Source organism: Nocardioides hankookensis, assembly GCF_042658885.1.
Classification (GTDB): domain Bacteria; phylum Actinomycetota; class Actinomycetes; order Propionibacteriales; family Nocardioidaceae; genus Nocardioides; species Nocardioides hankookensis.
Genome location: NZ_JBHSRJ010000001.1, coordinates 226,415 through 340,510, shown reverse-complemented (window position 1 = coordinate 340,510; position 114,096 = coordinate 226,415). Strand labels below are relative to the sequence as shown.

101 protein-coding genes and 3 tRNA genes (1 of these 104 running past the window's edge) are annotated in these 114,096 nt (G+C 70.9%); 48 read left to right on the top strand and 56 right to left on the bottom strand.

All coding sequences use genetic code 11. The features are described 5' to 3' along the window. The 4 genes in view from ACFPYL_RS01550 to ACFPYL_RS01535 are tightly spaced (each overlapping or abutting the next) and all read left to right on the top strand, a layout consistent with a single transcriptional unit that may run on beyond the window. Positions 1–650: the 3' portion of a corrinoid protein gene (locus ACFPYL_RS01550; RefSeq protein ID WP_379149643.1), read on the top strand. It extends 19 nt beyond the left edge of the window; only the last 650 of its 669 coding nucleotides appear in the window; its start codon lies beyond the left edge, outside the window; it ends in the stop codon at positions 648–650. After that, positions 647–1,513, top strand: coding sequence for a dihydropteroate synthase (locus ACFPYL_RS01545; RefSeq protein ID WP_379149641.1), 867 nt, complete (start codon positions 647–649; stop codon positions 1,511–1,513). The genes ACFPYL_RS01550 and ACFPYL_RS01545 overlap by 4 nt, the downstream gene beginning before the upstream one ends. Continuing rightward, a complete protein-coding gene (locus tag ACFPYL_RS01540; protein WP_379149639.1) occupies positions 1,510–3,360 on the top strand; it encodes an ASKHA domain-containing protein in 1,851 nt (616 codons plus the stop codon). The genes ACFPYL_RS01545 and ACFPYL_RS01540 overlap by 4 nt, the downstream gene beginning before the upstream one ends. After that, positions 3,299–3,940: a DUF1638 domain-containing protein gene (locus ACFPYL_RS01535; RefSeq protein WP_379149637.1), complete on the top strand. Its 642-nt coding sequence runs from the start codon at positions 3,299–3,301 to the stop codon at positions 3,938–3,940. The genes ACFPYL_RS01540 and ACFPYL_RS01535 overlap by 62 nt, the downstream gene beginning before the upstream one ends. A 1-nt stretch (position 3,941) precedes the next feature. Here the strand turns inward: ACFPYL_RS01535 and ACFPYL_RS01530 are convergent, their stop codons facing one another. Genes ACFPYL_RS01530 through ACFPYL_RS01520 form a run of 3 tightly spaced genes read right to left on the bottom strand, consistent with a single transcriptional unit; the run spans position 3,942 to position 6,388 of the window. Beyond that, a complete protein-coding gene (locus ACFPYL_RS01530; RefSeq protein ID WP_379149635.1) occupies positions 3,942–4,070 on the bottom strand; it encodes a hypothetical protein in 129 nt (42 codons plus the stop codon). 36 nt (positions 4,071–4,106) lie between these two features. Beyond that, positions 4,107–4,952, bottom strand: a complete 846-nt coding sequence (locus tag ACFPYL_RS01525; RefSeq protein WP_379149634.1) for a methylenetetrahydrofolate reductase — start codon at positions 4,950–4,952, stop codon at positions 4,107–4,109. A 41-nt stretch (positions 4,953–4,993) separates the two neighbouring features. Then, a complete protein-coding gene (locus tag ACFPYL_RS01520) occupies positions 4,994–6,388 on the bottom strand; it encodes an MFS transporter (protein WP_379149632.1) in 1,395 nt (464 codons plus the stop codon). Between the two features lie 62 nt (positions 6,389–6,450). On the opposite strand from ACFPYL_RS01520, the gene ACFPYL_RS01515 reads away from it, so the two are divergent. Continuing rightward, complete coding sequence (locus ACFPYL_RS01515; RefSeq protein WP_379149630.1) at positions 6,451–7,311, top strand: GTP-binding protein LepA; 861 nt, start codon at positions 6,451–6,453, stop codon at positions 7,309–7,311. Here the strand turns inward: ACFPYL_RS01515 and ACFPYL_RS01510 are convergent, their stop codons facing one another. From ACFPYL_RS01510 to ACFPYL_RS01495, 4 genes are read right to left on the bottom strand one after another with little or no spacing between them, the layout of a single operon-like run. Next, positions 7,312–8,466, bottom strand: coding sequence for an ROK family protein (locus ACFPYL_RS01510; RefSeq protein ID WP_379149629.1), 1,155 nt, complete (start codon positions 8,464–8,466; stop codon positions 7,312–7,314). A 19-nt stretch (positions 8,467–8,485) separates the two neighbouring features. Further along, positions 8,486–9,340, bottom strand: coding sequence for a carbohydrate ABC transporter permease (locus tag ACFPYL_RS01505; RefSeq protein WP_379149627.1), 855 nt, complete (start codon positions 9,338–9,340; stop codon positions 8,486–8,488). Continuing rightward, complete coding sequence (locus ACFPYL_RS01500) at positions 9,337–10,263, bottom strand: carbohydrate ABC transporter permease (RefSeq protein WP_379149625.1); 927 nt, start codon at positions 10,261–10,263, stop codon at positions 9,337–9,339. Before ACFPYL_RS01500 ends, ACFPYL_RS01505 begins: the two co-directional genes overlap by 4 nt. Continuing rightward, entirely contained in the window at positions 10,263–11,600 is a 1,338-nt protein-coding gene (locus tag ACFPYL_RS01495; protein WP_379149623.1) for an ABC transporter substrate-binding protein, read from the bottom strand. The genes ACFPYL_RS01500 and ACFPYL_RS01495 overlap by 1 nt, the downstream gene beginning before the upstream one ends. Positions 11,601–11,702: 102 nt before the next feature. On the opposite strand from ACFPYL_RS01495, the gene ACFPYL_RS01490 reads away from it, so the two are divergent. Beyond that, on the top strand, positions 11,703–13,664 hold the full coding sequence (locus ACFPYL_RS01490) for a beta-galactosidase (RefSeq protein ID WP_379149621.1): 1,962 nt from the start codon (positions 11,703–11,705) through the stop codon (positions 13,662–13,664). Then, positions 13,661–15,778 (top strand): alpha-galactosidase, encoded by a 2,118-nt coding sequence (locus ACFPYL_RS01485; RefSeq protein WP_379149619.1) that lies wholly within the window; start codon positions 13,661–13,663, stop codon positions 15,776–15,778. Before ACFPYL_RS01490 ends, ACFPYL_RS01485 begins: the two co-directional genes overlap by 4 nt. On the opposite strand, the gene ACFPYL_RS01480 is transcribed toward ACFPYL_RS01485, so the two are convergent. The 5 genes from ACFPYL_RS01480 to ACFPYL_RS01460 form a co-directional block, all read right to left on the bottom strand. Further along, positions 15,759–16,328 carry a TetR/AcrR family transcriptional regulator gene (locus ACFPYL_RS01480; RefSeq protein WP_379149617.1) on the bottom strand — a complete coding sequence of 190 codons (570 nt, stop codon included), beginning with the start codon at positions 16,326–16,328 and terminating at the stop codon, positions 15,759–15,761. The two genes, ACFPYL_RS01485 and ACFPYL_RS01480, sit on opposite strands and share 20 nt — an antisense overlap. Before the next feature lie 8 nt (positions 16,329–16,336). Further along, the gene (locus ACFPYL_RS01475; protein ID WP_379149615.1) at positions 16,337–17,767 is read right to left on the bottom strand and encodes a fatty acid desaturase; all 1,431 of its coding nucleotides are present in this window, start codon (positions 17,765–17,767) and stop codon (positions 16,337–16,339) included. 79 nt (positions 17,768–17,846) lie between these two features. Further along, positions 17,847–18,608, bottom strand: coding sequence for an ABC transporter permease (locus tag ACFPYL_RS01470; protein WP_379149613.1), 762 nt, complete (start codon positions 18,606–18,608; stop codon positions 17,847–17,849). Further along, positions 18,605–19,615, bottom strand: coding sequence for an ATP-binding cassette domain-containing protein (locus ACFPYL_RS01465; RefSeq protein ID WP_379149611.1), 1,011 nt, complete (start codon positions 19,613–19,615; stop codon positions 18,605–18,607). Before ACFPYL_RS01465 ends, ACFPYL_RS01470 begins: the two co-directional genes overlap by 4 nt. A gap of 71 nt (positions 19,616–19,686) precedes the next feature. After that, entirely contained in the window at positions 19,687–20,385 is a 699-nt protein-coding gene (locus tag ACFPYL_RS01460; RefSeq protein WP_379149609.1) for a maleylpyruvate isomerase N-terminal domain-containing protein, read from the bottom strand. 55 nt (positions 20,386–20,440) lie between these two features. Between ACFPYL_RS01460 and ACFPYL_RS01455 the strand changes: the two genes are divergently transcribed. Further along, positions 20,441–21,178: an NYN domain-containing protein gene (locus ACFPYL_RS01455; protein ID WP_379149607.1), complete on the top strand. Its 738-nt coding sequence runs from the start codon at positions 20,441–20,443 to the stop codon at positions 21,176–21,178. Positions 21,179–21,193: 15 nt separating this feature from the next. Here the strand turns inward: ACFPYL_RS01455 and ACFPYL_RS01450 are convergent, their stop codons facing one another. Beyond that, positions 21,194–21,826, bottom strand: coding sequence for a PadR family transcriptional regulator (locus tag ACFPYL_RS01450; protein ID WP_379149606.1), 633 nt, complete (start codon positions 21,824–21,826; stop codon positions 21,194–21,196). A 42-nt stretch (positions 21,827–21,868) separates the two neighbouring features. Here ACFPYL_RS01450 and ppgK point away from each other — a divergent pair, with 42 nt between their 5' ends. Next, on the top strand, positions 21,869–22,621 hold the full coding sequence (gene ppgK, locus ACFPYL_RS01445) for a polyphosphate--glucose phosphotransferase (protein ID WP_379149604.1): 753 nt from the start codon (positions 21,869–21,871) through the stop codon (positions 22,619–22,621). Here ppgK and ACFPYL_RS01440 read toward each other — a convergent pair. After that, complete coding sequence (locus ACFPYL_RS01440; RefSeq protein WP_379149602.1) at positions 22,597–23,106, bottom strand: MarR family winged helix-turn-helix transcriptional regulator; 510 nt, start codon at positions 23,104–23,106, stop codon at positions 22,597–22,599. The genes ppgK and ACFPYL_RS01440 overlap by 25 nt on opposite strands. A 68-nt stretch (positions 23,107–23,174) precedes the next feature. On the opposite strand from ACFPYL_RS01440, the gene ACFPYL_RS01435 reads away from it, so the two are divergent. Next, complete coding sequence (locus ACFPYL_RS01435) at positions 23,175–25,217, top strand: MMPL family transporter (RefSeq protein WP_379149600.1); 2,043 nt, start codon at positions 23,175–23,177, stop codon at positions 25,215–25,217. Here the strand turns inward: ACFPYL_RS01435 and ACFPYL_RS01430 are convergent, their stop codons facing one another. Further along, on the bottom strand, positions 25,218–26,594 hold the full coding sequence (locus tag ACFPYL_RS01430) for an NAD-dependent malic enzyme (protein ID WP_379149598.1): 1,377 nt from the start codon (positions 26,592–26,594) through the stop codon (positions 25,218–25,220). 131 nt (positions 26,595–26,725) lie between these two features. Between ACFPYL_RS01430 and ACFPYL_RS01425 the strand changes: the two genes are divergently transcribed. From ACFPYL_RS01425 to ACFPYL_RS01415, 3 genes are all read left to right on the top strand, one after another. Further along, entirely contained in the window at positions 26,726–27,316 is a 591-nt protein-coding gene (locus tag ACFPYL_RS01425) for a TetR/AcrR family transcriptional regulator (protein WP_379149596.1), read from the top strand. A 42-nt stretch (positions 27,317–27,358) separates the two neighbouring features. After that, positions 27,359–29,719 (top strand): MMPL family transporter, encoded by a 2,361-nt coding sequence (locus ACFPYL_RS01420; RefSeq protein WP_379149594.1) that lies wholly within the window; start codon positions 27,359–27,361, stop codon positions 29,717–29,719. A 191-nt stretch (positions 29,720–29,910) separates the two neighbouring features. Continuing rightward, the gene (locus ACFPYL_RS01415; RefSeq protein WP_379149593.1) at positions 29,911–36,636 is read left to right on the top strand and encodes an isopeptide-forming domain-containing fimbrial protein; all 6,726 of its coding nucleotides are present in this window, start codon (positions 29,911–29,913) and stop codon (positions 36,634–36,636) included. On the opposite strand, the gene ACFPYL_RS01410 is transcribed toward ACFPYL_RS01415, so the two are convergent. The 3 genes from ACFPYL_RS01410 to cls all read right to left on the bottom strand — a co-directional run bounded on the left by ACFPYL_RS01410 (position 36,621) and on the right by cls (position 39,440). Next, complete coding sequence (locus ACFPYL_RS01410) at positions 36,621–37,106, bottom strand: glutathione peroxidase (protein ID WP_379149591.1); 486 nt, start codon at positions 37,104–37,106, stop codon at positions 36,621–36,623. The genes ACFPYL_RS01415 and ACFPYL_RS01410 overlap by 16 nt on opposite strands. Positions 37,107–37,287: 181 nt before the next feature. Then, positions 37,288–37,926 carry a hypothetical protein gene (locus ACFPYL_RS01405; protein ID WP_379149590.1) on the bottom strand — a complete coding sequence of 213 codons (639 nt, stop codon included), beginning with the start codon at positions 37,924–37,926 and terminating at the stop codon, positions 37,288–37,290. A 17-nt stretch (positions 37,927–37,943) separates the two neighbouring features. Further along, positions 37,944–39,440, bottom strand: a complete 1,497-nt coding sequence (gene cls / locus ACFPYL_RS01400; protein ID WP_379149588.1) for a cardiolipin synthase — start codon at positions 39,438–39,440, stop codon at positions 37,944–37,946. Positions 39,441–39,612: 172 nt separating this feature from the next. Between cls and ACFPYL_RS01395 the strand changes: the two genes are divergently transcribed. Next, positions 39,613–40,692, top strand: a complete 1,080-nt coding sequence (locus ACFPYL_RS01395; protein WP_379150148.1) for an AI-2E family transporter — start codon at positions 39,613–39,615, stop codon at positions 40,690–40,692. Then, a complete protein-coding gene (locus tag ACFPYL_RS01390) occupies positions 40,689–42,494 on the top strand; it encodes a SulP family inorganic anion transporter (protein ID WP_379149586.1) in 1,806 nt (601 codons plus the stop codon). Before ACFPYL_RS01395 ends, ACFPYL_RS01390 begins: the two co-directional genes overlap by 4 nt. Here ACFPYL_RS01390 and ACFPYL_RS01385 read toward each other — a convergent pair. After that, a complete protein-coding gene (locus ACFPYL_RS01385) occupies positions 42,450–42,650 on the bottom strand; it encodes a hypothetical protein (protein WP_379149584.1) in 201 nt (66 codons plus the stop codon). The two genes, ACFPYL_RS01390 and ACFPYL_RS01385, sit on opposite strands and share 45 nt — an antisense overlap. A gap of 180 nt (positions 42,651–42,830) precedes the next feature. Here ACFPYL_RS01385 and ACFPYL_RS01380 point away from each other — a divergent pair, with 180 nt between their 5' ends. The 6 genes from ACFPYL_RS01380 to ACFPYL_RS01355 all read left to right on the top strand — a co-directional run bounded on the left by ACFPYL_RS01380 (position 42,831) and on the right by ACFPYL_RS01355 (position 52,483). Further along, entirely contained in the window at positions 42,831–44,540 is a 1,710-nt protein-coding gene (locus ACFPYL_RS01380; RefSeq protein ID WP_379149582.1) for a SulP family inorganic anion transporter, read from the top strand. Between the two features lie 34 nt (positions 44,541–44,574). Continuing rightward, on the top strand, positions 44,575–45,063 hold the full coding sequence (locus ACFPYL_RS01375; RefSeq protein ID WP_379149580.1) for a DUF1269 domain-containing protein: 489 nt from the start codon (positions 44,575–44,577) through the stop codon (positions 45,061–45,063). A 72-nt stretch (positions 45,064–45,135) separates the two neighbouring features. After that, entirely contained in the window at positions 45,136–47,781 is a 2,646-nt protein-coding gene (locus ACFPYL_RS01370; RefSeq protein ID WP_379149578.1) for a LuxR C-terminal-related transcriptional regulator, read from the top strand. Positions 47,782–47,887: 106 nt separating this feature from the next. Continuing rightward, complete coding sequence (locus ACFPYL_RS01365; protein ID WP_379149576.1) at positions 47,888–50,485, top strand: LuxR C-terminal-related transcriptional regulator; 2,598 nt, start codon at positions 47,888–47,890, stop codon at positions 50,483–50,485. A gap of 66 nt (positions 50,486–50,551) precedes the next feature. Next, the gene (locus ACFPYL_RS01360) at positions 50,552–51,145 is read left to right on the top strand and encodes an HdeD family acid-resistance protein (protein ID WP_379149575.1); all 594 of its coding nucleotides are present in this window, start codon (positions 50,552–50,554) and stop codon (positions 51,143–51,145) included. A 9-nt stretch (positions 51,146–51,154) separates the two neighbouring features. Then, positions 51,155–52,483, top strand: a complete 1,329-nt coding sequence (locus ACFPYL_RS01355; protein WP_379149573.1) for a hypothetical protein — start codon at positions 51,155–51,157, stop codon at positions 52,481–52,483. Here the strand turns inward: ACFPYL_RS01355 and ACFPYL_RS01350 are convergent. Further along, a complete protein-coding gene (locus tag ACFPYL_RS01350; RefSeq protein ID WP_379149571.1) occupies positions 52,422–53,330 on the bottom strand; it encodes a YhjD/YihY/BrkB family envelope integrity protein in 909 nt (302 codons plus the stop codon). The two genes, ACFPYL_RS01355 and ACFPYL_RS01350, sit on opposite strands and share 62 nt — an antisense overlap. A gap of 111 nt (positions 53,331–53,441) precedes the next feature. Between ACFPYL_RS01350 and ACFPYL_RS01345 the strand changes: the two genes are divergently transcribed. Continuing rightward, positions 53,442–53,957 carry a potassium channel family protein gene (locus tag ACFPYL_RS01345; protein WP_379149569.1) on the top strand — a complete coding sequence of 172 codons (516 nt, stop codon included), beginning with the start codon at positions 53,442–53,444 and terminating at the stop codon, positions 53,955–53,957. A 465-nt stretch (positions 53,958–54,422) separates the two neighbouring features. Next, a complete protein-coding gene (locus ACFPYL_RS01340; protein ID WP_379149567.1) occupies positions 54,423–55,667 on the top strand; it encodes an HNH endonuclease signature motif containing protein in 1,245 nt (414 codons plus the stop codon). Positions 55,668–55,944: 277 nt separating this feature from the next. Here ACFPYL_RS01340 and ACFPYL_RS01335 read toward each other — a convergent pair whose 3' ends face one another. Both ACFPYL_RS01335 and ACFPYL_RS01330 read right to left on the bottom strand, forming a co-directional pair. After that, the gene (locus tag ACFPYL_RS01335; RefSeq protein ID WP_379149565.1) at positions 55,945–56,850 is read right to left on the bottom strand and encodes a formylglycine-generating enzyme family protein; all 906 of its coding nucleotides are present in this window, start codon (positions 56,848–56,850) and stop codon (positions 55,945–55,947) included. Positions 56,851–56,867: 17 nt separating this feature from the next. Then, positions 56,868–59,246 (bottom strand): arylsulfatase, encoded by a 2,379-nt coding sequence (locus ACFPYL_RS01330; protein WP_379149563.1) that lies wholly within the window; start codon positions 59,244–59,246, stop codon positions 56,868–56,870. A 56-nt stretch (positions 59,247–59,302) separates the two neighbouring features. Here ACFPYL_RS01330 and ACFPYL_RS01325 point away from each other — a divergent pair, with 56 nt between their 5' ends. Both ACFPYL_RS01325 and ACFPYL_RS01320 read left to right on the top strand, forming a co-directional pair. Then, positions 59,303–60,967: a SulP family inorganic anion transporter gene (locus ACFPYL_RS01325; protein ID WP_379149561.1), complete on the top strand. Its 1,665-nt coding sequence runs from the start codon at positions 59,303–59,305 to the stop codon at positions 60,965–60,967. Beyond that, positions 60,960–62,225 (top strand): ion channel protein, encoded by a 1,266-nt coding sequence (locus ACFPYL_RS01320; protein ID WP_379149559.1) that lies wholly within the window; start codon positions 60,960–60,962, stop codon positions 62,223–62,225. Before ACFPYL_RS01325 ends, ACFPYL_RS01320 begins: the two co-directional genes overlap by 8 nt. Before the next feature lie 4 nt (positions 62,226–62,229). Here the strand turns inward: ACFPYL_RS01320 and ACFPYL_RS01315 are convergent, their stop codons facing one another. The 3 genes from ACFPYL_RS01315 to ACFPYL_RS01305 are packed head-to-tail and all read right to left on the bottom strand — an operon-like array spanning position 62,230 to position 68,059. Further along, on the bottom strand, positions 62,230–64,554 hold the full coding sequence (locus ACFPYL_RS01315) for an arylsulfatase (RefSeq protein WP_379149557.1): 2,325 nt from the start codon (positions 64,552–64,554) through the stop codon (positions 62,230–62,232). A gap of 57 nt (positions 64,555–64,611) precedes the next feature. Continuing rightward, complete coding sequence (locus ACFPYL_RS01310) at positions 64,612–66,816, bottom strand: SpoIIE family protein phosphatase (RefSeq protein WP_379149555.1); 2,205 nt, start codon at positions 66,814–66,816, stop codon at positions 64,612–64,614. Between the two features lie 4 nt (positions 66,817–66,820). Further along, complete coding sequence (locus ACFPYL_RS01305) at positions 66,821–68,059, bottom strand: D-arabinono-1,4-lactone oxidase (protein ID WP_379149553.1); 1,239 nt, start codon at positions 68,057–68,059, stop codon at positions 66,821–66,823. A gap of 33 nt (positions 68,060–68,092) precedes the next feature. On the opposite strand from ACFPYL_RS01305, the gene ACFPYL_RS01300 reads away from it, so the two are divergent. After that, positions 68,093–68,491: a DUF7144 family membrane protein gene (locus ACFPYL_RS01300; protein WP_379149551.1), complete on the top strand. Its 399-nt coding sequence runs from the start codon at positions 68,093–68,095 to the stop codon at positions 68,489–68,491. On the opposite strand, the gene ACFPYL_RS01295 is transcribed toward ACFPYL_RS01300, so the two are convergent. The 4 genes from ACFPYL_RS01295 to ACFPYL_RS01280 form a co-directional block, all read right to left on the bottom strand. Beyond that, positions 68,488–69,957 (bottom strand): sulfatase family protein, encoded by a 1,470-nt coding sequence (locus ACFPYL_RS01295; RefSeq protein WP_379149549.1) that lies wholly within the window; start codon positions 69,955–69,957, stop codon positions 68,488–68,490. The two genes, ACFPYL_RS01300 and ACFPYL_RS01295, sit on opposite strands and share 4 nt — an antisense overlap. Then, positions 69,954–71,084, bottom strand: a complete 1,131-nt coding sequence (locus ACFPYL_RS01290; protein ID WP_449289699.1) for an RNA polymerase sigma factor — start codon at positions 71,082–71,084, stop codon at positions 69,954–69,956. Before ACFPYL_RS01290 ends, ACFPYL_RS01295 begins: the two co-directional genes overlap by 4 nt. Before the next feature lie 5 nt (positions 71,085–71,089). After that, on the bottom strand, positions 71,090–71,506 hold the full coding sequence (locus tag ACFPYL_RS01285; RefSeq protein ID WP_379149547.1) for a YciI family protein: 417 nt from the start codon (positions 71,504–71,506) through the stop codon (positions 71,090–71,092). Positions 71,507–71,596: 90 nt separating this feature from the next. Continuing rightward, a complete protein-coding gene (locus ACFPYL_RS01280; protein ID WP_379149545.1) occupies positions 71,597–72,349 on the bottom strand; it encodes a glucose 1-dehydrogenase in 753 nt (250 codons plus the stop codon). A gap of 50 nt (positions 72,350–72,399) precedes the next feature. On the opposite strand from ACFPYL_RS01280, the gene ACFPYL_RS01275 reads away from it, so the two are divergent. Then, positions 72,400–73,485 (top strand): NAD(P)H-dependent amine dehydrogenase family protein, encoded by a 1,086-nt coding sequence (locus ACFPYL_RS01275; protein ID WP_379149543.1) that lies wholly within the window; start codon positions 72,400–72,402, stop codon positions 73,483–73,485. Here ACFPYL_RS01275 and ACFPYL_RS01270 read toward each other — a convergent pair. The 3 genes from ACFPYL_RS01270 to ACFPYL_RS01260 all read right to left on the bottom strand — a co-directional run bounded on the left by ACFPYL_RS01270 (position 73,466) and on the right by ACFPYL_RS01260 (position 75,185). Next, entirely contained in the window at positions 73,466–73,822 is a 357-nt protein-coding gene (locus ACFPYL_RS01270) for a hypothetical protein (protein WP_379149541.1), read from the bottom strand. The two genes, ACFPYL_RS01275 and ACFPYL_RS01270, sit on opposite strands and share 20 nt — an antisense overlap. Further along, complete coding sequence (locus ACFPYL_RS01265; protein ID WP_379149539.1) at positions 73,822–74,868, bottom strand: hypothetical protein; 1,047 nt, start codon at positions 74,866–74,868, stop codon at positions 73,822–73,824. The genes ACFPYL_RS01270 and ACFPYL_RS01265 overlap by 1 nt, the downstream gene beginning before the upstream one ends. Positions 74,869–74,951: 83 nt before the next feature. Then, positions 74,952–75,185 (bottom strand): hypothetical protein, encoded by a 234-nt coding sequence (locus ACFPYL_RS01260; protein ID WP_379149537.1) that lies wholly within the window; start codon positions 75,183–75,185, stop codon positions 74,952–74,954. Positions 75,186–75,269: 84 nt separating this feature from the next. Between ACFPYL_RS01260 and ACFPYL_RS01255 the strand changes: the two genes are divergently transcribed. Together ACFPYL_RS01255 and ACFPYL_RS01250 are read left to right on the top strand one after the other, a co-directional pair. Continuing rightward, complete coding sequence (locus ACFPYL_RS01255) at positions 75,270–75,632, top strand: hypothetical protein (protein WP_379149535.1); 363 nt, start codon at positions 75,270–75,272, stop codon at positions 75,630–75,632. 29 nt (positions 75,633–75,661) lie between these two features. Beyond that, complete coding sequence (locus ACFPYL_RS01250) at positions 75,662–76,063, top strand: hypothetical protein (RefSeq protein WP_379149533.1); 402 nt, start codon at positions 75,662–75,664, stop codon at positions 76,061–76,063. On the opposite strand, the gene tatA is transcribed toward ACFPYL_RS01250, so the two are convergent. The 4 genes from tatA to ACFPYL_RS01230 all read right to left on the bottom strand — a co-directional run bounded on the left by tatA (position 76,060) and on the right by ACFPYL_RS01230 (position 78,061). Next, on the bottom strand, positions 76,060–76,236 hold the full coding sequence (gene tatA / locus ACFPYL_RS01245) for a Sec-independent protein translocase subunit TatA (RefSeq protein ID WP_379149531.1): 177 nt from the start codon (positions 76,234–76,236) through the stop codon (positions 76,060–76,062). The genes ACFPYL_RS01250 and tatA overlap by 4 nt on opposite strands. Further along, complete coding sequence (locus ACFPYL_RS01240) at positions 76,206–76,721, bottom strand: lecithin retinol acyltransferase family protein (protein ID WP_379149529.1); 516 nt, start codon at positions 76,719–76,721, stop codon at positions 76,206–76,208. Before ACFPYL_RS01240 ends, tatA begins: the two co-directional genes overlap by 31 nt. Beyond that, a complete protein-coding gene (locus ACFPYL_RS01235) occupies positions 76,718–77,185 on the bottom strand; it encodes a GtrA family protein (protein ID WP_379149527.1) in 468 nt (155 codons plus the stop codon). Before ACFPYL_RS01235 ends, ACFPYL_RS01240 begins: the two co-directional genes overlap by 4 nt. 369 nt (positions 77,186–77,554) lie before the next feature. After that, positions 77,555–78,061, bottom strand: a complete 507-nt coding sequence (locus ACFPYL_RS01230; RefSeq protein WP_379149525.1) for a hypothetical protein — start codon at positions 78,059–78,061, stop codon at positions 77,555–77,557. Positions 78,062–78,260: 199 nt separating this feature from the next. Here ACFPYL_RS01230 and ACFPYL_RS01225 point away from each other — a divergent pair, with 199 nt between their 5' ends. Next, positions 78,261–79,670 (top strand): FAD-dependent oxidoreductase, encoded by a 1,410-nt coding sequence (locus ACFPYL_RS01225; RefSeq protein WP_379149523.1) that lies wholly within the window; start codon positions 78,261–78,263, stop codon positions 79,668–79,670. Between the two features lie 84 nt (positions 79,671–79,754). Here the strand turns inward: ACFPYL_RS01225 and ACFPYL_RS01220 are convergent, their stop codons facing one another. Beyond that, a complete protein-coding gene (locus tag ACFPYL_RS01220) occupies positions 79,755–79,952 on the bottom strand; it encodes a hypothetical protein (protein ID WP_379150162.1) in 198 nt (65 codons plus the stop codon). A 255-nt stretch (positions 79,953–80,207) separates the two neighbouring features. Here ACFPYL_RS01220 and ACFPYL_RS01215 point away from each other — a divergent pair, with 255 nt between their 5' ends. The 4 genes from ACFPYL_RS01215 to ACFPYL_RS01200 all read left to right on the top strand — a co-directional run bounded on the left by ACFPYL_RS01215 (position 80,208) and on the right by ACFPYL_RS01200 (position 84,391). Further along, positions 80,208–82,358: a hypothetical protein gene (locus ACFPYL_RS01215; protein WP_379149521.1), complete on the top strand. Its 2,151-nt coding sequence runs from the start codon at positions 80,208–80,210 to the stop codon at positions 82,356–82,358. Beyond that, a complete protein-coding gene (locus ACFPYL_RS01210) occupies positions 82,345–82,584 on the top strand; it encodes a hypothetical protein (RefSeq protein WP_379149519.1) in 240 nt (79 codons plus the stop codon). The genes ACFPYL_RS01215 and ACFPYL_RS01210 overlap by 14 nt, the downstream gene beginning before the upstream one ends. A 223-nt stretch (positions 82,585–82,807) precedes the next feature. Next, positions 82,808–83,596: a hypothetical protein gene (locus ACFPYL_RS01205; RefSeq protein WP_379149518.1), complete on the top strand. Its 789-nt coding sequence runs from the start codon at positions 82,808–82,810 to the stop codon at positions 83,594–83,596. A 138-nt stretch (positions 83,597–83,734) separates the two neighbouring features. Further along, entirely contained in the window at positions 83,735–84,391 is a 657-nt protein-coding gene (locus tag ACFPYL_RS01200) for a hypothetical protein (RefSeq protein ID WP_379149516.1), read from the top strand. 48 nt (positions 84,392–84,439) lie between these two features. Here the strand turns inward: ACFPYL_RS01200 and ACFPYL_RS01195 are convergent, their stop codons facing one another. Then, positions 84,440–84,793, bottom strand: coding sequence for a hypothetical protein (locus ACFPYL_RS01195; RefSeq protein WP_379149514.1), 354 nt, complete (start codon positions 84,791–84,793; stop codon positions 84,440–84,442). Positions 84,794–85,115: 322 nt separating this feature from the next. On the opposite strand from ACFPYL_RS01195, the gene ACFPYL_RS01190 reads away from it, so the two are divergent. The 3 genes from ACFPYL_RS01190 to ACFPYL_RS01180 all read left to right on the top strand — a co-directional run bounded on the left by ACFPYL_RS01190 (position 85,116) and on the right by ACFPYL_RS01180 (position 87,706). Further along, positions 85,116–85,568, top strand: coding sequence for a hypothetical protein (locus tag ACFPYL_RS01190; protein WP_379149512.1), 453 nt, complete (start codon positions 85,116–85,118; stop codon positions 85,566–85,568). A gap of 1,118 nt (positions 85,569–86,686) precedes the next feature. Beyond that, entirely contained in the window at positions 86,687–86,905 is a 219-nt protein-coding gene (locus ACFPYL_RS01185) for a hypothetical protein (protein ID WP_379149510.1), read from the top strand. 378 nt (positions 86,906–87,283) lie between these two features. After that, positions 87,284–87,706, top strand: coding sequence for a hypothetical protein (locus ACFPYL_RS01180; RefSeq protein ID WP_379149508.1), 423 nt, complete (start codon positions 87,284–87,286; stop codon positions 87,704–87,706). A 176-nt stretch (positions 87,707–87,882) separates the two neighbouring features. Here the strand turns inward: ACFPYL_RS01180 and ACFPYL_RS01175 are convergent, their stop codons facing one another. From ACFPYL_RS01175 to ACFPYL_RS01160, 4 genes are all read right to left on the bottom strand, one after another. Further along, positions 87,883–88,209, bottom strand: a complete 327-nt coding sequence (locus tag ACFPYL_RS01175; RefSeq protein ID WP_379149506.1) for a hypothetical protein — start codon at positions 88,207–88,209, stop codon at positions 87,883–87,885. Positions 88,210–88,595: 386 nt separating this feature from the next. Next, positions 88,596–89,717: a serine/threonine-protein kinase gene (locus tag ACFPYL_RS01170; protein WP_379149504.1), complete on the bottom strand. Its 1,122-nt coding sequence runs from the start codon at positions 89,715–89,717 to the stop codon at positions 88,596–88,598. Beyond that, positions 89,717–90,208 carry a hypothetical protein gene (locus tag ACFPYL_RS01165; protein ID WP_379149502.1) on the bottom strand — a complete coding sequence of 164 codons (492 nt, stop codon included), beginning with the start codon at positions 90,206–90,208 and terminating at the stop codon, positions 89,717–89,719. Before ACFPYL_RS01165 ends, ACFPYL_RS01170 begins: the two co-directional genes overlap by 1 nt. A gap of 161 nt (positions 90,209–90,369) precedes the next feature. Beyond that, positions 90,370–90,452: transfer RNA gene (locus ACFPYL_RS01160), tRNA-Leu, on the bottom strand. Between the two features lie 235 nt (positions 90,453–90,687). Between ACFPYL_RS01160 and ACFPYL_RS01155 the strand changes: the two genes are divergently transcribed. The 7 genes from ACFPYL_RS01155 to pknB are packed head-to-tail and all read left to right on the top strand — an operon-like array spanning position 90,688 to position 99,219. Then, the gene (locus ACFPYL_RS01155; RefSeq protein WP_379149500.1) at positions 90,688–91,395 is read left to right on the top strand and encodes an FhaA domain-containing protein; all 708 of its coding nucleotides are present in this window, start codon (positions 90,688–90,690) and stop codon (positions 91,393–91,395) included. A 3-nt stretch (positions 91,396–91,398) separates the two neighbouring features. Continuing rightward, on the top strand, positions 91,399–91,875 hold the full coding sequence (locus ACFPYL_RS01150; protein WP_056155177.1) for an FHA domain-containing protein FhaB/FipA: 477 nt from the start codon (positions 91,399–91,401) through the stop codon (positions 91,873–91,875). Positions 91,876–91,879: 4 nt separating this feature from the next. Beyond that, a complete protein-coding gene (locus ACFPYL_RS01145) occupies positions 91,880–93,169 on the top strand; it encodes a PP2C family protein-serine/threonine phosphatase (protein WP_379149498.1) in 1,290 nt (429 codons plus the stop codon). A 1-nt stretch (position 93,170) separates the two neighbouring features. Then, positions 93,171–94,574, top strand: a complete 1,404-nt coding sequence (locus ACFPYL_RS01140) for an FtsW/RodA/SpoVE family cell cycle protein (RefSeq protein ID WP_379149496.1) — start codon at positions 93,171–93,173, stop codon at positions 94,572–94,574. Then, positions 94,571–96,043: a peptidoglycan D,D-transpeptidase FtsI family protein gene (locus tag ACFPYL_RS01135; RefSeq protein WP_379149494.1), complete on the top strand. Its 1,473-nt coding sequence runs from the start codon at positions 94,571–94,573 to the stop codon at positions 96,041–96,043. Before ACFPYL_RS01140 ends, ACFPYL_RS01135 begins: the two co-directional genes overlap by 4 nt. Next, positions 96,040–97,470, top strand: coding sequence for a serine/threonine-protein kinase (locus ACFPYL_RS01130; RefSeq protein ID WP_379149493.1), 1,431 nt, complete (start codon positions 96,040–96,042; stop codon positions 97,468–97,470). The genes ACFPYL_RS01135 and ACFPYL_RS01130 overlap by 4 nt, the downstream gene beginning before the upstream one ends. A 12-nt stretch (positions 97,471–97,482) precedes the next feature. Then, positions 97,483–99,219 (top strand): Stk1 family PASTA domain-containing Ser/Thr kinase, encoded by a 1,737-nt coding sequence (gene pknB, locus ACFPYL_RS01125; protein WP_379149491.1) that lies wholly within the window; start codon positions 97,483–97,485, stop codon positions 99,217–99,219. 8 nt (positions 99,220–99,227) lie between these two features. Here the strand turns inward: pknB and ACFPYL_RS01120 are convergent, their stop codons facing one another. Then, on the bottom strand, positions 99,228–99,986 hold the full coding sequence (locus ACFPYL_RS01120; RefSeq protein WP_379149489.1) for a DUF881 domain-containing protein: 759 nt from the start codon (positions 99,984–99,986) through the stop codon (positions 99,228–99,230). Positions 99,987–100,158: 172 nt separating this feature from the next. On the opposite strand from ACFPYL_RS01120, the gene ACFPYL_RS01115 reads away from it, so the two are divergent. Beyond that, a complete protein-coding gene (locus tag ACFPYL_RS01115) occupies positions 100,159–100,614 on the top strand; it encodes a cell division protein CrgA (RefSeq protein ID WP_379149488.1) in 456 nt (151 codons plus the stop codon). Positions 100,615–100,780: 166 nt separating this feature from the next. Here ACFPYL_RS01115 and ACFPYL_RS01110 read toward each other — a convergent pair whose 3' ends face one another. Next, positions 100,781–101,698 (bottom strand): rhomboid family intramembrane serine protease, encoded by a 918-nt coding sequence (locus ACFPYL_RS01110; RefSeq protein ID WP_379149486.1) that lies wholly within the window; start codon positions 101,696–101,698, stop codon positions 100,781–100,783. A 19-nt stretch (positions 101,699–101,717) separates the two neighbouring features. Next, the gene (locus ACFPYL_RS01105; RefSeq protein WP_379149484.1) at positions 101,718–102,230 is read right to left on the bottom strand and encodes a peptidylprolyl isomerase; all 513 of its coding nucleotides are present in this window, start codon (positions 102,228–102,230) and stop codon (positions 101,718–101,720) included. A 162-nt stretch (positions 102,231–102,392) separates the two neighbouring features. On the opposite strand from ACFPYL_RS01105, the gene ACFPYL_RS01100 reads away from it, so the two are divergent. Beyond that, positions 102,393–103,025, top strand: coding sequence for a hypothetical protein (locus tag ACFPYL_RS01100; protein WP_379149482.1), 633 nt, complete (start codon positions 102,393–102,395; stop codon positions 103,023–103,025). 4 nt (positions 103,026–103,029) lie between these two features. On the opposite strand, the gene ACFPYL_RS01095 is transcribed toward ACFPYL_RS01100, so the two are convergent. The 5 genes from ACFPYL_RS01095 to ACFPYL_RS01075 are packed head-to-tail and all read right to left on the bottom strand — an operon-like array spanning position 103,030 to position 107,042. Then, a complete protein-coding gene (locus ACFPYL_RS01095; RefSeq protein WP_379149480.1) occupies positions 103,030–104,052 on the bottom strand; it encodes a 1-acyl-sn-glycerol-3-phosphate acyltransferase in 1,023 nt (340 codons plus the stop codon). 10 nt (positions 104,053–104,062) lie between these two features. Then, positions 104,063–104,890 (bottom strand): patatin-like phospholipase family protein, encoded by an 828-nt coding sequence (locus ACFPYL_RS01090; protein WP_379149479.1) that lies wholly within the window; start codon positions 104,888–104,890, stop codon positions 104,063–104,065. Positions 104,891–104,897: 7 nt separating this feature from the next. Next, complete coding sequence (locus ACFPYL_RS01085; RefSeq protein WP_379149477.1) at positions 104,898–105,242, bottom strand: DUF3817 domain-containing protein; 345 nt, start codon at positions 105,240–105,242, stop codon at positions 104,898–104,900. A 9-nt stretch (positions 105,243–105,251) separates the two neighbouring features. Further along, positions 105,252–106,004: an SURF1 family protein gene (locus ACFPYL_RS01080; RefSeq protein ID WP_379149475.1), complete on the bottom strand. Its 753-nt coding sequence runs from the start codon at positions 106,002–106,004 to the stop codon at positions 105,252–105,254. A gap of 51 nt (positions 106,005–106,055) precedes the next feature. Continuing rightward, positions 106,056–107,042: a hypothetical protein gene (locus ACFPYL_RS01075; RefSeq protein WP_379149473.1), complete on the bottom strand. Its 987-nt coding sequence runs from the start codon at positions 107,040–107,042 to the stop codon at positions 106,056–106,058. 147 nt (positions 107,043–107,189) lie between these two features. Between ACFPYL_RS01075 and ACFPYL_RS01070 the strand changes: the two genes are divergently transcribed. Together ACFPYL_RS01070 and ACFPYL_RS01065 are read left to right on the top strand one after the other, a co-directional pair. Next, positions 107,190–107,690 carry an MBL fold metallo-hydrolase gene (locus ACFPYL_RS01070; RefSeq protein ID WP_379149471.1) on the top strand — a complete coding sequence of 167 codons (501 nt, stop codon included), beginning with the start codon at positions 107,190–107,192 and terminating at the stop codon, positions 107,688–107,690. After that, positions 107,654–108,019, top strand: a complete 366-nt coding sequence (locus tag ACFPYL_RS01065) for a hypothetical protein (protein WP_379149469.1) — start codon at positions 107,654–107,656, stop codon at positions 108,017–108,019. Before ACFPYL_RS01070 ends, ACFPYL_RS01065 begins: the two co-directional genes overlap by 37 nt. On the opposite strand, the gene ACFPYL_RS01060 is transcribed toward ACFPYL_RS01065, so the two are convergent. The 6 genes from ACFPYL_RS01060 to gyrB all read right to left on the bottom strand — a co-directional run bounded on the left by ACFPYL_RS01060 (position 108,007) and on the right by gyrB (position 113,874). Next, positions 108,007–108,082, bottom strand: a tRNA-Ala gene (locus ACFPYL_RS01060). The two genes, ACFPYL_RS01065 and ACFPYL_RS01060, sit on opposite strands and share 13 nt — an antisense overlap. A 15-nt stretch (positions 108,083–108,097) precedes the next feature. After that, the gene (locus ACFPYL_RS01055) at positions 108,098–108,223 is read right to left on the bottom strand and encodes a DLW-39 family protein (RefSeq protein WP_379149467.1); all 126 of its coding nucleotides are present in this window, start codon (positions 108,221–108,223) and stop codon (positions 108,098–108,100) included. Between the two features lie 33 nt (positions 108,224–108,256). Next, positions 108,257–108,333: transfer RNA gene (locus tag ACFPYL_RS01050), tRNA-Ile, on the bottom strand. Positions 108,334–108,403: 70 nt separating this feature from the next. Then, a complete protein-coding gene (locus ACFPYL_RS01045; RefSeq protein ID WP_379149465.1) occupies positions 108,404–108,982 on the bottom strand; it encodes a DUF3566 domain-containing protein in 579 nt (192 codons plus the stop codon). Then, the gene (gene gyrA / locus ACFPYL_RS01040) at positions 108,982–111,711 is read right to left on the bottom strand and encodes a DNA gyrase subunit A (RefSeq protein ID WP_379149464.1); all 2,730 of its coding nucleotides are present in this window, start codon (positions 111,709–111,711) and stop codon (positions 108,982–108,984) included. Before gyrA ends, ACFPYL_RS01045 begins: the two co-directional genes overlap by 1 nt. A 54-nt stretch (positions 111,712–111,765) precedes the next feature. Further along, positions 111,766–113,874: a DNA topoisomerase (ATP-hydrolyzing) subunit B gene (gene gyrB, locus ACFPYL_RS01035; RefSeq protein ID WP_379149462.1), complete on the bottom strand. Its 2,109-nt coding sequence runs from the start codon at positions 113,872–113,874 to the stop codon at positions 111,766–111,768. Positions 113,875–114,096 lie beyond the last annotated feature (222 nt).

Below are 114,096 nucleotides of genomic sequence, written 5' to 3'. Positions count from 1 at the left end.
TCCTGCAGGGCCTGTACGACGAGACCCTGGTCGGCAATGCACCGCGCGTCCTCGAGCTGACCGAGGACGGCCTGACCCTGGGCATGGAGCCGCAGACGCTGCTCTTCGACGCCCTGATCCCCTCGCTCGAGGAGGTCGGCGCCCGCTTCGAGCGCGGCGACTTCTTCGTGCCCGAGATGCTGATCGCCGGCCGTGCGATGGCCGGCGCGATGGAGCGGCTGCGCCCGCTGCTCGCCGAGACCGGCGTGCAGACGATCGGCAAGTTCCTGATGGGCACGGTCAAGGGCGACGTCCACGACATCGGCAAGAACCTCGTCAACATCATGCTCGAGGGCGCCGGCTTCGAGGTGATCGACCTCGGTGTCCAGGTCGCGCCGGAGAAGTTCGTCTCCGCGATCGAGGAGCACCAGCCCGACATCGTCGGCTTCTCGGCGTTCCTCACCACGACGATGCCGATGTTCAAGGCCAACATGAACGCGCTCGAGAAGGCCGGCCTGCGCGACTCCGTCGTCGTCATGGTCGGTGGCGCCCCCGTCACCCAGGAGTACGCCGACGCGGTCGGTGCCGACGGGTACGCCGCCGACGCCTCCGCCACGGTCAAGAAGGCCAAGTCGCTCCTGGAGGAGCGCCGCGCCAAGGTCCCGGCATGACACTGGAGACCGTGCTCCGCGGCACCGGCGCCGAGGTCGTCATCGGCCACGGCCGCCGGTTCTGCCTGATCGGCGAGCGGATCAACCCGACCGGCCGCCGGATCTTCCAGGAGCAGCTGCGCGAGGGCGACCTGTCCGCGATCGAGCGCGACGTGCAGGCCCAGGTCGAGGGCGGCGCCGACGTCCTCGACGTCAACATGGGCGTCCCGCTCACCGACGAGGCCGACCTGCTCGCCCGCGCGATCCAGCTGGTGCAGAGCCGCACCGACAAGCCGATCTGCATCGACTCGTCGGTCATCGAGGCGCTCGAGGCCGGGCTGTCGGTCTACCAGGGCCGCGCCCTGGTCAACTCGGTCACCGCCGAGGACGACCGGCTCGCCGCGATCCTCCCGCTGGTCAAGAAGTACGACGCCGCGATCATCGCGCTGCCCAACGACCACGACGAGATCCCGATGGAGGCCGACAAGCGCCTCGACCTGACGGCCAAGATCATCCGGGTCGCCACCGAGGAGTACGGCATCGCGGCCGCCGACATCGTGATCGACCCGCTCGCGATGCCGATCGGCGCCGACACCACGACCGCACTCGTCACGTTCGAGACCATGCGCCGGATCCGCGACGACTTCGGGGTCAACATGACCTGCGGCGCGTCCAACACGTCGTTCGGCATGCCGGACCGTCACACCCTGGGCGCCGCCTGGCTGCCGATGGCGATGACCGCCGGCCTGACCAGCGCGATCATGGACACCCGGACCCCGCAGATCGTGGAGGCCGTCAAGGCGGCCGACGTGTTCCTCGACCACGACGAGTGGGGCATGGCCTGGATCGCCGCCCACCGCGCGAAGGCCGCAGCCACGGCATGAACGACGGCACCGGTCGCGTCGACCTGAGGTTCACCGTCGAGGAGACCGAGCGGAGCGTGCGCGTCCCGCCCGGCGTCACCGTCTTCGACGCCGCGTCGTGGAACGGCATCGCGATCGACTCCACCTGCGGCGGCCACGGCACCTGCCACAAGTGCAAGGTGCGCGTGGAGGGCAGCACGCCCATCACACGCCACGACGTCAAGACCTTCACCCGCGACCAGCTCGACGACGGCTGGCGGCTGGCCTGCCTGGTCAACGCCACACGCGACCTCGCCGTCGACGTACCCCCGCTCACCACCCGCCCCAAGGCCGCCACCGTCGGCGTCGGCCGCCAGGTGATCCTGCGGCCCGCCATCCAGAAGCGGTACGTCGAGCTCGACGAGCCCACGCTGGCCGACCAGCGCACCGACCTCGACCGGCTGCTCGCCGCGATCGACGACCTGGAGCCGGTGGCCGACCTGCACGTGCTGCGCCGGCTGCCGGCCGTGCTGCGCGCGGCCGACTTCAAGGTGACCGCGGTCGTCGTCGACGAGGCGCTGATCGACGTCGAGCCGGGCGACACCACGGGCACGCAGTACGCGATCGCCTTCGATCTCGGCACCACCACCGTCGTCGCCACGCTGCTCGACGTCGCTACCGGCACCCCGGTCGCCGTGGCGTCGATGCTCAACCGGCAGCAGCCCTTCGGCGGCGACGTCATCACCCGGATCAGCGCCACGATGATGGATCCCGAGGCACTGGCCCGGCTCCAGCTCGCGGCCTCGGAATCCCTGTCCACACTGGCGATCCAGGTCTGCACCGAGGGCGGCGTCGACCCCGCCCACGTCTACGAGGTGGCGATCGCGGGCAACGCCACGATGACCGCGCTGCTGCTCGGCATCGACCCAGAGCCGCTCGGCGTCGCGCCGTTCATCATGTCGTCGCCGCAACCCCCCGACGTGCTCGCCTCCGAGCTCGGCCTCGCCCTGCACCCACGGGCCCGCGCCACGCTCTTCCCCGCACTCGGTGCGTACGTCGGCGGCGACATCGTCGCCGGCATGCTGGCGTCGGGCATGGACCGCGACAAGCGCACCCGGCTCTTCATCGACGTCGGCACCAACTGCGAGATCGTGCTCAGCGACGGCGACCGGATTCTCTCGACGGCCGCACCCGCTGGCCCGGCGTTCGAGGGCGGCGCGATCCGCTGCGGCATGCGGGCGGCCGACGGAGCGATCGAGGTCGTGAAGCTGGCGGAGACCGTGGAGCTCGGCGTCATCGGCGACGTGGAACCGCGCGGCCTGTGCGGGTCCGGGCTGGTCGACGCCGTGGCCGAGCTGGTGAAGGTCGGCCTGCTCGACGCGTCGGGCCGCTACGTGACGGACGACGTCGCCAAGGAACTCGCGCCGGGCCTGGCCGACCGGCTCACGACGCTCAGCTCCGACCGCGGCGAGGAGCGGGTCTTCGTGCTCCATCGACCCAGCCCGGACGCCGAGCCCGAGGACTGCGTGGTGCTGACCCAGCGCGACGTCCGCGAGCTGCAGTTCGCCAAGGCCGCCATCTCGACCGGGTGGACGCTGCTGCTCGAGGAGCTCGGGCTCGAGCACCGCGACGTCCAGCAGGTGCTGCTCGCAGGCTCCTTCGGCAGCTATCTCTCCGCGGCCTCCGCCGTCCGCATCGGGCTGGTGCCGAAGCTCCCGGTGCTGCGCATCGTCGCCGCGGGCAACGTCGCGGGCGAGGGCGCGAAGATGGCGCTGCTGTCGGTGCGCGAGCGGGCCGGCGCCCGGGCGCTGCTGGAGGAGGTGACGTATGTCGAGCTCTCCGACCGCCCCGAGTTCAACGACCGCTTCGTCGACCAGCTCGGCTTCTAGGACGGCCCTCATCGCGTGCGGCGCGATCGCCCAGCCCTGCAAGGAGATCGTCGATCGGCACGACTGGCCGGTCGACGTGCACCCGTTGCCGCCGCTGCTCCACAACCAGCCCCACCTGATCGCCGGGGAGGTACGCCGCCTCGCGGCCGACCTCGGCCCGTCGTACGACTCCGTGGTGATCGGGTACGCCGACTGCGGCACCTACGGCGCCCTCGACTCGGTGTGCGACGAGCTCGGCCTGGCCCGGCTGCCGGGCCTGCACTGCTACGACGTCTTCGCCGGAGCGTCGCGGGTCGAGGAGTTCTTCGCCGACCAGCCCGGCACCTACCTGCTCACCGACTTCCTGGTCCGGTCCTTCGCCCGCACGGTCGTCCAGGAGCTCGGCCTGGACCGCTACCCCGACCTGCGCGACACCTACTTCGGCCACTACACCCGCGTCGTCTGGCTGGCGCAGCAACCGGACCAGGAGCTGCGCGCCCTCGCCGACGACGCTGCCGCCCGGATCGGTCTCCCCCTCACCGTCGTCGAGACCGGCGACAGCCGGCTCGAGCACGCGCTGGCGGCCCTGGTCGAGTCGTGACTCAGATGTCGAAGTCGGCGCCTGCCAGGACCGCGATCCCGAAGACCCCGATCATGAACACGAGGCACAGCAGCGGCGTACCGATGATCAGCACCACCAGCATCCAGAAGACGTTGAGGTTGAGGTTCACGGATGCAGCGTAGCCGCGTCGCCCGGCGGCGGTAGGTCAGCGCAGCCGCTCCAGCAGCCCCTGCCGCCAGGCCTCGGTCTCGGCGACCTGGTTGAACGTGAAGACGTGCAGGCCCTCGACCAGGGCCGTCGGCTCGGCGAGCGTGGGCGCGCACTGCTCGAGGAAGCGCTCGCCGGTGAAGCCGCCGGGTGCGGCCAGCCGGGCGAAGGTGCCCTTGTGCTTGGCGAGGAAGCGGGTCGACTCCCCCACGCCGATCTTGGTCGCCATCGAGAGCAGCTTGGTGCGGTCGACCGGGCCGGGGATGCCGAGCAGCAGCGGCATCGTGATGCCGCGCCCGCGCATCCGGTGCACCCAGTCGCGGATGACGGCGGGGTCGAAGGTCAGGTTGCTGACGACGTGGGTGGCGTAGCGGCGCTTGTCCCACATCGACTGCACGGTCAGGTCGTCGTGGATGGTGGGGTGCGACTCCGGGTAGCCCGTGATCCCGACCTGCGCGAACGGTCGGCCCAACGATGTCAGGTCCTCCAGCAGGGCCAGGGCGTCCGGGTAGTCGCCGGCGGGCTCGGCGTCGCCGCCGGGCACGAAGATGCGGGTGATCTGCTTGCCGGTCAGCCGCGAGCAGATCTCCTCGAGCTCAGCTCGACCCGACACCATCCGCGCCGCGACGTGCGGGACGACGGCGTAGCCGTGACCCGCCAGCCGCTCGGCGAGGTCGAAGGTCGCGTCCAGGCCCTTCGAGGGCGACGCCGTGACCGTGACCGTGACGTCGCGCGGCACGTGCTCGAGCACCTTGTCCTCGGTCGAGGCCGTGGGGAGCACCTCGTAGCGCGCCTGCTCCAGCAACCGGGTCAGGGTCTGACGGTTCGCCGCCTTGTTGCGCATGGAGCAACTCGTTTCGTGATGCGCATCGAGATGCCCTGAGTCTAGACCCCCGGGTTGCGGATCGTCACCCACGAGAGCAGGCCACCCAGCGCGAGCAGCACGGCGCAGATCACCACGGCCGAGCCGTACGCCGCGTCGAAGGCCACCGGATCGGCGTACTGCTCGCCGGTCAGCCCGACGGCCACCGGCAGCGCGGCGACGGCGAGCAGCGAGCCGGCCCGGGCGACGGCGTTGTTGACGCCGCTCGCGATGCCTGCGTGCTCGTCGGGCACGGCGGCCAGGACGGTCGCCGTCAGCGGCGCCACCATCAGCGCCAGCCCGAGCCCGAAGATGGTCAGGCCGGGCAGCACGTCGGTCCAGTAGCTCACGTCCTCGTCGACGCCGAGCAGCAGGAGCGAGCCGCCGGCCATCACGATCGGGCCGACGGTCATCGGGATCCGCGGCCCGATCCGGCTGCCGAGCTCGCCGCCCTTCGAGGCGAGCAGCAGCATGCAGACCGTGATCGGGAGGGTCGCCATGCCGGCCTGGAGCGCGCCGTACCCGCTCACCGTCTGGAGCTGGAGGACCAGGAAGAAGAGCACCGCACCCAGAGCGGCGTAGACGAGCAGGGTCATCGCATTGGCCGCGCTGAACGTGCGGTCCGCGAAGATGCCGAGGGGCAGCATCGGGTGGTCGCTGCGACGCTCGTCGACGACGTACCCGACCGCCGCGAGCAGCGCGACGCCGATCGCCCAGGGAGCGGCCGCGCCACCCCACTCGATCAGCGCGTAGGTCAGCCCGCCGAGGAAGAGCGTCGCGAGCAGCGCGCCGGTGAAGTCGAGGCGCCGGGGTGCGTTCGGGTCGAGGGTCTCGGGGACGAACCGGACCGCGACGACCACGGTGACCGCGGCGAGCGGCAGGTTGATGAGGAAGATCCAGCGCCAGTCGGCGTACTCGACCAGGAAGCCGCCCAGGAACGGCCCCACCGCCGAGGCGATGCCGCCGAGCCCGACCCACGCACCGATCGCCTTGGCTCGGTCCTCCCTGACGAACGCACCCTGGATCATCGCCAGGCTGCCCGGCGTGAGGAGCGCGGCGCCCGCGCCCTGGAGGATGCGGGCCGCGATCAGGACCGTGGGGTTGGGCGCGAGGCCGCAGAGCAGCGACGCCAGCGCGAACCACACCGTCCCGATGACGAAGACCCGGCGACGCCCGTAACGGTCGCCCAGCGAGCCGCCCAGCAGGATCAGGCTGGCCAGGGAGAGCAGGTAGCCGTTGGTGATCCACTGCAGCTGCGCCAGCGAGGCGTCGAGGTCCTCGCCGATGGTGTGCAGCGCGACGTTGACGACGGTGCCGTCGAGCATCGTCATGCCGGAGCCGAGGACGGCGGCGGCGACCACCGCCCGCCCGGTCAGGGTCCCGAGACGTACCTCACTCGATCCGGAGACTGCGTCCACTCCGAAGACACTAGGGGGAATCCCCGATGAAGGCTGCCCTTACCGACCACTAGGATCCTGCAATGGCGCTTGTCTCCCTGAACGAGTCGCGGCTGGCGGACCACGTCGACCGCCTGGGTCTCGAGCACCCACCGATCGACCTGGCGAGCGTCGACTACGCCGTACGCCGGCCCGACGTGTTCAACGCGCGCTACGGCCACGTCCTCGACTACATGGCCCGGGTCGAGCTCGAGGTCGACCGCAACGTGCTCGAGCTGACGACCCTGCTCCCCGACCCGCCCGAGATCGACCGGCGCTTCTACGCCGAGGTCTGGCAGCCGCAGGAGATCCGGCACGGGATCATCCTCGACGAGCTCCAGGTGCACCTCGGCCGCGCGCCCGCCGAGCCCGACCTGACCTCGCTCGGCATCAAGATGAAGATCCTCGGGGCACTCGCGCACCTCGACGCCTTCCAGGACGTCTGCCGGATGCTCTACTACCTGACCGGCATGGCGACCGAGCGGTCCGCGGTGCTCGCCTACAACCTGCTCCACGACGGCGTCGTCGAGATGGGCGAGAGCGCGATCGCCCAGACCGTGATCGCCCCGATCAAGCGGCAGGAGCCCGGCCACTACGCCTTCTACCAGCTCTCCGCCCGCGGCCTGTGGTCCCAGCTCGCGACCTGGCAGAAGTGGATGGTGCGCCGGATGCGCAGCTTCTCCTTCGCCCCGGTCGGCGCCAACGACGCGGCCCAGAAGGCCGACTTCGGCGACATGCTGACGACCCTCGGCATCGACCGGGAGGTCGAGCACTTCGCCAGCCAGATCTCGCGGGTCGAGCGCGAGCTGCTGTGGGCGCACAAGCGCGGCCTCAAGGTCCCGCCGTACGTCGCAGCGGCGTTCCGCGAGGCCGTCGAGCTGGCCGAGGTACGCCGCGCGGCGTGATCAACCCTCGCCGCGGATGAACGCCTGGAGCGCGATGGTCGCGGCACCGTGCGCCCAGGCCTCGAAGGACAGCGGCCGGATGATCAGCTCGGAGTGGATCGCCTGCCCGTAGGCCTGCTCGACGAACCCGGCGCGCATCGGCTCGCGGATCAGGTCGAGCGCGGCGAGGCCCTCGCCGGTGAGGACCACGCACTGCGGTCCGAAGAGGTTGACGACCGACGCGATACCCAGCCCGAGCGCGTGCCCGGCGACCCGGAAGACCTCCGCCACCCGTTCGTCGCGCCGGCCGAGGTCGACGGCGTCCTCGAGGGTGCCCACGTCGGAGCCGACGGCGGCCGAGACGTCGCGCAGGATCGACGGGGTCGTCGCCAGGGTGTCGAGGCAGCCCGTCGCACCGCAGTGGCACAGACGGTCGCCGGCGATCGGCAGGTGCCCTAGCTCGCCCGAGACCCCGTGCACGCCGGCGAGCACCTGACCCTGGAAGGACACAGCGCACCCGATGCCGGCACCGACCGTGACGACCGCGAACGACGGACGCCCCGACCCGGCGCCGAACCACCGCTCACCGGCGGTCAGGGCACGGACGTCGTTCTCGACGATCACCGGCAGCCCGAGGCGCGCGTGCACCATCGGCGCGAGCCGGACGCCGTGCCAGCCCAGGAAGTGCGAGTAGGAGACGAGCCCGGACTCGTCGACCCCGCCGGAGATGCCGATGGCGACGTGGCGCAGCCGCTCCTGGTGCTCGGGGGTCGAGCACAGCTCCTCGGTCACGCCCACGATCGTGTCGACCACCGGCTCGACCTCACGGGCGGCGAGCTCACGCCGTACGGTCGCCAGCGTCTGGCCGGACAGGTCGACCAGCACGCCGAGGACCTCGGAGCCGGTGACCTTCAGGCCCACGACGTACGCCGCGTCGCCGCAGATCTCGATCCGGCTCGCGGGCCGGCCGAGGCCGCCGTTGAGCGACGGCCCGACCTCGCGTAGGTAGCCGGCCTGGGCCAGCGGGTTGACCACCTTGGTGACCGCAGCGGAGGTGAGCCCGGTACGCCGGGCTAGGTCGGCCCGCGACATCGGCCCCTCGGTGACCAGCGCGGACATCACGCTGACGGCGCCCGGGCTGGAGGACGGCAACCCCCCGGCGCGCCTGCTGCTCACGCGCACACCGTACCGGCCCTCATCCCTTCGTGGAGCCCAGCGTCAGCCCGGCGACGAACTGCCGCTGGAGCACGAAGAAGACCAGCACCACCGGGAGCGCGATCAGCACCGACCCGGCCGACAGCAGGTTGTAGTCGGTGAAGAACTGCCCGCGCAGGTTGTTGAGCGCACTGGTGATCGGGAACTTGTCGCCCTGGCCGCCGAGCAGCACGGTCGCCCAGAAGAACTCGTTGTAGACCCAGGTGGTCTGGAGGGTCGCCAGCGCCGCGAGCGCCGGCTTCACCAGTGGCATCGTGAGCTGCCAGTACTGGCGCCACACGCTGGCGCCGTCGATCTGCGCCTGCTCGTAGATCTCGAAGGGCAGCGTCTTCATGTAGTTGCTGAGCACGAAGGTGCAGAAGCCGATCTGGAAGGCGACGTTGATCGCGATCAGGCCCCAGTAGCTGCCGAGCAGCTGGCCGGTGTCGCTCATCGCCATCGGCAGCGGCACCTCGCGGTAGATCCGGAAGACCGGCACCAGCAGCGCCTGCGGCGGCAGCAGGTTGGCGGCGAGGAAGATCCCGAGCATGGCCAGGTTGAAGCGGTAGCTGAAGCGCGCCAGCACGAACGCCGCGAGCGACGACAGGAAGAGCGTCAGCAGCACCGCCGGGACGGTGATGATCAGCGAGTTGAGGAAGTACTTGCCGAGGTCGGCGTCGCGCCACACCCGCTGGTAGTTGTCGAACGTCCACCCACCGAAGGAGAGGTAACCGTGCGCCTGCGTGTAGGCGTAGTCGCGGAAGGAGCTGAGCACGGCCCACAGCAGCGGGAACAGCCAGAGCAGCGCCAGCACCATCATGCAGGCGGTGGCGATCGCGCCACGACGCCGGTTCATCGTTCCCGCTCCTGTCGGAAGACCACGCGCAGGTAGAGCGTGATGAAGACCGAGGAGATGACCATCATGATCACCGCCAGCGCCGAGCCGAACCCGTAGCGGCTGGCCTCGCCCACGACGTTCTGCGCCACCAGGGCGCCGATCAGCTCCAGGCCGTTGGTGCCGCGGTTGATCACCCAGACCAGGTCGAAGGCGCGGATCGACTCGATCACCACGATGACGACGACGATCATGTTGATCGGGCGCATCACCGGGAAGACGACCTGGAAGAAGGTCTTCGTCTCGCTCGCGCCGTCCACCGCGGCCGCCTCGCGCAGCGAGGCGTCGACGCCCTTCAGGCCGGCCAGGTAGATCAGCATGATGTAGCCGGTGTGCCGCCACGCGGTGGCGACCAGGGCGGCCCAGAGGTTGACCGAGGGGTCGCCGTACCAGTCGACGTCGGTGCCGAGCACCTGGTTGATGAGGCCCTGGTCGCGGGAGTACATCAGCTGCCAGATGAAGCCGGTCAGGGCCAGCGACAGCACGACCGGCAGGTAGAACGCGGTCTGGTAGAAGCGGCTGAACCGCATGTTCCGGTCGAGCACGACGGCCAGGAACATGCCCAGGAGCGTCGGCCCGAGGAAGAGGAACCCCAGCCAGATCAGGTTGTGCTTCACGGCCGGCCAGAACGGCGGGTAGATGGTCGCGATGTCCTGGTAGTTCTGGGTACCGATCCACTGGATGGTGTCGACGTCGCCGATCCCGTTCCACGCACCGAAGGACAGGATCACCGACAGCACGGCCGGGAACCACACCAGCGACAGCACGAAGAACGACGGCACCGCGACCATCGCGATGACGACGGCGCGGTCCCGCCAGGGCAGCCGACGTGACGGTCGGCTGCGCCTGGGGGGCGGGACGAGGTCGGTGTCAGTCGAGGTCATCAGCCACCGAAGATCGAGACCTTCTGCTGCTGGATGCTCTTGGTGACCCCGTCGATGTCGTCGGGGTCCTGCAGGAACTTCTGCAGCGACGGGATCATCACGGTCGAGGCGAAGTCGGACCGGGTGTCCCGGTCGAGGAACTGCGCGATGTCGGTGGCCTGGCCGACGACCTCGGCGGACTTCTTCTGCAGCGCCGAGTAGACCGACGTGTCGGCGCCGGAGTTGGCGGCGATGAGCGGGGTGTTGCCCTTGTTGGCCGCGTCGGCGGCCTCGGCGGTGCCGAGCCACTTCATCATCTCGATGGCACCGTCCTGGTTCTTGCCGCCCGCGGCCACGCAGAAGCCGTCGATCGGGGCGTCGAGGGCGGTCGCGCCGATCGAGGAGTCCAGCTCTGGGAAGGTGAAGAAGTCGAGGTCGTCCTCCTGGTCCGGGATACCGTCGACGACGAAGGTGCCCAGCAGGTACATGCCGCACTCGCCCTTGCCCATCGACGTCGCCGCCTCCTGCCAGGTGCGACCCAGAGGGTCGGACTGGTGGTAGGGCAGCAACCCCTTCCAGGTGTCGAACACCTGCTTCACCTCGCTGGAGTCCCAGTCCTTCTCGCCGGCCATCAGGTCCATGTGGAAGTCGAACCCGTTGATCCGCATGTTCAGGATGTCGAAGGTGCCCATCGCCGGCCACCCGTCCTTGTCGGCGAAGGCGAACGGAGTGACTCCGTCCTTCTGCATCTTCGCCATCAAGGTGGTGAGCTCGTCCAGCGTCGTGGGCGGCTCGTAGCCCTTCTTCTCGAACGTCGACTTCAGGTAGAAGACCGCCCAGGGGTAGTAGCCGACCGGCACGAAGTACTGCTTGCCGTCGCTGGCCGTCGCCGCCTGCTTGAAGCTGTCGCCCTGCCCGTCGATCGGCCAGACCTCGCTGACGTCGGAGATCAGGCCCGACTCGGCGAGCTGGTTCATCCGGTAGCCCGCGAACCACGTGAAGACGTCGTCCGGGCTGCCCTGGAGGTAGTTGTTGAGGTTCTCCTGGAACGTGTTGTGGTCGACGGCGTTCAGGTCGACGGTCGCGCCCGACTTCTTGGCGTACGCGTCAGCCATCGACTTGAGGCGGTCGTACGCCGGCCCCGAGCCCTTGGCCTCGTTGATGCCGAACTTCACGGTGCTACCCGCACCCGTGCCGCCGCCGCTGTCCGAGCCGCCGCAGGCGGCCAGCAGGGTGGGTGAGGCGAGCAGGCCCGCGCCGAGCAGGGAGCCCTGCAGGAAGCGCCGCCGGGAGGCGGCCATGGTGGCGGCCACGGACGGCGGGATCGGCTGCCCGAGTGGTGAGCGGCGTGGCGACATGATGGCGACCTCTCATTTGACAACACTTTCTTATAATGGGACGAATAGTCGGCGTGACTACCGTCACATGTCAACCCCTGAGGCTGGAGAGGCGGTCCCGCGATGTCGATCTCGTTCGGTGGCGACTACAACCCCGAGCAGTGGCCTGAGGACGTCCACGACGACGACGTCCGGCTGATGCTCGAGGCCGGGGTCGACCTCGTGACCGTCGGCGTCTTCTCGTGGGCGCTGCTCGAGCCCGAGCCGGGCGCGTACGACTTCGACTGGCTCGACCGGGTGTTGGACCGGCTCGGCGCGGCCGGCATCGGGGTCGACCTCGCCACCGCCACCGCGTCGCCGCCGCCCTGGCTCGCGCACCGCCACCCCGAGGTGCTGCCGGTGACGGCCGATGGCACCACCCTGTGGCCCGGCGGCCGGCAGGCGTTCTGCCCCAGCTCGCCGGTCTACCGCGAGCACGCGCTCCGCCTCTGCCGCACGATGGCCGAGCGGTACGCCGGGCACCCGACGCTCCGGCTGTGGCACGTCGGCAACGAGCTCGGCTGCCACAACGCGCTCTGCTACTGCGACGTGAGCGCCGCGGCGTTCCGCACCTGGCTCGCGGAGAGGTACGGCGACGTCGCCGAGCTCAACCGCGTCTGGGGCACCGCCTTCTGGTCGCAGCGGTACGCGGCCTTCGACGAGGTGCAGCCGCCGCGCGCCGTGACCGCGACCGCCAACCCCACGCAGCAGCTGGACTTCCGCCGCTTCTCCTCCGACGAGCACCTGGCCAACTTCGTGGCCGAGCGCGACGTCCTGCACGAGGTGTCGCCCGGCGTACCGGTCACCACGAACTTCATGGTCACCAGCCACATCAAGGAGCTCGACTACCACCGGTGGGCGGCCGAGATGGACGTGGTCTCCAACGACTTCTACGTCACCGCGGCCGACCCGGAGGGCTACCGGGAGCTGGCATTCTGCGCCGACCAGACCCGGGGGCTCGCCGGCGGCGGTCCGTGGCTGCTGATGGAGCAGTCGACCAGCGCGGTCAACTGGCAGCCCCGCAACGTCGCCAAGCAGCCGGGCGAGCTGCTGCGCAACAGCGTGCAGCACGTGGCCCGCGGCGCCGACGGCGTCCTCTTCTTCCAGTGGCGGGCCTCCCGCGCGGGCTCGGAGAAGTTCCACTCCGCGCTGGTGCCGCACGCCGGCACCGACACCCGTGTCTGGCGCGAGGTCGTCGAGCTCAGCCGGACACTCGATCGGCTCGACGAGGTCGTCGGCTCGCGGACCGACAACGACGTCGCGATCCTCGTGGACTACCAGGCCTGGTGGGCCTGCGAGCTCGACTCGCACCCGAGCGTCGACGTCACCTACCTCGACCGTCCGCACGCCGTGCACGCCGCGCTGAGCGACCTCGGGATCGGCGTCGACGTGGTCCACCCCGGCACCGACCTGGGCGGCTACCGCCTCGTGGTGGTCCCGACGCTCTACACGGTCACCGACGCCGCCGCGGCCGCGATCGACGCCGCCGTCCGGGCGGGCGCGACCGCCCTGGTCACCTACTTCAGCGGCATCACCGACGAGCACGACCACGTCCGGCTCGGCGGCTACCCCGGCGCCTTCCGCGACCTGCTCGGGATCCGGGTCGAGGAGTTCTACCCGCTGCGCTCGGCCGAGCGGGTCACCCTCAGCGACGGGTCCGGCGCCGACGTCTGGACCGAGCTGCTCCACCTCGACGGCGCGACCACGGAGGCGACGTACACCGACGGGCCGCTGCCCGGCGTCCCCGCGATCACCCGCCACGAGCACGGCGCCGGCGTCGCCTGGTACGCCGCCACCCGGCTCGACCAGACCGCTCTCGACGCCCTGGTCGCCCGGATCGCGGCCGAGGCCGGAGTCCGGCCGATCGCGGCCGGCCGGGCCGGCGTCGAGGTCACCGAGCGGACCGACGGCGAGCACCGGTGGGTCTTCGTCGTCAACCACACCGAGAGCGAGGCGGTCGTCGAGCTGGCCGGTCACGACCTGGTGCGGGACGCGGCGTACGACGGCCGGGTGCCGGCCGGCGGGGTCGCGGTGGTCCGCCGATGAGCGACCTCGTGCACCTCCGCCGGGGCGGCACCAGCCTGGTGCTCCGCCTCGAGGACGACCGTCTCCCGACGGTCCTGCACTGGGGACCCGACCTCGGCGAGGGCCCCGTCCCCGGCGACCTGGTCGACGCCGTCGCCGTGCCGTACGTCGACTCCGTGGTGATGATGCCTCCGTCCGTGGCCGTGCTTCCCCAGCACGCGGCCGGCTGGCTCGGCCGGCCGGGCCTGCTCGGCAGCCGCGACGGCCGCGCCTGGTCGACGACCTTCGCCGCCGTCGAGCACACCGTCACCGAGGGCTCCGTCACCAGCGTCGGCCACGACCCGGAGAACGCGCTCGCCGTCAGCGTCGACCTCGAGCTGACCGTCGACGGCCTGGTGCGCGTGCGCGCCGGGGTGCGCAACCTCGCCGGTGCGGCATACGTCGTCGACCGGCTCGAGCCGGCGCTACCGGTGCCGGACGAGGCCGGCGAGCTGCTTGACCTCACCGGTCGCCACAACCACGAGCGTGTCCCGCAGCGACGGCCGTTCGACGTCGGCCACTGGGTGCGCGAGGCGTGGGGCGGGCGGCCCGGGCACGACTCGGCGACGCTGATGTGCGCCGGCCGGCCCGGCTTCGGGTTCCGGTCCGGGCGGGTCTGGGGGGTGCACGTCGCCCACAGCGGCAACCAGTCGATCAGCGCGGAGCGCTCGTTCACGGGCTGGCGACTGCTGCGCGGCGGCGAGCTGCTGCTGCCCGGGGAGGTCCGGCTGGAGGCCGACGAGGAGTACTGGTCGCCCTGGCTGATCGGCTCATGGGGCGAGGGCCTCGACGAGCTCTCAAGGCGCGTCCACCGCTACCTCCGCCGCCGGCCGCAGCACCCGCGCTCCCCGCGCAAGGCGCTGCTCAACACCTGGGAGGCCGTGCACTTCGACCACGACCACGCGAAGCTGCTCGCGCTCGCCGAGCAGGCGGCGGCCGTCGGGATCGAGCGGTTCGTGCTCGACGACGGCTGGTTCCACGAGCGCACGGCCGACCGGGCCGGGCTGGGTGACTGGTACGTCGATCGGGCCCGCTGGCCCGACGGCCTGCACCCCCTCGTGGACCGCGTGCACGAGCTCGGCATGGACTTCGGGCTCTGGGTGGAGCCCGAGATGGTCAACCTCGACTCCGACCTCGCCCGCGCGCACCCGGACTGGCTGCTCCAGACCGAGCACGGTCCCGGGCCGGACTCGCGGCAGCAGCAGGTGCTCGACCTGGGCCACGCGGAGGTCCACGACTACCTGCTGGAGCGGATCTCCGCGCTGGTCACCGAGTACCGGATCGCCTACCTGAAGTGGGACCACAACCGGCCCCTGGTCGACGCCGGTCACACGGCGACGGGGCGCGCCGGCGTCCATGCCCAGACCGCCGCGGTCTACCGGCTGATGGACGAGCTGAGGCTCCGGCACCCGGGCCTGGAGATCGAGTCGTGCAGCGCCGGTGGCGCGCGGCTCGACCTCGGCGTCCTCGACCGCGCCGACCGGGTCTGGGTGTCGGACTGCATCGACGCCCACGAGCGGCACCGGATGGTGCGGTGGACGGGGGTGCTGCTCCCGCCGGAGGTGATGGGCACGCACGTCGGCGCCGCGGTCGACCTCACGACGACCCGCGCGCACACGCTCGACTTCCGGGCCGCGACCGCGATCTGGGGCCACTTCGGGGTCGAGTGGGACCTCACGACGGTCTCGCCCGAGGAGCTGGACCGGCTCGCGGTGTGGGTCGCCTTCTACCGCGACGTCCGCGACCTGCTGCACCACGGCGACGTGGTCCGCGCCGACCTCGCCAACCCCGCCCTCCAGCTCGACGGCGTCGTGTCCGAGGACCGGAGCGAAGCGCTCTTCCGGCTCTCCGCCCTCGACCACAGCGCCACCTGGCCGCCCGGCCGGGTGCCGCTTCCCGGGCTCGATCCGGACACGACGTACGCCGTCTGCGCCCAGGCGCCCGGCGACGCCGCGGTCAACGGCGTCTCCTCCGGCCGGGTCGGCTGGGCGGGTGACGGGGTGCGGCTCACCGGTCGCGCCCTCGGCACCGTCGGCCTCCAGGCACCGCTGCTCCAGGTGGACGAGTCGGTGCTGATCAGGGCGACGGCGACCTGAGCGCCCGGCCGGCCAGCCAGGCGATGCCGTCGGCGGTCTCGGCGGGCCGCCCGGTGGGCTGCATGACGTGGCTCAGCACGACCCGCACCACCACGTCGATGGCGACGTCGAGGTGCGCGCCGTCCAGCCCGACGTCGTACGGCGAGACGCGCTCGGTCACCACGTCCTTGGCCACCGCCAGCAACGAGTGGGAGTGCGTCGTCAGCAGCGGGAGCAGCTCGGTGTCGGCACCGTGCGTCGCCGACACGACCGCGTGCAGCAGCTTGTTGTCCTGGGCCAGCTCGAGGACGCCGTACGTCGCGGCGCGGATCGCGTCGACCAGGTCGTCCGGGTGGGTGTCGAACGCCTCGGAGACGACCGCGAGGAAGCGAGCCAGCTCGCGCAGGATCACCGCCTCGGCCAGACCCTCCTTGGAACCGACCTCGTTGTAGACGGTCTGCCGGCTCACCCCGACCCGCTCGGCGAGCGCAGCCATGGTGACGCCCGACCAGCCGGACTCGGTGGTCATCGCGACGGCGGCCTCGACGACGCGGTCCCGAGTGGTGGCCATGGCTCCCATCATGTCAGCGGGGCTGCGGCCTCGGTGAGCGGCACGAAGTCCACCTTCTCGCGGACTCCGCAGTCGGGGCAGCACCACGAGTCGGGCACGTCCGCCCACGCCGTACCGGCCGCGAAGCCCTCGTGCTCGTCGCCCTGCTCGACCCGGTAGGTGTAGCTGCAGCCGGGGCATCGGGCGGCCAGCACCTCGTCGGCGCCCACGGGGTTTCGAGACGGTTGCTGCGCAACCTCCTCAACCACCGCGGCGGGCGGCGGGTACTTCGCCAGGATCTTGTCCCGCTTGCGCGGCGACAGGTTGGCCTTCGACAGGTCTTCGTCGAAGTGCGCGAGCACCCGCGGGTCCATCACCCGGCGCCAGACGGCGGGGACGGCGGCGAGCACGATCATCCCGGCGTACCCGGTCGGCAGCACCGGCGACTCCTCGAAGTCGCGCAGCGACTGGTAGCGCCGGGTCGGGTTGGCGTGGTGGTCGCTGTGCCGCTGGAGGTGGTAGAGCAGCACGTTGGTCGCGATGTTGTTGGAGTTCCACGAGTGCGTGGGGTCGACCCGCTCGTAGCGCTGCCGCTCGCCGACGCCGACCTTCTGGCGCAGCATCCCGTAGTGCTCCATGTAGTTGACGACCTCGAGCAGCGAGAAGCCGACGACCGCCTGGATCACCAGGTAGGGCAGGATCCCGACGCCCAGCCAGGCGACCAGCGCACCCCAGAGGACCAGCGACATCAGCCAGGCGTTGAGGACGTCGTTGCCGATCCGGAACGGGTGCTGCTTCTTGCGGGCGTAGCGCCGCTGCTCGATGCGCCAGGCCGACCGCAGGGAGCCGACGACCGTGCGCGGCCAGAACTGGTAGAAGTTCTCGCCGAACCGCGAGCTCGCCGGGTCCTCCGGGGTCGCGACCCGCACGTGGTGACCGCGGTTGTGCTCGATGTAGAAGTGGCCGTAGAAGCTCTGCGCCAGCGCGATCTTGGAGAGCCAGCGCTCGTTCTCCTCGCGCTTGTGGCCGAGCTCGTGGGCGGTGTTGATGCCGATGCCGCCGATGCAGCCGATGGACACCGCGAGGCCGACCTTCGAGAACGTCGAGAGGTCGGCGCCACCGGCGATCGACCACATGGCGCCCACGAACCCGACGTACTGGATCGGCAGGAAGAGGTAGGTGATCCACCGGTAGTAGCGGTCCTGCTCCAGCGCCTCGATCACGTCGTCGGGCGGGTTGGAGCGGTCGAGGCCCGCGACCAGGTCGATCGCCGGGACGACCACCAGGATCACGACCGGGCCGATCCAGAACCAGATCCCCCAGCCGGTCAGCGCCCACAGCCCGTAGCCGATGAACGCCAGCGACGGCACGACGAGGCCGATCAGCCAGAGGTAGCGCTTCTTGTCCTTCCAGCCGTCGGTCGAGCTCGTCGCGACCGTGCTGTGCGGGATGGCAGACATCCGAGGTGCCTCCTGTCGGTGGTTGACAACACCGTACGAAATGTCAACCGTCTTGACAAGAGGCCCCCGAATGTAAACCTCAGGCGTTCTCGCGGCGGAAGGTCGCCGTGCCCCACCAGGTCCCGAGGGCCGCGAGGACGAGCGCCCACACCGTGCCCCACAGGACCGACGAGGTGCCGAAGCTGCCCGCGAAGGAGTCGCGGACCGCATCGACGATCCACTTGAACGGCATGAAGTCACTCAGGTGCTGGAGCCACTCCGGGCCGAGCGTCATCGGCAGCAGGATCCCGCTGAGCAGCAGGATCGGCATCATCACGATGTTGATGACCGGCGCCATCACATCCTCGCTCTTCGTGGTCAGCGCCAGCGCGTTGGAGGCCGCGGCGCACGCGCCACCGACGATCAGCGTGATCAGGATGCCGAGCGCGATGCCGGCGGCGTCGCCGCGCATCCCCATCGCGTAGCCCAGCGCGACCAGGATCAGCGCCTGCACGAGGAGCTGGACGACGTCGCGCATCAGCCGACCGACGAGCAGCGCGGACCGGTTGGCCGGCGTCACCCGCTCGGCCTCGATCACGCCCTCGCGCCACTCGCCGATGAGCCCGAAGCCGGCGAAGAACGCCCCGAACATCCCGAGCTGCACGAGCAGGCCGGGCACCAGGAACGTGTACGCGTTGTCGGTGCCGGTGTCGAAGCCCGAGACCAGCGGCTTGAGCAGTGGCCCGAAGAGCACCAGGTAGAGCACCGGCTGCATGATCCCGATCAGCACCCAGGCGGGGTTGCGCAGGTTCATCCGGATCTGGCGCCGGAAGACGATGTTGCTCTCGCGCACGAAGCTCATGCCGAGACCTCCTCGGGGTCGGGGGTGGTGTCGGCTGTGGTGTCGGCGGTCTCGGCGTCGCGGAGCGAGCGTCCGGTCAGGGTCAGGAAGACGTCGTCGAGCGTCGGGCGGAGCACCTCGATGGAGTCGAGCTCCACGCCCACGGCGTCGAGGTCGCGCAGCAGGCCGGGTACGGCCCGGCCGGCGCGCTGCACACGGCCACGGACCCGGCGGCCGTCGGTCTCGACGCCGGTGGCGATGGAGCCGAGTCGCTCGGCGGCGCTCGACACCTGCTCGGCCGAGGCGACCTCGAGGTCGACCAGGTCGCCCGAGACCTGGGCCTTGAGGTTGTCGGCGGTGTCGGAGGCGACGATGGTGCCCTGGTCGATGATCACGATCCGGTCGGCGAGGGCGTCCGCCTCGTCGAGGTAGTGCGTGGTCAGGAAGACGGTGGCGCCGAAGCGCGTGCGCAGGCCCTGGATGTGCTCCCAGAGGTTGGCCCGCGCCTGCGGGTCCAGCCCGGTCGTCGGCTCGTCGAGGAAGACCAGCGACGGGTCGTGGATCAGCCCCATCACCACGTCGAGGCGCCGCTTCTGGCCGCCCGACATGTTGCGCGGCATCCGGCGCCACAGGCCGTCGAGCTGGAGCTGCTCGAAGAGCTCCTGCCCCCGGCGTACGGCGTCGGCCCGCGCCATTCCGTAGAGCATCCCGTGGTCGACGACCTCGTCCCCGGCGTACGCACCCGAGAACGTCGCTCCCACCTGCGAGACGTAGCCGATGCTGCGGCGCACCTGCACCGAGTCCTTGACGACGTCGTAGCCGGCCACGGTCGCGGTGCCCGCGGTGGGGCGCAGCAGCGTCGTCAGCATCCGCAGCGTCGTGGTCTTGCCGGCGCCGTTGGGCCCGAGGAAGCCGACGACCTCGCCCTCCGCCACGTCGAGGTCGACGCCGTCGACGGCACGGACCTCCTTCGCGTTCTTGCCGCGCCCGGTGCGGAACGTCTGCACGAGTCCCCGTGCGGTGATCATGTGTTCTCCCATGTGTTCAAGCTTGAACAGAAGTGTTCAACATTGACTAGCCCGCGTCAAGCCGACCACCGTCAGGCCGACCACTGGGGAGGACCGGAGTGGTCGCCGCGACTCATCGGCCGGGCCGACCTGTCCCAGAAGGCGAGGTAGAGCGCGACGGCACCACCGACGAGCTCCCAGTCGACGGCCGGTACGTCGGGACGCGGACCGGCGCCCCGCTGCGCCACAGCCGGGCGCGGCCCGATGCGGACCAGCCACCAGTCGGGCGCGTCGTCGGGCGCCACGAGCAGCACGGCGTCCTCGCCGGTGCGCAGCCGCGCCATCGACGGGGTCGGGAGCCCGGTGAGCAGGTCGTCGATGCCGTCGACCGCCAGGTCGACGGCGATCCAGGTCTCCGCCGGGTCCGGCGGCCGCCCGAAGACCGCGGCCAGTGCGTCGACCGCGTTCATCGTGGTCTGGTGGCAGGCCCGCCGCGCCCACACGTCCTGCGGTGTCCGGCTGAGCGCCTCGACCAGCTCGATCGCCCCGTCGCGGAGCCAGTCGAGCGGATCGCCGGTCACCGGCTCCGTCGGCTCGGCCCGCTCACCCCGCAGCCGGGCCGCCGTCGAGCGGTGCGCCTGGCCCTGGTGGGCGACCAGGTCGCGCACGGTCCAGCCCCCGCGCGTGGGGACGGGTGCGTCGAGGCCCGCGCGGTCGGCGTACCGCACGAACGCGACCATCGCGGTGCGCAGGCCCTCGAGGTGCCGGGCCGCGGAGAGCTGGGTGGGCACCCGTCGAGCGTCGCACCTGGGCCGCCGAACGGCATCCGGAATTAGGGTGGGCCGCGTGACCGACCCCGCCGCCAGGCTCGCCGTCCTCGTCGACGCCGACAACATCTCGCCGTCGCACGCCGCCGCGATCCTCGCCGAGCTCGCGCGGTACGGCGTACCCACCGTGAAGCGGGCGTACGGCGACTGGACGACCCAGCAGCTGACCGGCTGGAAGTCCGAGCTCGGCCGGCACGCGATCCAGCCGATCCAGCAGTTCGCCAACACCGTCGGCAAGAACTCCACCGACTCCGCGCTGATCATCGACGCGATGGACCTGCTCTACTCCGGCAACCTGGACGCCTTCGCGATCGTGTCGAGCGACAGCGACTTCACCCGGCTGGCCACCCGGCTGCGCGAGTCCGGCAAGACCGTCTACGGCCTGGGTCGCCGGCGCACGCCGGCCGCGCTCCAGTCGGCGGTCGACAAGTTCATCTTCCTGGAGGTGCTCCAGGAAGAGGGGGCCGAGCCGGACGACGAGCCGGTCGACGCACTGCCCGACCTCCGCCCCATCCTCGAGGGCGCGATCCGCAGCACGGCGCAGGACGACGGCTGGTCGCTGCTGGGGATGGTCGGCACCTATCTGGGCAAGGCGCACGCGTCCTTCGACCCGCGCCACTACGGGTTCTCCCGCCTCGGGCTGCTCGTCGCCGCGCAGGACTACCTGGAGGTCGACCACCCCGACGGCGGCGATCCACGGGTCCGCGTGAAGCCGCGCCGTACGGCGCGCAAGCGGGCAGCGGCCAAGAAGTCCTGACCTCAGCGGTCGAGCTCAGCGGTCCAGGAGCGCGCGGTACTTCTCGCGGTCGGCGTTCATCTGCCAGCCCGGGTCGTCGGCGGGCGGCGTCCAGCCGTTGTCGCCGGGCGCGAACGCGAGCGCGCCGGACCCGACTTCCTCGATCGTCTCGCGCAGCCAGGCCAGCTCGGCGACCGCGAGGTCGAGCCAGAGCAGCATCGAACGGGTCGCGTGCGGCGGGGCCGCACCGGGCTTCGCCTCGCCGAACTCGGCCACGGTGCGCTCGAGCTCCACCCGCCGCTTCGTCAGGCTGCGGCGCACCTGCTCGCGGTCCAGCAGCGGCAGCATCGAGAAGGCGACGGTGAAGCCGCTGCGCTCGAAGGGGTTGACCGTCTCGAGCGCCTCGATCATGAGCCGACGCAGCTCGGCTCGCCCCTCCGCCGTCAGCTCGTAGACCGCGACCTCCCGCCCGGCGTCGAGGAGGTCGTGCCGGCGCAGGTGTCCCTGGCCCGTCAGGGAGCTGAGCCCGTGGTAGATCGAGCCCGGGTTGGTGTGCGCCCACCGGTCCACCTGCCACGACAGCAGCTCGCGCCGGATCTGGTAGCCGTTGACCGGCTCGAACAGCGCGACGGCACCCAGCAGCAGCATGCGGGTCTCCTGGCCGGCCATGCGGCGAGTGTAGAGACAGTGCTCGGGTCGTAGGTTGGACCCATGGCCAGCGCACAGCCCTTCGGCATCGACTTCGGCGGCACCGGCATCAAGGGCGCCCCCGTCGACCTCGACACCGGCGACTTCGCCGCGGAGCGCGAGCGGGTCCGCACCCCGGAGAAGTCCACGCCCGAGGCGATCGCGGAGATCTTCGTCGAGCTGCTGGACAAGTTCCCGGACTGCACGGGGGCCGTCGGGGTCACGGTGCCGGGCGTCGTGCGCCACGGCGTCGTCCACTCCGCCGCCAACATCGACAAGTCGTGGGTCGGCACCGACGCCGACAAGCTCTTCACCGAGGCGACCGGGCGCGACGTGCACGTCGTCAACGACGCGGACGCCGCCGGCCTCGCCGAGGTGCGGTACGGCGCGGCGCGCGGCCGGTCCGGCCTCGTCATCGTCACCACGCTCGGCACCGGCATCGGCTCGGCCCTGGTCAACGACGGCGTCCTGGTGCCCAACTCCGAGCTCGGCCACCTCGAGATCGACGGCCACGACGCCGAGTCGCGAGCGGCCAACAGCGCCCGCACCCGCGAGGACCTCTCCTGGGAGCACTGGGCGAAGCGGCTCACGAAGTACTACCGGACCCTGGAGATGCTCTTCTCCCCCGACCTCTTCGTGGTCGGCGGTGGGGTGAGCAAGGACTCCGACGAGTTCCTGCCGCTCCTCGACATCAGCACCGAGATCATCCCGGCGCAGCTGCGCAACAAGGCGGGCGTGGTCGGCGCCGCGCTCTACGCCTCCGAAGGCGGCGGCTGAGGCGTGATGACCGCGTCGAACGCCTCGAGCGTGCGGCGCAGGTAGCGCGCGACGACCGCACGCTCGGCGTCGTCGAACTCCGCGTCCAGGCGAGCCAGCTCCTCGAACATCGGCATCAGCAGCCCGAGCACCTCCTCGCGCCCCGACTCGGTGACGTGCACGTCGGTGCGCCGTCGGTCGTCCGGGTGCGGACGCCGCTCGACGTGCCCGTGGGACACGAGCCGGTCGACGATCCCGGTCGAGGCCGCGGTGCTGACCTCCAGGAGCCGCGCCACCTCCGCGGGACCGCGGGCGCCCAGGATCAGGTGCTGGAGGGTGACCAGCTCGGACTCGCCGAGCCCCGCTCGCCGCGCCACGACGCGCCGCACCTTGCCGCCGGCGTCGATGACCTCCCGCAGCGCCTGCAGCGACTCGGTCTGCACGAGCTGCTCCGCGTAGCTGGTGGCAGGGCCGATCGGGGGTACCGGGTCGTCGACTGGACTCATTTGTATCTCATTTGGTTAGTTGCTAACTTCCTTAATCATATTGGCCACCGCAGCCGGAGGGAAGCACCGTGTCGCGCGACCACCACCATCCTCCCAGCCCGACCGGACTCGTCGGACTGATCACCGGACGCCGTACGGCGTGGGCGGTGACGCTGGTGTCGTTCGTGCTCGCCGCGCTCGCGCTGGGCGTGCTCGGCGAGGGGACGCACGAGCAGTCGCCGACGGACTCGGCACCCCGGGGAGCCGACAGCACGCACGCGATCGAGCTGCGCGACCAGCTGCCGCAGGACGACTCGTCGGTCGCGATCGTCCTCTACACCGCTGACGAGGGGACGCTCTCGGACGCCCAGCTCGCCGACCTCAGGGACCAGGCCGAGCGGCTGGGCGGCGCCGGCGACGCTGAGCTGGTGCCGTCGAAGGACGGCACCGCGGCCCTGCTCGTGGTGCCGGTGTCCGCGACCAGTGACGCCGCGACCGACGATGCCGTCGCCGACCTGCGGGAGCAGGCGTCCTCGGGCGCGCCCGAGGGCGTCACCGCCCAGGTCACCGGACCGGCCGCCATCGCGGCCGACCTCTCGGCGGTCTTCGACGGCGCCGACACCCGGCTGCTGCTCGCGACGGCGTGCGTCGTCGCCCTGCTCCTGCTCCTGACCTACCGCAGCCCCGTCCTGTGGCTGATCCCGCTCAGCGTCGTCGCCGTCGCCGACCGCCTGGCCACCGTCTTCGCGACCCAGGTGATGGCCGCGCTCGGCGTCGCGTGGGACGGCTCGACCACCGGGATCCTCTCCGTCCTCGTGTTCGGTGCCGGCACCGACTACGCCCTGCTCCTGATCTCCCGCTACCGCGACGAGCTCAAGGCGACGCCGTCGCGCAACCTGGCCATGGCCCGCGCGCTGCGGCGTACGGCCGAGGCGGTCCTGGCCAGCGCGACCACGGTGTTCCTCGGCCTGCTGACCCTGCTGCTGTCGCTGATCCCCACCACGCGGGGCCTCGGGCTCGCGTGCGCGATCGGCATCGTGGTGGCGGCCGGCTTCGTGATGCTGGTGCTGCCCGCCTTCCTCGTCCTCTTCGGTCGCTGGGTCTTCTGGCCGCGGGTGCCGCACGTGGGTGACACCGCCCTGGTGGACGGGCGCGGTCCCTGGCGCCGGATCGGCGACCGGGTCGCCGCACGGCCGGCGGCCTTCATCGGCGGCGCCCTGGTGCTCCTCGTGCTGCTCGCGGCCGGGTGCCTCCAGGTGCAGGTCGGGCTCGACGACGCCGACCAGTTCCTCGACAAGCCGGAGGCGATCGCGGCCGGCGAGCGGCTCGGCGAGTCGTTCCCGGCCGGGCTCACCAGCCCGACCCAGGTGCTCACCCGCGACGACCCGGCCCGCGTGCTGGCGACGGCGCAGGGGACCGACGGCGTCGAACGCGCGACCGAGGGTCCCCAGGGCAACGGCATCGCGGAGGTCGACGTGATCCTCTCCGCGGACCCCGGCTCGGAGGCCGCTCAGCAGACGATCGAGAGGTTGCGCGACCGGGTGGCGGCGTACGACGACACGCACGTCGGCGGTTCGGAGGCCGAGGCGATGGACGAGCGCGACGCCACGCAACGCGACCGGCTGCTGATCCTCCCCCTCGTCCTGGCACTCGTGCTCGGCGCGCTGCTGGTCCTGCTCCGCTCCGTCGTCGCGCCGCTGCTGCTCGTGGCGACCGTGCTCGCGACCTACGGCGCCGCGATGGGCGCCTCGTGGTGGATCTTCACCGGGCCGCTCGGCTTCGACGCGATCGACGTCCACGTGCCGCTCTTCTCGTTCATCTTCCTGGTGGCGCTCGGCGTCGACTACAACATCTTCCTCGTCACCCGCGCCCGCCAGGAGTCGGTCGGGCACGGCAGCCGGGAGGGGATGCTGCGGGCACTCACCGCCACCGGCGGCGTCATCACCAGTGCCGGCATCCTGCTGGCGGCGGTCTTCGCCGTGCTCGGCGTGCTCCCGCTCGTGGTGCTCGCCCAGATCGGCACCGTGATCTGCGTGGGCGTCCTGCTGGACACGCTGCTCGTGCGCACCGTCCTGGTGCCCGCCCTCGCCCTCGCCCTCGGCGACCGGTTCTGGTGGCCGCGTCGGGTCTGACTACGCCTCGCCGCTGACGGCGGCGGCCACGGCCTTCGGGACGTCGGGGTGGAAGACGCTGGGGATGATGAAGTTCGGGTTGAGCTCGTCGTCCTTGACCACGTGCGCGATCGCGTCGGCCGCGCGCAGCAGCATGTCGATGGTCACCTGGGAGGCACGGGCGTCGAGGAGGCCGCGGAAGACGCCGGGGAACGCGAGCACGTTGTTGATCTGGTTCGGGTAGTCCGACCGACCGCTCGCGACGACCGCGGCGTACTTGTCGGCCTCGGCGGGGTCGACCTCGGGGTCCGGGTTGGCCAGCGCGAAGACGACCGCGTCCGAGGCCATCTCCTCGATCCACTCGGGCTTGAGCACGCCGGGGGCACTGACCCCGATGAAGACGTCGGCGCCGGCGAGCACGGTGTGCAGGTCACCGGTGACCCGGCGCGGGTTGGTGACCGCGGCGAGCTGGGTGTGCATCGGCGAGAGCGTGTCGTCGTCGGCCGAGAGCGCACCGGAGCGGTCGACGACCACGACGTCGGTGACGCCGGCCGCGAGGAGCAGGGTGACGATCGCGGTGCCGGCCGCGCCACCGCCGGAGACCACCACCCGCACCGAGTCGAGCGACTTCTTCACCACGCGCAGCGCGTTGGTGAGGGCGGCGAGGACGACGATCGCGGTGCCGTGCTGGTCGTCGTGGAAGACCGGGATGTCGAGGCTCTCGCGCAGCCGGGCCTCGATCTCGAAGCACCGCGGCGCGGCGATGTCCTCGAGGTTGATGCCGCCGAAGCCCGGGGCGATCAGCTCGACCGCGCGCACGATCTCGTCGGTGTCCTGGGTGTCCAGGCAGATCGGCCAGGCGTCGATGTTGGCGAACCGCTTGAACAGCGCGGCCTTGCCCTCCATCACCGGCATCGCCGCGCCGGGACCGATGTTGCCGAGCCCGAGCACCGCGGAGCCGTCGGTGACGACCGCGACCGTGTTGCCCTTCGTCGTCAGCCGCCACACGTCCTCGGGGTGCTCGGCGATCGCCATGCTCACCCGCCCGACGCCGGGGGTGTAGGCCATCGACAGGTCATCGCGGTTGCGCAACGGGACCTTCGAGGTCACCTCGATCTTGCCGCCGAGGTGCAGCAGGAAGGTCCGGTCGCTGGTCTTGTAGACCTTCACGTCGTCGAGAGCGTCGACCGCGGCCTCGACCAGCTTCGCGTGGTCGGCGTCGCTGGCCGAGCAGGTCACGTCGACCACGAGCCGCTCGTGGCTGGACTCCGCGACGTCGATCGCCGTGACGATCCCGCCGGCCTGGGCGATGGCCGTCGCGACCGCCCCGACGATCCCGTGGTCCGGCGCGGTGTGCAGGCGCATGGTGATCGAGTACGACGAGGTGGTGGCGGCCATGCTCCGACCTTCCTCCCGGCCCTCGGTTACCGGCAAGTCGGCGCCGCCTATCCCTGTCATCACTCCCCGAGCGTCGTGTGACGGCCGCCACATTTTTGCACTTCTTAATTGATAGTGCAAGAATGCACTCTATGACCGAGAGTGCAATTGGCCTGCGGGAGCAGAAGCGCTGGGAGACCAGCCACCGCATCTCCATGTGCGCCCAGCGCCTCACCGACGCGCACGGGCTCGACGGCTTCACGATGGACGAGCTGGCCGACGCGGCCGAGGTCTCGCGGCGCACCCTCTTCAACTACTTCCCGAGCAAGCTCGACGCCGTGCTCGGCACCATCCCCGAGCTGCCGGAGGCGGCCCTCGCCACCTTCCACGCGGGCGGGCCGCACGGCTCGCTGATCGAGGACCTCGGCGCGCTCGCCAAGGCGCTGCTCTCGGTCAAGGAGCCCGACCGGGACGCGATGGTGCTCAGCCGCCGCGTCCTCGCGAGCAACGACCGGGTCCTCGCCGCCGCCCACCAGCGCTTCGACCAGATCACCGACGACTTCACCGCACTGATCCTGGAGCGCGAGGGGGCGGCGTTCGGCACCGACCGCGCCCGCCTCGCGGTCCGCATCATCGGGGCCCTCTTCGACTCCGCCCTCACGACCTTCCTCGAGGGGGGCGACCGACCGCTCGACGAGCTGTTCGACCTCTACCTCACCGAGGCCCGTTCCCTCTTCGCCTGACCACCCACCCGACCACCCGATCAACCTCACAGGAGCCCACCCATGGCCACCCTGCTCCACCGACTCGGCAAGACCGCCTACCGGCGCTGGCCGTTCTTCATCGCCGGCTGGCTGGTGCTGCTCATCGCAGTCATCACCGTCGCCGCCGGCTTCTCCAAGCCCATGAGCGACGCGTTCACCATCCCGGGCATCCCGTCCGAGAAGGCCGCAGACCTCCAGTCCGAGCTCTTCCCGGGCTCCGCCGACGCCCTCGACGAGGCCTCGGTCACCGTCGTGGTCGCCGCGCCGAAGGGTCACACCCTCGACGAGCCGACGTACACCAAGGCCGTCGACACCCTGGTCGCCGACCTGGGTGACCTGCCGCAGATGGCGGCCGACGCCCCGCTGGCCAACCCGGTCGAGGCCGCGAAGACCCAGACCCAGCAGATCCTCGACGCCGCGGAGCAGAGCGGTACGCCGCCGTCCGAGGCGCGTGCCAACGCGCAGGCGCTCTCCCCGCTGTCGGAGGACGGCCGGGTCGGCACCATCAGCTTCACCTTCGACGTGGACAGCGTCGCCGACGTGGAGCCCGCGACCATCGACGCCCTCACCGACGTCATGGACCAGGCCCGCGACGCCGGCCTCACGGTCGAGGCCAACGGCTCCGGCTCGCAGACCCAGGAGATGGGTGGCGGCGCCTCCGAGCTCATCGGCATCGCGATCGCGCTCGTCGTCCTGCTGCTCACCTTCGGCTCGTTCGTGGCCGCCGGCCTGCCCATCCTCAGCGCCGTCTTCGGCCTCGGAGTCGGGCTCACCGGCATCACGGCCCTGACCGCCTTCATGGACGTCAGCTCCAGCACCACGATCCTCGCGACGATGATCGGCCTGGCGGTCGGCATCGACTACACGCTCTTCATCCTGGCCCGCTACCGCACCGAGCTGCACCACACCGACGACCGCGAGGAAGCGGTCGGCATCGCCGTGGGTACGGCGGGCTCGGCGGTCGTGTTCGCCGGCCTGACCGTGCTGATCGCACTGTCGGCGCTCTCCGTCGTCGGCATCCCGTTCCTCACCGCCATGGGCCTCGCGGCCGCCGCGACGGTGCTCATCGCCGTCCTGGTCGCCCTGACCCTGCTGCCGGCGATCCTCGGCATGCTCAAGTCGAAGGCCTTCGGCGGCAGCGTCCGCCGCTACCAGCCGAAGCGCGACGAGGACGGCCACATCCTCAACAACGGTGTCCGGTGGGCCCGCTTCGTCGGCAAGCGCCCGGTCGCGCTGGCCCTGCTGGTGGTCGTCGGCCTCGGCGCCCTCGCCATCCCGCTCAAGGACCTGCACCTCGCGTTCCCGACCGACAGCACCGCGTCGACCGACACCACGCAGCGCAAGGCGTCCGACCTGATGTCCGACGCGTTCGGCTCCGGGAGCCTCGGCCCGCTGCTCGCGGTGGTCGACGGCCGCGACATCGCGGACGACGACGCCCGGGGGCAGGCCTTCAAGGACGTCGCCGACTGGGCGGGCAGCCAGGACGACGTCGCGAACGCCCAGGTGGTCGCGACCAACGCCGTACGCGACGAGGACGGCAACGTCACGACGCCGGCGACCGGTGCGCTCGTGCGGATCACGCCGTCGTCCGGCCCGGACGACACCGCCACCGAGGACCTGCTGAAGGACCTCCGCGACGGCCAGTCCGCGATCCAGCAGCAGACCGGCACCGACATCGGCATCACCGGCCAGACCGCGATCCAGACGGACGTGTCCGAGCGGCTCAGCGACGCGCTGCCGATCTACCTGGCCATCGTGATCGGGCTGGCGTTCATCCTGCTGATGATCGTCTTCCGCTCGATCCTGGTGCCGCTCACCGCGACCATCGGGTTCCTGTTCAGCGTGCTCGCCACGCTGGGCGCGACGGTGCTGATCTTCCAGGAGGGCACCTTCGGCCTGATGGAGGGCCAGCCGATCGTGAGCTTCATGCCGATCTTCCTGATCGGCGTGGTCTTCGGGCTCGCGATGGACTACCAGGTCTTCCTCGTCTCCCGGATGCGCGAGGCGCACGTCCACGGCATGTCGACCCGCGAGGCGGTCGTCGACGGGTTCCGCAACAGCGCCCGGGTCGTCACGGCGGCGGCGACGATCATGACCGCCGTGTTCGCGGCGTTCATGCTCCAGGACGACGCGATCGCCAAGTCCATGGGCTTCGCCCTGGCCGCGGCCGTCGTGTTCGATGCCTTCATCGTCCGGATGGTGCTCATCCCGGCGCTGCTCTACCTCCTCGGCGAGAAGGCTTGGTGGCTGCCCACGTGGCTCGACCGGATCCTGCCGAACGTCGACGTCGAGGGCGAGAAGCTCCAGCGCGCCCACCTCATCGGGCGCCCGCTCGAGGAGGACATGGCGGACCTCGACGACGAGGAGTCGGTGCGGGTCTGACCCGGTAGCGACCCAGCCGAGCCGAGCTGGTCTGGTCCTCGGACCAGACCAGCTCGCGCCATTTCCGGTTGAAACTGCACATATCACGGCGCGACCCGCCACACTGGGAAGGCTGGGCCGTGTTCGGGCAAAGGGGGGCACCAGCAGGAAACACACCGTTCGGGCGGTGCTGAGCAGGGGGGGCCTGCCCAATGAACGGTGTCCTGGCGCGCGCGCGTCGACGTCCGTCTCTCGTCCACGTGATGGTGCTGAGCCTGATCGGCAGCACGCTCGCGCTCGGCACGACGCTGGCCGTCTCGGCGCCGGCCTCGGCCGCGCCGCCGGTGTCGACCCCGGCGATCCAGCTCGCCGGCGGGCCGGACGCGTCGGTCCTCTACGGCCGCAACGTCCCCGTCGCCCTCACCGCGTCGCTCCCCTCCGGCGCACCCAAGGGCTACAACCTCGCCTACCGCTTCGTGCTGCCCGCAGGCACGTCGTACGTCGGTGGCTCCGCCGGCGAGGAGGCGGGCGAGCCGACGGTGCTCGCCGACGCGCCGACCACCGGCAGGACCACCCTGATCTGGCCGAACACCTACGACCTGGTCGCGAACGCCAGCCACACGCTGGCCTTCGAGGTCGCCTACAACGACACCGGCTCCGCCGGCACGCCCAGGTACGACGTCGGCGACGTGATCCCGATCGACATGGGCGCCTACATCTCGCTCGACCCCCGCGACGAGGCCGACTTCAGCGCGCTCGGCGTCCCCCAGAGCGGCGCGGGCAGCTACACCGGCTGGGCCGAGAAGAGCACCACGACGCAGCTGACCGCGATCCAGATCCGGAAGTCCGAGCCGCACCCCGAGGGCGAGATCCCGCGCGGCGTGCACGACCACCAGACCGTCTACACGCTCACGATCACCAACAACGAGGTCAACCCGACCACCGGCGTGACGGTGGACGACTACCTGCCGGCCGGCCTCGAGTTCCTCGGCTGCGCCGCGACCCCCGACCACAGCGCCGGCGAGGAGTACGCCGGGTCCGGCCCGATCGTGGTGTCCCACCCGACCGTCGCCGAGGGCTGCGTCGACCCGGTCCTCGTCGAGACGGTCGACACCGACCCCGACGGCAGCGGCCCGCTGGACGCCGGCGTCTACACCCACGTGCGCTGGACGCACCCGGGCACGTTCGCGCCCAACCAGGTCAAGACGATCCGGTACGCCGCGGCGATCCCGATCCGCGAGAACACGATGACCTGGCCCGGGGCGACCCCCGCCACCACCGGCGCCCAGACCTCGAACCTCGACAACAACTCCGGTCCGGAGACCTACGACGAGCAGCCGCTGCTCAACGGCGCGGTCGCGGCCGGCACGTACCAGTCGTCGGTCAACGGCGCCAAGGCCGTCTCGGACGAGGGCACGCTGCTGCGCACCGCCGAGGACATCGCGATCCAGAAGAGCAACGACAACAACGGGCTCGAGCAGGGCGACCTGACGAAGTGGACCGTCGACCTCCAGGTCTCGGAGTACCGCTACGTCGATCACGTCGTCATCCGCGACACCGTCCCCAACGGCCTGTGCCCGCTGGGCACCACCAACCTCACGACCGGCAACAGCGCCTCCGACGCGGAGTGCGCCCCGACCGCGGGCAAGCTGCCGAGCCAGCCGTACACCTCGGTCGACGAGCAGTCGAACGGCACCTTCGCGCTCGTCTGGGACGAGTCGACCTTCCCGGCCCTGGCACACCTCGCGCCCAGCGCCACCCGGCAGCTGACCTTCTGGACGCGCACCCGCGCCAACTACCAGTCCGGCTTCCAGGACGGCACTCCCGTGCTGTCGCGGGATGCGGTCGCCAACAACATCGCCGCCGAGGGCGTCGACTGGGTCATCGAGGGCTCGGACGGCTACAAGATCGACCACGACGAGACCGACGGCGAGCTCGACTTCGACGTCTCGCAGTCGGGCAAGGCCGCCGACGGCCCGGCGATCCTCAAGCAGGTCGCCGCGACGTACCCCGCCAGTGGCAACTGCAACGACCTGGTCGCGGCCGACTACGGCAAGACCGTGCCGACGTACGGCCCCGGCGACCTCGTCTGCTGGAAGCTGCGGCTGACCTTCCCGAGCCACCTCGACACGTTCAGCCAGGACGTCTTCGACGTGCTGCCGAAGACGCTGAGCTACGTGCCGGGCTCGTGGCACGCGACCGTCAACAACACCCTGCCGATCGGCACCTTCGACGACACCGCCGACGACACGGACGGCCGGCTGAGCTGGCAGATCGGCGACGGCGGCACCGACGTCGACGCCGGCAGCCAGGTCTTCGAGGTCACGCTGAAGACCACCGTCGGCTCGCCGTCCGGGCACCACTCGGGCGACGTCGAGGGCAACCTCCAGAAGTTCTCGTACCAGAACACCGCCGGCAAGGCCTTCACGCTGCGCGACAAGGTCGACTTCCAGCTGAGGCTCCCCGAGCTCGGCGTCACCAAGACCGCCGACGACGACGAGGTCGACGCCGGCCAGGCCGTCCACTACACCGTCGGCGTCACGAACACCGGTACGGCGCCCGCCGAGGACGCCCGCGTCTGGGACGTGCTGCCCACCGGGATCACCTGCTCCGACATCAGCACGATCAGCGACAGCGGCTCCTGCACCGCCGGCCGGATCACGTGGACCGGGATCGACGTCGCCGCTGCGGCGACGCACGACCTGACCTACACGCTCACCGTGCCGTCCGACGTCAGCCCGGGTGTGACCTACACCAACCACGTCGGCGTCGTGGAGTGGGCGTACGTCGCCAACGACGGCACGCCGTACCAGCTGGTGCCGGCCAACACGACGGTCAACGACCCCTCGCTCCCGACGCCCAACATGCCGGCGGCCGAGGCGACCGAGGCGGTCCACACCCGCGACGCCGCGGTCACCAAGACGCGGACCACGTCGGTCACCGAGGGCGGTAACAGCGCCGCGCAGGCCACCATCGGCGAGGTGGTGACCTACACGGTCACGACGACGATCCCGAAGGGCACGACGGTGTACGGCGGCAAGGTCACCGACCCGCTCGGCGCGCGGATGACCCTGGTGCCGGGATCGCTGTGCGTCAGCGGCTGCACCCTCGACGGCGCAGCGTTCGGCGGCGTCACCGAGTCGCCGGCCAACACCGTGCTCGCCACCCTGCCGGCGACGTACGCCGCGCCGGCCGCGACCGACGGCGTCCTCGTGATGACCTTCCAAGCCAAGGTCCTCGACGTCGCGGCGAACTACCGCGGCCAGTCGTTGGGCAACACCGCGACCCTGGCCTACACCGACCAGGACGGCGGCGCCCACACGCGCACCGGCGCGGTCGGGACCACGATCGTCGAGCCCTCGATCACGGCGAGCAAGACCAACGCCGGCTCGACCGTCGTCTCCCCCGGTGAGACCAAGTCGTTCACGGTCTCGGTGAGCAACTCGAGCGCGGCCAACGTCTCCACCGCGCACGACCTGGTCGTCGTCGACACCGTGCCGGCGGGCACCGAGCCGGTGACCATCAACGACGGCGGCACCTGGAACGCCGCGGCGCGCACCATCACCTGGACGCTCGCGTCGCTGGCCCCGGGTGCGACGAAGTCCTTCACCTACACGGTGCAGGTCGAGAGCCCCGCGGTCGGTGGCACGGCGTACAAGAACACCGTGCTGGCGACCTCGACCAGCCTCCCGACCGCCGTCGGCGTCCGGACCCCGGCCTCGACGGCCCCGACCGCCGGCGACTACGACGCGACCGCCGAGCGGACGCTGTCGGTGGTGCTGCCCGGTGTCACCAAGGGCGTCGACAAGGCCACTGCGACCGTCGGCAGCTCGCTCACCTGGACCATCGGGGTGACGATCCCGGCGAACGTCCGCTACTGGGACACGACGGTCGTCGACACCATCCCCGACGGCCTCGCCTTCGACGGGTACGGCGCGATCACCTGCACCGCGGGCTGCCCCGGCACCGACCCGGCCGTCAGCACCTTCCCGCAGACGACGAGCGGCACCAGCCAGCAGGCCGCCTGGTTCCTGGGCGACCTCGCCCCGGCGGCGCAGCAGCGGACCTACACCCTGGTGCTCAAGGGCCACGTGCTCGCCACCAAGCGCGGTGGCGGCGCGGTCACCGCCCCGGTGAGCTACACCAACCAGGCGCGGGTGCGCACCAACCGCACCGACACCCTCCCGGCTGCCCCCGCGGCCGTCGCGGCGACGTACTCCGACAGCGTCGGCCCGGCGAGCGCCACCACCGCGGTGCGGGAGCCGAGCCTCACCATCGCGAAGTCGGCGGACAAGGGCCCGTACGTCGAGGGCGCCGACACGGTCACCTACACGGTGAAGGTCACCAACACCAGCACCTGGCCGGCGTACGACGTGACGGTCACCGACCAGCCCGACAGCGAGCTGACCGACGTCACGCTCGTCGGCGGCGCCGCGCAGAGCACCGACGGCTGGACCGCCGGTGACCCCGACCTGGCCTGGTTCGTCGCGGGACCGATCGCGGCCGGGGACAGCGTCACCTTCACCTACACGGCGAAGGTGAAGCCCGCGACCGCACTGGGCGCCGGTGACCAGATCAAGAACACCGCCGCGGTCCCGACGTACTGGGGCGCCTCGAGCAGCGAGCGCGCGGCCGACGCCGCCAACCCCTGGCGGCAGTACACCGGCCCCCAGTCGACGGTCACGCTGACCGTGGCGAAGCCGGACCTGTCGATCGCCAAGACCCCCGACAACGGCGCCGCGACCGCCGGTGAGGACTCGACCTTCACCATCAAGGTCACCAACACCGACACGCACGCCACGGCGCACGGCGTCGTGCTGCACGACGTCCTGCCCGCCGGCCTGACCTACGTCAGCAGCTCGCCGAGCGGGACGGCGGCGGGCTCGACGATCGACTGGACGCTCGGCACGCTCGCGCCGGGCGGCTCGGCGACGATCACCGTCCTCGTGCACGTCGGCTCCGGTGTCGCGACCGGCACCACGCTCACCAACACGGCGTCCACGCACGCCGACGAGGTGCCGGCCGACAAGACCGACACCGGCTCGCTGGTGGTCGGGACGAAGACGGACCTGCAGGTCACCAAGACCGCGTCGAAGACGACGGTCGTCGCCGGCGAGCAGGTCGTCTACACCCTGACCACCACCAACGTCGGTCCGTCCGACGCGCTCGCGTCGACCCTGACCGACAGCCTCCCGTCGTACCTGCACCCGGTGTCGGTCGACGACCCGGCGAACTGCGCGACCGTCGGGCAGGACATCACCTGCTCCTACGGGACGCTCAACCCCGGCGACACCCGGACGGTGCACGTCACCGTCCAGGTCGACCCGGCGCGGACCGGCTCGGCGACCAACGCCGTCGACGTCACCACCACGACGCCCGACACGGTGCCGTCCAACAACCACGACTCGGTGACCATCCCGGTCACCTCGGTCGCGGACCTGTCGGTCGTCAAGACGGTCAACGGCGCGGCGTTCGAGGGCGGCGACACCGTCGTCTACACCCTCGTCGTCCGCAACGACGGGCCCTCCACCGCGCAGAACGCGACGGTCACCGACCCGCTGCCGAACGGCGTCACCTTCGTGTCGGTCACCCCCGCAGCCTGCACCCAGGCATCCGGCACCGTGACCTGCGCGTTCGGCGCGCTGGCCCCCGGCGCGGTGCGCACCGTCACGATCACGACGAAGGCCAAGGGCACCCCGGCCGTCCCGGCCACCGACACCCACGACCACCAGGTCGACGTGTCCAAGGTCGAGCAGTACGTCTCGCTGCAGCCCGGCGAGACCCGGACCCAGGACCTCAGCTGCGCGAACGGCGCGACCATGACCGACGGTGCCGTCGAGGTGATGAGCGTCGACCAGGGCACGGGCACCAAGGCGGACGTCGTCGTCGGCCAGGCCCGGTCCAGCGCGCTGTCGACGTACCACTTCGTGGTGAGCAACACGACGGCCGGCCAGGCGCAGGTGAAGCTCTTCGGCACCTGCGTGGCCGCCCAGACGACGGTCGTCGACGGCCACGCGCACGCGATCACCGTGGGCGCGCTCCAGACCGTCGCGACCGGCACCCTGACGGTCGGCCGGCACGACGTGACGGTCCCGGTGGCGACCGGGACCCGCGGTGTCGCTCCGGGCATCGAGGTCACGAGCGGCCGCGCCACCGTGGCCGCGTCCGAGCCGGTGTCCGGCGGCTGGAAGTTCACGCTCGACGTGACGAGCCCGGCCCAGGCCACCCTCAGCCTCCGGGGTCTCCAGACCCGGACCGCGGCGGGCGGCTCCCCGGCCCACCAGCACGACCTCGCCTTCGAGCACGTCGTCCGTGTGGTGTCGGTGCCCGACGGCGAGAGCGTGCAGCGGGTGACCTGCCCGGACGGCTACAAGGGCATCGTCGCGACGTACGACCTGCCCTCCGGCGTGCTGGTGCTCGGCCACGAGCCGCAGCCGATCAACCGTGACTTCCGGCTGCTCAACACGACCGGTCACGCGGTGGACGTGACGCTCGACCTCGAGTGCCTCGCGATCCGGACCGGCCCGGCGCTCTCCGAGTCGCTCACGCTGACGAACACGGCGACGGTCGCGTCCACGACCTACGACCCGGACACGTCGGACAACTCCGACACCGTCACCGCGGACCTCACGGTCGCGGCCGGGACCGCCGGCTTCGCGGCGCACGCGGCTCCGCTGGCCTCGACGCTCGCGGTCGGCACCAAGGGCAAGGCGGCGACCGTCACCATCCGGTGCGCCTCGTCGGCCGACGTCTGCACCGGCACGCTGCGCCTGACGGCGAAGGTCGCCAAGCCCGGGCACCGCGCGGTGCGGACCGTGATCGGCACTCGGGCCTACCGGGTCCACTCCGGTGCGCGGGTGAAGGTCGGGATCAAGGTCAAGCACCGCTACCACCGGGCCATCCGGCACGGCTGGGTGCGGGGCTACCGCGTCAGGTAGCGCTCCAGGTCGCCCGCGATCTTCTCGGGCTTCGTGGTCGGCGCGTAGCGCGCGACCACGCGGCCGTCGCGGGCGACCAGGAACTTCGTGAAGTTCCACTTCACCTTGTCGCTCCCGAGCAGCCCGCGCTTCTCCGAGCGCAGCCACCGGAAGAGCGGGTGCGCTTCGTCGCCGTTCACGTCGATCTTGGAGAAGAGCGGGAAGGTCACCCCGAAGTTGCGCTCGCAGAACCCCTGGATCTCGGCCTCGTCGCCCGGCTCCTGGTGACCGAACTGGTCGCACGGGAAGCCGAGCACCGAGAATCCCTGCCCGGCGAAGTCGTCCTGGAGCTTCTGCAGCCCCTGGTACTGCGGCGTGAAGCCGCACTGCGAGGCGGTGTTGACGATCAGCACCACCTCGCCGTCGTACGCCGCGAGGTCGACCTCGGTGCCGTCGATGCCGGTGGCCTTGAAGTCCGCGAGAGTGGTCACCCGGCGAGGGTAGCCGGACACGTGGGGTCGCCCACGTTTCGAGCCCGTCCCGACGGGACACCTTCTGGGCATGTCCGCAGAATCGGAAGTCATGGTGGCACTGATGACGTTCGTGCTGCTCGTGCCCACCATGATGGTCGCGGTGCTCGTCTCCGGGCTCTCGCGCCGCGGAGACGTCGTGTCAGACGAGGCGGGCGCGAACCTGGGCGGGCTGCTGGTGGCCGACGGGATTGACGTGCCCGTCGAGGTAGACCAGCACCGAACGGCCGCCTAGCTCGAGCACCACCTGACCCGGCTCGATGGCCGCCACCTCGCCGCGGATCAGGTAGGTCTCCCCCTCGATGCGGTCCAGGGCGGACCCCGGCGCGCACCGCTCGACGTCCTCGACGGCGATCGCCCGCAGCTGCGGGCGCCGGCGACCGCCGACCCGCCACAGGAGCAGGGCCGTCACCAGCAGCAGCACGTCGGCGATCAGGGTCATCACCAGGATCGCGTGGCTCTCGACCTGACCCTCCGCGGCGTACGCCGACGGGTCGTCCTTCAGGACGCGGACCTGCAGCTCACCCGACTCGACCGCGCGGTCGTACGCCGTGGCCTCGAGGTCGGCCTGCCAGGTGGCCTGGTCCGGGTCGACCGACTCGGGGAACGTGAAGGACACCAGGTGCTGGCCGCCGACGGTGCGGTGCGCGACGACCGTGGTCTGCACGTCGACGCCGGAGCGCTGCACCCGCTGGTCGGTGATCGTGCTGTGCACGAGCGGCAGGTTGACCAGGACGGCGGCCACCACGAGGACGAGGACGTACCGGGTCTTCCGCTTCACGCGGCCGAGTATCCCTCCTACTGGAGGGTCGCGGTGAGGCGCATCAGGTTGTCGACGTACCGCTGGCCGCGGGTGCGCGCCCGCCAGACGTCCAGCGTCAGCTCGGTCGACAGCGACCGGTACGTGTCCTGCACCCGCTCCAGCCCCGCGACGACCTCGGTGCCCGTCATCATCATCACGACCTCGTAGTTGAGGGCGAACGAGCGCATGTCCATGTTGCTCGACCCGACGACGGCGACCCGGTCATCGACGGTGAAGTGCTTGGCGTGCAGGACGTAGGGCTCGGGGTAGAGCCAGATCCGCACGCCGGCCGTCAGCAGCGACTCGTAGTAGGACCGCTGTGCGTGGGCAACCATGAACTGGTCGGCCGTGGCGCCGACGAACAGCTCGACCTCGACGCCACGCTGGGCCGCCGTCGTGATCGCGTAGAGCAGCGAGTCATCCGGCACGAAGTAGGGGCTCGTCAGGGAGAGACGGTGCTCGGCCGAGTAGAGCATGCTGGTGAAGAGCCGCAGGTTGTTCTCCGTGGTGAAGCCCGGACCGCTCGGCACCACCTGGACGCCGACGCCCGAGATCGCACCCGGTCGCACCGTCGCGTCGGCCGGCGGCGGCACCGCGCCCACGAGCTCGCGCAGGTCCTCACCCGTCTCCGTGAACCAGTCGGTCGCGAAGACGACGTTCAGCTCCTGCACGGCCGGGCCCTCGATGCGGGCCATCAGCTCCACCCAGGCGCGACCGAGCTTCTGGTTCTTGGGCTTGTCGTAGCAGGCCTCGATGAGGTTCTGGGAGCCGCTGAACGCCGCGCGGCCGTCGACGACCAGGATCTTGCGGTGGTTGCGCAGGTCCGGGCGCCGGATCTCGCCCTTGAGCGGCCGGATGGGCAGCATCGGCGCCCACTGGATCCCGGTGCCCTCGAGCTTGGCCAGCATCTCCTTGTAGACCGGGATGCCCCGGGAGCCGATGTGGTCGAAGAGGAACCGGACGGAGACGCCGCGCTCGACGGCTCGCACCAGCTCCTCGAAGAACGGCGCGGTCACCTCGTCCCAGGCAGAGATGTAGAACTGCACGTGCACGTAGTGCTCGGCGGTCGCGACCTCGCGCGCCATCGCCCCGACGCAGGCGACGTAGTCGTCGATCAGCTCGACGCTGTTGTCGAACGTCATCGGCAGCACGCCGAGCTCGCGGTTGAGCCGCGCGAAGCCCTGCACGAGCGGGGCGAGCTCGGCCTGCCGCTCGGCGTCGGCGATGGCGTGGAGGGGAACTCGCGCCATGATCGCGGCGTTGACCTCCTCCTGCTGCGCACGCCGCTTGCGTCCGACGCTGGTGCGCCCGAAGAGCAGGAAGACGAGGAACCCGAAGAGGGGTACGGCGAGGATCAGCAGCAGCCACGCCATCGCGGTCTGCGGACGTCGGCCACCGGGCAGCACCAGCAGCGCACCCAGGATGATCGCGACGTTGACCGCCACCAGGATGGCGCTGACCGCCGCGCCGGGCGAGGACAGCCAGCCGGTCACCGCTCCATCGACCTCTTCCCGCTCCGGCCCCAGGCGTGGCCTCGTGCCTGCACCCTAGGGAGCCCGAACCGCAGTAGCGTCACCCGAGACGGGTGAGCCCCCCTCGGGGGTCGAGGACCACGATGGCCCGTGCGGGGAGCGCTCCCCGCTCCAGGAGGAGTACGACGTGTCGATGTCCAGCATCTCGCCGCGACCGGCGCTCCCGCGCGGCGTGCTCGTGCTCGTCGGGTTCGCGGCCGCCGTCATTGCGATCGGCGGCCTCAAGGCGTCGGCCGACATCCTGGCGCCGGCGTTCCTGGCGCTCGTCCTCACGGTCGTCGCACACCCGCTCCGCAAGTGGCTGGACCGGTGGATGCCGTCGTGGGCGGCGTCGCTGGTGTGCACCGTGGTGGTCTACCTGCTGATCGTCGCCTTCGCCCTCGCGGTGGTCGTCTCGGTGGCTCGCTTCGCGACCTTGCTGCCGCAGTACACCGACGAGTTCCAGCAGCGGATCGACTCCCTCACGAGCTCGCTGTCCGACTTCGGGGTCAACACCGCGCAGGTCGACGACGTCGCGTCCTCTTTCGACCTCGGACAGCTCGGCGGGTTCGTCGGCTCGCTGCTGACCGAGCTGATGGGCCTGGTCTCCAACCTCTTCTTCATCCTCACGCTGGTGCTCTTCATGACGATGGACGGCGGGTCGTTCCCCCGCCAGCTCGAGCGCGCTCGGGGCGCACGCCCGCTCGTGGTCGACGCGATCGAGGAGTTCGCCCACGGCACCCGCCGCTACCTCCTCGTCGCGACCGTCTTCGGCCTGATCGTCGCGGTGCTCGACACGATCGCGCTGCAGATCATCGGCGTACCCGCTCCGGTGCTGTGGGGCCTGCTGGCCTTCATCACCAACTACATCCCCAACATCGGCTTCGTGATCGGGCTGATCCCGCCGGCCATCCTCGGCCTGCTGGAGGGCGGACCCTCGATGATGATCACGGTGATCATCGTCTACTGCGTGCTCAACGTGGTGATCCAGACGGTCATCCAGCCCAAGGTGGTCGGGGACGCGGTCGGCCTGTCGACCACGCTGTCCTTCGTGTCCCTGGTGTTCTGGACCTGGGTGATCGGCCCGCTCGGTGCCCTGCTCGCCATCCCGCTGACCTTGCTCGCCAAGGCCCTGCTCGTCGACATCGACCCGAACCTGCGCTGGTTGAGACCGCTGATCTCCAACAAGGACGACGAGCTCGACGCGGCGCCGCCGGTGGCCACCGAGCCGTGACCGCGGAGCCCGACCCGGACGGGGACGCGCTGGCCCGCATCTCCCGGGGCCCGGCAGAGCGCAGCCGGGCGTTGATGGCCCGGTGGGTCGGCGACCTGAAGCCCGAGCGCGGGCAGCTGCGCAGCGACCTCGTGGCCGGGCTGCCCGGCGCCATCAGCAGCGTCCCCGACGGCATGGCGTCGAGCGTCCTCGCCGGGGTCGGCCCGGCGCACGGTCTCTACGCCTCCTTCGCCGGCCCGATCGCCGGTGGCCTCAGCTCCAGCACCCGCCTGATGGTCATCACGACGACCAGCGCGGCGGCGCTCGCCGCCGGCTCGACCCTGGCCGACGTGCCGGCGGCGGACCGCTCGGACGCCATGCTCTGGCTGACCCTGATGGCCGGCGGCCTGATGGTGCTGGCCGCCGTGGCCGGCCTCGCCCGCTACATCCGGTTCGTCTCGTACTCCGTGATGCTCGGCTTCCTCACCGGCGTCGCGGTCAACATGGTGCTCGGGCAGCTCTCCGACCTGCTCGGGGCCGAGAACGACGGCGGGGTCGCCGTCCAGAAGGCGTGGTACGTCGTCACGCACCCGTCCGGGATCGATCCCGTGACCACGGCGGCCGGGCTCTCCGCGCTCGCCGTCCTGGTCGTCCTCGCGCGCACCCGGCTGGCCGTGTTCAGCTCGCTCGTCGCGCTGCTGGTGCCGACGGTCGTGGTCTGGCTGGCGGGCGTCGACGACGTCACGCTGGTCAAGGACAACGGCGAGCTCCCGCACGGCATCCCGCTCCCCGGCGTCCCGTCGTTCGACGCCTTCAGCCTCGACCTCGTCGTCGGGGCGCTGGCCGTCGCAGCGATCGTCCTGGTCCAAGGCGCCGGCGTCGCCGAGGCGATGCCCAACTCCGACGGCAGCCGCTCGTCGACCCGGCGCGACTTCACCGCCCAGGGCCTCGGCAACCTCGCCTCCGGTCTCTTCGGCGGCCAGGTCGTCGGCGGCTCGGTCGGCCAGTCCGCCCTCAACGTGACGGCCGGCGCCCGGTCGCGCTGGGCGGCGATCTTCTCCGGCATCTGGATGCTCGCGATCCTGCTCGCGTTCTCGGGCCTGGTCGGCGAGGTCGTGATGGCCACCCTCGCGGCGGTGCTGGTGTACGCCGGCTGGGGGACGATCCGACCGCGGGAGATCTGGGCGGTGGCCCGGGCCGGCGCGATCCCCGCCATCGCGATGACCGGCACCTTCCTGGCCGTGCTGGTGCTGCCGGTCGCCGAGGCGGTGGGCGTCGGCGTCGTCGCCTCGCTCGTGATGCAGCTCAACCAGGAATCCCTCGACATCCGGCTGGTGCGGCTCCGGGTCGACAGCGAGGGGCGCCTGGTCGAGCAGCCGCTGCCGGAGGAGCTCGGGCCCTTCGACGTGGTGGTCATCGACGTCTACGGGTCGCTGTTCTTCGCAGGCACCCGCACCCTCCAGCGCCGGCTGCCGCCGCCGAGCGCGACCACCCGCGCCGCCGCCGGGACCGGACGGAGCGGACCCGTCGTGGTGCTACGGCTGCGGGGCCGGACCACCCTGGGCGCGACGTTCCTCAAGGTCGTCGGCGACTACGCCCACCAGCTCGCCGCCGTCGGGGGCGAGCTCTACCTCTCGGGCGTCGACCACAGGCTGGTACGACGGTGGGACGACGACGGCCTGAGCGCGTCGCTCGGCAACGTGCGTGTCTTCGAGGCCACGCCGGTGGTCGGCGAGTCGACCCGGATCGCGGTCGAGCTGGGCCGGACCCACCGGGTCTCAGTCCGGGATGGTGACGACCTCGACGACCCCGATGCCCAGTGAGTTCAGGAGGTTCAGCACTCCCTGGAGCTCCTCCTGGTCGGTCACGTCACCGGTCAGGGTGGTCGTCGCAGGCTGGGTGCGCGCGACGAGGTGGGGGAACGCGCCGCTGAGCTCGTCGCTCAGCTCGGCATCGACGCGGATCAGCATCTTGGTCATCGTCGCCCGTCACACCCCTTGCCCTGAGTGCCTGCGCCCGAGGTCCCGAATCCCTCATCCGGGCCCGTCACCCGGTGGCCCGCCTTGGCCCCACCCTCCGACGGTAGGTCGAGGTCGGCCCGCACCGCCTCACCGGAAACGGGCGAGGCGCCCTGGCGCCGGGCCGGGTTCCCTGGTCCTGTGATCGTCGCGCCGTCCTTCCGCGGGTTCCGTCCGGCCTGGCTGCGCGGCGACCTGGTCGCGGGGCTCACCGTGTGGGCGGTGCTCATCCCCGAGTCGCTGGCGTACGCCGGGATCGCCGGCGTACCCGCCGTCGTCGGTCTCTACGCCACGGTGCCGGCGCTGCTCCTCTACGCACTGGTCGGCAGCTCCCGGCACCTGATCGTGGCGCCGATGTCCGCGACGGCGGCCCTCTCCGCCGGTGTGGTGGGCGACTTCGGGGCGGACCCGGACCAGTACCTCGCGCTCACGACCGCCCTCGCGATCGCCGTCGGGCTGGCCGCCGTCGTCGCCGGCCTCTGCCGGTTGGGGTTCCTGGCCTCGTTCATCTCCGAGCCGGTCCTGAAGGGCTTCATCATCGGGCTGGCGCTGACGATCATCGTGGGCCAGGTGCCGGCGCTGATCGGCGTCGAGAAGGGCAGCGGCAACTTCTTCGAGAAGGCCTGGACCGTGCTCGGCAACGTCCCCGACCTGGACGCCCTGACCACCGCGGTCGGCGTCGGCAGCCTGGTGCTCCTGCTCGTGCTCCGCCGCTGGCTCGCGGCCGTGCCCGGGTCGCTGGTGGTCGCCCTCGGGGGCGTTGCGCTGGTGTGGGTGCTCGGTCTCGACGACCACGGGCTCGCGATCGTCGGGAACATCGACTCCGGGCTGCCCGACTTCGGCCTGCCCGACGTCTCGGGCGACGACTTCCTCGACCTGCTCGCGGTCTCGGTGGGCGTGATGCTGGTCGGCTTCGCCGAGGGCCTCGGCGCGGCGAAGACCTACGCCGCCAAGGCCGGGTACGACGTCGACGCCAACCGGGAGCTGCTCGGCCTCGGCGCGGCCAACATCGGCTCCGGTCTGTCCGGCGGCATGGTCGTCAACGGCAGCCTCTCCAAGACCGCCGTCAACGGCGGGGCCGGCGCGCGCTCGCAGGTCTCCGGGCTCACCGCCGCAGTGCTCACGGTCGTGACGCTGCTCTTCCTCACCGGCCTCTTCGAGAAGCTGCCCGAGGCGTCCCTGGCGGCGATCGTCATCGGCGCCGTGATCGAGCTCGTCGACATCGAGGCTCTCCGGCGGCTGTGGCGGGCGGCGGCCGGTCCGCTGGTGGCGATGGCGCCGTACACCCGGCGCGCCGACTTCCTCGCCGCCGTCACCGCGCTCGCGGGCGTGCTCGTCTTCGACACCCTGCCCGGCCTGGTGATCGGGATCGGGGTCTCGTTGGTCCTGCTGATCGCGCGCACCGCGCGGCCCAACATCGCCGTGCTCGTCCGAGCCCCGGACCCCGACCAGGAGGGGCGGTCGATCTGGATCGACCACGGTCGCCACCCCGGTGCCACGCCGACCGCCGGCGCGCTCGTCGTCCGGGTCGAGGGGCCGCTGACCTTCACGGATGCCGACTTCGTCCGCGACCGGGTCCGAGAGCTCGTCGCGGGGTCGGGGGCCACGACGGTCGTCCTCGACGCCGAGACGGTGCCCGGCATCGACGTGACCGCCGCGGCGATGCTCGGCCAGCTCTTCCAGGACCTGCGTCAGGAAGGCGTCGCCTTCGGCATCGCCCAGGGGGTCGGCCAGGTGCGTGACGTGCTCGACGCGTCGGGCCAGGCGACCGCGCCACCGGTCTTCCCGCGGATCGACGACGCGGTCGCCCACCTGGCGTCCGGTGGCGAGGGTTTCACGCAGAACGGGTGAGGTCGCGTCCCGGCGTACCGGGGACCGTGGAGGCATGGCGACGTTGACGGTGTGGCAGTTCGGCACCGTCGACGGCGCGGGCCGCGCCGCCCTCGCCCTCGACCGCTCCTCGCGCACGGACGAGATCGGGATCCAGGACGCGGCGCTGGTCCACTGGGCAGACGGCGACCGCAAGCCGCGCACCCAGCACCTGGCCTGCGGGCTCACCGCGGCACCGCTCGACGACGGGTTCTGGGGACTGCTCTTCGGCCTCGTGTTCTTCGTGCCGCTCCTCGGGGCCGCGATCGGCGCCGCGATGGGGGCCGAGACCGGCGCGCTCGACGACGTCGGCGTCGACGACCGCTTCATGAACCGGGTCCGCGACCGCGTCACGCCGGGCACCTCGGCGCTCTTCCTCCTGACGACCGGACCGGTCGTCGACGAGGTCCGCGCCGTGCTCGCCGACCGGCCCTCGGCGGAGCCGATCAGCACCTCGCTCGACGCGTCCCAGGAGGCCGCAGTGCGCGCCGTCTTCTCGGACTGATCGCACAATCCTGCTCCGAGCGGGTTGAATGGGTGCCGAGTCGGCGTCGCAGCCCTGGAGGGAGGGCGGGAGATGGCAACCGGGCAGCACGCGCACCCCGGGGTCGGCGTGCGCCCGCACGTCCCTCCCGCGCCCAGGCCGCCGAGCCTGTTCGTCCCGCGAGCCCGCCTCGACGAGTTCCTGGACGACGTCCCGGCGACGCCGGTGAACCTGGTGGTCGCCCCGGCCGGGTCGGGGAAGACCGCCGCCGCCGCAGCCTGGTCGCAACGCGTCGCTGGGGCGCCGCGGTCGCTGCGCGTCGCCTGGGCCCGGGGGGACCAGACCGCGACGATCGCGGCTCAGGTCGAGGCGATGCGCTGCCCCGAGCAGCCGGACGGTCCCGTCGTGGTGGTCATCGACGACGTCCACCTCCTCGCCGCCGAGTCGCAGTCGCTGCTGACGTCGATCCTCACCGTCGACCCCGACTCCGTGCGGCTCCTGCTCCTCGGTCGTCAGGAGCCGGACCTGGTGCCGATCTCGGTGGCCCTCACCGGAGCCGTCCGCGCACTGCCGGTCGACGACCTCCGCTTCGACGAGGCCGAGGCCGCGGAGCTCGTGCAGGCGCACCACCCGCGGGCCGACGCCGACGACGTGGCTGCGGTCCTCGAGCAGGCCGACGGCTGGGCGGCCGGGCTGGTGCTGGGCTCCCGCGCGCTCGCCGGCTCGTCCGACACCGCGGACGCCCGGGCCGCCCTGGCAGCGACCCGGCAACCGGTGCTCGACTACCTGCTCCACGAGCTGTACGAGACCCTCCCGGCCGACCTCACCCTCGTCCTGCTGACCACCTGCCAGCAGGCCCACGTGACCGCCGACGAGGCGGTCCTGCTGTCCGGTCTCGCGGAGGCTCCCGCGATCCTCGACCAGGCCGCGGCCTCGGGCCTGCTCGTCACCAGCTATCGCGACGCGTCCGACCCGGGTGCGACGCTCTGGCGCTACCACCCGCTGCTCCTCGACCTGCTGAGACGGCGTACGGCACCGACCGGGCCCGACTGGACGACGGTCGTCGAGGCGCACCGCCGGGCGACCGCGACGTACGTCGACCGTCGCGACGCCGAGGAGGCGATCCGGCACGCCGGGCTGACCGGCGACCTCGACCTCCAGCTCCGGGTGCTGCGCGAGTTCTCCTCCGCCCTGGTGACCCAGCGACGTACCGAGGTGCTCGACACCGTGCTGGCGGCGATCCCGCTGGACATCCGCTCGCAGCACCCCGACCTGCTCGTCGTCCAGGCCATGCTCCTGCGCTCGCAGGGTCGGGTCGACGCCGCGAAGGCGACCGCGGACCGGGTGCTCGCCCTCGACGCACGGGCCCTGCGCGCCCCGGTCTCGCGCGACACGGAGGCCCAGCTGGCGCTGCTCGAGGTGTGGCAGGCCCGCTACGGGTGGCGCGAGGCGGGGCCGGCGCTCGCCCGGGCCGGCCAGGCGCTCGGCTGCCGTCACGACGCCGAGGTGAGCGCGCACGACCTGGCCGGGCTCTCACCGATGTCGGCCGCCTGGCTCACGCTCGAGATGGCCTACTTCGAGACCTGGCTCGGCGAGTTCGAGCTGGCGGCGATCCACGTCCAGGACGTGGCGATGTACGCCCAGCAGGTCGAGCTCCCGCTGCTGACCCGGTCGATGCTCGCCGGGCGGGCGATGCTCGAGACGGTCCACGGCGCCTACCAGAGCGCCCTCGCCACCGCCGACGCCGCCCTGGCCATCGACCCCGACGCCCGGCCCGATGCCGCCGGTGCCCGGATCCACCTGGCTCGCGGCTGGGCGCTCCTCGAGGAGCTGCGGCTCGCCGAGGCCGAGGTCGCGCTCGAGCGGTTCCACGAGACGCCCAGCGGGGTGATGGACCCGCTCCTGCTGTCCTTCGGGCGGCTCCTGCACGCGTGCGTCCTCGCCGCCACCGGCGACGCCGCCCGGGCCCGGCGGGTGCTCGACACCCGCGGCGACGTCCCCGAGCGCCAGCCCCTCTACATCGGCCGGCTGGACCGGCAGGCCCGCCTGCTGATCGCGCTGGTCATGGGCGACCTCGCCACCGTCGACGCCCTGGTGCCCGAGATGCGCGCGCTCGGCGCCGAGCTCGACGCCCGGCTCGCCGAGGCGCTGAGCATCGGGCTCGGCGGCGACGAGCCGCGCGCCGTACGCCTCGTGACCGAGCTGCTCCCGGACACCGTCGGCGAGCCGGTCATCGTCGCCCTCGGGTCCGCGGTCGCGCGGGCCGCCCTGCTGCACCGCATCGGTACGCCGGGCGCGGTCCAGGCCGCCCGCGACCTGGTGCCGGACCTGCTCAGCCGCGCGGCTCCGCAGCGGCTCGTGTGGATCCTCGCCTTCGGCACCCTGGTCAGCCCGACCTTCGGCGACCTGGTCGCGACGTACGCCTCGGGGCCGGGGGCGCACCCGTTCGCGCCGCCGGTCGTCGCGGCGCTCGGCGGCCTGCAGCGGTCCTACCCCGACGTCGGGCGGCACCGCGACCTGCCGTTCGCCTCGGACGACCCGCGAGCAACGCCGCTCACGCCGCGCGAGCTCGAGGTCCTCGAGCAGCTCGCGCTCGGCGGCGGCAACGCCGACCTGGCCCGGGCACTCTTCGTCAGTGAGAACACGGTGAAGACCCACCTGGCGTCCATCTACCGCAAGCTCGAGGTGGACCGCCGGGTCGACGCGCTCCGGGTCGCGCGCGCCCACGGCCTGCTCTGAGCTGCGCCATATATCATCCCGCCCTCACCCTGGCCGGGTGAGGCGAGGTACGTCCGCGCGCCATACTGTCCTCAGTCCAACGGCGCCGAGACGGGACTGACGCCTGATGTCCACACGCATGTCGAAGCGGGAGCAGCAGGGCTCGACCGCGCGCATCGGGCAGCTGCCGGCGCTTCCCCGCGCGTACGTCGACCGCCAGCGGCTCTGGAGCCGGCTCGACGACGCCACCGAGACGGCCGTGACGCTGCTGGTCGGTCCGGGCGGTTCGGGCAAGACGCTCGGGATCGCCGGCTGGCTGCGCCGCTCGGACCGGGCGGCCGACACCACCTGGATCTCCGCTGACGCCACCTGGGACGCCGAGCGGCTGCTCACCCAGCTGGCCCGGCGTACCGACGACCAGCCGGCGCTGGTCGTCGTCGACGACGCCCACAAGCTGCCGCTCGCGACGGTCCAGGCGGTCGACACCCTCCTCGACACCGCGCCGGACTCGTTCCGGGTGCTGTTCGCCTCCCGCTGGGACCTGCCGTTCGCGCGCCTCGCACCGGAGCTGCTCGGCGACCTGACGATGCTGCGGGGCGACCTGCTGCGGCTCGACGAGACGGAGTCCAGCGCCCTGGTCGCGGCGCACGCGCGCACCGACGACGCCGAGGTCGCACGGGCGGTCGCGGAGCGCACCCAGGGCTGGTGCGCGGCGGTCGTCCTGACGGCCCGGGCGGTCGGCGCGGCGCCGGAGCCGCTCGAGGTCGCCCGTCGGTACGCCGAGATCGGCCCGTCCGTGGCCGACCGCGTCGCGAGCGAGGTCTTCGCGACGCTGCGCCCGCGGGAGCGGCACCTCCTCCTGTGCATCGCCAACGAACCGGTCGTGACCCCCGCGCTCGCCTGCCACCTCTCGCACGACGCCGACGCCGACGCCGTCCTCGCGGATCTCGCAGCGACCGGGTTGCTCGTCACCCGCGTGACGGCGCACGACGGCGGTGCGGCGGCCGGCGAGCGCTACACGATCCACCCGCTGCTCACGGAGGTCGTACGCCGTCGGATCAGCTCCGGTGGGGTCGACGTGATGCGCGCCGCGGCGACCGTGCACCGCGCGGTGCTCCTCGACGTGGGGCGAGGAGCGACCGAGGACGCCCTGCACCGGCTCGAGGCGATCGGGGAGCATGCCGCGGCGGCGTCCCTCATCGCCGACGAGGGCCCCAGCCTGCTGCTGCGCGGGCACGGCCGCCCGGTGCGCGAGTTCGCCGCGGCCCATCCGTCCACCATCGAGGTGACCCCCGGTTCGTGGTTCGCGGTGGCCCTCGAGCGGTGGTTCGCCGGGGACGCGCCCGGCGCGCTGCAGTGGCTCGAGCGCATCCTGCACGAGCCGCAGCCCGACACCGCGCTGGCCGTGGTGCAGCAGGCGTGCGCCCGGGTGATGCGGTCGCGGCTCGGCCTGGAGCCGATCGGCCGGGCGGTCGCCCACGCCCAGCGGGTCGTCACCGACCCCGAGCTGACCGAGGCCGCGGCGGTCGCCGTACCGATCCTGCTGTGCGAGCTGGCCGTCACCCAGAACTGGACCGGTGACCTGGACACCGCGGAGGAGAACCTCGCCGCCGCCGTCCGGCTCAGCCGCACCCACGACCTGCCCGTGCTCACCGTCGTCGCCCTTTCCCACCTCGCGTTCACCGAGTACATGCGCGGTCGCGAGAGCGCGGCGGCCGAGGTCGCCGACCAGACGTTGGCGCTGATCGCGGAGCGCGAGATCGACGCGCCGTACTCCGTCGGTCGCGCCAGGCTGGCGCGTCAGCTCGCCGAGCTGAGCGGGCTGCCGCTCGAGCGCGGCGTGCGCGCGCTGCAGGACGACCCGCTGAGCAGCCACGCCGCCGACCTGACGACCCGCTTCTGGGTCCGCACCCGCCGCTCGCGCCTGCAGCTCGCGCACGGCTCGGTGTCGGCGGCCGAGCTGGCCCTCGAGGTGCCGCTCGAGACGCCGCCGCTGCCGGCCCACCTCGCCGTCGCGCTCCTGCTGGAGCGAGCCTTCCTCGCCAGCCTCTCCGGCGACGGCGGCCTGCTCGGCCAGCTCGCCGACCAGCTCGCCGAGATCGGTGCCACGGCGGAGTCTGCCCTGGTCGCCGGGTTGCGTGCCGACCTCGGCGGCGACCGCCGGACCGCCGTACGCCTGCTCGGCCAGGCGGCGCGCGGCCCGGCCACCGCGCAGCCGGCCGTGCGCGCGCTCGCCCTGGTGACCCACGCCCAGCTGGCCGACTCCCTCGGCGAGGGCGACCAGGCGTTGGCGCTGCTCGGCGAGGCGGTGCTGGCGACCAAGGTCCGCAAGAACGCCGTGCCGTTCCTCGGGTGGAGCCGGCACGGCACCCCGGTGTCCGACCTGCTGGAGCGCCTCGGTGACACCAGCCGGGACCCGTGGCTGCTCGACGTCGACACGAACATCTCGGGCCTGTCCGGCATCGCGTCGTACTTCGGCCCCTCGACGCCGCGGCCGCGCGAGCGCGAGGACCTCGCCCCGGGAGCGATCCGGCCGACCCTGAGCCCGCGCGAGCGCGACGTGCTCTACGAGCTCGCCCGTGGCTCGACGTACGCCGACATCGCGGCGAACCTCTTCGTCTCCGAGAACACCGTCAAGACCCACGTCTCGAGCCTCTACGCGAAGCTCGCGGTCAACCGGCGCAGCGCGGCGCTGGCCGCCGCGCGCACCATGCGGCTGCTCTGAGCTGCGGAGCCGGACCACCCGATTTGGGTGACGGCAGCCGGCGCGCGTCGCGGGATGGTGGGCACCATGACCGACGCTGTCGACCCATCCGCCACCAGGTCTCGTCACGCGGCGACGAACGAGTTCAGCTTCGTCGACCACTGGGGCCTCGTGCTGGCCTACGGCATCCTCACGCTCGGCTTCGGCATCGCGCTCGTCGTCTGGCCGCACGCGTCCGTCACGGTCTTCACCGTGCTGCTCGCGATCCAGCTGATCATCGCCGGCATCTTCCGGATCAGCGCCGCGCTGTCCGTCAGCCGCGCGGACGGCGGGGTCCGGGCGCTGATCGGCCTCAGCGGCGGGCTGGCCCTGATCGTCGGCCTCCTCATCCTGCGCGACCCGCTCCAGAGCGTCCTGGTGCTCGGCATGATCATCGGCGTCTTCTGGGTGATCGCCGGCGTCATCGACATCTTGGGCGCCCTCGTCGCCCCACCGCCGTCGGGCCGCGGCTGGGAGGTCTTCACCGGGGTCGTCCTGGTGCTGGCCGGCGGCTTCCTGCTCGTCTACACCGACCTCTCCCTGAAGCTGCTGGTCGTCTTCGTCGGCATCTCGCTGATCGTGACCGGCGCCCTGGCGCTGACGGCGGCGTTCCGGCTGCGCTCCCTCCGACCGGCGAGCTGAGGAACCGACATGGCCGACGAGAAGCCGTCCGAGGTCGACGAGCTGCGGGCCGAGGTCGAGCGCCTCCGGGCCGAGGTGAACGCGCCACCCCCGACGGTCGAGATCCCGGCCGACGCACCCAGGCGTACCGGGTGGTGGCGGCCGGTGGTCGCGACCGTGCTGATCGTGCTGATGGCCGTGCTCGCGCCGCTCTCGGTCGTCGCCCGCTGGGCCCACGACACGGTCTCGGACACCGACCGGTACGTCGAGATCGTCGGACCGCTCGCGAGCGACCCGGCCGTCCAGGCGGCCGTCATCGACCGGATCACCACCGAGATCACCACCCGCCTCCAGGTGGAGTCGGTGACGAAGGAAGCGGTCGATGCGCTCGCCGACCGTGGGCTGCCGCCGCTGGCGGCCACCAGCCTGCAGGCGCTCTCGGGACCGCTCGCCGACGCCATCAACGGCTTCGTCGAGGACCAGGTCACCACCCTGGTCGAGTCCGACCAGTTCCAGACCGCGTGGGAGGAAGCCAACCGCCAGGCCCACACCCAGATGGTCGCGGTGCTGACCGGCAAGGACACCGACACCGTCGACATCAGCAACAACGCCGTGTCCATCAACCTCGCGACGCTCATCGACACCGTCAAGCAGCGACTCGTCGACCGCGGCTTCACGCTCGTCGAGCGGCTGCCCCAGGTCGACGCGCAGTTCACGATCTTCCAGTCCGACGACATCACCAAGGCACAGACGGCCTTCCGACTGCTCGACGCGATCAACACCTGGCTGCCGATCCTGGCGCTGCTCTGCCTCGTGGGTGCGATCGCCGTCGGCCGGTCTCGACGCAAGACCCTCGTCGCCGGCGCGCTCGCGCTCGCCTTCTCGATGCTGCTGCTCGGTGCCGGGCTCAACCTGTCGCGCGAGATCTACCTCAACGCCGTACCGACCGACCAGCTGCCCACCGAGGCCGCCGCCGCCATCTACGACCAGCTGGTGTCCTTCATCCGGCTCAACCTGCGCGCGGTGATGGTCGTGGCGCTCGCCGTCGCGTTCATCGGCTGGGTCACCGGGCCGGTGGGCGCGCCGGTCGCGCTGCGCCGGGGCACGTCGCGCGCGATCGGCGCCGTCCGGCAGGGCGGCGACCGGGTCGGGATCGACACCGGCCGCTTCGGCATCGCGCTCTACACCTACAAGACCACGATCCGCGTCGCCGTGCTCGGGCTGGCGTTGCTGCTCTACGTGATGCGCGACCACCCGACCGGCGTCTTCGCGATCTGGCTGATCGTCGCCGCGGCGGTCATCCTGCTGGTGGTGGAGCTGCTGTCCCGTCCTCCGGCTCCCGACGCCACACCCTCCTGACGACGCCGCGCACCGTCGGGTCCTCCGTCACGACCCGGCCGACGAGGGCCGAGCCGACCATGATCGCGGCGAAGCCGATCAACCACGTCGACACCGCCAGGATCACCCCGAGCGTGCCGAACTGGTCGGCGTTCGCCTTCACGTACGGCGGCATCAGAACCGATGCGCCGCGGTTGTAGACGACGCCGATGACCCCGGTGAGCAACGCGCCGAGCGCGAGCTGACTCCAGGCCACCCGCCCGAAGAGCAGCACCCAGCTGGTCGCCCACCAGATCACCGACAGCAGGAGCGCCTGGACGACGATGCCGACACCGTCCCCGAGGATGCCGCCGACGCCGTCCCCGATCCGGCGGAGCGCGCCGATGATCTGCAGCGTGAGCATCCAGCCGAGCAGCCAGAGCAGGCAGCGCTGCGCCCCCGACACCCCGCCGACGTGCGGCTGGTCCCAGATCCGCTCGTACATCCGCTGGATGGCCCGCGCGAAGCTGGTCGCGGAGAAGATCGTGATGAGGAAGCCGAAGATGCCGGTCTGCGTACGCACCTGACCTGTCGTCACCTCGCCCTCGAGCAGCTGGGTGCCGTTCGAGCCGACCCCCGTCGCCTGCGAGAAGACCCGGACGACGTCAGAGGTCGCGTGCGGGAAGAACGCCGTCAGCACGACCAGCATCGGGATCAGCGCGAGCAGGCCCTGGGCCGCGATCAGCATGCACCGGTCGATGAACTCGATCTTGATGAAGTCGTTGACGAGGCGACCCAGGATGGGCACCCGGTCGAGGAGCTCCATCGCCTGGTCGCGACGCGCGTGGTACGTCGTGGTCACCCGCTCGCGCAGGGCGGCGACATCCACCGCTGGCTCACCTCCCGTGTCATCGCCGCCGGTTCCGGCAGGATGGCACCCAGCATGGGTGGCGGCGGCGCCGCCCCGCTCACCCGACGAGGGTGAATCGAGGAGGCGATGATGCGCGGTTGGCACCGCATGGTCAGGGACGTCCTGCTGGTCGTTGTCGCCCTGGTCCTCTACTTCGTCATCCCGGTCGGGTTCCACACCGACCGCGGACTCGTCGAGCGCGGCTTCGTCAGCATCGTCTGCATCGGTCTGGTCGGCGCCCTGGTGATCTGGCAGGTCCTCCTCCAGGTCGACGACCCCAGTCGCCGCATCGACGGGTTGCTGCTCTCGATGGTCGCCGGCGTGCTCGTCTTCGCGCTCGCCTTCTACCGCCTGCACCTCGAGGACGGCTCCCAGTTCGTCGGGATGTCCACCCGCATCGACTCCCTCTACTTCACGATGACGACGCTGCTCACGGTCGGGTACGGCGACATCAACGCCTCCGGCCAGGTCGCCCGCGTCCTCGTCCTGCTGCAGATGGTGTTCAACGTCGTGGTCATCGCCACCGCCGCGAGCACGCTCAACAGCCGGGTGCGCGAGAACGCCGCACGTCGCGCCGAGGCCCGCCGGGAGCGGCGCGAGGCCTGAGGGTTCTCGCACACGGTGGTTGAGGTGCGAGCGCAGCGAGCCTCGAAACCACCACAGCCCGCGGGTCGGTCCGTGGTCGCGCGCCGACAGGCTTCCTACACGGGTACGACCGGCTCGTGATTGCGGCCGCCTCCCGGCACACGGTGGTTGAGGTGCGAGCGCAGCGAGCCTCGAAACCACCACCCGCAGCCGATCTCCCTGCGCTGCTGGCCTGCTCGGGTCGGCCGCCGACAGGCTTCCTACACGGGTACGGCGGGCTCATGGTTGCGGCCGCTTCGCGACACACGGTGGTTGAGGTGCGAGCGCAGCGAGCCTCGAAACCACCACCCCGCAGACGGTCCCCCTGCGCTGCGGATCCCGCGGGCTCGTGGTTGGGCCGCATCCCGGGCTGCGGGTCCGCGGAAGTTGGCAGAATTGACGACAATCTTGGCTCGCACATGTGTTCGAATCGTGGTAGGATCGAGCATGTCTCGACGCACCCGGACCCAGGACCCGCAGCTGCGGGGCCTGCTGGCGTGCGCGGCCGAGGCCGACCTCGCCGAACGACTCGCCGCCGCGAAGAAGTTCGAGCTCGCCGCCCGGTGGGCCGAAGCGCACCCGGCACCGGTCGAAGACAGCCCGGTCGACGAGCTGGGTGAGCTGGTGATGTTCGGCGACCAACCGATCAACCTCGCCGGCGAAGGCGCACCGGGCATGTCGGAGTTCGCGGTCGCCGAGTTCGCCGCCGCGGTCGGGATGACCGCTCACCAAGGTCGCGCGTACCTCGGTGCAGCGTTGGAAGCCAAGTACCGGCTCCCCCAGATCTGGGCGCGTGCGATGGCCGGGGAGGTCGCGGTGTGGAAGGTCCGTCGGGTCACCGACCGCACCCGCCGCCTCGACCCCATCGCCGCCGCGTCGGTCGACCGGGACCTCGCACCCGTCCTCGAGTCGTGCTCCTGGGTCAAGGTCGAGAACGCCGTGGAGACCGCCGCCGCCGAAGCAGACCCCGAGCACGCCGAAGGCATCCGCCTGGACAGGTCCCAGTCCCAGCACCTCGACATCGGTCTCACCGTCACCCACCTCAACGACGGACTCGTCCCCATCAGCGGGCTCCTGGACTACACCGACGCCCTCGCGTTGGAGGCACAGATCAAGGCCGGCGCCCACGCCCTCCTCACCGACCACCCCGAGCTCGACCTCGACATCCGCCGCGCCATGGCCGCCGGCCAGCTCGGCGGCGACGCAGCGGTCCCGCGGGAGGTGGTGATCTACGCCCACCACCAACCCGACGAAGCCCACGGCATCGTGACGGTCGAAGGCGCCCACCTGCCCTACGCCACCATCGAGCAGCTCCACGAATGGTGCGCCACCAACGGCACGAAGGTGTCGGTCCGGCCCGTGCTGGACCTGTCCGAAGAGATCAGCACCGACGCCTACGCGCCGACCGCCCGACAGCGAGAACAAGCGATCCTCACCACGCCGACCTGCGTGTTCCCGCACTGCAACAAAGACGCCCGGGACTGCGACCTCGACCACATCCAGCCCTACGCCAGGGGTGGGAAGACCACCAGCTCGAACCTGGCGCCGTTGTGCCGCTACCACCACCGCGTCAAGACCTTCGGCGGCTGGACCTACCGGCGCACCAGCCGCACCGGCTTCCTCTGGACCACCCCGAAGGGCCGCACCCACCCCGTCGACGTCGACGACCACCGACGACGACGAACCCGCTGACCCCCACCCCACCGGCACCGTCGGTGGGGCCACTCCCATGCCTACCCGGGCCACGACGGTCGACCCGAGACCACCCGCAGGCCGACAAGCCACTGGAAATCGCCCCCACAACCACAGGCCACGGTGACCACGTATCCCGTCCCTCGCGTCACCAGCGGTGACTACGACGAACCGCGGCGCTGAGCTGATCTGCCCGGTGGTGGTTTCGAGGCTCGGGCCTAGTAGCGGCCCTCACACCTCAACCACCGATACCCACGACGGACCGCGGCGCTGACTCTCACGCTCGTCGTACGCACCGGAAGCCGACGTGGGACGTCGTGTCCCGGACGCCGTGCCCCTGCCGGGCGGCCGGACGGTAGCGCTGGCAGTAGTCCGGGGAGCACAGGTGTGACCCGCCCTTCGTGACGAACCGGTCCGTCTCGACGAGGCGGACGCTGCCGCCGCAGCACGGGCTGGCCGTCGCCGCCGACGAGACCACCTCGCCGGCGCGGGCGTGGTTGTCGGTCCAGCGGGTGGTGGTCCACTCCCAGACGTTGCCGATCATGTCGTGCAGGCCGAAGCCGTTGGCGGGGTAGGTGCCGACGGGCGACGTGTGGTCGAAGCCGTAGGGGTCCTCGCTGCGCCACGGGAAGGGACCGCGGAACGTGTTCGCGAGCACGGCACCGCCCGGCGACAGCTCGTCGCCCCACGCGAAGTCGCGGCCGGCCAGTCCGCCGCGCGCGGCGTGCTCCCACTCCATCTCGGTGGCGAGGTCCTTGCCGGCCCAGCGGGCGTACGCCGTGGCGTCCTCCCACCCGACGTGCACGACGGGGTGGTCGGGGATCTCCTCCCACGAGCTGCCCGGTCCTTGGGGCGCGCGCCACGAGGCGTCGGGCTGCCAGCGCCACCACTGGGTCCAGTCGCCGAGGTGCACCGGACCGTCAGTCAGCGTGAAGACCTGGGAGCCGGGCACCAGCAGGGCCGGGTCGGCTCCCGGGAAGTCGGCGGGATCCGGCGGGATCTCGGCCACGGTCACGTGTGCGGTGTCCTCGACGAAGCGCGCGAACTCCGCGTTGGTGACCGGGTGCTCGTCGAACCACACGTCGCCGACCGTGACCTCGCGGAGCGGGCGCTCCTCGGGGTAGAAGTGGTCGTTGCCGATCGTGGTCGTCCCGCCCGGGACGAGCACCATGCCGTCTGTCACGACTCCTTTCTACAGGGTCAGTCCCGGGACATCGCGGCGTGGAAGTCGCGCTCGCGGTCGACGTACACGTCGTCGCCGATGTTGATCTCGACGACCTTGATCCGCCCACCGGTGAAGGCGTACGGCGCGGCGTACTCCTTCGTGACCGGGTCGGAGGAGTCGCGCCCGACCGTCAGGCCCTCACCGCAGAGGGCGAAGTGCCCCGGCTGGGTCTTCCAGTCGCCCTTGGCGACGGCCAGGTCGTCGACGTAGAGCGTGGCGGTCCCGATCGCCTGGCCCCGGTCCCCGTGGCTCTCCTTCGAGAACTCCACCCCGAGGACGTGCGCTCCGGTCGGCAGCACGTCCGGCGACACCAGCTGCTGCTCGGGCGGGATGCCCAGGAAGTTGTTGACGTACCAGAGCTTCCGGTCCTTGACGAAGAGGGTGTGCCCGCCGAACCGAGCGCCGTTGGCGATCAGCACACCCTCGGAGTCCTCGGTCAGCTCGACGTCCGCGAGGATCTTGAAGGAGCGCCCCCGGATCTCGGCCGCGTTGAACTCCGGCAGCGGGGACGTGTCCGGGTAGTAGCGGTAGATCCCGCCCTCGGGGATGTCGGCGACGGGCATCTCCTTGACCAGGTCCTCGAGCGAGCGGTTGTCGAGGGGCAGCACGTCGTACTTGCCGGCCTCGACGTACCAGAGGTTGACCAGCTCCTTGACCTTCTCGGGGTGCTGGTCGGCGAGGTCGTGCGCCTCGGCCCGGTCCTCCTCGGAGTGGTAGAGCTCCCAGGTCTCGTTCACGAAGTCGGCGGCCGTCGCGCCCTGCTGCGGCGCACGCTGCGCGACGACGTGCCAGCCGTCGTGCCACAGCGCCCGGGTGCCGAACATCTCGTAGTACTGGATCACCTTCTGCGTCGGACCATCGGCATCGAAGGAGTACTTCATCGAGACCCCGGGCAGCTCGGTCTGCGCGTAGCCGAGCACCTGGTCGGGCATCTCGATGCCGACGCACTCGAGGATCGTGGGCACGACGTCGACCGCATGGTGGTACTGCGTGCGCACCTCCCCGCGGGCCTCGATGCCCTTCGGCCAGGAGATCACCAGCGGATCGGCGACGCCGCCCTGGTAGGTGTAGCGCTTGAACATCTTGAACGGCGTGGAGAACGCCGTCGCCCACCCGGTCGGGTAGTGGTTGTACGTCGCGGGCGAGCCGAGCTCGTCGAGCAGCGCGAGGTTCTCGTCCATCTCGTCGGGCCAGGCGTTGAAGAACTTGTTCTCGTTGACCGACCCGTTGGGTGTGCCCTCGCCCGACGCGCCGTTGTCGGCGCAGTACATGACGATCGTGTTGTCGAGCTGACCGGTCTCCTCGAGGTAGTCGATGATCCGGCCCACCTGCGCGTCGGTGTACTCCGAGAAGCCGGCGTACGTCTCCGCCATCCGGGCGAAGAGCCGCTTCTCGTCGTCGCTGAGGGAGTCCCAGGGCCGCACGTGGTCGAGCGGCTGGGCCGCCTCGCCGGGCAGCGGGTTGATGTCGGTCAGCGCGGTGCCCTCGGGGAGGATGCCCTTCTCGACCATCCGCGGGAGCACCCACTCGCGGTAGGCCTCGTAGCCGTCGTCGAACTGGCCGGCGTACTTGGCGATGTACTCCTCCGGCGCGTGGTGCGGGGCGTGGTTGGCGCCCGGGCAGAACCACAGGTACCACGGCTTCTTGGGCGCCGACGTCTTGCTGTCGGCGATGTAGGAGATCGCCTTGTCGGCCAGGTCCTTGGAGAGGTGGTAGCCCTCCTCGGGCATCGACGGCTGGTCGACGTAGTGGTTGTCCTCGGCGAGCGTGGGATACCAGTTGTTGGTCTCGCCGCCGATGAAGCCGTAGAAGCGGTCGAAGCCTCGCGCCAGCGGCCAGTTGCGCTTGCTCGCGCCGACGGCCCACTCGTCGAGCGGGATGTTGTGGTTCTTGCCGACCCAGAAGGTGTTGTAGCCGTTCTCGCGGAGCACCTCGCCGATGGTGGCGTTCTCCATCGGGATGTGGCCGGTGTGCCCCGGGAAGCCCTGGGCGCCCTCGGCGATCTGCGCGAAGCCGTTCTGGTGGTGGTTGCGCCCGGTGAGCAGGCACGACCGGGTCGGCGAGCAGAGCGCGGTGGTGTGCCACTGGGTGTAGGTGAGGCCGTTGTCGGCGAGCTTCTGCATCGTCGGCATGTTGATGCGGCCGCCGTACGGCGACCAGGCGGCGAGGCCCGTGTCGTCGTAGAGCACCAGGAGGACGTTGGGCGCACCGTCGGGTGCCGGCGGCTCCCGGAACGGCGTCCAGTCGGCGACCGAGTCGCGCACGTCGAGGTTGACGACTCCCTTGAACTGCTTGGCCACGAGGACCCCTCCCGGATCGCTGGTGGTCACCACGCTCCCCCCGCGACCGCTCATCCGGGCTCACCCTCAACGGGTGAGGTTGCGGCCCGCAGGACACGATTGGGTGAGGCGTGCCCGCCTGGACCCCACCGACCCTGCGCGGCTACCAGCGCGGCTGGGTCCGGTACGACGTGCTCGCGGGGATCGCCGCCGGCACCGTGGTCATCCCGCAGGCGATGGCCTACGCGACGATCGCGGGCCTCCCGGTCGAGGTCGGCCTCTACACCTGCATGCTGCCGATGCTGGTGTACGCCGCCCTCGGCGGCTCGCGCTCGCTCAGCATCTCGACGACCTCCACGATCGCGGTCCTCACCGCCTCCGCCCTGGCCGTGCTGCCCGACGACCGCAGCGCCGACGAGCTGCTGCGCGATGCCTTCACCCTCACCATCCTGGTCGGGCTCGCACTGCTGCTGATGCGGCTCTTCCGGCTCGGCTCGCTGGTCGAGCAGATCAGCCCCGCGACGATGATCGGCGTCAAGACCGGTGTCGGCCTCACCGTCGCCGTCTCGCAGCTGCCGACACTGCTCGGGGTGAGCGGCGACAGCGAGGGCGAGGGGTTCTTCGGCAAGCTCGGCGACACGCTCTCCAAGCTCGACGACGCCAACGCCGTGACCGTCGTCGTCTCCGCGGTCGCGATCGGGATCCTCTACCTGCTCCGCCGGGTCGCCCCCCAGGTGCCGGGTCCCCTGGTCGTCGTGGCCGGCGCGATCCTCCTGGTCGCGATGACCGACGTGGAGCAGCACGGACTGGCCCTCATCGAGCAGGTGCCGTCCGGCCTGCCGACCCCGACGATGCCGATGTGGGGCGACATCGGCGTCCTGATGCCCGGGGCCGCGGCGATCGCGATCATGGCCTTCATGGAGACCGTCATCGTCGCCCGCGCCCAGCGCCAGCGCTCCGAGCCGCCGATCGACAGCGACCAGGAGCTGCTCGCCAACGGCGTGGCCGCCCTCGCGGGCGGCTTGTCTCAGTCGATGCCACCTGCCGGGGGCTTCTCGCAGAGCGCGGTCAACCAGCGAGCCGGCGCGCGCACCCAGCTCGCGGGGGTGGTGACGGCCGTCCTCGCGGTGCTGGTCGCGCTCTTCCTCGGTCCCGTGCTCGACGACCTGCCCGAGGCGATCCTGGCCGCGATGGTGATGGTGGCCGTGCTCGGCCTCGTGCACCCCGCCGAGTTCACCCGGTTGCTGCGGATCGACCGCGCCGAGTTCTGGGTCGCGGTCGCGACCGCCGTCATCGGTCTCACCGCCGGGCTGCTGCTCGCCGTCGGTGTAGGGGTCGCCCTCACGCTCGTGCTCGTGCTGCGTGCGGTCAGCCAGAGTCAGGTGCGGCCAGTGCAGCCCCGCGTCGGGGGAGGCTGGACGATCAACCCCGAGACAGCCGAGGACACCACGGCGTACGACGACGTGGTGCTCTTCCACCTCGACGGCGGTCTCTTCACGGGCAACGCGCAGCCGACCCAGGACGCGATCTTCGCCGCTGCGATCGAGCGCGATCCGCGCCCGGTCGCGGTCGTGCTCGAGGCCGCCGCGGTCGGCAAGGTCACGACGCCGTTCCTCGACGTGCTCGAAGGCCTGCACGCCGACCTCGGGCAGGAGGGCATCGGCTTCGTGGTGGCCGCGCTACCGCCCGAGGCCGCGGAGGCAGCCCGCCGGGCCCCCTGGTTCACCGACTTCGAGACCGACGGCCTGGTCCAGCCGACGGTCGACGCCGCGATCGAGAGGGGACGCCGTGGCTGAGACGACCGCCGCTCCGACGGTGACGGCGGGCAGCCTGCTGCGCCAGGTGCCCCCTGCGGTCCTCGTCGGCGTCGGATCGGGTCTCACCCTGATCGGCATCTCGGTGCTCGCCGGCTGGCTCCAGGGCCTGGTCTGGGACGACCTGCCTCCGAAGCTCGGCGTCGATCCCGACGCGGCGTGGTGGACGATCCTGCTGCTGACCTGCACGGGCGCCCTCGCGGGCCTCGTCGTGTGGAAGGCACCCGGCCACGCCGGGCCCGACCCGGCCACCGTGGAGCTGGTCTCGCCGCCGTTGCCGCTGCGCGCGCTGCCAGGTCTGGCGGCCGCGTTGATCCTGACCCTCGCCGGCGGCGTCAGCCTGGGCCCCGAGAACCCCATCATCGCCCTCAACGTCGGCCTCGCCGTCGTCCTCGGCATGCGTCTCCTGCCGAAGACCCAGGCAGTGTTCTGGATCGGGCTGGCCCTCGCCGGGACGATCGGGGCGATGTTCGGGACGCCCGTTGGTGCTGCGCTGCTGCTGAGCGAGACCTCGCCGGGCGACGCCCGGATCCCGCTCTGGAACCGGATGTTCGCGCCCCTGGTCGCAGCCGGCGCCGGAGCCGCGACGATGCTCGCGCTCTCCGACCTCGACCTCGCGCTCCCGGTGCCGGCGTACGGCGGGTTCCACCCGGGCGACCTCGCCATCGCCGCGGTCATCGCGGTCGCCGCCAGCGTGGTCGGCATGGTCGGGGTCTACGCATTCCCGCCCCTGCACGCGGTGTTCCACCGGATCACGCATCCGGTCGTGCTGCTCACGCTGGGCGGCGCGCTGCTCGGCGTCCTCGGTGTGCTCGGCGGCCGCGACAGCATGTTCAAGGGCCTGGACGAGATGAAGGACGTCTCCGCCCACATCGGTGACTACTCGGCCGGGCACCTGGCACTGCTCGCCGGCGTCAAGCTGGTCGCCCTGCTCGTCGCCGCCTCCGTCGGCTTCCGTGGCGGTCGGATCTTCCCGGCCCTCTTCATCGGCGTGATGCTCGGCTGGCTCGTGGTCGCGGTCTTCCCCGACGTCGCGCCGGCGGTAGCGATCACCGCTGCGTGCGTGGGCATCCTGGTGGCCGTCACCCGCAACGGCTGGCTCGCGCTCTTCATGGCGCTGACCGTCGTCCCGGACGCCGACCTGCTGCCCATCCTCGTCCTGGCCGCCCTGCCGGCCTGGCTGATCGTGGTGGGCCGGCCCCAGATGATCGTCGAGGGGCCGGCCACGCCACGAGCGTGACGCCTTACTCCCGCGACAGGATCGCGGCCGCCTCGAGCTCGAGGTCGAGGTACTGCTCGCCACTGACGTCGACCGCGACGCCGAGCAGCTTGCCGCCGGTGAACGGGAACGGGTTGGTGTACTGCCGGCTCACCGTGTCGGCGCTGTCGTAGCCGACGCACAGCCCGTCGCCACACAACGTGAACTTCCCGATCTGCGCCCGCATCGGCCCCTCGGCGACGACCTGATCGTCAACGTAGAGCCGGCAGGTGCCGACCGACTCCTTGTGCTCGCCGGCACCCTCGCGGACGAACTGCATGCCCAGCGTGTGCGGGCCCGCGGTCAGCGGCTCGGACACGAAGGTCTGCTCCGGCGGGATGCCGAGGAAGTTGTAGACGTAGTGCAGCTTGTGGTCCTTGATGAACAGCGCGTGCCCGCCGAAGCGCGAGCCGTGCGCGAAGAGCACGCCCTGCGCGTCGTCGTCGAGGATCGCGTCGGCGATGATCTTGTACGACCGGCCGCGGATGTTGACCGCGACGCTCTCGGGCACCGCGGCGGTGTCCGGGTAGTAGACGTACCGGTCCCGCGCAGGCTCCGCCTGCGGCCGCTGGATGGTCACGAGCTCGAGCGCCTTGCGGTCGTCGAGCGGCAGCACGTTGTTCTCGTCGGCCTGCTGGAACCAGGCGTCGACCATCTCCTGGAGCTTCTCGGGCATCTCGTCGGCGAGGTTCTTCGACTCCGAGCGGTCCTCGTCGACGTGGTAGAGCTCCCACGCGTCGGCGTCGAAGTTGCCCTTGCCGCTGATCGGCGCGTGGATCGCGGCGGCCTTCCAGCCGTCCTTCCAGATCCCCCGGGTGCCGAGCATCGCGTAGTACTGCACCTCCTTGTTGGTCGGTGCGTCGGCCGCGGCGTCGAAGCTGCCCCGCATCGACACCCCGCTCAGCGGGTGCTGCTCGACCCCGCGGTACGTCGCCGGCATCTCGAGCCCGGTGACGTCGAGGACGGTCGCCACGATGTCGGTCGAGTGGTGGTACTGGTGCCGGATCTCGCCGCGGGCCTCGATGCCCTGCGGCCAGTGGATGACCATCGGGTCGCAGGTGCCACCGGAGAACTGCGCGTAGCGCTTGAACATCTGGAACGGCGTGGAGAACGCGGCCGCCCAGCCGGTCGGGTAGTGGTTGTAGGTATCGGCGCTGCCGAGCTTGTCGATCATCGCCAGGTTCTCGGCCAGGTCGTCGGGGTACCCGTTGAAGAACTTGTTCTCGTTGACCGACCCGTTGGGCGAGCCCTCGCCCGAGGCTCCGTTGTCGGCGCAGTAGAAGATCAGCGTGTTGTCCAGCTGGCCGGTCTCCTCGAGGTAGTCGACGATCCGGCCGACCTGGGCGTCGGTGTACTCCGAGAACCCGGCGTACACCTCGGCGAAGCGGGCGAAGAGACGGCGCTCGTCGTCGTTGAGCTCGGCCCACGGTCGGACGAAGTCGTCCGGGTTCGCGGCCTCCTCGGGCATCGGGTTCAGCGGCGTCAGCGCGGTGCCCTCCGGCAGGATGCCCTTCTCGATCATCCGGGCGAGCACCCACTCGCGGTAGGCCTCGTAGCCGTCGTCGAAGGCGCCCTCGTACTTCTTGATGTACTCCTCCGGCGCGTGGTGCGGGGCGTGGTTGGCGCCGGGGCAGAACCAGAGGTACCACGGCTTCGACGGGTTGGACGCCTGCTGGTTGCGCAGCATCTGCAGCGCCTGGTCGGCGAGGTCCTTCGACAGGTGGTAGCCCTCCTCCGGGGAGTAGGGCTGGTCGATGAAGTGGTTGTCCTCGACGAGGTCGGGATACCAGTTGTTGGTCTCGCCGCCGAGGAAGCCGTAGAAGCGGTCGAAGCCGAGCTGGAGCGGCCACATCGACCGGTTGCCGCCGGGGGCGTTGTCCTCCTCCGGCACGTTGTGGTCCTTGCCGACCCAGAACGTCGACCAGCCGTTGTCCTGCAGGAGGTGGCTGACGGTCGCGCACTCGTCGGGGATCCGGCCCGACGCACCCGGGAAGCCGTCGGTCGCCTCCATGATCGTCGCGCACCCGTTGAGGTGGTGGTTGCGACCGGTCAGGAACGTCGAGCGGGTGGGCGAGCACAGCGCGGTCGTGTGCCACTGCGTGTAGGTCAGCCCGTTGGCGGCCAGCCGGTCCATCGTCGGCATGTTGATGCGACCGCCGTACGGCGACCAGGCGGCCATCCCGGTGTCGTCGTACAGCACCACCAGGATGTTGGGGGCACCCTCGGGTGCCCGCTTCAGCTCGAAGGGGGTCCAGTCCGGCACGGAGTCGCGCACGTCGACCTGGATGACGCCGTTGAAGTCCTTGGTCATGCCTCGATCGTGCGCGGTGCCCACGGGCAACGCCTCCCCCGACTCGGGTGAGCCGGTCTACCGCAGCCGCAGGGCGAACACCGTCGTGTCGTCGCCACCGCCGTCGTCGTGGAGCTCGAGCAGCCGGTCGACCCAGCTCTCCAGGTCGGCGCCGGCGTAGGTCTCGGCCGCGAGGCGGCACAGCCGCTCCGTCCGCTCGACCAGGTCCGCGTCACGCCGCTCGACCAGGCCGTCGGTGTAGAGGAGCAGGGCGGCGCCCGGGGCGAGGTCCAGCTCGATCGTCTCTGCGGCGCCGGCGCCGACGCCGAGCAACGGCCGGACCGGGACGTCGAGGTCCACGCACTCCTGGTCGGTCACCAGCATCGGCCGCGGGTGCCCGGCACTGGCGATCTCGACCCGTCCGGTGCGCGGGTCGAGGACGGCGAGCACGGCGGTCGCGATCCGCTGGTCCAGGAGTCCGGCCATCAGGAGGTCGAGGCGATCCAGGCAGGTGGCGGGGTCGTGGCCCTCGAACAGGTAGGCGCGGAGCGCCGTCCGCACCTGGGTCATCGCGGACGCCGCGGACACGCCGTGCCCGGCCACGTCACCGACGACGAAGGCGATCCGACCGTCCGGCAGCTCGAAGGTGTCCCACCAGTCGCCACCGAGCTGGAAGGTGGAGGCCGGCTGGTAGCGGGCGGCCAGCTCGACCCCGGGGTACGTCGGCGGCTGGTCGGCGACCACGCTGCGCTGGATCGACTCGGCCATGGCGATCTGGTCGCGCGAGCGGCTCAGCAGCAGCCCGATCAGGTGCTTGCCGAGCGCGTCGGCCACCTCGAGCTTCCACGGCGCCCACGGCGTGCTCCGACCACGGACGACCTGGCGCCACTTCTCGAAGGACCGGCGCGGGCTGAGTCGCACGTGGCCGCCCTCGGCGGCGGCCAGCTCCTTGTTGGTCGGGTCGCCACCCCAGTCGACCACGCGCTCCTGCTCGGGCCGCAGCCACAGCAGCCAGCGGTCGGGCGCCGAGCCCACCCGCAGCACCCCCGCCGCGGAGGGGATCCCGGCGGCGGACGGCACCAGCTCCCCGATGCGGTCGGTCGCGGTGGCGTAGCTGTTCGGGTCCTCGAGCGCAGCCGCGACGGCGTCCAGCTGGTCGCGGTCGAGCTCGACCTCGCCCCGCACGGTCAGCACGCCGTCGTACGACAGGACCGCACCGGTCGCGCCGACCAGGGAGAGCAGCTCGGGGTCGTCCATGACGCTCACCAGCGGCGACTCGGGGTTGGCCGAGGTCCGGGTGATCATCCGCCCGAGGACCGTCTGGGCGGCGAGCGTGCGCTCGCGGTTGTCGGCGCGCTCCCGCCCGCCGGCGAGCTGCGAGGCGACCTGGCCGAGGAACTCGGCGGCCGACCGGGCCTCGTGGCTGGGTCGGTGCGCGCCGGAGTAGTGGTGGCAGGCGATCAGGCCCCACAGCTCCCCGTCGACGATCAGCGAGACCGACATCGAGGCGGTGACGCCCATGTGGGAGAGGTACTCGATGTGGATCGGGGAGACGCTGCGCAGCGTCGCGTGCGACAGGTCCAGGGGTGCCTGCGTGTCCGCGTCGAAGACCGGGTGCAGCGGCACCGGGCGGTAGTCGATGTCGGCGATCAGCCGGGTCCAGTTGACCGTGTAGAGACGCCGCGCCTGGGCCGGGATGTCGGTCGCCGGGTAGTGGAGACCGAGGAACGAGTTCAGGTCGTCGCGCTTCTCCTCCGCGATCACCTCGCCGTTCCACTCCTCGTCGAAGCGGTAGACCATCACCCGGTCGAAGCCCAGCACCGCGCGCACCTCGAGCGCCAGGCGGGAGGCGAGCTCGACGACCGACGACGCCTGCGCCAGCCGGGTCATCGCCGACCGCGTCGACTGGTAGGGCTGCCGGGTCTCCCCCACCGGGCTCAGCGGCTCGATCTCGACGACCAGCCGGTCGCCCGAGCGGTGCCGTCGGACGTCGACCACGACGTCGCGCAGCAACGCGGTCTCGGCGCCGGCGTCGACGGCCGTCGCGAGCTCCTGTCCGACCAGGTCGGCGAACCGGCGCCCGATCGCGTCCTCCGGCTCGACGCCGACCAGGTCGGCGAGGTTGGCCGACACCATCACCGCGCGGGTGTCCTCGTCGAGCGCCAGCAGCACGCCATGGGGCTGGATGGCGCCGGGGATGTGGATCGGCTCCCGGTCGCAGGTGGTGAGGTCGACCTCGCCGTACGCCGGGGTGTGCCCGGCGGGCGGCGTCGTGTCGGGCACCCGCTCACCCTAGGTCAAGGGTGCGCCCCAGGAACGAGTTGGTGAACTTCCGCCCCGGATCCACACGCCGCACGAGCGCCCGGAAGTCGTCGAAGCGCGGGTAGAGCGGACGCAGGGCGTCGGCGCCCGCGGCGAAGCACTTGCCCCAGTGCGGGCGTCCGCCGAGGGGCAGCAGGGCGTCCTCGATCGCCGGCAGCACGGCGTACACGCCCGGGACGTCGCGGATCCAGGTGAAGTGCAGGCCCACCACGTCGTGGCCCTGGGCGCCGCTCAGCCACAGGTCGTCAGCGGCGATGGTGCGGACCTCGCTGACCTGCAGCAGCGGGGCGAACGACGGGGCCAGGCCGCGCAGCCGGTCGATCGCCTCGTGCACGCGGTCGCGCGGGACGAGGTACTCGCTCTGGAGCTCCTCGCCGCGGCTGGGCGTGAACTCCATGCGGAAGTGTGGGAGCCGCTGGTGCCACGGCCCGGGCACCCCGCCCTGCTCGGTCACCGCCTCGATGCCGGCACCGGCCAGCATGTGCAGCGTCGTGGTCGCGGGGCCGGACCCCCACAGGTCCACGGGCGGCTCGGTGCCCCGGCTCTTGAGCCACACCTGCTGGACCGTGCCGCTCACCCAGTCGGTGAAGAGGCTGACGCTGTAGGCGCTGGCGGTCAGCTCGTCGAGGTGCTCGGCCGCGACGGCCCAGGGCAGGTCGGTGAAGAGGTCCTGGCGGACGTCGTACGTCGGCTCGACGTCGAGGGTCACCTCGGTGACGACGCCGAGCGCGCCGAGCGAGACGACGTGGCCGTCGAAGTCCGCGTCACCGCGCTCGATCCGCCGCAGCCCGCCGTCGGGCCCGATGAGCTCCAGGCCGGCGACCGCCGCAGCCAGCGACCCGGTGCGGTCGCCGGAGCCGTGCGTCCCGGTCGCGACCGCACCGGCGACGGAGATGTGCGGGAGGGAAGCCATCGTCGCCAGCGCCCAGCCGTGCCGGGCCAGGTGCCCGGCGAGGTCGCCGTACCGGAGGCCACCGGGCACCCGCACCACGCGGCGGTCCGCGTCGATCTCGACGTCGCCACCGAGACCGGAGGTCTCGACGAGGACGCCGGTCGTGTCGGCCAGGTCGGTGAAGGCGTGCCGCGTCCCGAGGGCGCGCACCCGATCGTGGCCGGCGACGATCCCACCCAGCTCGTCGACACTGGTCGGCCGGCGTACCTCCGCGGCCCCGAACACGTGACTGCCGGCCCAGTTGCGTTCCACCACGTCATCCTCGCACTGCGCCATACTCCGACCATGTCTTCGTCACACACCGAGAACGCGTGGGCCGACGGCCTCGGCATCTTCGCCGGTGCGGCCCTGTTGACCGTCGGCATCTTCCAGTTCCTGGAGGGTGTCTCGGCGGCTGCGAAGGACGACGTCTTCGTCACCACTCCCAACTACGTCTTCGAGCTCGACCTCACGACGTGGGGCTGGATCCACATCGTCCTCGGCATCCTGGTCGCGGTGATCGGCGCGTCGATCCTGATGGCCAAGCGCTGGGCCCTGGTCGCGGGCGTCGTGCTCGCGGTCCTGTCGGCGCTGATGAACTTCCTCTGGCTGCCGTTCTACCCCGCCTGGGCGGTCATCATCATCGCGTTCGACGTCGCCGTGATCTGGGCGCTGAGCTCGATGCTCGGCACCGCGCGGCGCTAGCCGGGGCAGCCGCTGCCGGCACAGCTGCGGTAGCGACGGTCCCACGCCCGCAGCCGCACCAGCCGCTCGTGGTACGCCGGGAGGCGCGCGACGTTGGTGAGCTCGCCCGGGTCCCGCGCCCGGTCGTAGAGCTCCTCGAACCCGCCGCGCGAGCGCACGTAGGTCAGGGCGCCGTACCGGATGCCGGAGTAGATGCGCTGCCGCCCGCCCTCCACGGGGTAGGCCTCGATCGGGACGACCCGCCGGACGTCCGGACGCGTCAGCCACGGGCGCACGTCGACCCCGTCGACCCGCCGCAGCGGCCGCGCCCGGGCGAGCCCGGCGATGGTGACGGCGAGGTCCGGGTTGGTGACCGGGGTCGAGACGCGTTGTCCGCGCGGGATGCCCGGCCCCCGGATGATCACCGGGATGCGCAGCGAGTCGTCGTAGAACCACAGCTTGCCGAAGAGGTTGTGCTGGCCGACGAGGAAGCCGTTGTCGGAGGTGAGCAGGATGACGGTGCTGGCCAGCTCGCCGTGGCGGCGCAGCGCGGTGACGGTCCGCCCGACCGCCCGGTCCGCGGCCTGGAGGGACTCGAGGCGCTGCTGGTGCACCTCGCGCATCGCGGCCTTGTAGGCACCCGACACGCGCGGTCCGGCGTGCGGGTTGCCGCGTAGGTCCCGCTCCCACATGGCGGGGTCGCGTGGCAGGGCGGCATCGCTGAAGGTGTTGCGGTCCCGCGGTGCCGGTGTCGTCGTGATCAGCTCGCGACCTCGCGGCCAGTCGCGGGGCGGGTCGTCGGACTCGTGCGGCCCGCCGTGGTGCGGCGCGACGTAGTTGACCCAGAGGAAGAACGGGTCGTCGTGTGCCGGTCCGTGCCGGTGCTGGGCCAGCATCTCCTCGGTGTAGCGCGCCAGGATGTCGGTGCTGTAGCCGGGCGGCTGGACGACGGTGCCGTCGACGTTGAACCTCGTGTGCACGAACGAGTACGTCGACATGTCCACGCTCGCCCGCCAGCGGTCCCACCCCGGGGGCACGTAACGGGGGTCCCGCAGGCCGTAGCCGTTGACGTACTTGCCGGCGAACATCGTCTCGTAGCCGGCGCGCTGCAGCCAGACGGGCAGCGCGCGCCGGTCGTCGAAGGCCCGGAAGCCGCCCCCGGCGCCCTCGACGGTCAGGACCCCGTGGTTGTGGGCGTACTGCCCCGTCAGCAACGACGCCCGCGCCGGAGCGCACATCGGCGTCGGCGCCAGCCCCTGGGTCATCGTGGTGCCCTGCCGCGCGAGCAGCCGGCGGGTGCGCGGCATCACCGCGAGGTCGCTCTCGGCGAGGTCGTCGAGGGTGATCATCACGATGTTGGGCCGACCCGAGGTCTCCTGCGGGGAGGGACCGCGCGGCGCGGGCGCTTCCGGGCGGGTCGTCGCGCAGCCGGCGAGCGCGGCCGTCGCCGCGACCATCGTCGCCAGCCGGATCCCCCGAGTCCTCATGACCTCAGTCTGGCCGCCTGACGGGTCAGGTGGTCGCGTTCGGCGGCGGAGGCCGCCTGGGCGGCTGCGGTGACGTAGAGGTCGTGGGCCGTCCGGCGGTCGCCAGCCCGCTCGTGCAGGTAGGCGAGCACCGCCGTACGGCGGGGTACGCCGTCCGGCACCTGCTCCACGGCGCGCAGGCCGGCCAGGGGACCGTCGACCTCGCCGACGGCGACCGCCCGGTTGAGGGCGACGACCGGGCTGTCGACGATCCGGGCCAGCTCGTCGTACCACTCGAGCACCTGCGGCCAGTCGGTCTCCTCCGCCGTCCGGGCGTCGGCGTGCAGGGCGGCGATCGCCGCCTGCGCCTGGTACTCGCCGAGCCGGTCGCGTGCCAGCGCGGCCTGGAGCACGACGACGCCCTCGGCGATCGCGTGCTCGTCCCAGCGCGAGCGGTCCTGCTCGGCCAGCGGCACCAGCGACCCGTCGGCCGAGAAGCGCGCCGCCCGCCGGGCGTGGTGGAGCAGCATCAGCGCGAGCAGCCCGGCGACCTCGGGGTCCTCGGTGTCGCCGGCCAGCTGCCGGGTCAGCCGGATCGCCTCCGCGGCGAGGTCGACCTCACCGGTGTAGCCCTCGTTGAAGATCAGGTAGAGGACCTTGAGCACGATCGTCAGGTCGCCCTGCGCGCCGAGGTCGACGGCGGAGATGCTGCGCTTGGCCCGGCTGATCCGCTGCGCCATGGTCGCCTCGGGCACGAGGTAGGCCTCGGCGATCTGGCGGGTGGTCAGGCCGCCGACCGCTCGCAGGGTGAGCGCGACCGCCGAGGCCGGCGTCAGGTCCGGGTGGCAGCAGAGCCCGAGCAGCAGCAGGGTGTCGTCGCGCTGCTCGGTCCGCCCCGGCGGCGGCTCCTCGACGTGGGCGAGCTCGCGCCGCTGCCGGGCGGCCTCCGATCGCTGTGCGTCGAGGAAGCGCCGCCACGCCACGGTGACCAGCCAGCCCTTCGGCTCGGCCGGCATCTCGTCCGGCCAGCGCCGTACGGCCTCGACGAGGGCCTCCTGGACGGCGTCCTCGGCCGCCGGGAAGTCTGCTCCGCGACGGACGAGGACACCCAGGACCTGCGGTCCCAGGTCCCGCAGCAGTTGGTCCACGTAGGTCAGTCCGTGACCGTCTGCGGGTGCTCGAGGAACGGCCGCACCTCGAGCCACTCGTAGATCGGCTGGCCGCCGGCGCCCGGCGCCGAGGAGAGGTACGCCGCGGCCTCGTGGGCCCGCTCCTCCGACTCGACGTCGATGATCATCCACCCGGCGATCAGGTCCTTGGTCTCCGCGAACGGGCCGTCGGTGACCGGCGGCCGGCCGGCTCCGTCACCCCGCACCCACATCCCCTCGGGCGACAGCGCCTGCCCGTCCACGAACTCGCCGCGCTCACGCAGGTCGTCGGCGACCTGGTTCATGTACGCGATGTGGTCGGACACCTCCTCGGGCGTCCACTCGCTCATCGGGATCGTGCCGACCTCGGTGGGCTCGGGCCCGGTCGAGCGGCGGTAGTGCTTCAGCAGCAGGTACTTCACGACGGTGCTCCTTCGGTGTCCGAGGCGACCATTCTGGCCGCCTTCGACCCGGGGACGGAGCCGTCAGTGCGTTCTCGACATCGACGACGCTCAGATGTTGGTCGGGATGTGCATGACCGTGCCGCCGTCGACCACGAACTCCGAGCCGGTCGAGAAGGACGACTCGTCGCTGGCCAGGAAGACCACGAACGTCGCCACCTCGTCGGGCTGGCCCGGACGGCCGAGCGGGATCGGGATCAGGCCCTCGGGCATCTGGTCGGTCGCCGGCGTGCTGATCCGTCCGGGGTGGAGCGAGTTGACCCGGATGCCGTGCGGGGCCAGCTCCATCGCCAGCGACTTGGTCAGGCCGGTCAGCCCCCACTTGGAGGCGACGTACCCGTGCGCCCACGGGGTGCCGCGGAGACCCTCGATCGAGGAGGTGTTGATGATCGAGCCGCCGCCCGCGGCGATCAGCGCGTCGGCAGCGGCCTTGGCACCGAAGAAGGCGCCGGTCAGGTTGACGTCGAGCATCTGCTGCCACTGGGCGGCCCGGTAGCGCTGCAGCTGACCGCCGTTGAAGATGCCCGCGTTGTTGAAGAGCACGTCGAGCCGGCCGTACGTCGAGGTGGCCGTCTCGACCGCGGCCGCCCAGTCCTCCTCGGACGTCACGTCGAGGTGGACGTACGTCGCGGCGCTCCGCCCGGACTCCTGGCAGAGCTCGTCGGCGAGCGCCTGGCCCTCCTCGTCGAGCAGGTCACCGATGACGACCTGCGCGCCCTCCGCGACGAGCATCCGCGCGCTGGCCCCGCCGATGTTGCGCGCGCCACCGCTGATCAGCACGACCTTGCCGTCTACACGTCCCATGTGCGGCAAGATAGCATCGCGCTAGAACACGTTCTAGAAACGAGACGACCATGACGATCCGCGTCGCCCAGGTCGCCACCGGCAACGCCGGCCGGCTGACCCTTCGGCAGCTCATCACCGACGACCGGTTCGAGCTGGTCGCGGTGTCCACCTCGAGCCCCGACAAGGTCGGCACCGACGCGGGCGAGCTCGCCGGCCTCGGCGTCACCACCGGCATCACGGCCGTCGCGGACCTCGACGCCGTGATCGCCGCGGAGCCGGAGTGCGTCGTCTACTGCGCGATGGGCGACACCCGCCCGGTCGAGGCGACCAACGACGTACGCCGCCTGCTCGAGGCCGGCATCGACGTCGTCGGCTCGGCGCCCGGAACGCTCCAGTTCCCCTGGGGAACCATGCCGCAGAAGGTGATCGACAAGGTGGAGGCCTCGGCCCGGGCGGGCGGCGCGACCGTCTACATCACCGGTGTCGACCCGGGCTTCGCCAGCGACCTGCTCCCGCTCGCCCTGGCCAGCACCTGCCAGCGCGTCGAGCAGGTGACGTGCTACGAGCTCGCCGACTACGCGACGTACGACGGAGCCGAGGTGATGTTCGACCTGATGGGCTTCGGGCAGCCGGTCGACTCGACGCCGCTGCTCTTCCTGCCCGGCGTGCTCGGGCTCGCGTGGGGCACCGCCATCCGGATGATGGCCAGCGGGCTCGGCATCGAGGTCGACGAGATCGTCGAGTTCTGGGAGGCCGAGCCGGCGCCGGAGACCTACGAGATCGCGGCCGGCACGATCACGGAGGGCACGATCGCGGCGCTGCACTTCTCGATCAGCGGCCTGGTCGACGGCCACCCCGCCATCGTGGTCGAGCACGTCACCCGCACCCGCGACGACCTGCGGCCCGACTGGGCACGCCCGTCGGCCGGCGGTGGCGCCTACCGGATCGAGATCACCGGCGAGCCGTCGTACGTCGTCGACGTCGTGCCGAGCAGCGAGCACGGCGACCACAACCACGCGGCGATCGTCGCGGCCTGCGGGCGGATCGTGAACGCCATCCCCGACGTACGCGCCGCCGGACCCGGCATCGCGACCACCCTGGACCTCCCCCTCCCGACCGGGCGGGGCACGTACGTCAAGGCGTCGAGCGGCTGACCAGCTTCTCGACGATGAAGGCGTTGGTCCGGTCCTGCTCGTTGAACTCCACGAAGGTGCCCGAGACCGTGTCGCCGTCGTGGACCTCGAAGTCGGGGTTGGCGACGAACGCCGCCATGATGATGCCGTCCTCGGCGCCGTCGACGTCGGTGAGGGAGATCGCGTGGTCGTTGACGTGCTCGACCACACCGGTGACCTGCCGGGACGGATCACCGGCGGCGGAGCCCCACGCGAAGCCGACCACGCCTCCGACCAGCAGCAGGCAGACGGCCGCGACCGCCGCCGGCAGCAGCGTGCGTCGGCGCTCCGTCGTCGGCTCGTGCTGAACGACAGCCATCAGTCCCACCACATGTGTCCGTGGACCCAGAGGTTCAAGGTGTCACCGCTCTGGTTGCCCGGCGTCCACACTCCCACGGAGGTCCAGATCGTGCCACGGGTCTCGTTCTTGTCGACGTCCTTCCCGGACCACTTCGACCCCATGTAGTAGGTGATGCCGTGCCCGTCGGTCCACACGTCGAGCTTGTCCGGACAGATCTCGTTGCTCTGCGAGGAGGTCGCCGAGACGCCCCGGATGTCGTAGGTCGAGCTCGTCGTCTTGGTGACGCAGTTGTCCCGCACGACGACGGCGCCGGCCGGCGCCCAGTCCAGGTTCTCCGGCCGGTCCGCGTTGGTCGACCAGCCGTAGGTCCCGACGCCCTCGATCCGGTCGCAGTCGCGACACCCGCTGTCGGTCGACCACCCGGTGGCGATGCCCTGCCGGCTGACCAGGAAGTGCCGTTTCCCGCCGGACAGGTAGCTGCCCGCCTTCTTCTGCCGCACGCAGGCGCGGATGTGCACGTCGTTGTCGGAGTAGTCCCCGTCCAGGCAGGCGCTGGCGGCGACGTCGAACGCCGCCGGCCCGGCCGGTGCCGCGGCAGCGGCCGCGCGGGCCGACGACCCGCCCCGCGGGCCGCGCAGGGACGTCCGCGCGGCCGCCAGCCTGGCCCGCACCTCGGCCTTCGTCAGCAGGCGTCCGGTGCCGACAGGTGCCAGCTGCTCGGGGTGCTCCATCCAGCGCCGGAGGTCGCGCCAGGTGACCGTGCGGTTGCTCGCGAGGCGGAGGCTCGTCCGGCCGACCGGCCTCCGGGTCAGCTCGCCCTGGCCGTCGACGGTCTCGTACGGCGCGACGGAGGATGCGGTCGCGGCACCGTCCACGTCGTACGTCTCGACGGCCTCACCCTCGACCACGACACCGTCGAGGTAGTAGGTGACCGTGTCGACGACCACCGTGTGGTCGGGATCGTCCGGGTCGTTGCCCACAGGTGCCGCCGCGACGGCGGCCGGGCCGGGCAGCATCGCCGCCCCCAGGCAGGCGGCCGCGACCAGGCTCCCCCCTCGCCGCACCCTCCGACCGAGCCCTCGTGACCGAGACCTGATCATGCTTCTCTCCTTCCCCTGGCCCCGAGAACAGGGCACGACAACGGTGTTCACGAGACCTCGGCGCTCTCCAGGAGGGCGAGCCGCTCGACGGGCACGTCGAGCCAGGTGGCGACCACCAGCAGCTCGACCACGTCGAAGACGACGGCCCCGGACATGCGGGCGCGCGCGGTCGTGGCCGAGACCCCGAGCGTGGCGGCCAGGTCGCTGGCCTGCTTCTGCTGGCGTCCCATCTCTGCGCGTACCTCCGCAGCAACTGCCGCGCCGTACTCCGCAGGGGTCATGTCTAGACATTGCATGATTGATCATGCATTGTCAACCATGTCATGCGGATTGACGACTTTTCATGCGTCTGACAGCCTTCCGACATGGCCATGCCGCTCAGCCCCGACGCCCTCGCGCGCTTCTCGGAGGCGCTGGTCTCCGAGATCAAGGCCGAGATGGGACGCCGCGACCTGTCGTCCCGGGCACTCGGCCGGCTCGTGGGGAGGTCGTCTCAGTACATGTCCGACCGCCTGGACGGCGGCAACTCCCGGACGGGCCGGCGGGTGACGCTCACGGTGACGGACCTGGCCGCGATCGCGGCGGTGTTCGACCTCCATCCGGCCGAGCTGGTCCGACGGGCCAAGGCGGCCGTCGACGGCGTGGACCGCGCCCAGGTCCTCGAGCTCGCGGCGCACGACTCCGCGGACCCCATCGCCACCGAGCAGGAGGCGCCGGACACCCCCTGACTGTCGGAGGGAGCCTGTACAACCGAGCGATGAACGAGCAGCGCTTCGTCGAGCTGGTCGACCTCTGCGCCTCGCACGGCGTCCGGGTCGAGTGGGCCGACCTGGGCCCGCACCGGCAGGGCCAGTACCGGCGGCAGCTCCGCCTGATCGAGCTCAACCCGGGCCTCGTGCTGCGCCAGCTCGTCCCGGTGCTGGCGCACGAGTACGCGCACTTCGTCTACGACGACAGCTGCTCGACCCTCGCCCGCGAGAGACGGGCCTGGGAGCACGCGGCCCGGATGCTGATCACGCCCGCGGACTACGCGCGTGCCGAGCGGCTCGTCGGCCCGCACCCGAACGCCATCGCGGCCGAGCTCGACCTCACCGCCGTGGTCGTGCGGGCCTGGCGCCGTCAGCACCGCGCGCGGGAACTCCGCGCCAACTGTGCCTAGAGCGTCGGCGGCTGCGTCTTCGGGTCGTCCTCGCGCAGGCCCTTGGTCTCGGCCTTGAAGATCCGCAGCGCCTGACCGGCGCCGCGGGCCAGGTCGGGCAGCTTGGTGGCGCCGAAGAGGAACACGACGACAACGAGGACGATCAGGAGCTCTGGGGCGCCGATGTCTCCCACGGCAGTGCCTCACTCATCTGGATACGACGGGACCTTCCGATGCTACGTCGCAGCGGGGAACCGACCGCGAACGCCCCGAGCCCGACGCTGCCGAGCACCATCAGGTGGATGCCGGCGGCGTCGGCGACGCTGATCGACGCGACGGCGCCCGGACCGGCCATCGCCCAGCGGCGCACCTGCCGGCTGCGCGGGGCGCCGGTGGAGGCCCAGGTCGCGAGGTGCTCGCAGTTGTTGCGGACCAGGTGGTAGCCGTGCGACCCGAGCTTGGACTCGGCGTTCGCGAGGATCTCCTCGACCGGCAGCCGGTGCTTGTAGGAGCGCACGAAGACCTCGGCGCCCAGCGCGAACTCGTCGTACGACGTCCGGTCGACGCGGCGGATGGTGCCCCAGCCGCCGACGTAGTGGATCACCGTGCCGTCGCCGCAGTCGATGCCGTGGTGGGTGTAGCGCCGGCGGCGGTGGACGTAGAGGTGGTCGCCCTTCATGCCACCACCGGCTCCTCGGTGAAGACGAAGCGCCGGAAGACCCAGAACCGGGTGGCGGCGCTGATGCCCAGACCCACGACGTTGGCGGCCACGTTGTCGGCGACCGGACCGGTGAGCCCCAGCACGTAGCGACTGAACCACAGGCAGAGGGCCGGAATCAGCATCGTGAGCGCGCCGAGGGTGAAGAACCGGAGAACGCCCGTGGTCGACGCCTCGACGTTGCGGTCGCGGAACGCGTAGACCCGCATCCCGGCGTACGCCAACAGGCCCGCGGCGAGGTTGACGACCACGAACGCCAGGATCGGCCGGTCGTGCAGCGGCGCGTGGGCGATGAACAGCCCGTGCACCAGCACGTTGAAGCCGACGAACGACACGACGGTCGCGAGCCCACCCACGGCCAGGAACCGGACGACCTCACCGAGCATCGCGCGCACGCGCGCGGAACGGGTCGGTGTCGGGGTCACGGGCGAAGGCTACCCGCGCGTAGGTCGGGCCCACGAAATGAGGAACGGCGAAATGACGAAGGCCCCGGATCTCTCCGGGGCCTTCGCTCACGTGCGCGAGGGGGGATTTGCGTCCGCAGGCGTGGGGAACTCCCCACTTCGGGTGCGTAAGACCCAGAAGGTGACGGAGCCGGAGCCCGTACGCCGGGCTAGGTGAGGCCGGGAGATCTCATGAGTTCCTCAAGCTCCGCGTTCGCGTCACGTTCGTCCACGTGCGGAGGCCCGGTGCGATGTCGGGCGGCCCCGGTGAGTACCGGGGCGACCCAGACACGATGACGGGCGGGCGGCTTCAGCCGCCCGCCCGTCAAGACCTAGACAGTCAGCGTCACATCACGGGTGCGCGATCGCGGACTGGGAGTGGCCGCTCGCGACGTCCTCCCGGCGACGAAGAAGCGCCTCCCGACAGAGCGCACGGATCACGGCCGAGACCGGCAGGTGCTGGATCTCGGCCTCGGCCTGGATCTGGTCCATGAGGTCCTTGTCCAGGGGAACCGAGACCTTCTCCTCGAAGCGGCGTCCCCTGGGGCGCCCGGGCCTGCGCTTGGTCGGCAGCTTGACCGTGCCCAAGTGCGACGGGCGACCGGCGAGGAGGTCAGCTGCGATGAGCGGGGCGCCGGCGAGCAGCGCGTCATGAACACGGTCCTGAACCGTGCGAGCCTCCCCAGAGGTGCCACCGCTGAGGCTCGCGCGACCGGTCGCGTCACCTCCGGTACTCACAGGCGTCGGATGCGAGAGATGGTCTTGGTTCAAGGTCACGTCGGCGGACTTGGCAGTGCTTGACACGGGATCCGCTGCCTGCTCATCTCCAGGATGCGGCGAGGAGTCGCTGTTGTTCATGTGTCCTCCAGTGCATGCGCGGGCCTCGTGCCCGCGGTCCGCCCCGATCATCGCATAAAGGTCAGTTTTTATCATACCGAAACCTTGACCGGCTCCCTGCGCTTCGTCGACACTGAAAGCGCCTGGCCGGGGGCCGCCGATCTTCCCCTCCGCCGCCCGAGTCGGACAGGCCTCCGCCACTTTCCTAGGAGGTCTAGACATGTCACACCCCGCTGAGAACCCCGAGCCGTACTCCGCCGACCAGTCCAACGACGTCGACGCGTTCCACTCGGAAACCGCGCACAACACGATCGACCCGAGCCAGCCGAACGAGCTCGTCTCCATCGACGACACCGGCGAGATCCCCACGGTCACCGACGAGACCCCCGACCCCCCGATCGCCTCCGAGCCCGTCGCGACTCTCGTCGTCGAGACCCCCGACGCCGTCATCACGGAGCCGGAGTGCCTCATCGAGAGCGACGACGTGTTCGAACGCGCCGCGGACCCGACGGACCCGGACCTGTCCATCAAGAGCCTCACCGACATCGTTGAGGGCTACGAGCCCGGCGCGCCCGTCATCCTCGGACTCCACGAGTACCAGTACCTGCAGAACCGGCGCATCGTGATCGTCGGCGGCGGACCGGTCGGAGTCTGGATTGCCTGGTACGCCGCACTCCACGGCGCGCGGGTCACGATCATCGACGACGGGCTGAACCAGACGTTCCTCGTGGCCGCCGGCTGGTGCTTCCCGTACCACAGCACCGACCCCGTGGCTGTCCCGTGGGCGCTCACTGCGGCGAAGATGTGGGAGGCGCACACCCCGTTCCTGCCAACCGGCGCTGTCCGCAAGGAGCGCACGCGTGTAGAGCGCACCGGGAGGGCCGCCCCGTTCCCCTCGATGTACGAGCAGCTCGAAGGCTACCGAGCTCTCCGGGGCGACGAGCTCACCGCAGGGATGAAGAGCGGCTTCGAGGCGCAGTCGTTGGTCATCCCCGCCCAGATCTGGCACCCGGCCATGCGCAACTCACTCGAGCAGCTCGGGGTGGTGTGGCTCAACCGCCACATCCACACCGCCCTGGAGTTCGAGGACCTCAAGGTCGCCTTCAACGCCGACTTCGTCGTCGACGCCATGGGCGTCTACTCCGCGTTCGTCTTCGACGACCCCAAGTTCCACCCGCTGCGCGGCACCGTCCTCGACTTCGAGCTCCCCGAGAACTACGAGCACGGCGTGCGGTCCTGGGACCTCGAGGATGGCACCCACCGTGACCCCTACGCGGTCCCGCTCCGCAGCCTGAACATCCTCCGGGTCGGCGGCGAGACGCACCCACTCTCACAGGCGAAGGCCGAGGACCTCATCGACTCGGGATGCACGCCCGAACCCGAGGTCGTCGACGCGATCTACCGGCGGGCCGTGGAGTTCATGCCGGAGCTGAAGGACATGACGTACATCGAGGCGCACACCGGCGTGCGCCCCGCCCGCGACAAGTTCCTGCTCGGGTTCCACCCCGAGGGCCGCTCCATCCTCCACGCCTCCGGGTTCGGCGGTGCCGGTATCACGCTCGCGCCCAAGATCGGCCACGAGATCGTCTGGGCGATGATCGAGGCGAGCCAGGGCTGGGCCGGCTGCTAGTCGGCGGCATAGGCGCGACCGGCGCTCGGGGCCGGCGCGTCGTACGCACTCTCGCTGCGGCCAAGGAGCCTGCCTACTCGTCCGTCACCAGCCGTGCTGGTCGTCGTGGAAGACCGGAATGTCGAGGCTCTCGCGCAGCCTCGGCTCGATCTCGAAGCACCGCGGCGCTGCGGTGTCTTCGAGGTTGATTGCCACCTCGGCAGCAGAACTGCGAAGCAGCGTGAAGTCGTCGAATGCGGATCGGCGCCTTCGCGCTCGACCAGGGCGGCGAAGCGTTCGCATGAGGTATCCTGAATCAGCGCCCCAGCATGGCGTGACGCTGATTCCTTAGATCCTGATCTAGGGGTACCGCGAGGTACCGATGGAGTCGGCTGTGGATCCGGTCACCTGAGCACCGGAAGAAGCAGTTCGGACGCCAAGTGAGGTTGATCGAGATGTTGGAGACGTAGCGCGGCTTCGAGTGTCCCGTGCTTGCCCGTTCGGGCGAGACCCCCGGTGTTGACCGGACTTGGGTCAGACGCGCGGAGGTACCTAAGCATGACCACCAGTGCGAAGCCGCCGAAGACCATCACGGTCACCGGCTCCGACGGCGAGACCGTCGACATCCTCAACTTCTCCAACACGCTGCCCCCCGCAAGCGATGTGAAGTCGCGCAACGCCCTCGTACGTGCCGCCGACGCCCGGGATCTGGGACTGGCTGAAGACGCGATGTACGCCATCGCTCGGGCCGCGACCGACCCGGGCTCCATGGCCGCCGCCGTGAAGGCCGGTCTGACGTCAACCGAGGTCATCGGCGCGGTCGACATCTCCATGGTCACCGCGAACGTCTGGCTGCCCGAGGCGTTCATCCTCATGCAGCCGCGCGCCGGCGGCTTCGCCCACAGCGTCCCCGCCCCTACGATCCGGGGCGCCCTGGACGCCGACGGTCGGCCCCTCGTGGAGCTCGACGTAGAGTTCGACACCCACCAGCACCTGCATAACTACATCGTCGAGACCGTCACCCTCACCAAGGCCCACGGTCGCGACTACAGCGACAGCATCCTCACCAAGCGCGTCTCCCGTCCCGGGCTCGCTCACGTCGTCCGGATCACCTTCGCCGACGGATCCGACCCGTTCTACGTCCTGTGCATCCGCGACGGCATCACCCGCGTCGTGTCGTCGTGGGCGGCCCAGAACCCCGGCCTGAACGCTCACGAGCTCGGTGAGCACATCGCGACGTCGTTGCTCTCGCGCAAGGACGTCAAGTCTGCAGTGGGCAGCGAGACGATCGCGCGAGCCAGGGGTCGCGAAGAGCTGATGACCGACCTCCGCGGCCGGTTCATCGCAGGGACCAGCGGCGATCTCATCGCCGAGGAAGCTGTGCGCATCGGGCAGACGCTGTCCCTGCCGATGCAGATCTGCGTCGACATGACCGAACGCGCCCCCAGCGCCGTCGCCCCGAACGCGGTCTTCGACGACACCATGCAGTCGGTCATCGCCAGCGTCCACGGCGAGTTCCGGCCCTGGGAGCCGACCGCCACCCAGACTGCGGCTATCCAGCGGGCCATCCCCCGCGCCGTTCACGCCAGGTCGCTGACCTCGGTGGTGGCGGAGGTCGCCGTCAGCGCCGACCTCTCCAAGTTCAACAGCGTCTGGAACGAGGCGCCGGCGACCGCGCTGTGGCGGGCCATCTACCTGATGTCGATCTTCACCCACGACATCGAGTTCAACGGGCTCAAGCGCCAGCTTCGCGAGCTCGGCGTCTCCCGCGCCATCAGCAAGCGGATGTACGTCTCGCACCTCGTCACCGTGATCGACGCTCCGTGGCGGCGGGCGAAGGCCAACACCGAACGGCAGGCACGGCGGGCATGGGGTAACGGCGGCCCGGTCCCGTCCGCGATGCTGGGCACCGACTGGGACCCGGTCCCCACCACCGACTTCACGACGCTGGTCCCGCTCGCGCTCAACGGGAACCAGGACGCCAAGAACACCCTCATCGTCGGCGGCGGCATCGCGCTGATCACCGACAAGCTGCTCCTCGCCGACGTCGGAAGCGCGCTCGCTTCCGGCCAGGTGCCCTTCCGCGCCAGCGTCGACGTCGTCGTCGAGGGCCTGGCGGAGTCCGAGTTCGGACTCTGTCTGCTGGCCCACGTCGCCAACGCGTTCGACGCTGACCGGATCGCCGTCAACTCGTACACCAAGAAGGAACTGACGACGAACCCCGACCTGGCCAAGGGCACCTACCTCGTCCCGCGCCCGGACCCGTCCAACCCGTACGAGGTCGAGCTCGACGTCAACGGTCACGCCAAGGCGCTCGGAGTCTACGAGGTCGTCTACGCCTCCAACCCGGGCCGCGCCGAGGACGAGAAGGTCAAGAACGACAGCCCGCCGCAGGATGAGACGCCGGCCCGACGGGCGAACCGTCTCCGCAAGAGGCTGGTGGCGATGCTCACCGACGCTGTCGGAACCAGCACTGACCTCGTCGCCACGACCAACTCCGACGGCGGCATTATCGGTGGGCCGTTCGGCGACCAGGCCACCTACGCAACGGTCGACTCCTTCGTGCGGGACCTCCAGCTGTTCGTTCTCAGCAACGCTGCGTCGGTCCCGTCCGACGCTGCGGCCAGCCCCGCGAACTCGAACGCCGACGACACGGACGAGGCGGACGAGACCTGGGACGAGGACGGTGTCGACGATGACGACGCCTGACAGCCCGCCCGTCGGCGACCCTCCGCCGCCGGAGCGCGACCACTACACGATCAACTCCTTCAAGCGCACGCTGTGCGCGGCGTTGCTGATCCGCGTCAGCCAGACGAACACCTCGTCGGAGTCCCTCCGTAAGCGGACGGGTCTCCTCGCCATCGGCGGTAGCCTCGCCGTGGTGATCGTGGCGGCCATCGCACGGGCGCACGGCCTCGACGTCCTCGCCCGCTGAGCCCAAGGTCGCCGTCGGGTCCACACCCGGACCCGACGGCGACCGACGCCTGAACGAGGACGCGAGCCCCGAGAGCGGCGCCGGCTCAATGACCAGGCCGGCGCCGAGCGCTCGGCCACCAACCGGAGACGGGGCTGCAGCTCTGCTAGCGCGTCTCGGCCATGTTCACCCGGCTTCGCACCGATTGGCCACGAGGTGGTTCGGCGGCTGACAGTCTTGGCTCATGTCGGTCGGTGTGGTGTTCAGCGCCTCTGACGGTCTGCTCGTGATCGTCGACGGTCAGATGTCGGAGAAGTCGCCGGACGCTCCGAATGGTCGCAAGGTCATCGAGACCGACCGCCGCAAGGTCGCATTCGCTCCAGACGAGGCGGCAGTCGTGGTGGTTCTCACCGGGCAAGCCACGATGTGTGAGATCGAGGCGTGGCGGTGGGTCGAGATCTACCTCGAGGAGGTCCGCGACGACAACGTCTCGGGTGACCTCCGCACCCCCCGCGAGGTCGCTCGAGCCGCCTCTCGGGTAATTGGTAGGGCAGTCCAGCAGGACAACGAGAACCGTCGCGCTAAGGGGAAGCACACCAACGACGGAGTCGATGCGTTCGTCGCAGGGTTCGCTGCCGCTCCGGAAGATCGGCAAGCGTTCGGTGAGGTGTGGGTCTTCAGCTCCAATGAAGAGGGCGACCACTCGCCTCGTGCCGAGCCCGGATTCGGTGACGACACCTACGGGCGACCCCTCGGCGCTCTGCCCGAACGGGCGCCCTTCCGCGATCCAGATGACGACGGATATGGGCGCCTGCCCGCGGACGCCATCTACGACCGCTTCGGCGCGACCACTGCCAGCCTGCGGTCAATGCCGCTGCGCGAGGTGCGAGAACTGGTCGAGACGACGATGCGGGACCTGGTGCAGGAAGAGGCGACCGTCCTGCTGCGCGGCGGCGTCGGTGGAACCTGGACGCTGATCGAGCTACGACCCGGCGTTGCACCTGTCTGCGACCGCCTCGAGTGGGGTCCGTAGAACTGGTCGCAGTCGGCTTGTTCATGACGTCACAGCACGACCTCGGCTGACGAGCGACCGCTCACGGCCCAGATTCCGAGTGCTCAGAGATGCGGGAAAGCGAGCCGCGAACGCCGGCCGGGCGGCAGCATGTGCAAGGTGACGGTCGCCCCTTTCGGAGTCGGTCAACATCCGGACCTCTCGGAGTTCTTCATCCACCTCACGGGCCGCCCGCTCGGAGACACCCCGCCGCCGGCGGCGCACGTTGGCAGCACAGCCGAAGGTCGTCTCGCGAGCATCCTGGCGTCGCGTCGCCTCAAGGCATCTTCCGTGTACGGCTCCCCACCGGTCGTCTGCCTGTGCGATGTGACTCGCAAGGCGGCCAACGTCCTGCTCGCGAACGGTGTCACGAATCGGGGACCATACGACCCGTGGGGCTTGCTGCTCTCTCGCCAAGGCTGCATCGACCGCGGCCTTCGCCCCGTGCTCTACCTGTCTGCGGCCGAGGAGCGTCAGATCCTCAACCGCGCACACACGAGCGACCTCATGGAGTGGCGCATCGTGCGATACGACCCGCCGTGGACAGACTGGACGCACGAGCGGGAGTGGCGGTTCGGCTTCCCGCAGGGCAGCAACGATCCGGGCGTCGACATCTCGGACCTGATCCACGGCGTGATCGTCGGGCAACCAGGCTGGGCACCCGGGCCATCCGGCCCAACCCCTGACGACCCGCACCAACCGCGGCTCGGTCGAGATGTAAAGCGCTACGCGTGGAACGGGACGCAGATCGTGGACGACGGCAACCTCACGTTGTAAGTCCTCCCCCGTCATCGTCTCCGGAGTCGTCGGGGGGCCGTCGGGGCCTCAGGGCGCTCCCCGGCAGGTTGCGGGAACCGTCACCAGCCCGGGCAGCCCGGGCGGCCACGGGAGCCCGAGGTCGACCCCGCATGCCCACCCAAGAAGCGCTGACAGGTACGCGAGCACGGTGAGGAGCAGCACAAGGGCACACACGATGGCTGCCCTGGGGGCGGCGAGCATGAGCGCCTTCGCGAACTGCGACCACGACATGTCGGGAGCCCGCTCCGGGTCCTGTCGGTGGCTCGCGTCCTGCTCGGTAGCGGGACTGTCACGGAGCGGCTCGTTCAGGAGCACGCGCAGCGCGTCGAGGTGTTCGGAGCCGAGCCTGCCGAGGTCGAACGGCGCGTTGGTCGGGTGCATGGGCAAAGTCCTGTCGTCAGGCACCGTCGACCGCTCTTCGGTGCTCAATCTACGTACGGCGTTGGCGAGGGAACACCACGGGCACAGCTACCGTCGCGGTGTGGCGTAGGTCACACCGCCACGTCTGCGTGGTCAGTCCTTCGAGCGTGATGTTGAGCCGGTTTCAGGTGCCTCGGGGGGACGGCGACCGGGTCGCACGACCTCAGGTTCGAGCGGCCACGGGATCTTTCGGGTCCGCAGCCCCCAATTCGAGTCGACGACTACCGATACCGACAGAACCAACCCGTCCGACTCCCCCAGGAGGCACCAGAGAGGAAGCGACATGGGCAGCTATCCCGTCCCGAGCGACTTCTTCGAAGACATCGCCGACTCCCGCTACGACGAACCAGACGACTACAGCGACAGCTACGAGTACGACGAGCAGGACGACTACGAGTACGTTCCCCACCGATCGTCCACCCCGCCGCCGGTCGAACCGGGCATCATCTCCGTCGCCGTCACACAACTACGTGCTCTCGCCCGCGAGCTATACGCAGAACACCACCCACGCGCCCACGTCGCACAACAGGTCTCGAACCTGCTGCTCGACCTGCACGACCCCCGCCCACCGGCCGTCGACCCCAGCAGCGAGTTCGCACCGTCACCCGTCGGCAACTGCAACATCTGCGGCCGCTCGCTACCCCTCCCAACCATGCGACGCGGCCGCCCGCGCAAACGATGCACCCGCTGCTCCCCACCACGAACCGGCGAATTTGCGCGCAAAAACAACGGGTGAGAGCTGAAAGGCCAAGCGCACCAGGCCATCTGGGCAACCGACCGAGCGGGTCGCCAACACACCCGCCGCACCGCCTGTCACACTTGTTTGCGGACGGATAACGCTGCCCAGGACGGGATCAGACTCCGCCAAGCGAGCGGATCCCACGGCACCGCCACGACCGTCCGCCCACACCCCAGGTCGTGTCGCCTGGCCTTGAGCCGAACAGCCTGTAATCATTCTTGGCGACAGAAGCGCCCTGCCCAGAACCCTGGTCGCCCTCTCGTGGTGCCGCGTCCGCCGCCAGCCGTCGGCGCGCCGGCCATCTGTCACGGAGACCACCTGTCACCATGTTTTGCGGGCGAAGCCCCCTGCCCGGAAGTTGGCGCCGCGCACCCCAGCCGCCGGCCCCGCCCTCGGGCCCCGCGCGGCACGCGCTCCGACTCTCACGTGGCGCGTATCGTCAGGTGCGGCAGGTGAACCCCGCCCAGACCAGGTCGTCTGAGGCCTGTGGCGCCTTCCCGCTAGCTCCCCGAGTCGCGATCCGCGAGAACCCGCCGACCCTCGTCCGTGAGCCCGAGCCAGTACATCTTCGGGGAGTTCGCCGGATCGCCCGGACGCCGAAACTCAGCCATCCCGACATCCAGCTCGACCAGACCCAGGGACCGCAGGTCATCAGCCATCGGACTCGTCCCATGCCACGGCGGACTACTCATCCACGAATGTCCGCCCCCGCGCGCCTTGTAGATCTCCAGAAGCCGGAGACCGGCAGCCTCCGTCGACGGCCACGACTCATCACCATCGCCCTGCAGATCCAAGACCGCCTGTAGCAAGTCGTACTGCCGCGCCTCCAACTCCATACACCGAGTGTCCGCCGGCCCCGGTTGAGAATCCACTCCCGCGAACGCAGGCAACCCGAACCTCACACGCACGCGCCCGCCCGGACCACTCAACCCGGCGGCACGTGCACACCCCGCGCACTAGACGGGAGGCACTCGATGAGACCTCCCTAGGGCGAAGCCATGCCCGAACACCATGACCGCAGCACCACGGCCAGAAGGCCCCCCCAACTTCACAGCCACAACCCCCAAGGGCCCGTTCACACGAACGGGCCCTTTTGCATGCCCGAAGGAGCCGAGATGACCATCCGGTCAGTCCTCAACGCCAACGCCGGCGGTGCCATCACCATCACCGCCATCACCGGTGAGTACCTCGCACTCGCTGCGGTCACCGCGGCGGTCCTTGGCCACGCGCTCATCGAGTTCGTCATCCAGCGAGCCTGGTCGCGCGAACACCGCCACCTCATCGACAGCCCCGAAGACCTTCGCGGCGTCATGGACGCCCGGACGGTGCGCTGACCGATGCGCGACACGAGAACCAGCCGCGGGCCGCCGACGGTTGGTTCAACTGAGGCACGCCAAGCAGTCGGCCTTAGGCCGACGACCGGATCGGCATGCCTGCACGAGGCGCCGCACCCCTCCTGGCAAAGCTCGCTGCGACTGGGATCCGTGGTACAGGCCACTGCACTCAGCGCGCAGTGATCCCGGACGGCCCGCTCTGACCAAGGGGCTTGTCAGGACCGGAGAGCCCTTACCGAAGGCCGCCTGGCAGGTGGTTGCGCCGTATGCGAAACGACGCACCATCGTCAGCCATGCGACCAACTCCTGCGGCACCTTTGCCGAGACAGAAACGACATTGCAGACCAGATCGCTGCATGGTTCTGCTGGCTGGCGCCGGTGACTGACGGCGACGAACGATTCATCAAGCACTGCGGCTACGGCCTCATCGCCGCGCTCTGGGGCCACGTTCCGGGCTACTACAACCTGGACTACAAGTTGCCGGGGGTGCCCTACGACATCGCCTTCGACGACGATGACCTGGTTCTTGAGCATCAGCTCCACGCCCTGCTTCCGTCGGTCTCCGCGGTGTGGGGGGCCGTCATGACGCTCATCGCCGATGAGGGGCGCCAGAAGGTCCTCGAGGCTCTGCTCAAGGACGTTCGAACGGACGGGCGCCGCTGGACCTGGTATCTCGCTGTGCGATGGCCAGAAGCGGCGCGGGGCTACGGTCACGCTCACCCCGACGGCCTCGACGTTCGAGAGACCGGCGAGCGGCGGTTCGAGCTCGTCATCTCACCCAACTCCCGGACGAATGCTTGACCTCCGTTTCGCATGCCACACATTGATGGGCATGGCTGACGTGGCAGCCTGAATCCCTCAGGACGAGGGATCAAGGGTCTCCGACTCCCACGACGACAGGGGCCTCGAAGTTTCGAGGCCCCTTCGTCGTTCAATCAGCGCCGTGAGACCGGGAGTCAAGCCCATGGCACGCCGGCCTACCCGGACGCTCGCGGGCCAGGCTTGTGCCGGCGGAAGTGCAACACCTGACCGTTCGCATCAACGGCCTGAAGAGGCGCGTCCTTGACCTGGGCAACGCGGTACCGGTGAAGGATGTCGCGCAACTCTTCCCCGGAGAAGTCCGCATTCAGGAGCAGCGCTGCCAGCAACGTCCTGCGGTTCACCTCCTCGCCCGCGGCGTAAGCACGCGCGACCAAGTCGTCGAGTCGCTGGTCCAACGCCACAGGCCAGCGGATCGAGACCTGCTTGTCCTGTGAGTCCCGAAGGCGTGCGTCTGCACTCACCGAGTGTCGCTCGTCTGCCATGTCGGTGCCGTCTCGTAGATTAGAAATATGTCTAACAGAGGTCTTTCAGACCTCATCGTCACCATCATGGCTGCCGGAGAGGTCCAGGCGCTACCAGCGCGCGACCATCGCCGCTTGCACGAGGCGTTGGCGGCGTTGGACGCCATGCACGACGCTGATGTCGATGCGCTCTGGCTCCGCTTCGGGGGGCGCCGCAACTGGCGGTCAGATCCTGCGGTCGGCCAGCGCGCCGACGGCGTAACTCAAGCGATCTGGGACGCCGTCAACGCGGGCCGGCTGGGTGTCATCGAGGACGGCCGCAACTCGACCTTCATCGTCACCGCTGACGGCCGTGCAGACTCACGGCGCTCACTGATGCGACTCTCCGCTGCGCAGGCGGCCACCGTTCACCGCGTCGGGGCGGAGTGGGCCTTGGCCTCGACATCCCGGAAGAAGCTCGCGAGTTCACGTGCGTCCTCGACCGGGACGCGACGGGTCAGGCCGGCGTAGTTGCGCCAGTCGACGCTATTGGCGTTTCGCCAACGTGCCGTGAGCAGCAGCTGGCCCTGGTACTTGCCCTTCTCGACCAGTTCAGCGTTCACCTCGTAGACGCGCGCACGCGCCGCCGGCACGTTCGGCGGGTACTTGCCGCTCCACCGCCCGACGAGCGCGGCGCCGCCGATCCGCTGCCAGCCGACACACCTGAGGTGCCGGACCGCGCGGAGCGCCTCGCGCGCAGAGGCGTACCGCCGATCCGGATCCTGGGCGACGAGCTTGCGCAGCACTCGCGCCACGTTCGCCGGCACCCACGGCGCCGGGTCGTAGTTCGGGTTGCTGAGCGGACGCCGCCCCTCCGACAGTCGAGAGTCGACCTTGTCGCGGTCGATCTCGGCGTACGGCAGCAGACCGTTGAGGAGTTCGAGCATCACGCACCCGACCTGGTACAGGTCGGAACGGACGTCGAGAGCGCCCGCAGCGGCCTCCGGGGCGATGTACAGAGGGGTGGCGTTCGCGGGCTCAGTCGTGCCCGTCGAAGGGTCCATCGCGGCGGCCAGGGCGAGGTCGCCGAGCCGGGCGTGCTTCATGTCGGCTGCGAGCATGACGTTGCCGAGCTTGATGTCGCGGTGCAGCAGACCGCACTCCTCGTGGAGGTACACCAGGGCGCTCAAAATGCCGTCCACGATCTCCAGGACGTCCCTGACGCTGAACTCGTGCCCCTGCTCAAGCGCGTACAGCAGGCTCCTGCCGGGGTAGAAGTCGGTCGTGAACGTGATGCACTGAAGCGCCTCGTCGTGGTCGGGGTCCCACTGCGCCTCCCGAACACGAACGAGGTGGTCATGCTCAAGCCCCTCGAGCACGCGAGGCTCGCTGGTCGCGACGCCGTCCGGGACGCCGAGAAGGGACACCGTCTTCTGGACGACCTGGATGCCGAAGATCTCGTGGTCGGTGAGCACGACGTCACTGGTGCCGCCGTCGAGCGAGGTGATGAGCGTGTATGTCGGCCTGTCCAGCCGTTCGCCGTGCAACATCAGGCATCGTCCTTCGAGCAGGCGACAGCCGACATCGCGGCGATCTCGCGCTTCTTCGCCCAGTGCGGGTTCTGCGGCTTCGAGATGACCTCAGAGCTGTAGCTGCTGACGGCACCAGACCGCGGCAGGCCGAGCAGAGACCGCAGCTTGGCTCGGCTGACGCGACGCATCTCCACACCCGCCTCAGCTGCGGCGAACTCGAGGACGATCTCGACGCTCATCCGCGGAACGAGCGACTGGTACGTGGCCTGGCTGGTCTCGGGCTCCTGCAACGCCACGACGTCCGGTGCGACCCGCTTCAAGATCGCGGCGAGCTCTTCGACACCGGCACGCAGGCCCTCACCGCGCTCGAGACCGGCGGGGAGCTTGAACGAGTACGGGTCGAGGTCGACGAGCTCGCCGTCATCAGCGCAGGCCAGCCAGAGCGTGTCACCGGCTCCGTTCACACCGAGCGCCCGCATCGACCCCACCTCCGTCACCTGCTCAGGCACGCAGGCGCGAGGCTCGATACGGAGGCGTCGGGTCCGTAAAGCAGATCAGGCACCGCCCATACCGGGCGGTGCCTGCTTGCGTTCTTGGCCCTATCCCGGACCGTGGTCCCCGAGGACCTTCACTTCTTCCCTACATCCGTGGGGAATTCCCCACGCTCACGTGCGCGAGGGGGGATTTGAACCCCCACGCCCTTTCGGACACTGGCACCTGAAGCCAGCGCGTCTGCCGTTCCGCCACTCGCGCGTGAAGCGGGGCAAGGTTATCCCAGGGGCGCTCCGGCGCCCAAACCGGGGAAGCGGCACCTCTCGACCACGCCCCGGCCATCCCCCGCCCGTGCCGCCGACCCCGTTACGATCGGTCGCAGCCCGGCCTCCCAGGTCGGGTGGCTGTGCCTGCGCGGCGGATCACGGTTTCCGCGACCGGTGCCGCGGGCACGACCACCGGGACCGAGACGGCATGGGACGGAAGGAGGGCAGACGTGGGCGGGCTCCAGAGGCTGGAGAACAAGCTCGAGCAGATGATCTCGGGTGCGTTCGCGCGGGCCTTCCGCTCCGCGGTGCAGCCGGTCGAGATCGCGGCCGCGCTCCAGCGGGAGTGCGACAACAACGCGCAGATCCTCTCCCGCGACCGGCGGCTGGTGCCCAACGACTTCCACGTCGAGCTCTCCGGCACGGACCTGGACCGGCTGGCGCCGTACGACAGCGCGCTGGCCGACGACCTGGTCCGCCAGCTGCGTGACCACGCCGACGAGCAGAGCTACGTCTTCCCCGGTCCGGTCAGCATCGCGTTCGACCCGGCCGAGGACCTCACCACCGGGCGGTTCCGGATCCGCAGCCGGGCCCAGGCCAAGGTCACCAGCGACGCGACCGCCACCCAGGTCGGCCGGGCCCGCGCCTTCCTCGAGGTCAACGGCACCCGGCACCCGCTCCAGGCGCCCGGGCTGGTGGTCGGCCGTGGCACCGAGGCCGACCTGCGGATCAACGACCCCGGCGTCAGCCGCCGCCACATCGAGTTCACCGTGACCGGTGGCGGCGAGCGCGGCATCGCCCTCGAGGTCCACGACCTCGGCTCGACCAACGGCATGCTCGTCGACGGCCACCGGATCACCCACACCGGCCTGCACGACGGCTCCACGGTCAAGATCGGCAACACCACCCTGGTCGTCCGCGTGCACGAGGAGCGATAGCGCATGTCCGAGCTGACGCTGTTCCTCATCCGGGTCGCCTACCTGGCGATCCTCTGGATCTTCGTGCTGTCCGCCATCTCCGTGATCCGCTCCGACATGTTCGGCGCCCGGGTGCCCGAGGCCGCCCGCACCGGCGGCGGCAAGGCTCCCAAGCCTCCGAAGCAGCCCAAGCCCGGCAAGCGCCGCACCGTCCCCACCCACGTGCTGGTCACCGAGGGCTCCAACGTCGGCGAGCGCGCCGACCTCTCGGCCGGCCCGGTCCTGATCGGCCGAGGTAGTGACGCCGCGATCCGCCTCGACGACGACTACGTCTCGACCAGGCACGCCCGGATCGCCGCGTCCGGCGACCAGTGGTTCGTCGAGGACCTCGGCTCGACCAACGGCACCTTCGTCGGCACGGTCCGGATCAGCCAGCCGACCACGATCACCATGGGCACCCAGGTCCGCGTGGGCAAGACGATCCTCGAGCTCAGGAAGTAGCCGGATGCCCGACCTCCGGCTCGAGTACGGCGCCGTCTCCGACGTCGGTCGGGTGCGCCGCGACAACCAGGACTCCGGGTACGCCGGGCCCTGGCTGCTGGCTGTCTGCGACGGCGTGGGCGGCGCCGCGCGCGGCGACATCGCGTCGGCCACCGCGATCACCCAGCTCCGCCGCCTCGACGAGCCGCCGGGCAGCGACTCCTCCGACGAGCTCCTCGGCCGCGTCGCCGGTGCCGTGCACCGCGCGCACGACCGCCTGGTCGAGCTCGTCGACGAGGACCCGGCGCTCAGCGGCACCAGCACGACCGCAACGGTGCTCGCCTTCGACGGGCTCCGCCTCGGCGTCGGCCACGTCGGCGACAGCCGCGCCTACCTCTTCCGTGACGGCACCATCCGCCAGCTGACCGTCGATCACACCTTCGTGCAGACCCTCATCGACGAGGGCCGGATCACGGAGGAGGAGGCCCGGGTCCACCCGCACCGCAACCTGATCATGCGCGCGATCGACGCGGTCAGCGACAGCGAGCCGGACCTCTTCGTCGTCGAGCTCATGCCCGGCGACCGGCTCCTGGTCTGCAGCGACGGTGCCTGCGGCGTGCTCGACGACGGCCGGATGGCCGACATCCTGGGCACCGGCAGCCCGGAGTACGCCGCGATCGAGCTGGTCCGGGCCAGCCTGGAGGCCGGGAGCAGCGACAACGTCACCTGCGTGGTGGCCGACGTCCACGAGGCCGCCGACGCGACGGCCCCCGACGACGAGCCCCTCGTGGTCGGCGCCGCGGCCGAGCGTCGCCTCCAGCGCGGTCGCACCGGCGGGCTCTTCCGCGGGCACCGCTCGGGCGACACCGGCGAGCTCGACCCGGTCCCCGACCTGCCGGCCGGTGCCCTGGACGCGATCGACGCCGATCCGGTCGACCCCGAGGCCGCCCGCTACGCACCCCGCGCCCCCCGGCGCTACGTCTGGGCCAAGCGCCTCTTCGCCCTCGCCGTCGTCGTCGGCATCGCCTGGGTCGCCGTCGCCGCCCTGTGGTCGTGGTCCCAGAAGCAGTACTACGTCGGCGAGCAGGACGGCACGGTCGTGATCTTCCGGGGCGTCAACGCCTCGATCGGCGGGTTCGACCTCTCGGAGCCCTACCAGACCACCGACGTCGAGCTGGACCGCCTGTCCGACTTCGACGCCGGCAAGGTCGAGGACGGCATCGACGCCACCGACCTCGACGACGCGCAGAGCACCGTCCAGAACCTCGCCCGCTCGCAGGAGCCGGCCACCGACACCGCAGGCACGGACGGCTGAGATGGCCCAGCAGTCCACGCTCATGGGGTTCGTGCACCGCCGCCGGCGGGGCGCGGAGCTCTTCCTGCTCGTGCTCGCGCTCGCCGTCGGCATCGGGGCGTACGCCGCGGTCGGCATCGGCGTCCAGGGCGAGGTCCCCCCTGACATCCTCGGGTACGGCGGCTGGCTGGCCGGACTCGTCATCGGGGCGCACGTCGTGATCCGCCTCGTCGCGCCGTACGCCGACCCGGTCCTGCTGCCCGTCGTCGCCGCCCTCAACGGGCTCGGCCTCGCGGTCATCCACCGCATCGACCTGGCCCGCGAGGCGGTGGACCGCCCGCACGAGTTCGCCCAGCAGCAGCTGATCTGGATGACGCTCGGCGTCATCCTCTTCGCGGCGACGCTCATCCTGCTGCGCGACCACCGGGTGCTCCAGCGCTTCACCTACACCAGCGGCCTGGCCGCCATCGTGCTGCTCCTGCTGCCGATGCTCCCCGGCATCGGGCGCACCATCAACGGCGCGCGGATCTGGGTCCACGTCGGCCCGTTCAGCCTCCAGCCCGGTGAGATCGCCAAGGTGCTGCTGGTCATCGCCTTCGCCGGCTACCTGGTGCTGCACCGTGACGCGCTCGCGCTCGCCGGCCGCCGGGTGCTCTTCGTCGACCTGCCCCGCGGCCGCGACCTCGGCCCGATCCTCGCCATGTGGCTGGTCAGCCTCGGCATCCTGGTCTTCCAGCAGGACCTCGGCTCGAGCCTGCTCTTCTTCGGCCTCTTCCTGATCATGCTCTACGTCGCCACCGAGCGACCGGGCTGGCTCTTCGTCGGCGGCCTGATGTTCGTCGCCGGCGCCGTGCTCGCCTACGTGCTCGTCCCGCACGTCGGGGTCCGCTTCGACATCTGGCTGCACCCGTTCGACTACTACGAGAGCGGCCAGAGCTTCCAGCCCGTCGAGGCCAAGTTCGGCATGGGCTGGGGCGGCCTGATCGGCCGGGGCTTCGGCAACGGCGACCCCAACCGGGTGCCCTACGCCGAGTCCGACTTCATCCTCTCCTCCATCGGCGAGGAGCTCGGCCTGACCGCCGTGATGGCGGTGCTGATGATGTACGGCCTGATCGTCGAGCGCGCGCTGCGCACCTCGCTGATCTGCCGCGACGCCTTCGGCAAGCTGGTGGCGGTCGGTCTCGGCAGCGTCTTCGCCCTCCAGGTCTTCGTGGTCGTCGGCGGCGTCACCGGCCTGATCCCGCTCACCGGACTCACCACGCCGTTCCTCTCGTACGGCGGGTCCTCCCTCATCGCGAACTGGGTGATCATCGCGCTGCTCCTCCGCATCTCCGACCAGGCCCGGCGGCCGCTGCCGACGATCTCGGACGACACGTCCGCGTTCAGCGCCGACGAGACCCAGATCGTGAGGGCGGTCAACGCATGAACAAGCCGATCCGCACCGTCTCGATCTTCTGCCTGCTCCTCTTCCTGGCCCTGATGATCAACGCGACCTACCTCCAGTACTGGAAGGCGGGCGCCCTCAACGACGACTCGCGCAACCGGCGCGTCCAGGTGGCGGCGTACTCCCAGGAGCGCGGCGCGATCCTGGTCGGCCGCAACCCGGTCGCCGAGAGCGTGCCCTCCGACGACGAGTACAAGTTCCAGCGCACCTACCCGAAGCCGTTCCAGTACGCGCCGATCACGGGTTACTTCTCCTACTTCGGCGCCACCGGCATCGAGCGCTCCCGCAACTCGGTGCTCTCCGGCGACGACTCGCGGCTCTTCGTCAACAACTTCGTCGACCTGATCAGCGGCAACCCGCCGCAGGGCGGCAACGTCGCGCTGACCATCAACCCCGCGGCCCAGCAGGCGGCGTTCGACGGGCTCCAGGGCCTGGGCTCCGACGTGCAGGGCTCCGTCGTCGCGATCGAGCCCAGCACCGGCAAGATCCTGGCGATGGTGTCGCTGCCGACCTACGACCCCAACAAGCTCGCCTCCCACGACCTCGGGTCCGTCACCCAGAAGTCCAAGGAGCTCAACGACGACCCGACCGAGCCGCTGCTCAACCGGGCGATCCAGACCCGGCTGCCCCCCGGCTCGACGTTCAAGGTCGTCACGGCCGCCGCGGCGATCGAGAAGGGCCTGTACGACGCCGACTCCGACGTCCCGGGTGGCGTGACCTACCAGCTGCCGCTCACGAGCGGACCCACGGGCGAGATCGACAACGAGGGCCGCAGCTGCGGCGCCAACGGCTCGAAGATCCCGTTCCGGCAGGCGATGGAGCAGTCCTGCAACACCTCCTTCGCCCAGATCGCCGGCGAGGTCGGGGCCGAGGACATGGCCAAGACGGCAGACGCCTTCGGCTTCAACCAGCACTACTTCGACGACCTGTCGCCGCAGGCGCTCTCGGTCTTCCCCGAGGACATCGACAAGGCGCAGCTCGGCCAGACCGGGTTCGGCCAGTTCGACGTCTCGGCCACCCCGCTCCAGATGGCGATGGTCTCCGCGGGCATCGCCAACGACGGCGTCGTGATGAAGCCCTACCTGGTCGACGAGGAGCAGTCGGCCGACCTCAACGTGCTCAGCAAGACCGACCCCGAGGAGTTCTCGCAGGCGGTCTCGTCGACGACTGCCAACGAGGTCAAGAAGCTGATGGTCTCGACGGTCGAGGACGGCACGGCCTCGCCGGCCGCGATCCCCGGCATCTCCGTCGCCGGCAAGACCGGCACGGCGCAGACCGGTGAGACCGACCGGTCGCCGTACGCCTGGTTCATCTCCTTCGCCCCGGCCGAGAACCCCGAGGTCGCCGTCGCGGTGATGATCCAGAACGCCGACATCCCGCGCGACGAGATCGCCGGCGGTCTCCTCGGCGGCCCCATCGCCAAGGCAGTCATGGAAGCGGTGATCAGGTGAGCCAGACACCATTCGGGTTCGCGGACGACTCCCGGCGATACCGGCTCGAGTCCCGCATCGCGACGGGCGGCATGGGCGAGGTGTGGCGGGCGACCGACACCCTCCTCGACCGCGAGGTCGCGGTGAAGCTGCTCAAGACGGAGTACGCCGACAACCCCACCTTCCGGGTGCGCTTCGAGTCCGAGGCCCAGCACGCCGCCTCGCTCCACCACCCCAACATCGCCACCGTGTACGACGTCGGCGAGGCCAACATGACCGACGGCTCGCAGAGCCGGCGCCCCTACCTGGTCATGGAGCTGGTCGAGGGGCAGCCGCTCTCCGCGGTGCTGCGCCCGGGCGTCCCGATGGACCCGACCGCGGTCCGCGACCTGCTCGCCCAGGCGGCCGACGGGCTCGGTGCCGCGCACGCCAACGGCATCGTGCACCGCGACGTGAAGCCGGCCAACCTGATCGTCACGCCCAACCGGGTCGTCAAGGTGACCGACTTCGGCATCGCCCGCGCGGCCGAGGGCGTCGGCCTGACCAGCACCGGTGAGGTGATGGGCACCCCGCAGTACCTCTCGCCCGAGCAGGCCCAGGGCCTCAAGGCGACGCCGGCCTCCGATGTCTACTCGCTCGGCGTCGTCGCGTTCGAGTGCCTCGCCGGCCAGCGCCCCGTCAGCGGGGAGACCGCCGTCGCGACCGCTCTGGCCCACATGCGCGACCCGGTCCCGGACCTGCCGCCGTCGGTCCCGGCCGACCTGGCCGCCGTCGTACGACGCGCCCTGTCCAAGGACCCCACCCAGCGCTTCGCCGACGGCGGCGCGCTCGCCGCGGCCCTGCGTGACCCTGCCACCGCCGCGACCGCCGTCGTCGCCCCACCGGTCGTCGCGCCGACCCCGGCGACCCAGGTGATCGCCCCCGTCCCGCCGCCGACCACCTCGACGCCCGCGGCGTCCGAGGAGGAGCGCCGCGGCTGGGTGTGGCCCGTCATCGGCGTGATCGCGCTGGTGGCGATCGCCGTCCTCGTGGTGCTCCTGCTGACCCAGGGCAACGGTGACGACGACCCGACCGACGAGATCACGGACACCCCGACCCAGTCGTCCTCGGCACCGACGACGCCGAGCGAGCCCACGACCAGCGCCACCGAGGACACGACGGTGCGCATCGACGAGAGCCAGTACGTCGACCGGCCGCTCGCCGACGTCCAGCGCGAGCTCGCCGACCTCGGCTTGCGGGTGGTCACCCAGCGGGTCGACAACCCGGGCGACCAGATCGAGGGCGACGTCGAGAGCGTCAACCCGACCGGCGCGCTCCAGAAGGGCGACACCGTCACCGTCACGTTCTGGGGCCCGGTGCCGCCCGAGTCGCCGAGCGAGTCCGCCTCGGACTCGCCGAGCGAGTCGGCGTCCGACACCCCCTCCGACAGCACGTCCCCGAGCAGCTAAGGCCAGGTCACCGTGAACAACCAACAGCCGGTCGTCGTCGGCGGGCGCTACGAGCTCGGTGAGCTCCTCGGCCGCGGCGGGATGGCGGAGGTCCGCAAGGGCACCGACACCCGTCTCGGGCGGGTGGTCGCCGTGAAGCGCCTGCGCACCGACCTCGCCAGCGACGCGACGTTCCAGGCCCGGTTCCGCCGCGAGGCGCAGTCGGCGGCCTCGCTCAACCACCCGGCGATCGTCGCGGTCTACGACACCGGCGAGGAGCCCGCCGCCGACGGCTCCGGCATCTCGCAGCCCTACATCGTCATGGAGTACGTCGCCGGGCGCACGCTGCGCGACATCCTGCGCGAGGGGCGCAAGATCCTGCCCGAGCGCGCGCTCGAGATCACCAGCGGCGTCCTCTCGGCCCTCGACTACAGCCACCGCGCGGGGATCATCCACCGCGACATCAAGCCCGGCAACGTGATGCTGACGCCGAGCGGCGACGTCAAGGTGATGGACTTCGGCATCGCCCGCGCGATCAGCGACGCCTCGTCGACGATGACGCAGACCGCCGCCGTCGTCGGCACCGCGCAGTACCTCTCCCCGGAGCAGGCCCGCGGCGAGACCGTGGACTCCCGCTCGGACGTCTACTCCGCCGGCTGCCTGCTCTACGAGCTCCTCACCGGCCGGCCGCCGTTCGTGGGCGACAGCCCGGTCGCGGTCGCCTACCAGCACGTGCGCGAGCCCGCCGTACCCCCGTCGGACCACGACACCTCGCTGCCGCCCGAGGTCGACGCGATCGTCCTCAAGGCGCTGGCGAAGCGGCTCGAGGACCGCTACCAGTCCGCGGCCGCGATGCGCAGCGACATCGAGCGCTACCTGGGCGGTCGCCCGGTGCAGGCGCCGATCCCGCCGCCGGTGCCCGCAGCGGCGCCGGTCACCGCTCCGACGTCGGTGGTCGCGCCCGTCGCGACGTACGACGAGGAGGAGCCGCGCAGCCGAACCGGCCTGATCATCGCGCTCGGCCTGCTGCTCATCGTGCTGATCGCCGGTGCGGCGTACCTGCTCCCGAACCTCTTCGAGAAGGCTCCCGAGCAGGTGCCGGCCCCCAACGTCATCAACAAGACCGAGAAGCAGGCGCGCCAGCTGATCGGTGACGCCGGCCTGGCCGTCGGCTCGATCGACCGCGAGAACAGCGACGAGGTGCCGGCCGGGCGGGTGATCGACCAGACCCCGGACCCGGACAACTACGTCGACCCCGACTCGACCGTCGACCTGGTGATCTCGCTGGGCAAGCCCCAGGTCGAGGTGCCGTTCCTGATCGGGCAGGACAAGGACGCCGCGCAGCAGACCCTGGAGGCGGCCGGCTTCGACGTGAAGCTCAAGGAGGTCGAGTCGGACGAGGACAAGGGCACGGTCGTCAGCACCGACCCGTCCCAGGGCCAGACCGTCGCCGCGGGCACCACGATCGTCGTGTCCTACTCCGACGGGCCGGAGAAGGTGCCGAACGTCGTGGGCATGCAGCAGGCGGAGGCCGAGACCGCGATCCGCAACGCCGGGTTCGTGCCGCGGGTGTTCACCACGGACGACACGACGGAGCCCGCGGGCACCGTCATCGACCAGAGCCCCTCGAAGGGCGAGACGCTCTCGGAGGGATCGACGGTGACCCTCCAGGTGTCCAGCTTCGTGGAGCCCACGGCCCCGACGTCGCCGACCGACACCCCGACCACGGACCCGAGCGAGACGCCGATCATCCCGCCGCCGGCGGGCTAGCCGGACCTCTACTCGGACTTGGCGCGCAGCGGGGTCGCGTAGCTGAGGTCGGTGAGGCCGTCGTACGCCGGCGCCTTGACGTCGCCGTCGACCTGCATGTCCCAGCCGACGGAGATGTCCGGGTCCTCGGCGTCCTCGCGGTAGGCCGCGACGTACTGGTCGGCGTCGACCGCGGCCTGGAGCGCGACCTGGTCGCCGACGGCCTGGATCACGTACGGCGGGGGGAACGGCACGCCCTGCAGCTGCACCGAGCTGCCGAAGCACTTGATGCCGGTCGTCGACACGATGCGCTGGCCCTGGATGGTGACGGCGGTGGCGCCGCCCTTCCAGAGCGCGTTCACGACGGCCTGGATGTCCTGCTGGTGCACCAGCAGCGGGTTGACGTCACCGGTGGTGGAGTTGATGACGTCCTCGGGGGCGTCGGTGAGCACGATCGTCACCCCCGGGCCGCGGCGCTCCACGAGGCCCGCGGGGTCGCGGAGCTGCTCGATCTTGCGCTGGTAGCGGTTGACGTCGCGGTCGCTGACCGCGGTGCTGAGCATGTTGACCTGGGCGTCCAGCGCGGCGACCCGGCCGCGCAGGTCGTCGTACCCGTCGGCCTCGTCCTGGACCAGGGAGGCGAGGTCGGTGTAGCGGCCCGGCCGCAGGTCGGTGCCCTGGCTGTTGTTGGCGCTGACCACGAAGAGACCGCCGCAGGCGATGACCACGAGTGGGGTCCCCAGGCGCCAGAGGCGGCCGCGGGGGCTCGCGGGGCGCTGCTTCGGCATCCGGAGGAGCCGACGCTTGTGTCCCGGGTCGCTCGACCCGGTGGGCCTCGCGTGGGATCCGGCGCTCACGTTGACTAAGGTATCCCGGAGTCCGTCCCAGCCCGGAACGGACGACAGCATGGCCCGCGTCACGACGGGTCCCGCACGACCTCACGAACGACCAGGAGCACCCGTGTCCAAGCTCAAGGCCAAGGACCCCCTCGCCCCCGACCGGGGCCCGCTGGCATCGCCGCGCTTCATCGTCGCGCTGGTGCTGATGGTGCTGGGCATCGCCTGGATCGCCTACTACTACGTGGTCTTCGACCCGACGGCCTTCCCGCCGAAGGACAGCGGCTCGCCCGCCTTCATGGGCGACCTCGGCGACTGGAACTACCTGATCGGCTTCGGCCTGCTGATGGTCGGGCTGATCGTCTCCGCGCACCCCTCCACCCCGCTCGGCCGCGGCCGCGGCGTCGTGGTCGGTATGCTCGGCTGCTTCGTGGTCGGCCTGCTGTGGATCTGCACGTACTACGTGTTCAGCAACGACCTCAGCAACATCCCCGTCTTCGACGACCTGGGCCAGAAGAACCTGGTCGTCGGCATCGCCTTCATGGCGGTCGGCTTCACCTTCGCGACGCGCTGGGAGTGAGCTGACCAGCCCCGCACGACGAACGCCGGTCCCCTGGAGGGGGCCGGCGTTTGTGCACATCTGGGGATAGATCTGTGGAGAACTACACGCGTGTAGTTCTGCACAGGATCGTCCACAGTTGTGGATGAACTTCCCGCCGTCCGGGCGTGCGAAACCCGCCGAGGGCTCAGGCCAGGGCGGCGGTGCGCAGCAGGGTCGCGACCAGGATGACCGCGGCGACGGCGGTGAGGCCGGCCGCCTGGTACGCCGTACGGTGCCGGCGCGGCGCGTAGGCCAGGATCCCGGCGACGACCACGCCACCGACGAAGCCGCCGAGGTGGCCCTGCCAGGAGATGTTGGGGACGGCGAAGGTGATCAGCACGTTGACCGCGATCAGCCCCCACAGGGCGCGCATGTCGCCGCCGACCCGACGGGCGACCACGATCAGGGCGCCGAAGAGGCCGTAGATCGCGCCCGAGGCGCCGAGGGTGAGCTGGTACTCACCCGAGGCCCACAGCACGACCGCGGACCCGGCCAGCAGTGCGAGCAGGTAGAGCGCGAGGAAGCGGACCCGGCCGAAGACCAGCTCCAGCTGCGGGCCGATCATCCACAGCGCCAGCATGTTGAAGGCGATGTGGGTGATGGTGACGTGGGTGAAACCCGACGTCACGAGCTGCCACCAGGCGCCGTCCGAGACGCCGGGCAGCCAGCTGCCGCCCCGGGCCTCGCAGGCCGCTCGCGGGGCGTCGAACCCCTGGGCGCCGAGCAGGCAGAGCCCCTTCGGCCGCAGGCCGAGCCAGTCGACCAGCCGGCTGCCGGACCCGCCGGTCACCAGGATCGCGAGCCAGACGCCCGCGTTGAGCGCGATCAGGACGCCGGTGGTGATGGAGGCGTTGGTGGGCCGCAGCCCGCCGAACGCCGTCCGCCCGCTGCGCGTCGCCTTCTTGCCGGCCGCGACACACTCCGGGCACTGGAAGCCGACGGCGGCGTCGCGCATGCAGTCCGGGCAGATCGGGCGGTCGCAGCGCTGGCAGCGGATGTGCGACTCCCGGCCGGGGTGCCGGTAGCAGACCGGCACCCCGGCGGGCGCCGGATGATCGTTCATCGTGGGTCGTTCGGGGAGGTCAGGCGCCGATGATCTCGACGGACTCGATGACGACGTCGTCCTTCGGCCGGTCGCCCGGACCGGTGGGGGTGGTGCCGATGGCGTCCACCACCTCGCGCGAGGCCTGGTCGGCGACCTCGCCGAAGATCGTGTGCTTGAAGTTCAGCCACGTCGTGGGGGCCACGGTGATGAAGAACTGCGAGCCGTTGGTACCCGGGCCGGCGTTCGCCATGGCCAGCAGGTAGGGCTTGTCGAAGGTGAGCTCGGGGTGCGGCTCGTCCTTGAACGTGTAGCCGGGGCCGCCGGTGCCGGTGCCGGTGGGGCAGCCGCCCTGGAGCATGAAGCCCTCGATGACGCGGTGGAACACCAGGCCGTCGTAGAAGGGGCCGGTCTTGCCGGTGCCCGCGTCGTACTCCTTGGTGCCCTGGGCGAGGCCGACGAAGTTGGCGACCGTCTCGGGGGCGTGGTTCGGGAACAGGTTGAGCGTGATGTCGCCCCGGTTGGTCTTCAAGATGGCCTGCTGGTCCGCCATGACTGCCTCTCACGTTTGGTGGGTACACCACGGACGTACGCGGTGCTGGTTGTGCCGTCCGATCCTCGCACGGTCGACAAGCAGCCCGCCCGGCGCCCGGCCCCTGGTTCGGTCGCCGGTGGCATGATCGGATGCACCAGGGACACGACGAGAGGAAGCCCCATGGGTCTGCGGAAGAACAAGTCGATCCTCGACCAGGCCGGTGACACTGTCAGCGACTACGCCTCGCAGGTCCGGCCGCAGGTCGAGGCCGCCATCGCCACGGCCCGCGAGAAGGCCGGTCCGGTGATTGCGGACGCCCGGGACAAGGCCGGTCCGGCCATCGCCGACGCGAGGGCGAAGGCTGCGCCCTACATCGCCGACGCCCGGGACAAGGCCGGCCCCGCGATCGCCGCCGGCGCAGCCGTCGCCGCCGAGAAGATCGCCGAGGGCGCGGCGTACGCCGCGGAGAAGGCGGCCGCCGGCGCCGAGACCGCTGCCGACAAGGTCGCCGCGGTCGCGGACCCGCCGAAGAAGAAGCACCGGCTCCGCAAGCTGGTCATCATCACCGGCATCGCGGCCGGGGCGGCGTACGTCGCCTCGCGCCTGCGCGGCGGTCAGGAGAGCCAGAACTGGCAGTCCTCCTACTCCCCGACGCCCGCCCCCGCCGCGGCGCCCAAGCCGGTCGCGGTGGTCGAGGACGACGAGGCCGGTGCCTCGCCCGGCGAGGCGCTCGCGGATCAGGCGGAGTCGCCGCACCCGGTGACGACGCCCGACGACCCGGCCGACGTGGTCGAGGTCGACGAGAAGAAGTAACAGCTCAGGCGGACCGGCCGGTGGAGATCTCCGCCGGCCGGTTCTCTGCTATCCAGGTGTCGATCCGCTCCCACCACTCGAAGAGCCACTCGATGCGCGCCTCGCGCCCGGCCGGGATCTCCGCCCGCGGCACCTGCCACCAGCGCATGACGATCCGCTTGTCCATGGGCAGCTCGCGCCACACCTCGCCGACGGTGACCATGTGGTCCAGGCCCGTGTGCGCGACCAGGACGACGTCGGCGTCGGGCGCCGCGTCCAGCGCGGCCAGGAAGCCGCCCGGCTTCGGGGCCAGGACGTGGATCATCCGCTCGGCCCGCTGCGCCATCCGCTCCATGCCGAGCCGACGCAGCCGGTCGATCGCGCGCTGACGCCGCTGCGGGGTGAAGTTGCCGCCCTCCGGGAAGATCACGAAGGCGTCGTTCTCGTCGAGGCCGCTGGCGAGCTCCGCGATCTGCGCCTCGAGGTCCTCGGTCGGGCCGGGGTTCGGGGTGATGAAGCGCGCCGGGATCCGGTTGAGGAGCACGTCGATCGCCGGGTCCCAGGCGAGCGTGTCCTTGAGGACCACCCGCGGCTCCCGGTCGTACCACGCCATCAGGGTGTGGATCAGCACGAACGAGTCGCCCGGCCCCGCGTGCCGGCAGCAGACCAGGATCGGCCGGCCGCCGTGCTCCGCCGGGCCCGGACCCTCCGACGCGATGCTCAGCCGCAGCACCCGTCGGGCCTCGCGGAAGAACACCCACATGGTGCCCTGCACCAGGTCGTAGTGGATGCCCTCGAAGTACGCCGTACGCAGCCGCCACCCGAAGCCGGACGCGATCCACAGGCCGAACATCACGACGAGCAGCAGCGCCTCGCAGGTGACGTAGACGAGCACGACCCAGAAGAACCGGAGCGGGCGGAGCCGGCCGCGCACGACGGGCGACAGCGCGGCGGTGCCGACCAACCACAGGGGCAGCGTCGTCCACGCGAGCGCCGCGAGTGCGACCACGAGCGGCGCGATCAGGCAGCGCCGCAGTGCCCACTTCACGGAGCCCACGTCATGACAGGTGCTCGTCCAGGTACGCCGCTGCTGCCTCGTACGTGAGGTCGATGCGCTCCTGCACCCCGGAGAAGTCGCGGGTGCCGAGCACGCTGTCGTCCTTGCCCGAGGTGCCGCGCGCGGGGAGCACGTGGGCCTCGACGCTCGACGGCAGCTCGGCGAGCTCGCGGTTGAACCGGTGCCGCCGGGCGATCTCGAACGAGACGCGGGCGACCTCCCAGGGCCGCCTCGGCGCGGTCAACGGGCGGTCGATCCGCCCCACCTGGAGGACGAAGACGCGCGAGGCGCCGAGCTGGACGGCACGACCGAGCGGGATCGAGTTCACGATGCCGCCGTCGAGGTAGTGCTCGTCGCCAACCTTCGCCGGCGGCAGCAGCCCGGGTACGGCGGCGCTCGCGACCACCGCGTCGACGACCGGGCCGGAGTCGAACCAGTGCTCGGCGGCCCGCTCGATGCTGGCCGCACACACCTGGAAGCGGACGGGCAGGTCCTCGAAGGTCAGGTCGCCGAACTCGTCGACCAGCGCCTGCTTGAGCGGGGTGGCGGACCAGAGGTGGGTGCCCGTGGACACCGCCCGGCGGACGGTGCGCAGCGGGCTGTCGCCGTACACCTCGGCGCCACCGGAGGCAGCGCCCTGCCAGAGGGCGACCAGCTTCGGGATGACCGAGGCGTCCGGCTGCCGGGCGACCATGGCGCCGTTGAGGGCGCCGATGCTGGTGCCGAGCACCAGGTCGGGCGTGACGTCGCGCTCGAAGAGCGCCCGCAGCATCCCGACCTCGACCGCGCCGAGGACTCCGCCGCCCCCCAGCACGAACGCCGTGGTCATCGGACCGTCACGCTGCCGAGGATCCCACGAGCTCCGGGTTCTCGGCGCGCACCTTCTGGTTGACCTTGTGCTCGACCCAGAAGATCAGCAGCGGGATCAGGCCGGAGACGAGCATCAGCAGCGTGAACGCGAGGCTCCAGCGGGCCCGGCGGGCGAGGAGGAACGCGACCACGACGTAGATCATGAACGCCCATCCGTGCGCGACCCACAGCACGCTCAGCGTCTCGCCGAGCTGCTGCAGGTCGGTGCCCTCGGCCGGGATGTAGCGCAGCGGCAGGGCCACGAACGAGCAGAACGCCAGCAGCACCCCGACGATGAAGGCGAGCACGCGGTAGGTCTGGAAGAGCTTCACACTGACAGCCTACGGATCGCTCGTCGCGGTCTCGTCGGCCTCCTCGACCACACGCCCCTCGGCTGTCGTCTCGGTCACCCACCGCCACCAGATGAACGCCGCGAAGAGCCCGAAGAACCACCACTCGATCGCGTAGAGGAGGTTGCGGATCCCGGTGAACGCTCCCACGTCGGGCAGCTGGTCGACGCTGGCCGCCTCGAGCCCGTCCTCGGGCTCGGTGGCCACGCCGTACGCGCCGTAGAGGTCCTGGTCGACGTGCTGGATGAGGTCGGCGATCCGGAGCTGGGGGAGCACGTCGTCGGTCGGGTCCTCGTCGACCTCCCCGGTGCCCTCGGGCGGCTGGAGCCAGGCGTCCAGGCTGGCGGCGCCGGTGGGCGGCGCCGGTGCGTCGTCGGGGTCGGCGACCCAGCCGCGCACGATCGGCAACGCGGCGCCGTCGTCGCCGTCGACGGCGAGCGGGGTCACGACCCAGTAGCCGTCCTGGCCGTCGTGGACGCGGCCGGAGACGTAGACCGTCCCGTCCGGGACCCAGGTGCCCGAGACCGACACCGGCTGCCCGACCTGGTTGCCCGGGAAGGGGTCGTCGGGCCCGATGACCTCGTCGAGCGGGACGGGGTCGGCGTGGGTCAGGTCGACGGCCTCGGCGGCGCGGTGCGCCTGCCACGCGTCGTACTGCCAGACGCCGAGCGCTGCGGCCAGGCCGACGAGGACCAGGGCCAGCAGGTGCGCGCCCCAGTAGCGAGGGGCGAGCGGGCTGGGCACGCCATCAGCGTACGCAGCCCGCCCGCGCACCCCGCTCGCGGGTGAGGGCGCTCAGCCCTTGCGCTTCTTGGCCTTCTTCACCGTCAGGTTGGCGGTGTCCTTGGAGCCGAGCAGCTCGCCGTTGCCCTGGTAGGTCGCCGTGACCTTGTACTTGCCGGCCTTCAGGTTGGGCAGGTCGACCGGGACGAAGCCGTCCTGGACCCGGGCCCAGGTCGCCCGCTGGCCCTTCATCGTCAGCTGCACCCAGCCGGACGCCTCGTCGGCCGCGCCGCTGACCCGGACGTACGCCGTGCCACCGCTCAGCTTGAGGTCCGTCGTCGAGGTGTTCTTGGTGACGGTGACCTCGGGCGAGGTGAAGGCGTCCGGGGCGATGCCCAGCAGGCCGCCGCTGATGCCCGCGAGCAGCTTCAGCAGGGCCGGGTAGCCGATGGTCGCGCTGATCCGCGAGCCGACGTCACGACGGGTCAGGGTGTACGCCGCCCCCTTGGCGCCGCGGATCCGGTCGCCGTTGCGCAACCAGGTCACGCTCGGCGCGAGGAAGTCGCCGAAGGCGTCGGCGAGCTCGCCGCTCATCGGCGAGACGACCTCGAGGGTCTCCCCGGCGCGAGCCGCACCCTCGACCGTGGGCGTCCCGAGGACGGCGGTGTACGTCGCCGAACCACCCTCGGTGGCGGTGACGACGGCGCTCGCGAAGGTCAGCGTCGTCGGACTCGTGATGCCGAGGCCGTCGCAGCCGGTGACGCCGAAGCAGCTCATCAGCGGCCAGCCACCCATCACGACGACGCCGTACCCGCCCACGGGGACGGCCATCGAGTACGACGAGGCGGGGGTCGTCGGGTCGCCGAGGATCTCGTTGCCGCCGGTCGAGTCGATGAGCTGGACGACGGCCTTCACCGGCTGGCCGCGGTCGTCGACGATGTTCACCGTGACGGTGCCCTCGCCGGTGTCGGCGTGGCTCGGGGCGGCGACGACGAGCGGGGTCGCGATCAGGCTGAGGCCGGCGAGGACGCCGGCCAGCCGCGCTGTGGTGGTGCGCACTGGGATCTCCTTGGGGGTTCCCGAGAGGCGGACAGGCCGAGCCGATTCAACCGAAGACCCCAGCCGTGGCGGGCCAGAACCGACCTCACCCTTTCGGGTGGGCTAGACCTCGGGTCCGCGACCACCGCGACCCGGCACGATCGACCCATGGCGATCCACCACCTCAACTGCGCGACCATGCACCCCGTCGGGTCCTTCGGGGGACGGGTGTCGCCGACCGGCATGGTCGCGCACTGCCTCCTGGTCGAACGACCCGACGGGCTGCTGCTCGTCGACACCGGCTTCGGCACGGCCGACGTCGCCGACCCGCGCCGCCTCGGGCAGCCCTTCCGCGCGATCGTCCGGCCCGAGCTGGTGGCGGCCGAGACCGCGCTCGCCCAGGTCACGGCGCTCGGCTACGCGCCGGACGACGTCACCGACATCGCCCTCACCCACCTCGACCTCGACCACGTCGGCGGGATCTCGGACTTCCCCGGCGCCCGCGTGCACGTCTTCGCCGACGAGCACGACGCCGCGCTGCACCCGACGCTGCGCTGCACCCGACGCTGCGCGAGAAGGGCCGCTACCTCTCCGTGCAGTGGGCCCACGGACCGGCGTGGATGCGCCACGACGTGCCCGGCGACGCCTGGTTCGGCTTCGACTCCGTGACCGCCCTCGGCGACGACGTCCTGCTCGTCCCGCTCCAGGGTCACACCCGCGGGCACTGCGGGGTCGCCGTACGCCGGCCGGGCGGCGGCTGGCTGCTGCACGCCGGCGACTCCTACTTCCACGCCTCGGAGAAGCTGACCCCGCCGACCCCGCCGGTCGGGCTCAAGGTGTTCCAGACCCTGATGGGCGTGGACAACAAGCGCCGGCTGGCCAACCAGGCGCGGCTCCGGGAGCTGCAGCGCTCGCATTCCGACGAGGTGACGATCTTCTGCGCCCACGACGCCGATGAGCTCGCGGCGCTGGCGTCAGCCAAGGATGGTGGAGCCTAGGGGACTCGAACCCCTAACCCCCTGCTTGCAAAGCAGGTGCGCTACCAATTGCGCCAAGGCCCCCGGTGGAGCAGCAGATCAGGAGCGGGTGACGCTGTCGGTCGCCTCGGCCCAGAGAGCCTGCTCGTGCTTGCCCTCGTCGAGCTTCTTCTTCACGACGACTGCGGCGCCGGCGATCGCGAGGAGGAGCAGGATCTTCTTCATGGTGACTCCCGTGGAGCTCGTGTCGTACCGGGATGGTGGGCCTAACAGGACTTGAACCTGTGACCTCTTCCTTATCAGGGAAGCGCTCTAACCGTCTGAGCTATAGGCCCCGGACCGAGAGGGGACATTACCCCACCCGCGGAGCACCCGACAAAACGGCGGGCGCTCCGTCCTCGCAGGTCAGCGCTGGTCCTCGGCGAGGGTGAGCTCCACCCCACCGAGCAGGGCCGCTGCCATGTTGTAGAGGAAGGCGCCGAGGGTCGCGATCGCGGTGATCAGGATGACGTCGACGACGGCGACGAGCATCGTGAAGCCCATGACGCGGGACATCCCGACGTACTTCTCGACGTCGAAGCTCCCGGCGTCCTCGCCACCCACGACGTCCTGGACGGTCTGGTTGATCGAGTCCCAGACGCCGGCCGCGGACAGCACCGACCAGATGATGAAGACCGAGACCACGGTGACGACGCCGAAGGCGATCGCGAGCAGGAACGACGTCTTCATCACCGACCACGGGTCGATCCGCGTCAGGCGCAGCCGGGCACGCCGGGGCGGCTTCCGGTTCGGCGACGCCTTCTTGGCGGCGGCCTTGGAGCCGGGGTTGGCGTTGGCACGGTGCTCGTCGCTGGCCTTGCCGACGGCGGAGGAGATCCGCTCGCCCAGGCCACGCGTCGACGCCGGCTTGGACGCCGGCTTGGTCGTGCTCGAGCGGTCGGCAGCGGTGCGAGTAGCGGTGCTCTCGGTGGACCGGTCGGTCATCAGGCCTCACTCTCCCCGTCGGTGTCGGGCCCGGGTGCGTCGGACGACTCTTCGACGTCCACTGTCGCCTCGATTGTTGCACCCGTGTCCGCATCCGACGATTCCGTGAGGTCGGCGCCACCCTCCAGCTCACCCTCGACCTCCGCCTCGTCGTCCTCGCGGGACTCGACGGACCGGGCCACGACGGCGACCGAGTCGCCGGACTTCGGCCCGACGAACTTCACGCCCATCGTGGAGCGACCGGTGGGCCGGAAGTCGGCGTTGATCGGGCTGCGGACGACCTGGCCGTTCTGGGTGATCGACATGACCTCGTCGCCCTCCTCGACGATGAAGGCGCCGACCAGCTGGCCGCGCTCCTCGTTCTGGAGTGCCATCGCCTTGATGCCCAGGCCGCCGCGGTTGGTGATGCGGTACTCGGAGATCCGGCTGCGCTTGGCGAAGCCGCCGTCGGTGATCGTGAAGACGTACTGCTCCTTGACGTCGGGCAGGTCGCCCGCGTCGGTCGACTCGCCGGACGCCTCGGCCTTGGCCTCGGCGGCCTCCTCGGCAGCCACCTGCTCCGCGCGGATCACCGACATCGACAGCACCGAGTCGTCGGCCGTGCGGAACTTCATGCCGGTCACGCCGGACGTCGCACGACCCATCGGCCGCAGCTGGCTGTCCTCGGCCTTGAAGCGGATCGCCGAGCCCTTGCGCGACACAAGCAGGATGTCGTCCTCGGCGTTCACCAGCTCGGCGCCGATCAGCTCGTCGTCGTCCTCACGGAAGTTGATCGCGATGACGCCGGCCTGCCGCGGGGAGTTGTAGTCGCCGAGGCGGGTCTTCTTCACGAGGCCGTTGCGGGTCGCCAGCACGAGGTACGGCGCCTGCTCGTAGTCACGGATCGCCAGCACCTGGGCGATGCTCTCGTCGGGCTGGAAGCTGAGCAGTCCCGCGACGTGGCCGCCCTTGGCGTCGCGCGACGCCTCGGGGAGGTTGTAGGCCTTGGTGCGGTAGACCCGGCCCGCCGTCGTGAAGAACAGCAGCCAGTGGTGGTTGGTGGTCGCGATGAAGTGCTCGACGACGTCGTCGCCGCGCAGCGTCGCGCCGCGCACGCCCTTGCCGCCCCGCTTCTGGATCCGGTACTGCTGGCGCTGGGTGCGCTTCGCGTAGCCGCCGCGGGTGATCGAGACGACCAGCTCCTCGTCGGGGATCAGGTCCTCCATCGAGAGGTCGCCGTCGGCCGCGATGATCTGCGTGCGCCGCTCGTTGCCGTACTTCTCGACGATCTCGCCGAGCTCGTCGGAGACGATCTGCCGCTGGCGCGAGACGTTGGCCAGGATGTCCTGGAGGTCGGCGATCCGCTCCTCGATCTCGGCCAGGTCGTCGATGATCTTCTGACGCTGCAGCGCGGCGAGCTGGCGCAGCTGCATGTCGAGGATCGCGGTCGCCTGGATCTCGTCGATGTCGAGCAGCTCGATCAGGCCCTCGCGGGCCTCCGCCACGTCGGGCGAGCGACGGATCAGCGCGATGACCTCGTCGAGCTGGTCGAGCGCCTTGGCCAGACCACGCAGGATGTGCGCGCGCTCCTCGGCCTTGCGGAGCCGGAACTCCGTACGCCGGCGGATCACGTCGATCTGGTGCGTGACCCAGTTGCTGATGAACTGGTCGATCGACAGGGTGCGCGGCACGCCGTCGACGAGCGCCAGCATGTTGGCGCTGAAGTTGGTCTGCAGCTCGGTGTGCTTGAGCAGGTTGTTGAGCACGACCCGGGCGACCGCGTCGCGCTTGAGCACGACGACCAGACGCTGACCGGTGCGGTCGGAGGTGTCGTCGCGGACGTCCGCGATGCCCTGGACCTTGCCGCTGTCGGCGAGCTCGGCGATCTTCAGCGCCAGGTTGTCCGGGTTGACCATGTAGGGCAGCTCGGTGATGACCAGGCAGGTGCGACCGCGGGCGTCCTCGTCGACCTCGATGACCGCGCGCTGGGTGATCGAGCCGCGACCGGTGCGGTAGGCCTGCTCGATGCCCTGGTGGCCGACGATGAGCGCACCGTTGGGGAAGTCGGGGCCCTTGATCCGCTCGATGAGTGCGTCCTGCAGCTCCTCGCGCGAGGCGTCCGGGTGCTCGAGCGCCCAGCGGGCGCCGTCGGCGACCTCGATCAGGTTGTGCGGCGGGATGCTGGTCGCCATGCCGACCGCGATGCCGGCCGAGCCGTTGACCAGCAGGTTGGGGAACCGCGCCGGCAGCACGACCGGCTCCTCGGAGCGCCCGTCGTAGTTGGGCTGGAAGTCGACGGTCTCCTCGTCGATGTCGCGGACCATCTCCATGGCCAGCGGCGCCATCCGGCACTCGGTGTACCGCATCGCCGCGGCGGAGTCGTTGCCCGGCGAGCCGAAGTTGCCCTGGCCGTTGACCAGCGGCGCGCGCATCACCCAGGGCTGGGCCAGGCGGACGAGGGTGTCGTAGATCGCGGTGTCGCCGTGCGGGTGGTACTGACCCATCACGTCACCGACGACGCGCGAGCACTTCGAGAAGCCCCGGTCGGGCCGGTAGCCGCCGTCGTACATGGCGTAGAGCACCCGCCGGTGCACCGGCTTCAGCCCGTCGCGTACGTCGGGCAGCGCGCGACCGACGATGACGGCCATCGCGTAGTCGATGTAGGCGCGCTGCATGGAGGTCTGCAGCTCGACCGGCTCGATCCGGCCGCCCAGCGGGGGAGTGCCGCCGTCGGTGGGGGTCTCAGTCACAGGTCTTCGTCTCTCTGGTCGGCTCTACTGGAATCTAGTGATCTCGCTAGAGACCTAGATATCCAGGAATCGGACGTCCTTGGCGTTGCGCTGGATGAAGGAGCGACGCTGCTCGACGTCCTCGCCCATCAGGATCGAGAAGATCTCGTCCGCGTGGGCGGCGTCGTCGAGCGTCACCTGGAGCATCAGGCGCTGGTCGGGGTCCATCGTGGTCTCCCACAGCTCCTTGGCGTTCATCTCGCCGAGACCCTTGTAGCGCTGGACCGGGTTCTCCTTGGGCAGCTTCTTGCCCGCGGCCTGGCCGTCGCGGAGCAGTGCGTCCCGCTCGGCGTCGGAGTAGACGAACTCGTGGTCGTGCGGCTTGTTCCAGCGCAGCCGGTAGAGCGGAGGCTGCGCCATGTAGACGTAGCCGCCCTCGATCAGCGGCTTCATGAAGCGGAAGAGCAGTGTCAACAGGAGCGTGTTGATGTGGTGACCGTCGACGTCGGCGTCCGCCATCAGCACCACCTTGTGGTAGCGGAGCTTCTCGATCGCGAACTCTTCCTGGATGCCGGTGCCCAGGGCCGAGATGATCGACTGGACCTCCTGGTTGCCCAGGACCTTGTCGATGCGGGCCTTCTCGACGTTCAGGATCTTGCCGCGGATCGGGAGGATCGCCTGGATCCGCGGGTCGCGGCCCTGGCGCGCCGAACCGCCGGCGGAGTCACCCTCGACGATGAAGACCTCGCACTCCGCGGGGTTGGTCGACTGGCAGTCCGACAGCTTGCCGGGCAGGCTGCCGCTGCCGAGCAGGCCCTTGCGGGAGCGGGCCAGGTCGCGCGCCTTGCGCGCGGCGATCCGGGCCTGTGCCGCGGCCTGCGACTTGCGGACGATGTCGCGGCCCTCGGCCGGGTTCTGCTCGAGCCAGGCACCGAGCTGGTCGTTCATGATCCGCTGCACGAAGCCCTTGGCCTCGGTGTTGCCGAGCTTGGTCTTGGTCTGGCCCTCGAACTGCGGCTCGCCCATCTTGATCGAGATGATCGCGGTGAGACCCTCGCGGATGTCGTCACCCGAGACGCGGTCCTCGGGCTTCTTCATCAGGCCCCACTCGAAGCCCCAGCTGTTGACCAGCGAGGTGAGCGCCGCGCGGAAGCCCTCCTCGTGGGTGCCGCCCTCGTGGGTGTTGATGGTGTTGGCGAAGGTGTGCACCGACTCGGAGAACGTGGTGTTCCACTGCATGGCCACCTCGAGGCTCATGTGGTTCTCCGAGGACTCCGGGGTCTCGGCCTCGAACGAGATGACCGTCGGGTTGGCGACGGTCTTGCGTCGGTTGAGGTACTCGACGTAGTCGACCAGGCCGCGCTGGTAGCAGAAGGTCTGCTCGATGCCGCCGCCCTCGCCGCGCTTGATCGCGTCGTCGCGCGCGGAGTCGACGTCGGCGGCGACGGTGTCGTCCTCGACCGCGTCGACGATCTCGGCCGCGACCGGCCGCTCGTCACGGACCACGATCGTCAGACCCTTGTTGAGGAAGGCCATCTCGCGGATCCGCGAGGTGATCGTCTCGAGGCTGTACGCCGTGGTCTCGAAGATGTCGGGGGAGGCGTAGTAGGTGATCGTCGTGCCGGTGCTCTCGCCGTCCTCCATCGGCCGCACCTGCTCGAGCTCGCCGTCGGGCACACCGATGGTGAACGTCTGGCGCCACAGGTGGCCGCGGTTCTTGACCTCGGCGATCACCCGGCTGGAGAGCGCGTTGACGACGGAGACGCCGACGCCGTGCAGACCACCGGACACCTTGTAGCCGCCACCGCCGAACTTGCCGCCGGCGTGCAGCACGGTGAGTGCCAGCGTCAGCGCCGGCAGCTCCTGGCCAGGGGCCGTGTCGGTCGGGATACCGCGACCGTTGTCCTCGACCCGGATGCCGCCGTCCTCCTGGAGGGTCAGCACGATCCGGTCGCAGTAGCCGGCGAGCGACTCGTCGACCGCGTTGTCCACGATCTCCCAGATCAGGTGGTGCAGGCCGCGCTCACCGGTCGAGCCGATGTACATGCCGGGCCGCTTGCGGACGGCCTCGAGGCCCTCCAGCACCTGGATCGCGGAGGCGTCGTACTCGACCGTGGGGGTCGCGGGTGCGGGGGTCTCTTGAGGGGTCTCGTCGGGGATCTCGACGGAGCTGTCGTCGGACACACGCACCTCTTCACAGGGCTACTGGTGACAGGGAGAAGACATGGAGAAGGCCGCAGCACGTGGGCGCTGGCGGCCAACGTCCATGATAGCCGTCAGAAGGCCGTATTCCACGCGTGCCCCTCGCAGGAGGGGGGATCTGTGGATGAAAAGTGGCCCGTAGCGCCCCGTGAGCGGCGATCGACGGGCCTGGCAGGGGTGTCGACAGGTCCCCGTACGTCGGCG

Coding starts and splice junctions, on each gene's coding strand:
- ACFPYL_RS01545 (WP_379149641.1), top strand. CDS start 647: ATGACACTGGAGACCGTGCTCCGCGGCACCGGCGCCGAGGTCGTCATC.
- ACFPYL_RS01540 (WP_379149639.1), top strand. CDS start 1,510: ATGAACGACGGCACCGGTCGCGTCGACCTGAGGTTCACCGTCGAGGAG.
- ACFPYL_RS01535 (WP_379149637.1), top strand. CDS start 3,299: ATGTCGAGCTCTCCGACCGCCCCGAGTTCAACGACCGCTTCGTCGACC.
- ACFPYL_RS01525 (WP_379149634.1), bottom strand. CDS start 4,952: ATGCGCAACAAGGCGGCGAACCGTCAGACCCTGACCCGGTTGCTGGAG.
- ACFPYL_RS01515 (WP_379149630.1), top strand. CDS start 6,451: ATGGCGCTTGTCTCCCTGAACGAGTCGCGGCTGGCGGACCACGTCGAC.
- ACFPYL_RS01505 (WP_379149627.1), bottom strand. CDS start 9,340: ATGAACCGGCGTCGTGGCGCGATCGCCACCGCCTGCATGATGGTGCTG.
- ACFPYL_RS01500 (WP_379149625.1), bottom strand. CDS start 10,263: ATGACCTCGACTGACACCGACCTCGTCCCGCCCCCCAGGCGCAGCCGA.
- ACFPYL_RS01495 (WP_379149623.1), bottom strand. CDS start 11,600: ATGTCGCCACGCCGCTCACCACTCGGGCAGCCGATCCCGCCGTCCGTG.
- ACFPYL_RS01490 (WP_379149621.1), top strand. CDS start 11,703: ATGTCGATCTCGTTCGGTGGCGACTACAACCCCGAGCAGTGGCCTGAG.
- ACFPYL_RS01485 (WP_379149619.1), top strand. CDS start 13,661: ATGAGCGACCTCGTGCACCTCCGCCGGGGCGGCACCAGCCTGGTGCTC.
- ACFPYL_RS01480 (WP_379149617.1), bottom strand. CDS start 16,328: ATGGCCACCACTCGGGACCGCGTCGTCGAGGCCGCCGTCGCGATGACC.
- ACFPYL_RS01475 (WP_379149615.1), bottom strand. CDS start 17,767: ATGTCTGCCATCCCGCACAGCACGGTCGCGACGAGCTCGACCGACGGC.
- ACFPYL_RS01470 (WP_379149613.1), bottom strand. CDS start 18,608: ATGAGCTTCGTGCGCGAGAGCAACATCGTCTTCCGGCGCCAGATCCGG.
- ACFPYL_RS01465 (WP_379149611.1), bottom strand. CDS start 19,615: ATGATCACCGCACGGGGACTCGTGCAGACGTTCCGCACCGGGCGCGGC.
- ACFPYL_RS01450 (WP_379149606.1), bottom strand. CDS start 21,826: ATGGCCGGCCAGGAGACCCGCATGCTGCTGCTGGGTGCCGTCGCGCTG.
- ppgK (WP_379149604.1), top strand. CDS start 21,869: ATGGCCAGCGCACAGCCCTTCGGCATCGACTTCGGCGGCACCGGCATC.
- ACFPYL_RS01440 (WP_379149602.1), bottom strand. CDS start 23,106: ATGAGTCCAGTCGACGACCCGGTACCCCCGATCGGCCCTGCCACCAGC.
- ACFPYL_RS01430 (WP_379149598.1), bottom strand. CDS start 26,594: ATGGCCGCCACCACCTCGTCGTACTCGATCACCATGCGCCTGCACACC.
- ACFPYL_RS01425 (WP_379149596.1), top strand. CDS start 26,726: ATGACCGAGAGTGCAATTGGCCTGCGGGAGCAGAAGCGCTGGGAGACC.
- ACFPYL_RS01420 (WP_379149594.1), top strand. CDS start 27,359: ATGGCCACCCTGCTCCACCGACTCGGCAAGACCGCCTACCGGCGCTGG.
- ACFPYL_RS01415 (WP_379149593.1), top strand. CDS start 29,911: ATGAACGGTGTCCTGGCGCGCGCGCGTCGACGTCCGTCTCTCGTCCAC.
- ACFPYL_RS01395 (WP_379150148.1), top strand. CDS start 39,613: ATGTCCAGCATCTCGCCGCGACCGGCGCTCCCGCGCGGCGTGCTCGTG.
- ACFPYL_RS01385 (WP_379149584.1), bottom strand. CDS start 42,650: ATGACCAAGATGCTGATCCGCGTCGATGCCGAGCTGAGCGACGAGCTC.
- ACFPYL_RS01375 (WP_379149580.1), top strand. CDS start 44,575: ATGGCGACGTTGACGGTGTGGCAGTTCGGCACCGTCGACGGCGCGGGC.
- ACFPYL_RS01370 (WP_379149578.1), top strand. CDS start 45,136: ATGGCAACCGGGCAGCACGCGCACCCCGGGGTCGGCGTGCGCCCGCAC.
- ACFPYL_RS01365 (WP_379149576.1), top strand. CDS start 47,888: ATGTCCACACGCATGTCGAAGCGGGAGCAGCAGGGCTCGACCGCGCGC.
- ACFPYL_RS01360 (WP_379149575.1), top strand. CDS start 50,552: ATGACCGACGCTGTCGACCCATCCGCCACCAGGTCTCGTCACGCGGCG.
- ACFPYL_RS01355 (WP_379149573.1), top strand. CDS start 51,155: ATGGCCGACGAGAAGCCGTCCGAGGTCGACGAGCTGCGGGCCGAGGTC.
- ACFPYL_RS01345 (WP_379149569.1), top strand. CDS start 53,442: ATGCGCGGTTGGCACCGCATGGTCAGGGACGTCCTGCTGGTCGTTGTC.
- ACFPYL_RS01340 (WP_379149567.1), top strand. CDS start 54,423: ATGTCTCGACGCACCCGGACCCAGGACCCGCAGCTGCGGGGCCTGCTG.
- ACFPYL_RS01330 (WP_379149563.1), bottom strand. CDS start 59,246: ATGAGCGGTCGCGGGGGGAGCGTGGTGACCACCAGCGATCCGGGAGGG.
- ACFPYL_RS01315 (WP_379149557.1), bottom strand. CDS start 64,554: ATGACCAAGGACTTCAACGGCGTCATCCAGGTCGACGTGCGCGACTCC.
- ACFPYL_RS01300 (WP_379149551.1), top strand. CDS start 68,093: ATGTCTTCGTCACACACCGAGAACGCGTGGGCCGACGGCCTCGGCATC.
- ACFPYL_RS01295 (WP_379149549.1), bottom strand. CDS start 69,957: ATGAGGACTCGGGGGATCCGGCTGGCGACGATGGTCGCGGCGACGGCC.
- ACFPYL_RS01280 (WP_379149545.1), bottom strand. CDS start 72,349: ATGGGACGTGTAGACGGCAAGGTCGTGCTGATCAGCGGTGGCGCGCGC.
- ACFPYL_RS01275 (WP_379149543.1), top strand. CDS start 72,400: ATGACGATCCGCGTCGCCCAGGTCGCCACCGGCAACGCCGGCCGGCTG.
- ACFPYL_RS01270 (WP_379149541.1), bottom strand. CDS start 73,822: ATGGCTGTCGTTCAGCACGAGCCGACGACGGAGCGCCGACGCACGCTG.
- ACFPYL_RS01260 (WP_379149537.1), bottom strand. CDS start 75,185: ATGACCCCTGCGGAGTACGGCGCGGCAGTTGCTGCGGAGGTACGCGCA.
- ACFPYL_RS01255 (WP_379149535.1), top strand. CDS start 75,270: ATGGCCATGCCGCTCAGCCCCGACGCCCTCGCGCGCTTCTCGGAGGCG.
- ACFPYL_RS01250 (WP_379149533.1), top strand. CDS start 75,662: ATGAACGAGCAGCGCTTCGTCGAGCTGGTCGACCTCTGCGCCTCGCAC.
- ACFPYL_RS01240 (WP_379149529.1), bottom strand. CDS start 76,721: ATGAAGGGCGACCACCTCTACGTCCACCGCCGCCGGCGCTACACCCAC.
- ACFPYL_RS01230 (WP_379149525.1), bottom strand. CDS start 78,061: ATGAACAACAGCGACTCCTCGCCGCATCCTGGAGATGAGCAGGCAGCG.
- ACFPYL_RS01225 (WP_379149523.1), top strand. CDS start 78,261: ATGTCACACCCCGCTGAGAACCCCGAGCCGTACTCCGCCGACCAGTCC.
- ACFPYL_RS01220 (WP_379150162.1), bottom strand. CDS start 79,952: ATGCGAACGCTTCGCCGCCCTGGTCGAGCGCGAAGGCGCCGATCCGCA.
- ACFPYL_RS01215 (WP_379149521.1), top strand. CDS start 80,208: ATGACCACCAGTGCGAAGCCGCCGAAGACCATCACGGTCACCGGCTCC.
- ACFPYL_RS01210 (WP_379149519.1), top strand. CDS start 82,345: ATGACGACGCCTGACAGCCCGCCCGTCGGCGACCCTCCGCCGCCGGAG.
- ACFPYL_RS01205 (WP_379149518.1), top strand. CDS start 82,808: ATGTCGGTCGGTGTGGTGTTCAGCGCCTCTGACGGTCTGCTCGTGATC.
- ACFPYL_RS01195 (WP_379149514.1), bottom strand. CDS start 84,793: ATGCACCCGACCAACGCGCCGTTCGACCTCGGCAGGCTCGGCTCCGAA.
- ACFPYL_RS01190 (WP_379149512.1), top strand. CDS start 85,116: ATGGGCAGCTATCCCGTCCCGAGCGACTTCTTCGAAGACATCGCCGAC.
- ACFPYL_RS01185 (WP_379149510.1), top strand. CDS start 86,687: ATGACCATCCGGTCAGTCCTCAACGCCAACGCCGGCGGTGCCATCACC.
- ACFPYL_RS01175 (WP_379149506.1), bottom strand. CDS start 88,209: ATGGCAGACGAGCGACACTCGGTGAGTGCAGACGCACGCCTTCGGGAC.
- ACFPYL_RS01170 (WP_379149504.1), bottom strand. CDS start 89,717: ATGTTGCACGGCGAACGGCTGGACAGGCCGACATACACGCTCATCACC.
- ACFPYL_RS01150 (WP_056155177.1), top strand. CDS start 91,399: ATGTCCGAGCTGACGCTGTTCCTCATCCGGGTCGCCTACCTGGCGATC.
- ACFPYL_RS01145 (WP_379149498.1), top strand. CDS start 91,880: ATGCCCGACCTCCGGCTCGAGTACGGCGCCGTCTCCGACGTCGGTCGG.
- ACFPYL_RS01140 (WP_379149496.1), top strand. CDS start 93,171: ATGGCCCAGCAGTCCACGCTCATGGGGTTCGTGCACCGCCGCCGGCGG.
- ACFPYL_RS01135 (WP_379149494.1), top strand. CDS start 94,571: ATGAACAAGCCGATCCGCACCGTCTCGATCTTCTGCCTGCTCCTCTTC.
- ACFPYL_RS01120 (WP_379149489.1), bottom strand. CDS start 99,986: ATGCCGAAGCAGCGCCCCGCGAGCCCCCGCGGCCGCCTCTGGCGCCTG.
- ACFPYL_RS01110 (WP_379149486.1), bottom strand. CDS start 101,698: ATGAACGATCATCCGGCGCCCGCCGGGGTGCCGGTCTGCTACCGGCAC.
- ACFPYL_RS01105 (WP_379149484.1), bottom strand. CDS start 102,230: ATGGCGGACCAGCAGGCCATCTTGAAGACCAACCGGGGCGACATCACG.
- ACFPYL_RS01100 (WP_379149482.1), top strand. CDS start 102,393: ATGGGTCTGCGGAAGAACAAGTCGATCCTCGACCAGGCCGGTGACACT.
- ACFPYL_RS01090 (WP_379149479.1), bottom strand. CDS start 104,890: ATGACCACGGCGTTCGTGCTGGGGGGCGGCGGAGTCCTCGGCGCGGTC.
- ACFPYL_RS01070 (WP_379149471.1), top strand. CDS start 107,190: ATGGCGATCCACCACCTCAACTGCGCGACCATGCACCCCGTCGGGTCC.
- ACFPYL_RS01055 (WP_379149467.1), bottom strand. CDS start 108,223: ATGAAGAAGATCCTGCTCCTCCTCGCGATCGCCGGCGCCGCAGTCGTC.
- ACFPYL_RS01045 (WP_379149465.1), bottom strand. CDS start 108,982: ATGACCGACCGGTCCACCGAGAGCACCGCTACTCGCACCGCTGCCGAC.